Genomic DNA, 111642 nt, shown 5'->3' with positions numbered 1-111642 from the left:
GGACGGCCGGCATGGCACTGGTTGGTTTAGGGACTTTGGGTGGCGCCCTCCGCGGGGCCATTCCAGACGCCGTTTCCATCCTGGCGGCGAATACCGCGATCGCGGCGGGGGTCTTCTCGATCTGGAACGGGATCAGGCAGTTCGGCGGAAAGCCGACGCGCTGGGGCGGCGCAGCGGGCCTGCTGGCGCTTCTCCTGGTTGTCCTGTGGCACCGCACCTATGTCCAGCCCGACCTCGGTGACCGGATCGTGGTGGCGTCGCTGGTGCTCGTGATCGGCGTGCTGCTCTGCGCGACCGAGCTGCTGTTCGGCACGCCGCGGGCGGTCCGCGCGACCGCCCGCACCGCGGCGGCCGTCTTCGCGGCCGTAGGGGCCTCGTTCCTGTACCGCGCGGTGGATGCCGGCCTGCTGGCGGAACCACGCCTGTACTTCGACCCGAGCGGCGGGATGGCCGTCCATTTTCTCGTGTCGATCCTGGCCAATGTGCTGACGGTCTCCTCGCTGCTGCTCATGGCGGCGCAGCGGCTCGAGCATCAGCACGCCGAGCGCGCGGCCGAACTGCTCCTGGCCCGCGACCGGGCCGAGGCCGCCAGCCTCGCCAAGAGCCATTTCCTTGCCCTGATGAGCCACGAGATCCGGACGCCGCTGAACGGCATCATCGGCTATTCCGAGCTGCTGCTCGAGGCGAGGCTCGTGCCGGAGCAGCGCCGCTACGTGGAATTCCAGCGCGAGGCCGGGCAGGGCCTGCTGGCCGTCATCAACGACATCCTGGACTACTCGAAGATCGAGGCGGGAAAGCTCGAGATCGATCGCTATCCCTTCGATCTCCACGCGGTCCTGTCCGGCGCCGTCGCCCTCCTGCAGCATGCCGCGTCCGGCAAGGGGATCGCAATCCGGCTGGACATCGCCCATGGAGTCCCGAAGGGCGTGGAAGGCGACGGCGACCGGATCCGCCAGGTCATCGTGAACCTGCTCGGCAACGCCATCAAGTTCACGCAGCAGGGAACCGTGGTGCTTTCGGCCCAGGCGCCCGATGCGGGCCAGATCAGGATCTCCGTGACCGATACGGGCATCGGCATCCCCGCGGATCGCATGGACCGCCTCTTCCAGAGATTCAGCCAGATCGACGCTTCGACGACGCGGCGCTTCGGGGGCACCGGCCTGGGCCTCGCCATCTCCAAGCAGATCGTCGAGCTGATGGGGGGACGCATCGGCGTCCAGAGCACGGAGGGAATCGGGTCGATCTTCTGGTTCGAGTTGCCCCTGCCCGATGCCGCCCTTCCTTCCCGGGAGGCCGTCCCCGCCGCTCACGGCCCGTCCCGCCGCCGCGCCGGACGCATCCTGCTGGCCGAGGACATTCCGATGAACCAGGTCCTGGCGGCGACGATCCTCGAGGCCGCCGGCCATACCGTCGAGGTGGTCGAGAATGGGCGGGATGCCGTCGAGGCGGTCCGCCGCGGCACCTACGACCTGATCCTGATGGACGTGCAGATGCCGATCATGGACGGCATGGCGGCGACCCGGGCGATCCGGGGCCTGGGCGACGGCAAGGGCGACATCCCGATCGTCGCCGTGACCGCCAATGCGATGGCCTCGGACCTCGATCGGTGCCGCAGCGTCGGCATGAACGATCACCTGACCAAGCCGTTCGACAAGGTGGTCCTGCTGGAGAAGGTCAGGCAGTGGATGGGCGAGCCACAGGACGCGGCGGTCGCGGCTCCGCCCCCCGCAGCCGCGACAGAGACGGCGGCGACGGCTACGGCCCCAGCCCCGGCCCCGGCTCAGGCCGCAGCGGCGGGCGTGATCGACCAGAGCGTCCTGGCTGCGCTGGAGCAACTTTTCGGCCCCTTGCAGTACGGGCATTTCGTGCAGAGCTCGGTCGCCAATCTCCGCGAGCGCCTGGACCGGATGGAAGCGGCCCGAGCGGACGGCCGGACGGTCGCGTTCGAGGCGCATGCCCTGGTCTCGCTTGCGGGCGCGCTCGGCATGACGCAGGTGCAGGAGGCTAGTCGGGAGCTCGAGCGGTCCGCTGCGGAGTGCGATCCCGCCGGGCTGTCCGCTCGGATCCGTGCGCTGCGGGCGCTGGCCGAGGATGCGGTCGGGCATGTCGTGGGGATCCTTCCCCCGGCCGGCGAGGCCGCCGGGCGCGCCCTCGCCGACAACGCCACGCGCGACTGAGATCCCGCGCGACGCTTCCAGCCCGCGCATGCCCGGGGCTCAGCGGCTGCGGCGCGGCGGCTCGGGCAGCTCCAGGTCCGTCCGGCTGCTGGGATGCATGCGGACCAGCAGGCGCCGCGGCAGGAAGCGCGGATCGTTGCGCATGCGCAGATAGAAGGGGATCAGCGGGTTCCGCACCGCCGGATCCGGGTCCTCGAAGAAGATGCCCGTGGTGTGGAAGTCGAAGAGCGACACCTGGATGGTCGTGCCTTCGCGGCGCCAGGTGAAGGATGCCGTGCTGGGGGTGCGGGGGTCGCCCCCGACGCTCTCGGCCGCGGGCTCGCCGAGCATCTCCACCAGCGCATCCAGGGCTTGGCGGGTCGTCGCCGGGGTCACCTGGCCCTGGCGCCGCTCGAGCAGCACCTGCTGGAGCTGCCCGGTGCGGCGGTCCATCTGCAGATAGGCCGCGAAGGGCACGCCGCCGATCTCGACGCCGTCCAGGCGGCGCTCGGCATAGAGCTTGGGACCGAAGTCGAAGCGCCCCGGCAGGGTGCGCAGCCGATCGCCGAACCGATTTGCGAGATCGGCGTCGCGCGCACCCCAGAGGGACGTAAAGGTCGCAGGGTCGAAGGCCTGCTGCGCCCGGGCCGGGAGCGTGCACGGCGCCGTGACCAGCGCCAGCAGGATCCCGATCCGGGCGGCGAGGCGTATCACGCCGCCACGGTCATCAGCGGCCGATGCTGCTCCGCATCGGCGTTCTCGAGGCATTCGATCCGGAACGGCGCGCGGACGCCGCCCGAGAACAGCTCGGCGATCTCGAGCGCGCGGCGCACCCGGCCTTCGCCGTCCTCGCCTGCGGTGGAGGCCAGGGAGCCCAGCGCGTAGTCGGCGCCGCAGCCGATCGCGTGATAGCCACGCAGCGCCTCGCAGACCTGGTAGTCGCTCTGGATCGAGAACAGCCGGCCCCGGAACGCGACCAGGAAGCTGCCGCCGCTCTCGGCGTCGTTGCTGCGCTGGGCGTAGCCGCCCTCCTTCAGGCAGTCACGCACCGCGTCGACGAAGCTCGTCACCATGAAGCGGAAGACGTCCCCGTGCTGCTCCATCTCGGGAACGCGCAGCTTGTAGGCCAGCAGTTGGCCCATTCGGAAGGAGCTCGTGAAGCCGATCAGGAAGGGGCCGTTGCGGAATACCTTCGTATCCGCGCGCACGGTGATGTCGAGACCGCTCACGCCGGCGCTGTCGCCGCCCATCCAAACGCGATCACCTTCAATCAAGCCAACGATGCAGGTCATCCGAGTCCTTCCCGTCTAGGTCCCGCCTGGGGATGCCTCAACCTGCGCCATCATGGTTAACAAAGCATTTCGTGTTCCGGCCCGGCTTCTGGTTCCGACGTCTGGCCCCTTTGCCGAAACGACTTCCTCCGCGACTTCCGGCGCTGCCGCCGGTTCATGCATGAGGCGCAGCAAGGAGGATTCGATGGCGGACGAGGACAGCACCGGCGGGCAGGGCAGTTTCGTGCCGGGCTCCGGGCATACCGCGCCCCCGAGCGGGCGGACGGTGGATTCCAGCCAAATTCCCGGCGTGCGGCCGCCCACCGGACCCGACGCGGGGGACATCCGCTCGGACGGCCATGGCGGCAATCCCGATTCCGCCTTCAAGCCCGGCGAGGGGGGCGAAGGCGAGGTGGAAAGCTGGCACGAGGGGCGTGCGCCGGGCCGGTGAGCGCGGCAATCCGTCGGCGAGGAGGGATCCGCCCGCCGCAGCGCGGCGCGGGACTGGACATCGTGTTCTAGAACGGCCATTCTATATGCATGGTCCGACTTGCACGCTTCTCCGCCGACGCCTTCCTCGCCGCCGCCGTGGCCATCGTTGCCGAGAGCGGCCCTTCGGCCGCGACCATGGGTGCCATCGCGCGGCGGTCCGGGGCGCCCACAGGGTCGATCTACCACCGCTTCGAGTCCCGGGCCGCGCTGCTTGCGACGGCCTGGACCGGGATCCACGGCGCCTTCGTCGAGGCCGTCGCCCCCTCGCTGCGGGCGGGCGATGCCTTGCGTGCGGCGCTGGCCATCACCGGATGGGCTCGCGGCGATGCCGATGCCGCGCGCTTTCTGCTGCTGAACGAGAGCGGGGCGCTTTTCGACGGAGCGCCGCTTCCGGATCCATTGCGCGCCGAGATCCGCCGCCAGGAGGAGGAGCTTGACGCCGCCTTCCAGGCCTGCCTGGCGGCCGCGCGCGATCGGGCGGCGGCAAGGATGGAGAGGCAGGACGGCGGCAAGCCGCCTGATGGCATCCGCGTTGGCGTGGACGAGGCGGCCGCCCGCGCCCGTTTCCTGGTCTTCGACGGGCCGATCGCGCTTCTGCGCCCCTACCTGCTCGCGGGCACGGAGATCCCGGGGCATGTGGACCGGATGATCGCGGAGATGCACGGTGCGGTGCCGGTCGCGCCTGCGCTGGCGGCAGTCCATTGATGCTGCGCCATTCCACGCAGCGCGACGATACCGGGCGCCAGATCCCCCTCTACGGCCCGGAGGGGTTTGATGGCATGCGCCGGGCGGGGCGCCTGGCGGCTGCCACGCTCGACTTTATCGCCGGCCACATCCGGCCCGGCATCTCGACCGGGGCGCTGGACAGGCTCTGCGAGGGCTTCATGCGCGATTCCGGGGCGGTCCCCGCGACCATCGGCTATCGCGGCTATCCCTGTGCCTCCTGCATCTCGGTGAACCACGTGGTGACCCACGGGATCCCAAGCGACGAGAAGCTGCTGGCGCCAGGGGACATCCTGAACATCGACGTGACGCCGATCCTCGATGGCTGGTACGGCGATTCGAGTCGCATGTACCTCGTCGGCGAGGCGGTTCCGGTGCTGGCGCGCCGCTTGGTCGAGGTCACCCACGAGGCGATGATGGCGGGGATCACCACCATCCGCCCGGGCGCGACCCTCGGCGATCTCGGCCATGCCATCGAGACCGTCGCCCGGCGCGAACGCTTCTCCGTGGTCCGCGACTTCTGCGGACACGGGCTCGGCCGGGTCTTCCACGATGCGCCCCAGGTCGTGCATTGCGGACGCCCCGGCACGGGCGTCGTGCTGGAGCCCGGGATGATCTTCACGGTCGAGCCCATGCTGAACGCGGGCAGGGCCGAGGTGAAGGTTCTCTCGGACGGGTGGACGACGGTGACGCGCGACCGCTCTCTTTCGGCCCAGTTCGAGCATTCCGTGGGAGTGACCGAGACGGGCGTCGAGATCTTCACCCTGCCGCCGGCCCCGTCCGCCTCGTCCGCGGTGCTCGCAGGTCTGCCCGTCTGATCCCGTCTGGCGCTGGGGCGTTGCCAGAGCGGCGCGGCCGGGCCATAAATCCCGCCCGAAGGAACCCGCCCTCCCAGTCCGGCCCCACGGAGCAAAGATCCGATGCCTGAGAAGAACTACGACGTCGTTGTCATCGGCGGCGGCCCCGGCGGCTATGTGGCCGCGATCCGGGCGGCCCAGCTCGGCTTCAAGACCGCCTGCGTCGAGATGCGCAAGACCTTGGGCGGGACCTGCCTGAACGTCGGCTGCATTCCCTCGAAGGCGCTCCTGACGAGCTCCGAGAAATTCGACGAGGCCAGGAACCACCTGGCCAGCCACGGCGTCAAGATCGGCTCGGTGGAGCTCGACCTGACGGCCATGCTGGCCAACAAGGACAAGGTGGTGAAGGACAACGTCTCGGGCGTCGAGTTCCTGTTCAAGAAGAACAAGATCGACTGGCTGCGCGGGAAGGGCCGGCTGGTCTCCGCCACCGAGGTCGCGGTCGAGGGCGAAGGCGGCACCGAGGTCGTCGGGGCCAAGAACATCATCATCGCCACCGGCTCGGACGTGACGCCGCTGCCGGGCCTGACCATCGACGAGAAGCGCGTCGTCTCGTCCACCGGCGCGCTGGAGCTGTCCGAGGTGCCCAAGCGCCTGGCGGTGATCGGCGGCGGCGTGATCGGCCTGGAGCTGGGCTCGGTCTGGAGCCGGCTGGGCGCCGAGGTCACGGTGATCGAGTTCCTGGACCGGATCCTGCCCGGCATGGACGGCGAGGTCTCCAAGCAGATGCAGCGCATCCTGTCCAAGCAGGGGCTGAGCTTCCGCCTCGGGACCAAGGTAACCGGTGCCAAGGCCGGCAAGGGCGCCATCGCCCTGACCGTCGAGCCCGCCCAGGGCGGCGCGGCCGAGACCGTCGAGGCCGAGGTGGTGCTGGTGGCGATCGGCCGCCGCCCCTATACGGACGGGCTCGGCCTCGAGGCCGCCGGTGTCGAGAAGGACGCCAAGGGCCGCGTGAAGATCGACAAGCACTGGCGCACCAACGTTCCCAGCATCTACGCCATCGGCGATGTGGTGGAAGGCCCGATGCTGGCCCACAAGGCCGAGGATGAGGGCGTCGCGGTGGCCGAGCTGATCGCCGGCCAGCATCCGCATGTGAACTACGACGCCGTCCCGAGCGTGGTCTATACTTGGCCCGAGGTGGCGCAGGTCGGCCGCACCGAGGAGCAGCTCAAGGCCGAGGGCATCCAGTACAAGGCCGGCAAGTTCCCGTTCTCGGCGAACGGCCGGGCCCGCGCGCTGCACATGACCGACGGCTTCGTGAAGGTGCTCGCCGACGCCCGTACCGACCGCGTGCTGGGCGTTCACATCATCGGGGCCAACGCCGGCGACCTGATCGCCGAGCTGGGCCTGGCGATGGAGTTCGGCGCCTCGTCCGAGGACATCGCCCGCACCTGCCACGCCCACCCGACGCTGAACGAGGCGGTCAAGGAGGCGGCGCTCGCCGTCGAGGGCCGCGCGCTGCATATCTGACGACGCCACGCTGACGATGCCGCAAGGTGGCCGGCCCTGCGGGGCCGGCCCCGAAAGCTCTTCCAAGCGCCGGCCCCTCGCACCTGTGGCTGGCGGTTCCGGTCAGCGACCGGCCTTCTGCCGGGTGGCCGTGCGCATCACCCGCCTGAGGGCGGCGACGTCGTAGGGCTTCCTGAGAAGCCGGGCCCCGTTCGGCATCTCCGCCTGGTGGATGTCGTGCCCGGTCGCGATGACGACCCGCATCCAGGGAAAGCGCGCCACCGCCTGCCTGGCGAGGTCGACTCCCGAGATGCCGGGCAGCGCCATATCGGTGAGGAGCAGGTCGAAGGGCTTCTCCTCCAGTATCGACAGCGCTTCCGCGCCGTCGGCGGCCCAGCGAACGGCGTGGCCGAGCTCCACGAGCATGGCCGAGGTCGACAGGCGGATCAGCGCGTCGTCCTCGACCAGCAATATGCTAAGCCCGGTCTCTTCCTGCCCGGCCTCTTCCTGCCTCGCGTCCGGGGTCGGGGCGCCGGCGCCGGTCCCATGCTTCCCGCGGTCGCGCAGCACCTGGCGCAGCTTTCGGGCCAGCGCCTCTTGGGTATAGGGCTTGCTCAGCAGCTCGACGCCGGCATCGAGGCGCCCGTCATGGACGATCGCGTTGTCGGTGAAGCCCGAGGTGAAGAGGACGGCGATGCCCGGCTGGCGCTCGCGCGCCCTGCTCGCGAGCTCCGGGCCGCGCAGCGGGCCCGGCATCACGACGTCCGTGAAGAGCAGGTCGACTGGAACGTCGCTCTCCAGGATCGCGAGGGCGCCCAGGGCGTCCCTGGCCGTATGGACGCGGTAGCCGAGATCCGCGAGCATGGCGACGACGGTGGCCCGGACGTCGTCGTCGTCCTCGACGACCAGGATCGATTCGGTGCCTCCCTCGACCGGGCCGGCCTCCATTGCCGCGGCAAGGTCCTCGGCCTCATGGGTGCGCGGCAGGTAGAGGCGGATCGTCGTTCCCTGGCCGGCCTCGCTGTAGATGTTGATGTGGCCGCCCGACTGCTTCACGAAGCCGTAGACCATGCTCAGCCCCAGCCCGGTGCCCTGGCCCTCGGGCTTGGTGCTGAAGAAGGGCTCGAAGGCGCGCTCCATGACCTCGGGGGCCATGCCGCTTCCGGTGTCGCTGACCGCCAGCATGACGTACTGGCCGGGCACGACATCGCGGTGGCGCGTGGCGTAGCGCTCGTCGAGCGACGTGTTGCCGGTCTCGATGGAAAGCCGGCCCCGCCCCTCCATGGCGTCCCGCGCATTGATCGCGAGGTTCAGCAGCGCGTTCTCGACCTGGGTCGGATCGACCAGCGTGTTCCATAGCCCGGCGGCGCTCACGATCTCGATCTCGACCCCCTCGCCGACCGCGCGCCGGAGCATGTCGTCCAGGCTGCGTACAAGGCGCCCGAGATCGACCGCCCGGGGCTGAAGGGGCTGCTTGCGCGCGAAGGCCAGCAGCGAGGAGGCCAGCTTCGAGCCCCGCGCCACGCCGGCCAGGGCGTTCCGGACCCGCGCCTCGGCCCGCTCGTTCCCCGCAATGTCCTGCGCCAGGAGCTGCAGGTTGCCGCTGATCACCTGGAGAAGGTTGTTGAAGTCGTGGGCGACGCCGCCGGTGAGCTGGCCGACCGCCTCCATCTTCTGGGCCTGCCGCAGGGCCGCTTCGGCCTGCTCGCGCTCCGCCACGGCGGCGAGTACGCGCTGCTCGAGCGTCGCGTTGAGCTGCTGAAGCTCGCACTCGGCGGCCTTGCGCTCGGTGACGTCGGCCAGGACGCCCACCATCCGCTGGACCGCGGATCCCGCGCGCCGGTCGATGCTGCCACGGCATTCGATCCATCGCACGGTTCCGTCCGCCCGACGGATCCGGCACTCCAGGTGCAGCTCCGCATGGAGCTCCACGGCGGCCCGCACCGCGGCCTCGACACGCTCGAGGTCCTCGGGGAGGACGTGGGACAGGAATCTCTCATGGGTCCAAGTCTCGAGGGGCTGGTCGTAGCCGAAGATCCGGTCGTACTCGGGCGAGCGCGCCACGGCGCCGGTCGCGAGGTCGAGCTCCCAGAGCGAGAGATGGCCCGACGCGATGGCCAGGCGCAGGCGCGCGTCGCTCTCGGCACGGGCATCGACCGCGGCGGCCAGCGTCCGGGTCACGGAGTCAAGCTCGGCCAGGCCCGTGGGCTCGGGCGTGAAACATCCGCCGCCGGCGATCGCCTCGGCCGATCCCGCGATGGCGCGAACGGGTCCGGCGATCCGCTCGGCGAGCTGCCAGGCGACGAAGCCCGCGCTCGCCATCAGGACGAGCGCGCCGCCGAGCACGTAGATCAGGAAGCTCCGCAGCGTCGCCGGCAAGGTGCCGGACGGAACGCCGATCACGAGGGACCAGTCCGATATCTCGGACCGGCTGAAGGCCGTGATGACGGGGCTTCCTTCCTGGTTCCAGGTGGTGCCGGTCCCCTCCAGGCCCGTCGCCATCAGCTCGCGCAGGCTCGGGGTGACGGGCTGCCCGACATAGCGTTCGGACGCGCGGTTGCGGGCGATGATAGTGCCGGCGCCGTCGATCACGGCCACGGTCCAGCCCTCGGGAACCCGCTGGCGCGCCAGCAGCTCCACGAAGACTGCGGCGGGCATGCCCAGGGTCAGGTCGTAGGTCACCCGGCCGCCCTGCGTCACGGGGACGCTGATTGCGATCGACGGAAGTCCCGACACCGCCCCGGTGATCAGGTTCGAGATCAGGGGCCGGCCGGTGGCGAAGACCCGTTCCAGCGCCTGCATCCCGTTCCGGTGCGGGAGCGGCTGCCCGTCCGGAACCAGCGTATTGACGAGCTCCCGGCCGGTCCGGTCCGCCAGGATCACGTTGCTGCCGGGAGGCTGCAGCGCGGCCATCTCCCGGGCCTGGTCGGCGAAATCGCCAATGTCGTCGATGCCGCCGGAGCGCAGGACGCCGGCCGTGGCGAGCACCTCCAGCGCGCGCAGCCGGCCCTCCAGCTCCCGGTCCACGGCCAAGCGCAGGGCGCGCACCGTCTCGAGCGTCTGCGCGCTGGTGTCGGCGAACTGCTCCCGGTGGACATGGGCGATCAGCACGGCGGCCAACAGCAGCGGCGGCCCCGCGCAGACGAGCGCCAGCAGGAGCAGGCACGCTCGGATGGTGAGTAGGTGCCGTCGGGTCATGGGGGAGTGAGATGATCTGCGAGTGGGGCGTTGGCAACGCAACAGGCCGGGCCACGGATGATATTCGCCGCCCGCGCGAGCGGTTTTTCCCGATGGCGCGCCTCACGCCCGGGACGGGCCCGTCATGGGCCCGGTTCTCTCAGCTCTGCTTGGCGCGGGCGCGCGGATGGGCGCGGTCGTAGAGCTCCATCAGGCGGTCCGCCTCGACCTCGGTATAGCGCTGGGTCGTGCTCAGGCTGGCATGGCCGAGAAGGTCCTGGATCGCGCGCAGGTCCGACCCGTCCGTCAGGAGATGGGTCGCGAAGCTGTGGCGCAGCGCATGCGGCGTCGCCGTCTCGGGAAGCCCCATCATGCCGCGGGCGAGCCGCATGGCCTTCTGCGCGACCGCTGCGTTCAGCCGGCCGCCACGCGCGCCGAGGAACAGCGGACGGCCCGGCGCCTCGGCATAGGGACAGGCCGTCCGGTACGCCTCCACCGCCTCGCGCACCGCGGGCAGCACCGGGACGACGCGCTGCTTGCGGCCCTTGCCGGTGACGGTCAGCAGGTCGGCCGAGGGCCAGTCGCGGATATCGAGGCTCAGCGCTTCGTCGATGCGCAGGCCGCAGCCGTAGAGCAGCGTCAGCAGCGCCCTGTCGCGGCGGCCGATCCAGGGCTCGTCCGGCGCCTCCGCGGCGAGGTCCAGGAGGGCGGCGGCGTCCCTCTCGGTCAGCGGCTTGGGTAGGGGCTTCGCCTGCTTGGGCGTGCGCAGCGACCCGATCGCGGCGTTGTGCAGCGCGCCCGACCGGTCGAGCCAGCGGAAGAAGCCGCGCACCGAGGAGACCGCGCGTGCGCGGCTGGACGCCCCCAGCCCGTCGGCGGCGCGCCGGGCCAGCCAGGCGCGGAAATCGGCCAGCCGCGCCTCGCCCAGGTCGTTCAGCGCGGGCAGTCGCCCGTGATAGCCCGTCAGGAATTCGAGGAAGGTCGCGAGATCGCGCGTATAGGCCGACAGCGTGTGCGGCGAGGCGCGCTTCTCGACCTCCATCCAGCGGCGCCAGGACGCGATCGCCGCCTGGACGTCCTCGCGGGCCGAGAATCCGATCAAGCCGTCGGCAGGTCCAGCCATGACCGGATGCAGCGCTCGACCACGCGGGCCAGGAAGCAGACCAGCTCGGTTCCCTGGCCGGAATGGAACATGTCGGGCTCGCGGCTGCCGAAGGCCAGCAGGCCCGCGGGGGTGTCGTCGCTGACGCGCAGGCGCAGCAGCGCCTCGGACCGCACCAGCCCGGCGCCCTGGCCGTAGATCTCCGGGTCGCCCTGAATGTCGGAGCGCAGCAGGACCGGCCTGCGGCCGAGCAGCTCCTCGACCGTGCCGGGGGGAACGACCCGCACGCCCGAGGCATGGACGTGGGGCGTCTCGCGCCCGTTCGATTCCACGACCAGCGCTGCCACGTCCAGGTCCAGCAGGACCGCCAGCTCCGTGGTGACGGTCTGGATGAACTGCTCGAAGCTCCGCGCGTCCAGCAGGAACAGCACGGCCGCATGGATGCGGTTCTGGCTGTTCAGGTTCGCGCGCGAGGTGGCCAGCAGCTCGCGCTGCTGGTCCTTCACCTGGGCGAGCTCCTCGCGCAGGCGCTCGAGCATGAAGGCCTGGAAGTCGAGAACGCCCTTGCCGCGCTCGAGACGCGGCGGCGTCAGCAGCGCCGCCAGCTCGGGACGTTGGGCGAGGAAGTCGGGGTGCTCGCGCAGCCAGGCGGCGACCTCCTCGGGGCCGGGGCCTTCCGTGGTCCGCACGTTGGGGTCGCCTGCCACGGCTGCCTCAGCCGCGGCCCAGGATGGACTGGCCGGTCTTCTGCCAATCCGCGACGAACTGCGCCAGGCCCTTGTCGGTCAGCGGATGGTTGTAGAGCTGCCGCAGCACGGCCGGGGGCAGCGTCGCCACATGGGCGCCCATCTTGGCGGCCTCGACCACATGGGTCGGGTTGCGGACCGAGGCGACCAGCACCTCCGTTGAGAAGCCGGGGTACTGGTTATATATCTGGACGATGTCGGCGATCAGCTGCAGCCCGTCCGTCCCGACGTCGTCAAGCCGGCCGATGAAGGGAGAGATGAAGGTGGCGCCGGCCTTGGCCGCCAGGATCGCCTGGGCGGCCGAGAAGCACAGCGTGACGTTGACCATGGTGCCGTTGGTGGACAGGATGCGGCACACCTTCAGGCCGGCCGGGGTGAGCGGCACCTTGACGGCGATGTTCTGGGCCAGCCCGGCCAGGAACTTGCCCTCTTCCAGCATCGTGTCGAAGTCGGTGGCGGCCACCTCGGCGCTGACCGGGCCGGGGACGATCTCGCAGATCTCCTTGACCAGCGCGATGAAGTCCCGGCCGCTCTTCGCCACCAGCGAAGGGTTGGTCGTGACCCCGTCCAGCAGGCCCGTCTCGGCCAGTTCGCGAATCTCGCTCAGGTCTGCGGTGTCGATGAAGAACTTCATGAGGACGGGATCCTTGTCACGGCGTCGTACGAGGGCGGGCGGGCGGCCCGCGGGAGCCCGCGTCGGGACTCCCGTGTCGCGGCCACTCTAGCGGATGGAGCCCGCTCATTCCAGTTCCGGCCCCGCCGCCGCGGCCGAGGCCCGCCGGCGCGTCTCGGTCCTGTTGCCGCTGCCGCTGCCGGAACCCTACGACTACGCGGCTCCCGTCGGGCAGGACGTCGCCCCTGGCGACTATGTCGAGGTGCCGCTGGGGCCGCGGCGCGTGGTCGGGGTCGTCTGGGGCGAGGGCGAGGGCAGCGTCGCCGAGGCGCGGCTGCGGCCGGTGGCGCGGCGCTTCGATTCTCCGCCCATGCCGGAGATTCAGCGCCGCTTCGTCGACTGGGTCGCGGCCTACACCATGGCGCCGCGCGGCGCAGTGCTGAAGATGGCGCTGGGCGCGCTCGGGGGGCTGGAACCGCCGAAGGCCCAGCTCGCCTACAGGCTGGCCGAGACGGGAGTGCCGCCCGACCTGCGGCCCACGCCGGCGCGCCGGCGCGTGCTGGCGCTGCTCGCCGACGGTCCGCCTCGGCCGGCCGCCGAGCTGGCGGCCGAGGCCGGCTGCGGCGTCTCGGTCGTGCGCGGGCTGGCCGAGGCGGGCGCGCTGGAGCCGATGATGCTGACGCCGCGGGCCGGCCGGCCTCGTCCCGACTGGCGCCTGCCGGGGCCGGTGCTGTCCGAGGACCAGCGGGCCGCGGCCGAGGACATGGCCGCCAAGGCCCGCGAGGGCGGCTATTCGGCGACGCTGCTCGATGGGGTCACCGGCTCGGGCAAGACCGAGGTGTACTTCGAGGCCGTCGCGGCCGCCCTGGAGACCGGCCGTCAGGTGCTGGTGCTGCTGCCCGAGATCGCCCTGTCGGCGCAATGGCTTCACCGGTTCGAGCGGCGGTTCGGCGCGCCGCCCCATGTCTGGCATTCCGAGCTGACCGGCGCCGAGCGCCGGCGCACCTGGCGTGAGATCGCCGAGGGCGAGGCCCGGATCGTGGTGGGCGCCCGCTCGGCCCTGTTCCTGCCCTTCGCCGAGCTCGGGCTGATCGTCGTGGACGAGGAGCACGAGGGAGCCTTCAAGCAGGAGGAGGGCGTGATCTACCACGCCCGCGACATGGCGGTGGTGCGCGCCCATCTCGGCCGTATCCCGATCCTGCTGGTCTCGGCCACGCCGTCGCTGGAGACGGTGGTGAACTGCGACACCGGGCGCTACGCGCGGCTGCACCTGCCCGCGCGCCACGGCGAGGCGAGGCTGCCCGAGATCGCGCTGATCGACATGCGCCGCGAGAAGCCCGAGCGCAACCGCTTCATCGCCCCTGCGGTGAAGGACGCGCTGGCCCGGACCTTCGAGCAGGGCGAGCAGGCCATGCTGTTCCTGAACCGGCGCGGCTACGCCCCCCTGACCCTGTGCCGGGCCTGCGGCTTCCGCCTGCAATGCCCGAACTGCACCGCCTGGCTGGTCGAGCACCGGCTGGCCGGCCGGCTGCAGTGCCATCACTGCGACTTCAGCGCGGCAATACCCCAGGCCTGTCCGTCCTGCGGGGTCGAGGGAAGCCTCGCCGCCTGCGGCCCCGGGGTCGAGCGCGTGGCGGAGGAGGTGGCGCAGCTCTTCCCCGAGGCGCGGGTCGGCATGATGACCTCGGACACGCTGATCGGCCCCCATGCCGTCGAGGAGATGGTCCGCCAGGTGGCCGAGCACCGGGTCGACCTGCTGATCGGGACCCAGGTGATGGCCAAGGGGCATCATTTCCCCATGCTCACCCTGGTGGGCGTGGTGGATGCCGATCTCGGCCTGCAGGGCGGCGACCTGCGGGCCGCGGAGAGGACCTTCCAGCTCCTGAGCCAGGTCGCCGGCCGCGCCGGCCGGGGCGAGCGTCCGGGAACCGTGCTGCTGCAGACCTTCTCGCCGGAGAACCCGGTGATGCAGGCGCTGCAGCGCTACGACCGCGACGCCTTCCTGGAGCGCGAGGCCCACGATCGGCTGGAGGCGGGGATGCCGCCCTTCGGCCGGCTGGCGGCGCTGATCGTGTCGGGCGAGGAGATGGAGCAGGTGGATGCGGTGGCGCGCCGGCTCGGTCGGACGGCGCCGCGCAGCGCAGAGGTCCAGGTCCTGGGCCCCGCGCCAGCGCCCTTCGCCCTGCTGCGCGGCCGCCACCGCCGGCGCCTGCTCCTGAAGGCGCCGAGGAGCGTGCAGGTGCAGCCGCTGATCGCCGCCTGGCTTGCCGAGGTGCCGATCCCCGGCAGCGTGCGCGTGCAGGTGGATATCGACCCCTACAGCTTCCTGTGACGGCCGGCTTCCGAAGGCGGTGGAAACCTGTTCCGCCGCTCAGCCCGGACGGAGCAGGGCGAGAAGGGCCCGCCGGGCACGGCGCAGCAGCCCGCGCCCGGCGGACCGCGCCAGCGCAGCGGCCCTGGCCGCCATGCGCCAGGCATGCGATGCGCGCAGCCGGTCCATGAACGCGGCGGCGTGCCGGTAGAGCCAGGCGAACCACGGAATCGTCAGAAGCTTGGGCCGGCCGAAGCGGAACAGCCGCTCGACGGTCACGATCTTCAGCGCCTCGCCGCCGACGATCAGCGCAAGCCCCATTGCGGGGCTTCCCATCGCCAGCAGGTAGGCGCCCGCGAGCTTCAGCGGCTCCAGCAGGACGAGGGGGACCAGGACGAGGACCAGGGTGGGGTAGGGACCCAGCGACGCCACGCGGCGCTCCACCGCCCGCACCAGCGGCTGCCGTCCGAGCCAGCGCAGGAACGGCGCCAGCACGTGCAGCGCCAGGGCATCCAGCAGGAAGTAGACGATGCCGGCGGCGGTCAGCACGGCCGAGGCGGCGCGGCGCAGCGGCGCGCGCCTGCGGCGGGGCGGTCCCGGGTGCGGCTGCATGGCCATGGCTTCGCCTCGGGGCAGGAGGGCGGGCAGGGGCCGGAACGGGAACGATGCACCGGGCAGTGTGCGGGATGCCAGCGCCTTCCGGCGTGCTGCGAAGGCGTCCCGCCGCGACGCTTGGCGTCGGGCGCTGTTGGTGCTTGTCCGCAACCGACGGGAATGAGGGCCATGAAGGACCGCAGCAGCATTGAGGATCTGGCGAGGATCACGACCGAGCCCGCGCCGATCGAGACCGGGCCCGAGGCCGATTCCGTCAAGGCCGCCCAGAAGGCGGCCGCCATGGGCCAGGTCACGGACCCGCGCGAGGCGGCCCGCGTCTCGGCCGCGGACGAAGGGCGCGGCGGCGATTCGGACGAGGCTGCCGAAGAGCGGCCGGCCGAAGGGGCCTGAGGCCGCCCGAAGGCAGCCATGGGCGGGCCGGATCCAGGCCCGGAATGCGAAAGGGCCGGCGCCTTGCGGCGCCGGCCCTTTCCACTTGCGTGGGGGACGCAGTGTCAGACGACGGCGTTCTGGCTTTCGGCGGCCGTGCCGGTGCGCGCGGGACGGGCGCGCCAGATGGTGAGGCATTCCTGGGCGGTGTTGCCGGTGCCGATGCTGTGCCAGCCCTGGCGGTCGTTGAACCACAGCGTGTAGCGGCCGCGCTTGTCGCGCTCGAAGCTGAAGACGGGGCGGTCGATGTTGGGGAAGCTGACCAGAAGCCGGTCGAAATCCGAGCCCGACTGGCGCGAGACGCCGGCCCAGAGGCCGCGCTGCAGCCGCGGATCGGCGATGGTGTGGAATTCGCGGATGTCGGCCGGCGTGAACCGGGCGAGGCTGAACGCGACGACGGTCATGGTTGTCCCCAGTCTGCAAGTCGCCACCGTTTCGGTGGCGGACCAACATTGACCGGAAAGCAGTTAAGGCATGCTTAAGCGGCGGGACCATTTGGTCAGTGTTGGTCGCGACAATCCATTACAATTCCTTTGTTTTTAATGATCGCGAAAGGTTGCGGCGGCGCCGGCCGAGGGAGCGTTCCGGACTGTACGCGCCAGGGGGCGGATACGCGCTCCAGCGCAACGGGAGCGCAGGATTCCGCCGGTTGCGCCACTCAGATCTGTGTGTTATGTGACCGCTCGCCGCTTGGGAGGGGGCTGCCCAGCGCATCCGTTGCCGTACCTTCTGCCCCGCATAATCAATAGGTCTACGGACTGAACCGAGGTACCAGGTGGCATCACAAGGTACAGGCGCATCCGAGCTTGCCGGGCGCTACGCCGCGGCGTTGTTCGAACTCGCGGACGAGAACAAGGCGCTGGATCAGACCGCCGAGGATCTGACGGCGCTTCGCACGCTGCTGAACGAGAGCCCGGATCTGGCGCGCATGGTGCGCAGCCCGGTGCTGTCGCGCGCAGATCAGGCGCGGGCCATGGGCGCCATCATGGACAAGGCCGGCACGTCCGAGCTGGTGAAGCGCTTCATCGGGCTGGTCGCCCAGAACCGCCGCCTGTTCGCGCTGCAAGGCATGATCGACGCCTTCCTGGCCGAGCTGGCCCGCCGGCGCGGCCAGACGACGGCCCGCGTGGTCGCGGCCCGTCCGCTGACCGATGGCCAGGCCAAGGCGCTGCTCGAAGCGCTCCATTCCTCGCTGGGCCGTCAGGTCGCCATCGAGGTCGACATCGACCCGGCGCTGATCGGCGGCCTGGTCGTCAAGGTCGGCTCGCGGATGATTGACACTTCGGTCCGCACGAAACTGAACAAGCTGCAACTCGCCATGAAAGGGGTTGGCTGATGGAAATCCGCGCGGCGGAGATCTCCGCGATCCTCAAGCAGCAGATCGCGAATTTCGGTAACGAGGCGGATGTCGCCGAAGTCGGCCAGGTCCTCTCGGTGGGCGACGGCGTCGCCCGCGTTCACGGCCTCGACAACGTCAAGGCCGGCGAGATGGTGGAGTTCGCCAACGGCCTCAAGGGCATGGCGCTGAACCTCGAGACCGACAACGTCGGTGTCGTGATCTTCGGCAGCGACCGCGACATCAAGGAAGGCGACACGGTCAAGCGGACCGGCGCCATCGTCGAGGTCCCGGTCGGCCGCGGCCTTCTCGGCCGCGTGGTCGACGGCCTCGGCAATCCCATCGACGGCAAGGGCCCGCTGGTCGACGTGACCCGGCGCCGCGTCGAGGTGAAGGCTCCGGGCATCATCCCGCGCAAGTCCGTGCACGAGCCCATGCAGACCGGCCTGAAGGCGATCGACGCCCTGGTTCCGGTCGGCCGCGGCCAGCGCGAGCTGATCATCGGCGACCGCCAGACCGGCAAGACCGCCGTGGCGCTGGACACCTTCATCAACCAGAAGACCGTCAACGCCGCCGGCGACGAGAGCAAGAAGCTCTACTGCATCTACGTCGCCTGCGGCCAGAAGCGCTCCACGGTCGCCCAGATCGTGAAGACGCTCGAGGATTCGGGCGCGCTCGAGTACTCGATCGTCGTGGCGGCGACCGCCTCGGATCCGGCGCCCCTGCAGTTCCTGGCGCCCTACGCTGGCTGCGCCATGGGCGAGTTCTTCCGCGACAACGGCATGCATGCCGTGATCGTGTACGACGACCTGTCCAAGCAGGCGGTCGCGTACCGTCAGATGTCGCTGCTGCTCCGCCGCCCGCCGGGCCGCGAGGCGTATCCCGGCGACGTCTTCTATCTGCATTCCCGCCTGCTCGAGCGCGCGGCGAAGATGAACGATGAGCACGGCGCCGGCTCGCTGACCGCCCTGCCGGTCATCGAGACGCAGGCGGGCGACGTCTCGGCCTACATCCCGACCAACGTGATCTCGATCACGGACGGCCAGATCTTCCTCGAGACCGGCCTCTTCTATAAGGGCATCCGCCCGGCCATCAACGTCGGCCTGTCGGTGTCGCGCGTCGGCTCCGCCGCCCAGATCAAGGCGATGAAGCAGGTCGCGGGCACCATCAAGCTCGAGCTCGCCCAGTACCGCGAGATGGCCGCCTTCGCCCAGTTCGCGTCCGACCTCGACGCCGCGACCCAGCGCCTGCTGAACCGCGGCTCGCGCCTGACCGAGCTGCTGAAGCAGGGCCAGTTCCAGCCGATGCCGGTCGAGGAGCAGGTCGTCTCGATCTTCGCGGGCGTGCGCGGCTATCTCGACAAGGTCCGCGTCGAGGACGTCAACCGGTACGAGCAGCAGCTCCTCTCAGAGATCCGCTCGAAGGGCGTCGACATCCTCAACACGATCCGCACCGAGAAGGCGCTGTCCAAGGATACCGAGGGCAAGCTGGTGTCCTTCCTGGACAACTTCGCCAAGGTGTTCGCCTGATCGCTGGGGCGGCGGCCCCACGGCCGCCGCCCCGCCCTCCGACGTCTCCCCTCGCGCGCCTGAAGGCCCCGGATGCCAAGTCTCAAGGACCTCAAGAACCGGATCACCAGCGTCAAATCGACGCAGAAGATCACGGCAGCCATGAAGATGGTGGCGGCCTCCAAGCTGCGCCGCGCCCAGGACCAGGCCGAGGCCGGGCGTCCCTATGCCGAGCGCATGGCCCGGATGCTCAGCTCGCTGGCCGCCAACGTGCAGGCTGGCGGCGAAGGGCCGCGGCTGATGGCCGGCACCGGCAAGGACGAGGTGCACCTGCTGGTCGTCATGACCGCCGACCGCGGGCTCTGCGGCGCATTCAACAGCTCCATCGTGCGCGAGGCGCGGCGCCAGATCGCGCTGCTCCAGGGCCAGGGCAAGACCGTCAAGATCATGACCGTCGGCCGCAAGGGCCGCGACAACCTGCGCCGCACCCATGCCGGGCTGATCGGCCAGACCTTCGAAGAGGTCGGGCGCCGCCGGCTCAGCTTCGCCGATGCCGACCAGATCGCCGCCCGGGTGCTCGAGATGTTCGAGGCCGGCGAGTTCGACGTCTGCTCGGTGGTCTACAACCGCTTCAAGTCCGCCATGACGCAGATCGTGACGGTGCAGCAGGTCGTCCCCTTCGCAGTGCCGGAATCCACCGAGGCCGCCCCGGCCACGGACGAGGCCCGCGCGCTGTACGAGTACGAGCCCGACGAGGAGCAGATCCTGGCCGAGCTGCTGCCGCGCAACCTGTCGATCCAGGTCTACCGTGCGCTGCTCGAGAACGCCGCGTCCGAGCAGGGCGCGCGCATGACCGCCATGGACAACGCGACGCGCAATGCCGGCGACATGATCAACCGGCTCACGCTGACCTACAACCGGACGCGCCAGGCCTACATCACCAAGGAGCTGATCGAGATCATCTCCGGCGCCGAGGCGCTTTGACCCCCGTTTCCGCACAAGCACCAGTTCCGAGGGAGCGTACCCCGATGGCCAAAGAGAACCCGACCAACACCGTCGGCAGGATCACGCAGGTGCTGGGCGCCGTCGTCGACGTCCAGTTCGACGGCGATCTGCCTGCGATCCTGAACGCCGTGCACACCCAGAACGAGGGCCGCACCCTCGTGCTCGAGGTGGCGCAGCACCTCGGCGAGAACACGGTCCGCACCATCGCCATGGACACGACCGACGGTCTCGTCCGCGGCCAGGAGGTCGTCGACACCGGCGCCCCCATCTCCGTCCCGGTCGGCCCCGGCACGCTGGGCCGCATCCTGAACGTGATCGGCGAGCCCATCGACGAGCGCGGCCCGCTCGAGACGAAGCTGACCGCCCCGATCCACCGCCCGGCGCCCGAGTTCGCCGAGCAGTCCACGGAAGCCCAGATCCTGGTCACCGGCATCAAGGTCGTCGACCTTCTGGCGCCCTACGCGCGCGGCGGCAAGATCGGCCTGTTCGGCGGCGCCGGCGTCGGCAAGACCGTGCTGATCATGGAGCTCATCAACAACGTCGCCAAGGCGCACGGCGGCTACTCGGTCTTCGCCGGCGTGGGCGAGCGCACCCGCGAGGGCAACGACCTCTATCACGAGATGATGGAATCGGGCGTCATCAAGACCGATGGCTCGCCCTCGAAGGCGGCGCTCGTCTATGGCCAGATGAACGAGCCGCCGGGCGCCCGCGCCCGCGTGGGCCTGACCGGCCTGACCCTGGCCGAGTACTTCCGCGACGAGGAAGGCCAGGACGTGCTGTTCTTCGTCGACAACATCTTCCGCTTCACCCAGGCGGGCGCCGAGGTGTCGGCGCTGCTGGGCCGCATTCCCTCGGCGGTGGGCTACCAGCCGACGCTGGCCACCGACATGGGCGCCCTGCAGGAGCGCATCACCACCACCAAGAAGGGCTCGATCACCTCGGTCCAGGCGGTCTACGTCCCTGCGGACGACCTGACCGACCCGGCGCCGGCGACCTCCTTCGCCCACCTCGACGCGACCACGGTGCTCTCGCGCCAGATCGCCGAGCTCGGCATCTACCCGGCGGTGGACCCGCTGGACTCGACCTCGCGCATGCTCGACCCGCGCATCGTCGGCGACGAGCATTACGAGGTCGCCCGCTCGGTGCAGCGCGTCCTGCAGACCTACAAGTCCCTGCAGGACATCATCGCGATCCTGGGCATGGACGAGCTGTCCGAAGAGGACAAGCTGGTCGTCGCCCGCGCCCGCAAGATCCAGCGCTTCCTGTCGCAGCCCTTCCATGTCGCCGAGGTCTTCACGGGCTCGCCCGGCAAGCTCGTCGCCCTCGAGGACACCATCAAGGGCTTCAAGGGCATCGTGAACGGCGAGTACGACCACCTGCCCGAGGCGGCCTTCTACATGGTCGGCGCCATCGAGGAGGCGGTCGAGAAGGCCCGCAAGATGGCCGCCGAGGCGGCCTGACGACTGGCTGAGGAGGCCGGGCCCGCGCGCCCGGCCTGATGGAGCAGAAGGGGAGGCCGGGCCCGCGCGTCGGGCCCGGCCTGCGCGCCGAGGGACAGGATATGGCCGACAAAGTCGAGTTCGAGCTGGTTTCGCCGGAGCGGCTGATCGCCTCCCGCGCGGTGGACATGGTCGTCGTTCCCGGCGGCGAGGGCAATTTCGGCGTCCTTGCCGGCCACGCCCCCATGATCACGACGGTCCGTCCGGGCGTGATCGACATGTATGACGGCGACCAGGTGGTCGACCGGATCTTCGTGGCCGGCGGCTTCGCCGAGGTGACCGAGACCCGCTGCACGGTGCTCGCCGAGCAGGCGGTGGCGGTCGCCCAGATCGACCGCGCCGCGGCCGAGCAGGAGGTCCGCGACCTCGGCGAGGACGTGGAGGACGCCAAGTCGGAGGCCGAGCGCACCACGCTGGAGCATCGCCTCGCGATCGCGCAGGCGAAGCTGGCCGCCGTCGAGGCGGGCACGGCGGCCGCGCACTGACGGTGGCGCCCCCGGGCGCGGGCCGCTTCCCGGCGGTTGCATTCCGGGCGCGAGGACTGCATCTCTAGGCGCGAAGGCGCCGGTCGCGACCCGGCCGGCGCCTTCCGCGTTTCCGGCAAGGACGGATGGGGCAAGGCATGGCAATCCGGCACTGGACGTTGGACGATATCCCCTGGGACTCGCTCGATCCGTCGAAGGTCGACCCGGATCTGGTCAGGATCGTCAAGGCTGCGGCGCTGGTCGAGTACAACGGCCTCGACTACGCCACCTATCTCTGCAACGTCTTCCACGACGACCCCGAGTTCCAGCAGGCCGCCAGGGACTGGGCAGTCGAGGAAGTCCAGCACGGTGCCGCGCTGGGCCGCTGGGCGGAGCTCGTGGATCCCGGCTGGACGCTGGAGGGCGCCTTCGCGCGCTTCAAGGCGAACTACAAGCTGACGCTGGATGCCAAAGAGTCCGTGCGCGGCTCGCGCAGCGGCGAGCTGATCGCCCGCTGCATGGTCGAGACCGGCACCAGCTCCTACTACACGGCCCTGGGCGACGCGATCGAGGAGCCGGCGCTGAAGGCGATCTGCCGGCACATCGCGGCCGACGAGCTGCGCCACTACAAGCTCTTCTACCAGCACCTCAAGCGCTACCTGGAGCGCGAGGATCTGGGGCGGCTGCGGCGCCTGCGCATCGCGGTCGGCCGGGTCGCGGAGAGCGAGGACGACGAGCTCGCCTACGCCTACTGGGCGGCCAATGCGGGGCCGGACGACGCCTACGACCACACCCGCTACATCCGCGCCTACATGCGCAGGGCCTATTCCTGCTACCGGCCCGACCACGTGGATCGCGGCATCGCCATGATCTTCAAGGCCGTGGGGCTCAAGCCCCACACCACGCTCTACCGCGGCGCGACCAAGCTCGCCTGGTGGTTCATGGACCGCCGGGTGAAGGGCCTGATCCGCGAGGCGGCGTAGGGCCCAGCTCCCGTCCGCCGCATTCTCTGCCGGTCAGAGGCGGAGGGCGGCCGCGGCGCGCCGGGCGACCGAATCCCGCTGCTCCTGGAAGCCGCGGGCGTACTCGCGCACCGTGGCCACCGTCTCGGCCGGGGCCTTGGCAGGGGATCCCGCATGGAAGGGCGGGGCAGGGTCGTATTCCAGGCCGAGCTGGACCGCCCGGGCGCGCGCCTCGCCGAACATGCGGGCGACCAGCTCCAGCGCGAAGTCGATGCCCGAGGTCACGCCTGCGCCGGTCATACGGTCGCGGTCGACAACGACGCGCTCGGCCACCGGGACCGCGCCGAAATAGGCGAGCTGCTCCAGCGATAGCCAGTGGCAGGTCGCACGGTAGCCTTCAAGCAGCCCGGCGGCGGCCAGGACGAGCGAGCCCGTGCAGACGGAGGTCACCTGCCGCGCCCCCGCGGCCTGGCGCCGGAGGAAGGCCAGGGTTTCCTCATCCTCCATCAGCGCCAGCTGTCCGGGTCCGCCGGGCACGAACAGGATATCGGCCTGCGGGCAGTCGGCGAAGGCGGTGGTCGGCAGGATCCGCAGCCCGCTGGCGTCGGCGACGGGGTCGGCCGTCTTCCAGGCGAGGTGGAGGGTCAGTTCCGGACAGCGCGCCAGGATCTCGAAGGGACCCGTCAGGTCGAGCTGCGTCATCCGGGGGTAGGCGAGCATCACCACATGCATGGGGCATCTCCCGGCCGGTGAGAAAAGGTGCCCAGGCGAGCGGCGTCACTTCGGTGCCGCGTTCCCCGGTGGTGCTCCACCCGTTCTCGCCAGTCGCGCGGCCCGGCAAGAGGCTAAGCCCGGACGGGCCAGCACGGCAAGGCCGAGGCGCCGGCTTTGCCGTGCTGCCGGGCCCTACTGCTCGACCAGCAGCTCGTCGTGGTGCTCGACCTTCTGGCGCATGGTCTCGCGCAGCTTGGACATGGCGCGGTTCTCGAGCTGGCGCACGCGTTCCTTGCTGATGCCGAGCGCCCGGCCGAGCTCCTCCAGGGTCGCGCCCTCATCCCTCAGGCGCCGCTCGGCGATGATGCGCCGCTCGCGGGGGGTGAGCTGCCCCAGCGCCTCGGCGAGCCAGCGCGAGCGGGTCCGGCCGTCGCGCATGCCGATCACGACCTCCTCGGGCGTCGGACGCTGGTCCGGCAGGAATTCCTGCCAGGCGGCCTCGCTCGTATCGCCCACGGGCGCATTCAGCGACTGGTCCGCGGCGGCGAGCCGCATCTCCATGTGCTCAACCTCGGCGACCTCCACCTCGAGCTCCTCGGCGATCTTCCGGCGGGATTCCTCCGAGAGCGCTCCGCCCCCGATGCCCTCGATCCGTGCGCGCAGCCGGCGCAGGTTGAAGAACAGGGCCTTCTGGGCGGCGGTGGTGCCGGTGCGCACGATCGACCAGTTGCGCAGGATGTAGTCCTGCATGGCCGAACGGATCCACCAGGCGGCATAGGTGGAGAACCGGACCTCCCTGTCGGGTTCGAAGCGTGAGGCCGCCTGCATCAGCCCCACATTGCCCTCCTGGACGAGGTCGCCCAGCGGCAGGCCGTAGTTCCTGAAGCGCGAGGCCGTCGCCACCACCAGCCGGGTGTATGAACGGACCAGCTCGTGCAGCGCCGCCTCGTCGCCGCGCTCGCGCCAGCGGCGTGCAAGCTCGAACTCGTGCTCGCGCGCCAGCAGCGGCTCTCGCATCGAGGCCTTGATGAAACTTAGGTTCGCCCGCTGCGTCTGCGGATCGTCGATATGCGCCATTCCGGATTCCCCCTTCTGCAGGCCGCCGCGTTGCGCCGTCGGTTCGCCAATGTTACGCAGGGGAGGAGCTCCTGGATCTTGTATCCCGACGTATAGGATCGGACCTATACTTGGGATACCTGCCATCGCCGGGCTGTTGCCGGGCCGGCTGGACGGCCATCCGGAAAGCCGTCGGCGAACCGGACCTGAGGTCCGGACGGGGGGGCTGGAGAGGGGCCGGGAGCTTGCGCCAATGCGGTTCGAGGTTCGCTCCGGCCTGCCGCCGCTTCCAGCTCAACGAGCTTGGCGCGGCTCCACGCGATCTGCTGTCCACACCAGATCGCGATCCGCTCTAGGCCTCCAGGATCTCGAGGATTTCTCCGGCCGGTGTCAGGCAGGCGCAGGCGAGCCGACCGCCGCGGCCGGCGCCGCTATCGATCGTGGCCGAAGCCTCGCCGACCTGGATGCCGCCCAAGGCGGGGTCGTAGCCGCGGACGACGCGGCGAAAGGTCTCGTAGGGCTGCTCGATGCGCCCGAAGCCACCCGCGCCCCACCAGAAGGCATCGCCTTGCGCGCCCAGCGGCCGGGCGGGGTCCAGGCCGGCATGGACTAGGAGCAGCCCGGCGGGCTGCGGGTCCTCACCGGTCGCGCCATCCCTGCCGGGAGCGCTGGTGAAGGCAGCCCGACGCAGTGCGCTGAACAGCGTCTCGTGGCCGGGATGGGAGCGCATGGCGCTGCGCAGGCCCCCGGTCCAGCGGGTGAGGGCCACCGCGCCGGCGCGCGCCAGGCGCATGCCGTCCTCGGCGCCGCCGCCATAGGCCGCGAGCGTAGGCTCCACGCCGTGGTGCAGCATCCAGGCCAGGACCTCGGCAGGGTTGGGGGCGAGATGGATCTGCAGCAGCTTCTGCCACATCTCCTCCTGCCCGCCGCGCAGGTAGACCACGTCCGATGCCAGCATTCCCGGCATCGCGATCAGCGCCCGCCGGAACGCCAGCAACTCGTCGATGGTCTCGATGGTGCGGCCCTGCAGGCCGATCAGGTTCCCGAGATAGACGAGCCGGTCGCCCGGGACGAAGCGGTGCCCGATCTCGTCGTGCAGCGCCATGAGCCGCTCCACCTCTCCATGGACTGCGCCCAGGGCCCAGACCCTGCGCGGACTGCGGAGATCGGCGAAGACGGCGTTGTCGGACATGCGCGGCGGGGGCTCCGGGAGGTGATCCGCGCCAGAGTGTATGCGGGCCCCAGGTCCATGGATAGAGGGGGCAGTGCACCGCGGCAAAACGACAGGACCCGGCGCGGCCCCTCGGGCCGGCCGGGTCCCGGGCGGCGTCGCGGCCTCAGGCGGCCTTGGACAGGAACGCCTCGAGCCGCTCGGTGGCCTTCAGCTCGTCGATCCGCTCGACGGCGGCGAGCTCGCGTGCCAGTCGCTCCAGGGCGGCCTGGTAGATCTGGCGCTCGCTGTAGGACTGGTCGGACTGGTCGGTCCCGCGATAGAGGTCGCGGACGACCTCGGCGATCGAGACAGGGTCGCCGGAGTTGATCTTGGCCTCGTACTCCTGGGCGCGGCGGCTCCACATGGCGCGGCGAACCTTGCTCTTGCCCTGTAGGGTCTCCATGGCCTCCTTGATGCGGTCCTTGCTGCTGAGCCGGCGCAGCCCCGAATTGCGGGCCTTCGCGACCGGAACCTTCAGCGTCATGCGCTCCTTCTCGAAGGTGATCGCGTAGAGGGTGACCTCGATGCCGGCGATCGTATGGGTCTCGATCCCTGCGACGCGCCCGACGCCGTGGGCCGGATAGACCACGAAGTCCCCGGCGGCGAAATCAAGCTTGCTCGTCATTCCCAGTTGCTCTCGCAATCTTCAGGCTGGACACGCACCGGCCGGGCGGGTGCCCGGCAGGGGAAGAACAAGGCCCCGCGACCGGCATCGAAGACGCCAATCTCGAAGAATCCATGATTCGGAGCCCAGAGCACAGTCGCCCGGTCCGGCACTGCAACGGCCGGGCGATGCTGAAATATATAGGACTTTACAGACGGGTTACAAAAGGAATCCGGGAAATGGCCCGCCGAGGCCCAGCAAATACGTGCGTATGGCCGACCTGCAGATTCTGCATGCGGCCGAACCCTCGCCCCACCTGTTGGTGAATCTTCGCGTATCCGCCAAAAACGCGCAAGCGTACCGTTACGATTCGCCCGCGTCCGGCGTGAAGAACTTGGTGAACTTGTCCGGAACGCCCTTGAACGAGTCGGCGTCCGGCAGCGCATCCTTCTTCCGCGTCAGGTTAGGCCACTTCGCGGCATATTCGCGATTCAGCTCCAGCCAGCGTTCGGCGACCGGCTCCGTGTCCGGCACGATCGCCTCAGCCGGGCATTCCGGCTCGCACACGCCGCAATCGATGCATTCGTCCGGGTGGATCACTAGCATCGTCGCGCCCTCGTAGAAACAGTCCACGGGGCAGACCTCAACGCAGTCTGTGTACTTGCACTTGATGCACTGCTCGGTCACCACGTAGGGCATTGCGCACCCTCTCCTGGCCGGATCCGGTCCGGCGCTCCTCGTCCTACAGGTCGGTGGCGGGATCCACGATGCCGAGGCGGTCGAGCACCCGCTGACGCGCCGCTCCGCGGTCGCGGTCGGAGACGTAGAGCAGACCGCCTATACGACGCAAGAGGCTGGCCTCGAGATCGTGAAGTTTTCCGTCGGCATAGGCGACTTCCCACAGCATCTCGACGATCTCGACCCGTTGCTCGTAGCTGAACCGCTCGTTCAGGGTGCGGGCAAAGCGGTGCCACTCGACGGCCTCGGCACTCTCGCGCGCCGCCAGCCCGTGCAGGGTCTCCGCCTCTTCGTCGGTGAGGTCGAAGCGCTCGCGCACCAGCGTCTCGATTCGCACCGCCTCCGCAGGGGCCAGGTCCGCGTCCATCCGCGCTGCCTCGAACAGCAGCGCCGCCGCGGCGATCCGCGCCTCGCTCTCCTCCGATTCGCCCGAAGAGCCGCCCGCCGGTTCGAGCCACGCCTTGATCCGATTCAGCATCATCCATCCTCGTCTGCCGCGCGGCCTCGGTTCCGGCCGCAATCGCTCCAGCACGAACGATGCAACACAGATGGTGGCCCGGGGGCCCATGCGCAGGGCCGGGGACATTCGGAGAATCCTGAACGGGCGGGGCCGCTGGCCGGTCGCAGGGGTGGCCCGCGCGTTTCCCCGGCTCGTCCCTCAGGCCCGTGTCTCGTCCCTCAGGCGCGGTCTCGGCCGGCCACGGGGCCGCGCCGGGACGAGGCGTCGAGCGTCGTCCTGCCTGCGAGAGCCGGACGCGCCTCGCCGAGCTTGGCCGTCCGGCGGCGCCGGCGGGCGGCCGTCAGGTTCAGCGATTCCACCAGCACCGAGAAGGCAATGGCGAAGTAAAGGTAGCCCTTGGGGATGTGGAAGCCGAGCCCGTCGGCGACGAGCGTCACCCCCACCAGCAGCAGGAAGCTGAGCGCCAGCATTCGCACGGTGGGATGCCGGTTCACGAAGGCGCTGACGGGGTCCGCGGCCAGCAGCATCACGCCCACGGCGGCAATCACCGCGGCCATCATGATCTCGAGGTGGTCGGCCATGCCCACGGCGGTGATTACGGAGTCCAGCGAGAACACGATGTCCAGGACCATGATCTGGAGCACGACGGACAGGAAGCCGGCGTTGCGCCGCGGAGCCACCTCGTCCTCGTCCCCTTCGAGCGAGTGGTGGATCTCGGTGGTGCCCTTCAGCAGCAGGAACATCCCGCCCAGCAGCAGAATCAGGTCTCGGACCGAGACCGGATGGCCGGCCACGGCGAAGAGCGGCTCGGTCAGGGTCACGATCCAGGCGATCGAGGCGAGCAGCGCCAGCCGCGTCAGCATTGCGAGCGACAGCCCGACCCGCCGGGCCGCGTGCTGGCGCTCGGCCGGAAGGCGGGCCGCCATGATCGAGATGAAGACCAGGTTGTCGATGCCGAGCACGATCTCCAGCGCGGCGAGCGTCAGGAAGCTGGCCCAGGCGGCGGGGTCGGCGAGGATCTCGAGCATCGGCGCGGCTTCTCCTGCTCCGGCAACCCCCTGACAACCAGCGGGGCGCCAGCGGGTTGCGGAGCGTTCCGCAAAGAAGCCGGATCCGGCTTCGTGCGGCCGGACCCGGCGCGTCGCGCCGGCGCGGCTGACGCATCGCGTCAGCGTGCCGACGTGTCTCGTCAGCGTGGCAGGCGCGTCTCGGGGGTGGGCGGCGACAGGTCCTCGTAGAGGCCCTGGGCCTCGGGCGCGGGACCGCGGCGGGTGCCGACCGCCGCGATGCGGACGACGCGGATGTGCCCGCCCTGCACGAAGGTCAGCACGTCACCTGGCCGGACCGTCTGATGCGCCTTGGTGACGGGGGCGCCGGCAAGGCGCACGGCGCCGGCCTCCACCTGCTTGGCGGCCAGGCTGCGCGACTTGAAGAAGCGCGCGAACCACAGCCATTTGTCGAGGCGGATACGCTCCTCGGCAGCGCCGGTCATCGGCCGGTTCCGATGCGGCGCAGGGCCGCGAAGGGGGAATCGGACACCGGCGCGCTGCGCGGGGCGCCGCCCGGGCGGCGCTGCGCGGCGGCGCCACGGCGGCGCTTCCAGGTCTCCTTGCCGTCGGCCTCCTGACGGCGACGGTAGCCCAGAGCGGACAGCACGCCCTGGAGCTCGTCCACGGACGAGCCGATCAGCTGCGCCAGATCGGGCGTGGCCTCCAGGGGGCCGGCCCCTGCCCGGCGGTAGAGCTCGCGCTCGAAGCGCTCGAGCATGTCGACGCGGATCGCTCGCGGGCCCGTCGGCGGATAGCCCACCGCTTCCCAGAAGGCCCGGGGCGCGCCGCGGGTCGGCACGGCGACGCGCCCCGGCGCGGGCACCGGGGGAGGCAGGGGCAGCCCGTGCCGGACGGCCCAGAGGATCGCGCACAGCTCCACGGCCTGCGGGCGGACCGTCGCGGGCATGAAGACGTGCCCCGTACCCAGGATGACGCCCAGCGCGGCGAGCGCCCGGCGGTCGGCTTTCTCCAGCCCATCGATCTGCACGCTCAGGTCGGCGCGCGGCAGGCAGCCGAGCGCCTCGACGAGCTGGAAGGCCAGACCCCGCGCGGCGCCGGTCAGCGCGACGCCGTGCGCATCCGCATCGCGCAGCGCCAGGAGCGGCTGCAGGCGGCGGCCGGTCTCCGCCTCTATCCAGCGTGCCAGCCGGTCGCGCAGCCGGTCGCGCTGCGCACTGTCGAGCAGGTCGTCGTGGAGGGGCACCACCAGCGGGGCCAGGATCGAAGGCCCCGGCGCCAGGCGCGCCACGGGCATGCCCTTCCAGACCAGGACGGCGTCCGGCAGTAGCGCGAAGGCGTCGTCGCCCTCGGCCTCGATCTCGGCGATACGGCGGGCGATCTCGCCCCGCAGCACGCGCCGCGCCGCCGTCAGCAGGGCGCGCGCGTCCTCGCCGACGGCGTCGGGATCGGGCACGAAGCGCAGCCCCTCGATCCGCCCGACCGGATGGCCCTCGACCAGCACCTCGCCGTCGGGCCGCACCGCCCCCAGAAGGTCCGCGCCGCTCTTCAGGCTCTTCACCAGCATAGCGGAGCGGCGGTCGATGAAGCGTTGGGTCAGGCGCTCGTGCAGGGCGTCCGACAGCTTGTCCTCGATCTCCCGGGTCCGTCCCTGCCAGTGGGCGGCGTCGCCGAGCCAGTTCGGCCGGTTCGAGACGTAGGTCCAGGTGCGGACATGGGCGATCCGCGCCACCAGCGCGTCGATGTCGCCCTCGGTGCGGTCGAGCCGGTCGACCTGCCGGGCCACCCAGTCCTCTGGCAGGCGGAACGGCGTGCGTGCCAGGTGCAGGTAGAGCTGCGAGAGCAGCTTGGTATGCGCGTCGGACAGGATCTTCCGAAAGTCCGGGACTTGGCAGACCTCCCAGAGCAGCGCGACGGCGTTGCGGCCCACGGCCGTCTTCGCGACCTCGGGGTCGCGGGCGAGCGCCTCGAGCGCGAGCTGGTCGTCGGCTTCGCGCGCACGGATCAGCTCCGGCGCGGCCGGACGCTGCTCCAGCGAGCGCAGCAGCGCCTGCGGGCTCTCGAAGCGCAGGCGCGAGTTGCGCCACATCAGGGTCTTCAGCGGCTCGAAGCGGTGGTTCTCGACGCGGTCGACCGTCTCCTCGTCGAGCCCTTCGACATCGGCGGTGGTGCCGAAGGTGCCGTCGCGCATGTGCCGGCCGGCGCGGCCGGCGATCTGCGCGATCTCGGTCGCGCGCAGGCGTCGCGGCGCGATGCCGTCGAACTTCACGAGGCGGGCGAAGGCGACATGGTCGACATCCATGTTGAGTCCCATGCCGATCGCGTCGGTGGCGACCAGGTAGTCGACCTCGCCGGCCTGGTAGAGCCCGACCTGTGCGTTCCGGGTGCGCGGGCTCAGCGCGCCGAGGACGACCGCCGTGCCCCCGCGCTGGCGCCGGATCAGCTCGGCGATGCCGTAGACCTCGGTCGCCGAGAAGGCGACCACGGCCGAGCGGGGCGGCAGCTTGGTGAGCTTACGGGCGCCCGCATAGGTCAGCTTCGAGAAGCGCGGCCGGCTGACATGCTCGCAGTCCGGGACCAGCGTCTGGATCAGCGGCCGGATCGTGTCGGAGCCCAGGAACATGGTCTCCTCCATGCCCCGGGCATTCAGCAGGCGGTCGGTGAAGACATGGCCGCGCTCGGTGTCGGCGCAGAGCTGGATCTCGTCCACCGCCAGGAACGCCACCGCCCGGTCGAGCGGCATTGATTCGACCGTGCAGACGAAATACTGGGGGTTCGGCGGAACGATCTTCTCCTCGCCCGTCACCAGGGCGACCGCGGCCGGGCCGCGGGCCTTCACGATCCGGTCGTAGTTCTCGCGCGCGAGCAGGCGAAGGGGGAAGCCGATCATCCCCGACCGGTGGGCCAGCATCCGCTCGATTGCGAGGTGGGTCTTCCCGGTATTGGTCGGGCCGAGAACTGCAGTGATCCGGCCGCGACCCGCGATGGCGGACGCACTCATGCCCGTAAGCTTGGCATCGCGGCGACCGTTTGCAAGAACAAGGAAGGAGCGTACCGGCCACCCGGGCGGACCCGTCCGGGCGCAATCGGGGCGTATCGGGCACTATCGGCGACTGCTGGCCGCCGATCCCTTGCGGCGCCGCGCGACCTCGCACATATCTGCGCCAGTTTTGGGCAATTCACCGTGCATCGGGGTAGGAAGGTCATGACGGAGGAACGGTTCGGCTTTCAAGCCGAGGTCAGCCGGCTGCTCGACATCGTGGCGCACTCCCTCTACAGCGAGAAGGAGGTGTTCCTGCGCGAGCTCGTCTCCAACGCGTCCGACGCGTGCGACAGGCTCCGCTACGCCGCCCTGACACAGCCCGGCCTGCTGGCCGAGGACACGGAACTCGGCATCCGGCTCCTGGCCGACGGCGGGGCCGGCACGCTGACGGTCGCGGACAACGGCATCGGCATGAGCCGCGACGAGCTGATCGAGAACCTCGGCACCATCGCGCGTTCGGGCACGGCCGCCTTCCTGGAACGGCTCAGCGGCGACGCGCGCAAGGACGTCTCGCTGATCGGGCAGTTCGGCGTCGGCTTCTATTCGGCCTTCATGGTGGCCGACAGGGTCGAGGTGCTGACCCGCAAGGCCGGCGAGGACCAGGGCTGGCGCTGGACCTCCGACGGGCGCGGCGAGTTCTCGGTGGCCGAGGAGGCCGGTGTGCCGCGCGGCACGCGCGTGATCCTTCACCTGAAGGACGATGCCAAGGAATACCTGGAGCAGCAGCGACTCGGCGCGGTGATCCGCCGCTACTCCGACCACGTGGCGCTGCCGATCCGCTTCGGCGAGGGCGCCGACGCACCGACCCTGAACCGCGCCTCGGCGCTGTGGACCCGCCCGCGCGCGGAGATCGGCGAGGACGAGTACAAGGAATTCTACCACCATGTCGGCCACGCCTTCGATGCGCCCTGGCTGACCGTCCATTGGCGGGCCGAGGGGAAGATCGAGTACACCGGCCTGCTTTTCGTGCCGGAATCCAAGCCCTTCGATCTCTTCGACCCGCGGCGCCGGCACCACGTGAAGCTCTACGTCCGGCGGGTCTTCATCACCGACGAGGCCGAGGGTCTCGTTCCGGGCTACCTGCGCTTCCTGCGCGGCGTGGTGGACAGCGAGGACCTGCCGCTGAACGTCAGCCGCGAGATGCTGCAGAACAACCCGCTGCTGGCCAAGATCAAGGCCGGCGTCACGCGCCGGGTGCTCGGCGATCTCGTGAAGAAGGCGGAGGATCCGGCCGAGGCTGAGCGCTTCGCCGCCTTCTGGGAGAATTTCGGCGCCGTGCTGAAGGAGGGCCTCTACGAGGACTTCGAGCACCGCGACCAGCTCCTGAAGCTCGTGCGGTTCCGCAGCACGGCGTCGGACGCGCTGGTGTCGCTGGCCGAGTACGTGGCCCGGATGAAGGAGGGCCAGGACGCGATCTACTACATCACCGGCGATGACATCGAGGCGCTGCGGCGCAGCCCCCAGCTCGAAGGCTTCCGGGCAAAGGGCGTGGAGGTGCTGCTGCTGACCGATGCCGTCGACGAGTTCTGGATCCCCCATGTGGGGAGCTTCGACGGAAAGCGGTTCAAGTCGGTGACCCGCGGCGGGGCGGACCTTTCCAAGGTGAAGGCTGGGCCCGATGCCGAGAAGAAGCCGGCCGAGACCGTGCCCGCCGATGCGCTCGGCGGCCTCGTCGCCTTCCTGAAGGCCACGCTGGGCGGCGCGGTGAAGGACGTGCGGTCCTCGGAGCGGCTGACCGACAGCGCCGTCTGCCTGGTGGCCGACGAGGGCGACGTGGACATGCACCTGGCGCGGCTGCTGAAGCAGCATCAGCAGCTCACCGAGACAGAGCCGCGCGTCCTGGAGGTCAATCCCGGGCACAGCCTGATCCGCCGCATGGCCGGGATGGCATCGGAGGGCGCCACCGCCGACCCGGCGCTCGCCGACCTCGCCTGGCTGCTGCTGGACCAGGCCCGCATCGTCGAGGGCGAGACGCTGCCGGATCCGGCGGCCTTCTCCCGCCGGCTGTCGAGCCTGATGGAAAAAGGTCTCGCCCCTCTAGCCGCGTAACTCACGCCACTTGTGGCGCGAGCGGATGGCAAAGCTGCCGTCCGGCGGTTTGCCGGGCGGCAGCGCTCATGCCGGATCCCGGATGCATCGCGTCGCAAGGGCGCAGGGGCGCCAAACGATTTTCCGGAGATCGCGGGCGCGGCTATACTTGGCCGTATGACCGCAAGTGAGCCCGGCTGGGATCTCTACCGCACCTTCCTCGCCGTGCTCCAGGAGGGCTCGCTGTCGGGCGCGGCACGGGCGCTCGGGCTTGCCCAGCCCACCATCGGGCGGCATATCGACGCTCTCGAGCAGGCGATGGGCTTCCAGCTCTTCACGCGCTCGCAGCACGGGCTGACCCCCACCGAGGCCGCGGTCGAGCTGCGCCCCTATGCCGAGGCGCTGTCGGCGACGGCGGCCTCGCTGCTGCGCGTCGCCTCGGGCCACGGCGGCGCGGTGCAGGGAGCCGTCCGCGTCACGGCGAGCGAGGTGATCGGGGTCGAGGTCATGCCGCCGATCCTGGCGGCCCTGCGCGAACGCCATCCGCTCCTGGTGATTGAGCTCTCGCTCTCGAACAGCGTCGAGGACCTGCTGCGCCGCGACGCCGACATCGCCGTCCGCATGGTCGAGCCCAGCCAGGGCGCGCTCCTGGCCCGGCGCGTCGGCGCAGTCACCCTGGGCCTGCATGCGCACCGCCGCTATCTCGACAGCCGCGGCATTCCGGCCCGCATGGAGGATCTGGCGAACCATACGGTGATCGGCTTCGACCGCGAGACACCCGGGATCCGGAGCATGGTGGCCCGGACGCCGGGGTTCAGCCGCGCCCAATTCGCATTGCGCAGCGACAGCGATCTGGCCCAGCTCGCGGCGATCCGCGCGGGTTTCGGAATCGGCGTGTGCCAGGTCGGGGTCGCCCTGCGCGATGCGGATCTCGTGCGTGTCCTGCCCGACGTGTTCTCGCTCGAACTCGGCACCTGGCTGGCGATGCATGAGAACCTGCGGACGAGCCGCCGTTGTCGCGTCGTCTTCGATGCCTTGGCCGACGGGCTCGGCGACTATGTCAGGGGGTCCGGTGGATCCTAGGGCGCGCCCTGCTCTGGCCGGGCGCACGTGCCGGCGGGCAGGGCGGGGCGGACAAGGTAGGGCCGCGGTCGCTCAGCGGACGGTCACCGGCGTGCGCGTCGGGGGCGGCAGCCGGACATCCACGAAGTCCGCGTCATCGATGCTGCCCTTCAGCTTTGCCAGGATACGCTCGATCTCCTCGCGGCGGCGGCCGGTGGCTGTCCGCAGGAGGGTTTCGAGGTCCGCGATCGCACGATGGGCGGTAGGCATCGTAAACCATCGATTAATGGTGAATCGAACGTAACCTATCCTATCTCGCGAGTTAACCTTTTTTGCAAGGTCGCCAGGGGGGTAGCATCCAAACCGGGCGAGGTGTGTTTCTTCTGCAACAGTGTTGCGAATGGCAAGGGTAACGAGCAATGGTCGGGAGGGGCTCGGCCAGCGTCGGCCTGAGGGCCACTAGGCGAGAATGGCTGCTCGTCTTGCCCGAGCTGGCGGAGCCCTGCTCGATGGACATGCGTTGATGTCCGTCACGCAGGCTCATTCCTGCATTGGAAGCATCGCAACTCGTTGGGTGGAGGCTTTCCCCGATAAAGAAGGGCCGCCCGCCTGGGTGGGGCCTAGTGCCTCCCGAAAGGGTTATAAGCGCGCTGCGGTGACCCCGTGGCGACCCGTGGCGGGGCGAGGGGCGCGGGCGAGACCTGGCAATCCGCGGGCGGATCAGGCCGCCGGGCGGTCCCCGCTGCCCAAGGCGGCGCCGTCGTTGCGCAGCCTGTACAGCTCCACATGGCCGGACCGGCCGCGCAGCCGGTGGGTCCCCACGGGCTCGAGGCCCGGCTGCGGACCCGCCGCCGCCGCGGTGACGCCCGAGCACAGAACGAGCACGTCCTCGGCCGCCGTGCCCGCGAGGCTTCCGGCGAGCTCCTCGATGCGCTGGGCGATGTTCACGGTGTCGCCCACGATGGTGTAGTTCAGGCGGCTCGCCGATCCGATGTTGCCGACGATCACCGGGCCGGTGTGAAGCCCGATGCGGACCCCGACCGGCGCCTCGCCCCGGGCCGCCCGCGCCTGGTTGTCCTCGGCCACAGCCAGCGCAATCTGGCGCGCCGCCGCCAGGGCGCGGGCGGCCTGGTCGTCCTGGACCTCGGGCGCGCCCCAGAAGGCCATGACGGCATCGCCGATGAACTTGTCGACGGTTCCGCCCTCGGCCTCGATGCAGGCGGCGAGCCGGCCGAAATGCTGGTTCAGCAGCGCCGCCGTCTCGGTCGGGCCGAGATCCTCGGCCAGGCGGCTGAAGCCGCGGATGTCGGTGAACATCACCGTCACCTGGCGCTCCTCGGAGACGAGCTCGCCCATCTGCGCCGCGCGCTGGCCGATCAGCCGGAGCACCAGCTTCTTGGGAACGTAGGTCTCGAACCAGCGCAGGCCGGCGACCATGGTGTTGAAGGCCTGGGCCGCGTCGGAGATCTCGCGGAAGCGGCTGTCGGGCAGCCGCGGCGCGCCCCGGAAGTCCAGCGTCGCGACGCTGGCGGCCGCAGCGGCGATGCGCGCGACCTGCCGGCTGATGGCGAGGCCGGCCAGCAGCGCCACGGCGACCGAGGCCAGCAGGATCGCGATCCCGACCAGCGCCGCGGTCTGCAGCCGCTCGATCTCGGCGCCGACATCGTCCAGGCGGACGCTGATCCCGACGGTCCAGGGCTGGGGGCCGTAGCCCTCCAGCGGGCGCAGCAGGAACAGGTAGCTTTCGGCCCCGACATCGACGAGCCGCGCCTCGGTCTGCGGGCCCAGCGGCGGCGACTGCACCTGGCCCTCCCACAGGCGGGACAGGATCGGGTCCTCGACCTCGGCGACCAGGGGCAGCGGGATGCCGCCCTGCCGGCGGGACAGGTCGAGTTCGAGATATCGCAGGTTCTGGTGCGCGAGCACGTGCTCGCGGTCGAACAGCACGAAGGCGCTGAGATTTTCGTCGACGAACAGCTCGGACAGGAAGCGAGACAGGTCGCCAAGCGACACGGCGACCACCAGCACCCCCGCGAAGCGCTCACCCTTGCGCACGGGGTGGCGCAGGGTCAGCACCGTCGTCTTCAGGTCGGTCGACCACGTCGGCGGCGCCCAGTAGGGGCCGCGCCGGTCGCGCGCCTCCTGCACGCCCTGGATCACCTGCTGGTCGGCGGACTGGTCGACCTCCTCGGTCCACAGCACGCCCTCGGTGCGGCCCGCCCGCAGGGTCCGGTAGTCCGGGCCGATGAACGAGATGCTCGTGACCTGGGGCGTGGCGGCCAGCGCTCCGGTCAGCACAGTGATCATCTGGGCGCGGTCGCCGGTGTCCAGGACCGCGCTCTCGACCAGCCCGTTCAGATAGGCGACCTGGGCGTTGGCGGGGTCGAGCTGGTGGCGCACGCGCACGACCACCCCGCGCAGCGCCAGGTCGGCCTTGTCGCTGAGCAGGGCGAAGGTGTTCCGTCCCGCGCTGACGAGGCCGAGCGCGAGAACGGTCGCGACCGCTAGCGTGGTCAGCGCCCCGAAGCCCGTGACCAGCACCGCCGCCAGCGGCAGGCGCAGGCGCCGTGCCCGGCCCGAGGGACGGGTCTCCGAGACATCTGCTTGGAGCGGCGGTGCGGACATGGCCGGGACACTAGAGCACGGCCCCCCGGATGGGAACGCCGGAAGCGGGAAGCCGGCCGAAAATATTGAAATCCCCGGGAATTCCCGTCCGCGGCGCGGATGCATGCGAGGCGGGGAAGCACGGGCGGTCAGGGAAGGATCTGCACCTGCTCGGGATGCGTGAGGTCCATGGCGGGGCCGGCACGCTCGAACAGCCAGCCGCGCAGGCGCACCCGCCGGCCCGCCAGCCCGGCCGCATCCAGCCCGGCCCTGCGGAAGGCGCGGAGGTCCCGCGCCTCGATCGCGGCGGTGAAGTCGGTCCGCCAGTCCGTGCCGAAATTCAGGTAGATTCGGTCGCGCACGCGCCCGACCGCCAGCACGATGCCCTCCACGAGGTGGAAGCGCTCGGGCGGTCCCGGCCGGGCCGCCGCGCTCCGCACGCGGAACCGCGGATCCGCCCAGATACCGCGGCGCCCCTCCCGCGCCTCCGCCTCGGCGGCAAGCATCTCGGCCGCCCGGTCCCGCTCGTCCGGCCGGGTGCGGACCCGGGCATGCCCCGCGCGCAGCAGCGCGTCCTGGATCCACAACCCGTCCTCGCGGCGGAGCTGGACCGTGATGCGGCCGTGCCTGTCCACCGGGGCGGCAGGGTCGAGGGGCATCATCCGGCGGCCGAGAACCAGCGCCGCCAGCGCCTGGCGCGCCGCCTGCGCGGCCGCACCCTCGGCCGTGTCCTCCGGGGCGTCCCCAGGCCCGTCCTCCTGCCCGTCCTCCTGCCCGTCCCCCCACCCGTCCTGGATCTTTTCCTCTCCCGGGAGGGCGAGGCCCGCGAGGCGCAGCAGGGTCCCGTCCTCCAACGCCAGGATACCTGCCCCCGCGACCTCGGAGACCAGGGGGCCGGGCGTCGCCTCGGCCGCGGGGCAGGGCGCCGCCGGAAGCCATGCCGCAAGGGTCGCCGCCAGCAGGAGCGCGGACCGGAAGTGTCCCGTCATGCTTTGCCTTGACGCCTCCCCGCCCCTAAACTGCGCCGGCCCGTCCGCCGAGAAGGCCCTCTTCATGCCGCGCAGCGAGTTGTTCCCGCCGATCGATCCGTTCCAGACCGGCATGATGAAGGTCGACGACCTCCATACACTCTACTGGGAGCAGAGCGGGAACCCCAGGGGCGTCCCGGTCCTGTTCCTGCACGGCGGCCCCGGGGCGGGCGCGTCGCCGACGCACAGGCGCTTCTTCGACCCCGCCCATTACCGGATCGTCGTCCTGGACCAGCGCGGCGCCGGCCGCTCCCTGCCCCTCGGCGAGATCCGCGCGAACACCACCGAGCTGCTGGTGCGCGACCTGGAACAGCTCCGCGGGATGCTCGGCATCGAGCGCTGGCACGTCTTCGGTGGCTCCTGGGGCTCGACCCTGGCGCTCGCCTACGCCCAGGCCCATCCCGAGAGGGTGCTCGGCATGATCCTGCGCGGCATCTTCCTGATGCGGCGCTCGGAGATCGACTGGTTCCTGAACTCCATGCGGGTGATCTTCCCGGAGGCTTGGCGGCGCTTTGCGGAATTCGTCGAGCCCGAGGAGCGCTCGGACCTGCTGGAGGCCTACTGGCGGCGGCTCAACTCGCCGGATCCGGCGGTGCGCATGGCGGCGGCACGCTCGTGGAGCATCTACGAGGGCGCCTGCTCGACCCTGCTGCCGAGCCCCGAGATCGTCTCGGCATCCGGCGAGGACAACCACGCCCTGGGGCTGGCCCGGATCGAGGCGCACTATTTCCGCAACAATCTCTTCCAGCCAGAGGACAGCCTGCTCGCCGGGATCGACCGGATCCGCCACATACCCGCCGTGATCGTGCAGGGGCGCTACGACGTCGTCTGCCCGATCGTGAGCGCCGACGAGCTCCGCCGGCGCTGGCCCGAGGCCGACTACGTGGTGGTGCCGGACGCCGGCCATTCCGCCATGGAGCCCGGCATCCGCGCCGCGCTGGTTGCCGCCACCGAGCGGTTCCGGGACAGCCGCGGCCGTGGCCGCTATGCATAGGCCTCTGCCGCAGTGCGGCATCGGCGCCATACCCCAGAAATTAGAACGCCTTGCGCCTTTCATTCGAATCCAAAAAGGCCACCTTGTGCGTTAGTATGACATGAATGGTCGGTAGGGGCGCGGAAGCCCCGGTTCGAGAAGGTGGAGCGGACGGTGGCACGGTTCCTCGTGATTGCTGCGTTGGTGGCGGCGGGCCTCGCCTCGCCCGGCCTTGCGCATGCCGAGGGCAAGCCGGTCTACGTGACCGGCGGGGCCGGCTATCTCGATTTCCGGCCGAAGCAGGCGGACCCGGTGCCGACGCTGCAGCTCGACATCCTGCCGGCGCTGCGCGGGCCGGGTGCCGATATGCCCCTGCGCCCGGCGGACGAGCCGCCGCCCCTGACCGGCGCGGCCGCCCTGCAGGGTGGCCGGGCGGTCGAGCTCGGCGTGCAGATGCCCGTCGGCGAGAGCTTCACCTTCACGCCGAGCATCGCCCTCGGGCGCGGCGATACGCAGATCGAGCCCAATTCCGGCTACGAGTATCGCAGCGGCGCGACCCTGAGCTACCAGTTCCAGAACGACTGGCGGCTGGGCGCCTCGATCTACCACTACACCGACGGCCGGGCCGCCTCCGAAAGGGACGATGCCGGCGCGGTGACCTTCTCCTTCACGGTCCCGATCGGCCGCTGAGCCCGGCCTCCCGGGGGCGCCTCGCAGGGCCTCCCCGGTACCCCCGCCGCGGCCGCCGGCGCGGATTCCGCATCCTTGCGTCCGGCGGGGGCTGACGCTATAAACCCTCCCTCCAACGGGCGGCGAGGCCGGGTCACGGACCCAGGGCATGCCCAACCGCCCCGATCAACGTCTCGCGAAAGGACGGAAAATGCCCAAGATGAAGACCCACAGCGGCGCCAAGAAGCGTTTCAAGGTGACCGCCTCCGGCAAGGTGAAGGCGCAGCCCGCCTTCAAGCGTCACTGCCTCGAGCAGAAGTCCCCGAAGATGAAGCGCCAGGCGCGCGGCACCATGGTGCTGCACGAGGCCGATGCGCGCATCATCCTCAAGAACTTCCTCGTCAACGCCTGAGCCGGAGGAATAGAGCATGGCACGCGTCAAGCGCGGCGTGACGACCCACGCCCGTCACCGCAAGATCATCAAGCTGGCCAAGGGCTATCGCGGCCGCGGCAACAGCTGCTTCCGGATCGCCATCGAGAAGGTCGAGAAGGCGCTTCGCTACGCCTACCGCGACCGGCGCAACCGCAAGCGCGACTTCCGCGCCCTGTGGATCCAGCGCATCAACGCGGCGGTCCGGCTGCACGGCCTGACCTATTCCCGGTTCATGAACGGCATCAAGCGCGCCGGCATCGAGCTGGACCGCAAGGTCCTGGCCGACATCGCCGCGCGCGAGCCCGACAGCTTCAAGATCCTGGTCGACCGGGCCCAGGCCGCTCTCGCCCAGGCCGCCTGACCGTCCTCCAAGGACGGATCGCGGCGGATCAGATCAAGGGGGCCGGCCCGGCGGGCTGGCCCCCTTTTTGTTGCGCATGAGGACCCCAATGACCGAACTGGACGGGCTCAAGGACGAACTGCTGGCGCAGGTCGGCGCGGCCGGCGATCTCGCCGGGCTTGAGGAAGCCCGGCTGGCCGCCCTCGGCAAGAAGGGGCGCATCACCGGCTTCATGAAGGACCTGGGCGCCCTGTCGCCCGAGGAGCGCCGCGAGCGCGGCGCCGCGCTGAACGCAGTCAAGGACGCCGTGGCCGAGGCGATCGAGCGGCGCAAGGCCGAGCTCGGCCGGGCCGCCCTCGACGCTCGCCTTCAGGCCGAGCGCGTCGACGTCACGCTGCCGGTCCGGCCGGAGGCCGAGGGCCGGCTGCACCCGATCTCGCAGACCATGGACGAGCTCGTCGCGATTTTCGCCGAGATGGGCTTCTCGGTCGCGGAAGGGCCTGACGTCGAGGACGACTTCCACAACTTCACCGCCCTGAACTTCCCGCCGGGCCATCCCGCGCGGGAGATGCACGACACCTTCTACCTGCCGGATTCCGCCGACGGCCGGCGCATGCTGCTGCGCACGCACACCTCGCCCGTGCAGGTGCGCACCATGCTGAACCGGAAGCCGCCGATCCGCATCATCGCCCCGGGGCGCACCTACCGCTCCGACTACGACATGACGCACACGCCGATGTTCCATCAGGTCGAGGGGCTCGTGATCGACGAGACGACCCATATGGGGCACCTGAAGGGCTGCCTGATCGACTTCTGCCGCGCCTTCTTCGGCATCGACGACCTGCCCCTGCGCTTCCGGCCGAGCTTCTTCCCCTTCACCGAGCCCTCTGCCGAGGTGGATATCGGCTGCTCGCGCAAGGGTGGCGAGCTGAAGCTCGGCAATTACGGCGACTGGCTGGAGATCCTGGGCTGCGGCATGGTGCACCCCAACGTGCTCGAGGCCTGCGGCATCGACAGCACGCGCTACCAGGGCTTCGCCTTCGGCATGGGGATCGAGCGGATCGCCATGCTGAAATACGGCATCCCCGACCTGCGCACCTTCTTCGAGGCCGACCTGCGCTGGCTCAAGCACTACGGCTTCGTGCCGCTGGACGTCCCCTCGGTCGCCGCCGGCCTGACCCGGTAAGGAAGCGGAGCGATGAAGTTCACCCTGTCCTGGCTCAAGAGCCATCTCGACACCGACGCTCCGGCCGAGCGCATCGCAGAGGCGCTGACCGCGCTCGGCCTGGAGGTCGAGGAGGTCGTGGACCGCGCCCGGGCCCTGGCGCCCTTCGTGGTGGGCCACGTCGTCTCGGCCGAGAAGCACCCCAACGCCGACAAGCTGCGGGTCTGTATGGTCGACATCGGCACCTCCACGGTGCAGGTCGTCTGCGGCGCGCCCAATGCCCGCGCCGGCATGAAGGGCGTCTTCGCGCCGCCGGGCTCGGTGATCCCCGCGACCGGCACGGTGCTCGAAAAGGGCGTGATCCGCGGCGTCGAATCCGCGGGCATGCTGTGCTCCGAGCGTGAGCTCGGGCTGTCGGACGAGCACGAGGGCATCATCGACCTGCCCGGCGACCCGCCCGTGGGCGCTTCCTTCGCGACGCTCGCTGGGCTCGACGATCCGCTGATCGACGTGGCGCTGACGCCCGACCGCGCGGATTGCGCCGGGGTGCGCGGCATCGCGCGGGACCTGGCGGCCGCGGGGCTCGGCACGCTGAAGCCGCTCGCCGCCGATCCGGTGCCGGGCCGCTTCCCGAGCGCCGTGAAGGTCGCGCTGGACTTCCCCGAGGAGGCGCGGGACGCGTGCCCCGTCTTCGTCGGCAGGACGATCCGCGGCGTCCGCAACGGGCCGAGCCCGCGCTGGCTGCAGGACAGGCTGCTGGCGATCGGGCTGCGGCCGATCTCGGCGCTGGTCGACATCACCAACTTCGTCACCCACGACCTGTGCCGGCCGCTGCACGTCTTCGACGTCGACAAGCTCGCGGGCGACCTGACCGTGCGCCTCGCCCGTCCTGGCGAGACGGTGGCGGCCCTCAACGGCAAGGCCTACACGCTGCAGGGCGGCGAGACGGTGATCGCCGACGCGGCCCGCGTCCAGAGCCTCGCCGGCGTCGTGGGCGGCGAGGAGTCCGGCTGCGGCGAGGGCACCACCACCGTGTTCCTCGAGGTCGCGCTGTTCGACCCCGTCCGCACCGCCCAGACCGGCCGGCGCCACGGCATCGACAGCGACGCCCGCTACCGGTTCGAACGCGGCCTCGATCCCGCCTTCGTCGTTGCGGGGATGGAGATCGCGACCCGCATGATCCTCGACCTCTGCGGCGGCGAGGCCAGCGAGCCCGTCATCGCGGGCGCCGTGCCCGGCGGGGAGCGCCGCATCGCGCTCCGGCCGGACCGCGTGCGCACGCTGGGCGGCGTCGACGTGCCGGTTCCCGAGCAGCGTCGCATCCTGGAGGCCCTGGGCTTCCAGGTATCCGATGGGCCGGACGGCGGCCTCCTGGCCGGCGTGCCGAGTTGGCGCGCCGATGTCCACGGCGAGGCGGACCTGGTCGAGGAGGTCATGCGCGTCAAGGGGTTCGATGCGATCCCGGCCACGCCGATGGAGCGCCTGGAGACGGTCGCGCGGCCGGCGCTCGATCCCCAGCAGCGGCGCGGCGCCCTGGCGCGGCGCGCGCTTGCCGCGCGCGGCCTGCTGGAGGCCGTGACCTGGTCCTTCATGGACGGGCGCAACGCCGCGTTCTTCGGTGGCGTGCATCCAGGAATGCGCCTGCTGAACCCGATCGCCAGCGACCTGGACGTGATGCGGCCCTCGATTCTCGGCAACCTGATCCAGGCGGCCGGGCGCAACGCCGACAGGGGCTTTCCCGACGTCGGCCTCTTCGAGGTGGGGCCCGCCTTCCGCGAGCCCACGCCCGACGGCCAGGACGTGATGGCGGCCGGCCTGCGCGCCGGCGGCGCCGTGCCGCGCAACTGGCATGGCGGGGCGCGCGCGGTCGACGTCTACGACGCCAAGGCCGATGCGATGGCGGTCCTGGAGATCGCGGGCGCACCCTCGGCCAACCTGCAGGTCTCGACCGACGCGCCAGACTGGTACCATCCCGGCCGCTCGGGCTGCCTGCGGCTGGGCCCCACGGTTCTGGCGCGCTTCGGCGAGATCCATCCGGCGGTGCTCGACGGGCTCGGAGTCTCGGGGCCGGTGGTCGGCTTCGAGGTCTTCCTGGAGCGCGTGCCTCAGCCCAAGCGCAAGGCGGGGCCGGCCCGGCCGCTGCTGCGGCTGTCGCCCTTCCAGCCGATCCGGCGGGACTTCGCCTTCGTGGTCGATGCCGGCGTCGAGGCCGACCGCATCGTGCGGGCGGCCCGCGGCGCGGACAAGGCGCTGGTGGCCGACGTCTCGGTCTTCGACGTCTATCAGGGACCCGGCGTCGAGAGCGGCCGCAAGTCCGTGGCCGTGGCGGTCACGCTCCAGCCCCTCGAGAGGACACTGACCGAGCCGGAGATCGACGGAGTCGGGCAGAAGATCGTCGCGGCGGTCGCGAAGGCGACTGGGGCATCGCTGCGCGCCTGAGTTCCGTTGGGTGAGCATCCCGGCCGTGCGCTTTCGGGCCCGGATGCCGATCGGAGCGGGCGCGCTCGGCCCTTCCTGAGGCGAGCCGCGGGCGGGGGCGCGGTCCGGAGCCGGCCGCCCCTTTTTCCTGACGGGCGGCGTATGGGATCTCCTGCACCCCGATCCGAACGGCCGGACCGGCAAGCTCCGCCGTCGATCCTGGCCCTCATGCAAGCGCCGCAGGCGGCAGGAGGCCGCGGGCGGTATCCGCCGGACGGCCTCCCGCGGGATGATGGAACCCGTCCTGCCGGCCCACGTTCTTGTCCCGCTCGGGGAACAATTCTTGCCGCTATGGTTGCGGACATGGACCGTTCCTCTTGCCCGCGTCTCCGCCGCGGGGCATCGTCTGGCGCATGACCGACACAGCCGGCGCCGAGCCGCCATCGACCCAGCAGCGTCCGCAGCAACCTCGGCTCGTTGTCGGGGTCGGGGCCTCGGCCGGCTCGATCCAGGCGCTGCGCGAGTTCCTGGGCGGCATCCCGCCCGACACGGGCATCGCGCTCGTCCTGCTGCAGCATGCGGGGCCGACGGCCGGCGACCTCCTAGTCAGCGTGGTGGAGCGCATGGCGAGGCTGCCGGTGCTGGAAGCCGCCGATGGTGTCGGGATCGAGCCGGACCGTGTCTACGTGGCGCCGCCGGATTTCCTGCTGTCCATAGAGGCCGGACGGTTCCGCCTGCGGCCGCCGCGGAATCCCGGCGACCGCCGCAGCTCCATCGACGCGTTCTTCCGCTCGCTCGCGGGTTGGGCCGGTTCCCGCGCCGTCGGCATCGTGCTCTCAGGCAACGGCACCGACGGAACGCTGGGGCTGGAGGCGATCTCCAACGCCTCGGGCATGACAATGGCCCAGGATCCCGGAACGGCGGCCCACCAGGCCATGCCGGCGAGCGCGGTCGCCACCGGGGCGGCGGACCACGTCCTGGATCCTGCCGGGCTCGCGGCGGAGCTGGTGTCGTACGCCCGGCACTGGCGGCTGGCCGAGGATGGGAACGACCCCGAGGAGACGCGCTCCGAGATCGCCCATCGCATTCCGGAGATCGCGCAGGCCCTGCGCGACCGGACGGGGCACGACTTCAAGCACTACAAGACCTCGACCCTGACGCGGCGAATCCTGCGCCGCATGCAGGTCCTGCACGAGAGCGAGGTCGATGGCTACATCCACCGGCTGGTGACGGACCAGCAGGAGGCCCAGCAGCTCTTCCGCGAGCTGCTGATCGGCGTCACCGCCTTCTTCCGGGATCCCGAATCTTTCGAGGCCCTCGCCGCCAAGGCCATCGCGCCGCTGCTGGCCGGCCGCCATTCCGCCGAGGTGCGCATCTGGGTACCCGGCTGTGCCACCGGCGAGGAGGCCTACACGCTGGCCATGCTGGTGCGCGAGCAGCTCGACGGGCTGGAGAACCCGCCCTCGGTCCAGATCCTCGCCACCGACATCGACGAGCGCGCGCTGATGGTGGCCCGGCGCGGTCAGTATCCGCAGGGGATCGCCTCCCAGGTCTCGCCGGAGCGGCTCGAGCGGTTCTTCATGAAGCGCGGCCGCCGCTACCAGGTGGCGAAGGAGATCCGGGAGCTCTGCCTGTTCTCGGTCCACAACCTCGTCAGCGACCCGCCGTTCTCGCGCATGGACCTGATCTCCTGCCGGAACGTGCTGATCTATCTCGGGCCCCATCTCCAGAAGAAGCTGATCCCGGTCTTCCACTATGCGCTGCGCTCCGGGGGCTTTCTGTTCCTGGGCTCGTCCGAGACCGTGACCGGCCATGCCGAGCTCTTCCGGCCCGTGGACCTGCGCCACCGCATCTCGCAACGCAAGGAGGCGGGGATCCCGGGCTCGGAGACGCTGAAGGATTTCGGCACGGCGCGCCTCCCGCCCTGGAAGGCCGCTACGACCCCGTCGGAGCCCGACCTGGCGGCGATCGCCCAGCGGATCGTCCTGGACGAGTTCGCGCCCGAATATGCGATCGTCGCGGAGGACGGGCAGGTGGTCTTCCTGTCGCCGGGCGCCAGTCTCTACGTGCAGCCGCCCGCCGGCGCCTTCTCCAGCAACATCGTCGCCATGGCCCGCCAGGGCCTTCGGGTGGGGCTGCGCGCCGCCTTCACCGAGGCGCTGCGCTCGCGCCGCACCGTGGTGCACGACTCGCTCTCGGTGCGCAGCGAGAACGGGCTTCGGCAGATCCGCCTGACGATCCAACCCATGCCCGAGCTCGGCCATGGCGCCGGTCTCTATATGATGGTCTTCCAGGACCGCGGGCCGGCGGTGGCCGCCCGGCGCAGGTCCGAACGCATGGCCGGCGGCGATGCGGACGCGGTCATCGAGCAGCTCGAGCGCGAGCTCCTGCGGACCCGGGAGGATCTCGAGCGAACCGTCCAGGACCTGGAGGCCGCCAACGAGGAGCTGAAATCCTCGAACGAGGAGCTGCTCTCGATGAACGAGGAGCTCCAGTCCGCCAACGAGGAGCTGGAGACCTCGAAGGAGGAGGTCCAGGCGGCCAATGCCGCACTGGCCAAGGCCAACAGCGACCTGGAGAACCTCCTGCGCAGCTCGCGCATCGCCACCATCTTCCTCGACGATCTCGGGGCGATCCGAAGCTTCACCCCGGCCGCATCGGAGCTCTACAACCTGATCCCCGGCGATGTCGGCCGGCCGCTCTCGCACCTGACGCACCGTTTCCTGAACCTGCTGCCGATCCCCGCTCCGGCGGAGCTCGACGCCGCCTCGGACGCCGTCGAGCACGAGGCGCAGATCGACGACGGGCGGTGGTTCCTGCGCCGTGCGCTGCGCTACCGCACGCCGGACGGGGAGAGCGACGGGACGCTGATCACCTTCGTGGACATCACGCATCTCAAGCATGTCCAGGAGGCGCTGATCGAGAGCGAGGAACGCCTGCTGCTGGTCCTCGAGGCCGGCAACATGGGCGCCTTCGACTGGGAGCTGAAGTCCGGGGCGACCCGCTGGAACGACACCGAGTTCGCACTGATCGGCGCCGACCCGAAGGCGGACCGCGCGAGCCCGGACCTCTTCCTGGCGCGCGTGCATCCCGAGGACCGCCCGGCCTTCCAGGAGCGGCTGGAAGCCGTGATTGCCGGCACGGGCAGCCTGGACGCCGAGTTCCGCGTGATGCTGCCCGACGAGCGTGTGCGCTGGCTGGCCACCAAGGGCCGCATCCTCGCGAGCCAGCGCAGCCAGTCCAAGCACCTGATGGGCGTCAATTACGACATCACCCCGCGCAAGCAGGCCGAGGAGCGCCAGCGCCTGCTGATCGGCGAGCTGAACCATCGGGTCAAGAACTCGCTGGCCACCGTCCAGGCGATCATCCGTCACACCCTGCGCACCGCGACCTCGCCGAAGGACTTCGCCGCGGCGGTGGAAGGGCGGGTGCAGGCGCTCGCCGCGGCCCATTCGCTGCTGACGCGCACCAACTGGGATGGCGCCGACCTGGCCGAGCTGATCGCGGAGCAGACCTCGCCCCATGTTCCCGAGGCCTCGGGTGGACGCATCGCCACCAGCGGGCCGGCGGTGAGCCTGACCGCGCCCCTGGCCTTCTCGCTGGGCATGATCCTGCACGAGCTCGCGACCAATGCCGCCAAATACGGCGCCCTGTCGCGCGCCGGCGGGACGATCGACGTGTCCTGGCGCATCGTGCCCGCCGAGGCCGGGCGGGTCCTTCACCTGGAATGGACGGAGGCCGGCGGTCCCCCGGTGAGGCCGCCCGAGCGCCGCGGCTTCGGCAGCACGCTGATCGAGCGCAGCCTCCGCCACGAGGCGCGGGGCGAGGCCCGGCTGTCCTACCACCCGGACGGGCTGCGCTGCCAGATCCGGGTCGAGCTCGGCTGAGCCTGCCGCGCGCTATTCGGCGCCGGCTTCCTTCTCGGGAAGCTGGTGGCGCATGATCAGCGGCACCTGGGTGGCACTGAACAGCAGGGTCAGCGGCATGATCCCGAAGACCTTGAAGTTGACCCAGGCATCGGTGGACAGGCTGCGCCAGACCACCTCGTTCAGCACCGCGAGCAGCACGAAGAAGCAGGCCCAGCGCAGGCTCAGGCGGCGCCAGCCTTCCTCGTCCAGGCTCATCACCGTGCCCAGCAGCGGCTTCATCAGGTTGCGGCGCAGGGCCAGCCCGGTGAACAGCGCCGTCGCGAACAGCAGGTTCACGATGGTCGGCTTCAGCTTGATGAAGACCTCGTCCTCGAGCCACAGCGTCAAACCGCCGAAGACGAGGACGAAGAAGCAGCCGACCAGCGGCATGATCGGCACGCGCCGCTCCAGCCGCCACGAGATCAGCAGCGAAAGCGCGGTCGCGGCCATGAAGACGCCCGTGCCGGTCATGATTCCGGCACGGGCGTTTGCGATGAAGAAGGCGGCCAGCGGGCCACCCTCCACGAGAAGGCGGGTGAAGGGCGTCACGCCCCTAGCAATAGCGTCCCCCGCGCCGTCGCGAAAGCACGATGGCGCCCGCGATGCGATCTGGGGTGGCCTCCCTACTGGAAGGCCACCTCGGTGAAGCTGCGGAGCTTGCGGCTGTGCAGCCTTTCAAGGCCGGGCTGGCGCATCAGCTCCATGGCGAGAACGCCGATCTTCAGGTGCTGGTCAACGCGCTGGCGATAGAAGGTGTCGGCCATGCCCGGCAGCTTCAGCTCGCCGTGCAGCGGCTTGTCGGATACGCAGAGCAGGGTGCCGTAGGGCACGCGGAACCGGAAGCCGTTGGCCGCCACCGTCGCGCTCTCCATGTCGAGCGCGATGGCCCGGCTCTGGCTGAAGCGCTGGAGCGGCTCGCGGTGATCGCGCAGCTCCCAGTTCCGGTTGTCGATCGTCGCCACCGTGCCCGTGCGCATGATGCGCTTCAGCTCGTAGCCGGAGAGCCCGGTCACCTCGGCGACCGCCTGCTCGAGCGCCACCTGCACCTCGGCGAGCGGCGGCACGGGCACCCAGAGCGGCAGGTCCGCGTCCAGCACGTGGTCGTCGCGGACGTAACCGTGCGCCAGCACGTAGTCGCCGAGGTGCTGCGTGTTCCGGAGCCCCGCGCAGTGCCCGAGCATCACCCAGGCATGCGGCCGCAGCACGGCGACGTGGTCGGTGATCGTCTTGGCGTTGGACGGGCCGACGCCGATGTTCACCATGGTGATGCCGCACCCGTCGGCGCGCATCAGGTGGTAGGCCGGCATCTGCGGCATGCGCGCCGGGGCGCTGCCCTCCGCGGCGCGGTCCGACAGGTTCGCGTTCCAGGTGATCCGCCCGCCGGGTTCGGCGAAGGCCTCGTACTGGCTGCGGTAGGCCCGCAGCTCGGGGTCGTCTGTGGCGCTCATCACCTCATGGGCGAAGCGGACGAACTCGTCGATGTAGAACTGGTAGTTCGTGAACAGGATGTAGTTCTGGAAGTGGTCCGGCGACGTCGCGGAATAATGGCGCAGCCGATGCAGCGAGTAGTCCACCCGCGGCGCCGTGAACAGCGCCAGCGGCTGCGCCTGGTCGAGCCGGGCCTCGTAGGTGCCGTTGACGATGCTGTCGTCCATATGCGCGAGGTCGGGCAGGTCGAAATGCTCGCGCAGGCGGTTCAGCCGGTCGGGCGGCAGGTCGCTCTCGACGTGAATGCCCTCGGGGAAGGCGAAGTGGATCGGGATCGGCTGGTTGCTGACCCCGATCTCGATCGGGACGCCGTGGTTCCGGAGCAGCAGGCGGATCTGCTCGGCGTAGTAGCGCGCGAAGATCCCGGGGCGGGTCAGCGTGGTCGCATAGGTGCCCGGGCCCGGCACGAAGCCGAAGGAGTTCCGCGTGTCGATCCGGGTGTGGCTCTCCGTGCGGATGCGGGCGAAGGGATAGCAGGCGTGGACCCGTCCGTGGATCTCCTCGCCCGCGGCATAGCGTGCGAAGCGCTCGCGGAGATAGGCCGTATTGGCCTCGTAGATCTCCGTGATGCGCGCAAGCGCCGCGTCCGCATCATCGAACCGCTCGCCGGTCTGGGGCAGCTCCGGCGCCTGGGACGACATGGCTCCTCCTCAGCTCTCGATGCCCATCAGCGACCGGGCGAAAGCCCCGGCCTCGAAGGGCCGCAGGTCCTCGATCCCCTCGCCGACGCCGATCGCATGCACGGGCAGGCCGAACCGGTCCGCCAGCGCGACCAGAACGCCGCCGCGGGCCGAGCCGTCCAGCTTCGTCAGCACCAACCCGCCGACCTGGACCATGTCCCGGAAGACCTCGGCCTGGCTCAGGGCGTTCTGCCCCGTGGTGGCGTCTAGCACCAGCAGCGTGGTGTGGGGGGCGGTCTCGTCGATCTTCTTGACGACCCGGACGATCTTCTGCAGCTCGGCCATCAGGTTCGTCTTGTTCTGCAGGCGGCCGGCCGTGTCGACCAGCAGCACGTCCGCCGCCTCGCGCCGCGCGCGTTCCAGCGCGTCGAAGGTCAGGCCGGCCGCATCGGCCCCGGTCTCCTTGGCGATCACCGGGACGCCCGCGCGCTCGCCCCAGACCTGGAGCTGCTGGACCGCCGCCGCGCGGAAGGTGTCGCCGGCCGCGATCATCACGGACAGGCCGCGGTCGCGGTACTGCTTCGCGAGCTTGCCGATGGTTGTGGTCTTGCCGGCGCCGTTCACCCCGACCACCAGGATCACGTGCGGCTTCGTCCCGCCGAGCTCCAGCGGCTTGGCCACGGGCGCCAGCGTCTCGGCGATGCGCTCGGCGAGATAGCGGCGGACCTCGTCGGGCGAGATCTCCTTGCCGAAGCGGGTGCGCGCGAGATCGGCGGTGATGCGCGCCGCGGCGGTGGGCCCGAGATCCGCCGTGATCAGCAGCTCCTCGAGCTCCTCCAGCGCCGCTTCGTCCAGCCGCCGCTTCGTGAAGATGCCGCTGATGCCCTCGGTCAGGCGCGACGTGGACTTGGTCAGCCCCTCGCGCAGCCGGGAAAGCCAGCCGCCCCGCCGCGGCTCCTCGGCCTGGGCCGGTTCCGGCGTCGCCTCGGATGCGGGTCCAGGCGCCGGAGCGGGCTCGGGTTCCGGTGCGGGCGGGACGGCAAGCGCCACCGCCTCGACCTCGGCTTCCGCCTCCGGGGCGGTGGCCTCCGCCGGCGCCGTCGCGGGGGAGGCCTCTGCCTCGGCCTCCGCAGGGACGGCGGCGGGTTCGGTGCCGGCCGCGGGATCCGCGGCCGCCGGCTCCGTGGCCGCCGGCTCGGCGACGGTCGGCTCCGTGGCCGCGGGGGGCTGCTCCTCGGCCGGCTTGCGCTTCCAGAACCTCAGCATGCCGGCGCGTCCACCACGCGGCCGAGCAGGCGCTCGCCCTCGACGCCGACCACATCGGCGCGCACGAGGCGCCCGGGCTCGGCCGGCCGGTCCAGCACGATCTCGGCGAACTGCTCGATGCGCCCGAGCTCGGGCTTCTCGGCCAGCACCGTGGCGCTGGTTCCGACCCGGCCAGCCAGGAAGGTGGCCGCCTGGGCGGCGCCCAGCGCGCGCAGCCGCGCGGCCCTGTCCTTGCGCAGCCTGCCGTCCACCTGCGGCATGCGGGCGGCGGGCGTCCCCGGCCGCGGGCTGTAGGGGAAGACGTGGAGCCAGGTCAGCCCGGCCTCCTCGACGCAGCGCAGCGTGTTCTCGAACATCTCGTCGGTCTCGGTCGGGAAGCCCGCGATCAGGTCGGCGCCCAGCGCGATGTCCGGGCGCAGGTCCCGCGCGCGGGCGCAGACCGCCAGCGCGTCGGCGCGCAGGTGCCGCCGCTTCATGCGCTTGAGCACCATGTCGTCGCCGGCCTGCAGGCTCAGATGCAGATGCGGCATCAGCCGCGGCTCCTCGGCGATCAGGCGCCACAGGTCCTCGTCGATCTCGACGGGGTCCAGCGAGGACAGGCGCAGGCGCGGCAGCTCGGGCACCAGCGCCAGCAGGCGGCGGACCATCTGGCCCAGCGTCGGCCGGCCCGGCAGGTCCGGGCCGTAGCTCGTGATATCGACGCCGGTCAGCACGACCTCGTTGTAGCCGGCCTCCACCAGGGCACGGACCTGGCGGACGACCTCGCCGATCGGGACCGAGCGCGAGGGGCCGCGGCCGAACGGGATGATGCAGAAGGTGCAGCGGTGGTCGCAGCCTCCCTGCACTTGGACGAAGGCGCGGGCTCGGCCCTCGATGCCCTCGATCAGGTGTGCCGCCGTCTCGCGCACCGACATGATGTCGTTGACGAGCACGCGCTGCTCGGCGGCCGCGCCCCAGGTCTCGGCCCGCAGCTTCTCCTCGTTGCCGATCACGCGGTCGACCTCGGGCATGGCCGCGAACTTCTCGGGGGCGATCTGGGCCGCGCAGCCCGTCACGATGATCCGTGCGTCCGGCCGCTCGCGCCGCGCCTTGCGAATGGCCTGCCGGGCCTGGCGTTCCGCCTCGGCGGTCACCGCGCAGGTGTTGACGATCACCGCGTCGGCGAGACCGGCCTCGGTGGCGTGGCGCCGCATCACCTCGGACTCGTAGGTGTTCAGCCGGCAGCCGAAGGTGATCAGCTCGGGGCCGCCGGTCATACCGCCAGGAGCTCCGCTGCCAGCGTGCCGCGGAAGGCGAGGGCGGTCGGCCCGGCCATCAGCACGTGCCCGTCCTCGCGCCAGGTGATCTCCAGGTCACCGCCGTCCAGGCGCACCGTCGCGCGGCGCCCCGTCAAGCCCCGGCGCGCGGCCGCGACCAGCGCCGCGCAGGCGCCGGAGCCGCAGGCCCGCGTGATGCCGGCGCCGCGCTCCCAGACGCGCATGCGGATCAGCTCAGGGCCAAGGACCTGGACGATCTCGACGTTCGTGCGGTCCGGGAAGGCCGGGTGATGCTCGATTCTCGGCCCCCACGCCGCCAGGTCCACGGCATCTGCGTCCTCCACGAAGAAGACCGCGTGCGGATTGCCCATGTTGACCGCGCAGGGCGCGCTCAGCGGCCCCGCCTCGACATCCAGGCGCAGCGTGTCGGCGGGGCCGGCCAGCGGGATCTCGCGCCAATCCAGCCGTGCGGGACCCATGTCGACCTCGTAGCCTCCGCCGCCGGTCGGGCGGGCCTTCAGCAGGCCGGCGATGGTCTGGATGCCGACGGGCCCGCCGGATTCCTCCTCGGAGACCAGCGACGCGACGCAGCGGGTCGCGTTGCCGCAGGCGCCGGCCTCGCTGCCATCGGGATTGTAGATCCGCATGAACACGTCGGCGCCGGGCGTCGCGCCGGGCTCCAGCACGATCAGCTGGTCGCAGCCTACGCCGGTTCGCCGGTCGGCGACCGCGCGCACCTGGGCCGGGCTCAGGACCAGCGCGGACCGGCGGGCGTCGAGGACGACGAAGTCGTTCCCCAGCCCGTGCATCTTCAGGAAGGGTAGAGACATGATGCCGCTTATATGGCGACCCCCGGTGCCGAGTCCATGCCCGGCGCCATGCCCGATGCCGCGCCCCGGGGATGGCCTGGGGCGCGCCGAGCGGCGGTGCGCGCCCGGGACGGGCCGCGGGCGGGCGGCGCGACCTGTGTTAACGCGATGGAAAGGGTTTGTCGCTTGACTGGATTCTGCTAGGCGCATTAAACGGTTGCGGGTCATTCTTTCGACGTGCAGTGAAGTCCAGGGGGTCCCATGCGGTCTGCCGTTTCCGCCTGCTTCGCTGCTGCGCACCGGCCTGTCCTGCGGATGGCGGGGCTCGCGGCGCTGATCGCGGGGCTGGCAGCCTGCGGCTCCACCCATGGCCCCGGCACCGGGGCGGTCCAGGGCGGCCATGGCCACCGGACGGTGGTCGCGCCGGGACCGGCCGAGGATCCCTGGCGACCCTACATCCAGGAGGCCGCGGCCCGCTACGACGTGCCGGAAAGCTGGATCCGCGCGGTGATGAAGGTCGAGAGCGGCGGGCGGACCACGCTGAACGGCCGGCCGATCACCAGCAACGCCGGCGCCATGGGCCTGATGCAGGTGATGCCCTTCACCTACGAGGAGCTGCGCCAGCGCTACGGCCTCGGCCCCGACCCCTACGACCCCCGCGACAACATCCTGGCCGGCACCGCCTATCTGCGCGAGATGTACGACCAGTTCGGCAGCCCCGGCTTCCTTGCGGCCTACAACTGCGGCCCCGGCTGCTTCGGCGAGTTCCTCGCCGGCGACCGCCGCCAGCTTCCCGGCGAGACGCGGCGCTACGTCGCGATGATCGCCCCCAACCTCCAGGGTGCCGAGCCCCAGCGCCGCGTCGATTCCTATGCCGTGGCGGGGCTCGACGACATCCTGCGCACCGGGCCCGCCACCGGCCGGAACATGGTGGCGCAGAACCAGCCCCGTACGGGCCGCGCGCCGGTGGCGGCACCCGTCCAGGTCGCCCAGGCCGGCCTGCCGTACCTGGCGCCGCGCGGCGCGACCGCCGCTCCGGTGCAGATGGCCTCAGCGCCGGTGCGCGCCGTCGCGCTGCCGCCTCCTTCGCCCACCCCCGTCCAGGCCGCCCCCATACAGGTTGCCCAGGCGCCCGCGATCGCCCCGACCCCGGTCGCGGCGCCAGCCGCCGTGCTGACCGGCGGCAGCCTGCGCCTGCCCTCGCAGGGGCGCAGCCAGCTGCCCCCGAGCTGGAGCATCCAGGTCGGCGCCTTCCGCACCGCGCATGACAGCCAGCGCGCGCTGGAAGCGGCCCAGCGCATGGCGCCGGACCTTGGCGTGGCCCAGCGCCACGTAATGGAGGTCAGCACTCCTGCCGGGCAGTTCTACCGCGCCCGGCTCGTGGGCTTCGCCTCGCCCGACCAGGCCCAGCGCGCCTGCCAGACCCTGACCGCGCGCGGCACCGACTGCATGGCCGTCTCCCCGGGGGCGTGAGCCGTCCGGAGCCATCCGCCCGGATCGGCTCCCCGCGACGCTTCCTGGATCCCGCGCGGCGCGTGCGGTGTTTCCCCAGAACCGGGGGAACCAAGGGGGATGCGCATGGCGGAGGAAACCTGGAACGGCGCCCGGATCTACGACGGGCGGCCGTCGCGCGCCGGGCTGGCGGCGCGGCTCAGGCGCGACGGCGTCGATCCCACCTCCCTCGCCGAGGTCGTGCTGACCTGCGAGGCGCAGGCGACCGGGCGCGTCTACTACATGCGCGCGCTGGGCTATCGCGACGCGCAGGGCCGCTGGTTCTCCTACTGCCTGCGCAGCGACGGCCGGATCCGCCGCCGCGAGCATGCCGGAGATCTGGCCGTGGCCGAGCCGGCCGTGACCACATCGCCCGCCGCCGGGGGCGCCTGACCGTCAGGCCGCACGGAACACCAGCCGCTTCGAGACCGCGTAGTTCAGGCCGAGGGCGGAGATCGAGCCCGCCGCCACGGCGAGCACGGGCCAGCGCGCGAAGGGACCGCCCGCGAGGACCAGCGCCGCGAAGATCGCATAGTTGACGCAGCCGCCCAGCGCATTGACCGCCAGGAAGCGCGCCCACTGCGCCAGCAGGCGGTCCTGCCGGGCGTCCCGGAAGGTCACCGTCCTGTTCAGCGCCCAGGTGAAGGTCACCGCCACGAGATAGGAGGCGGCGCGGGCCGGAAGGGCGCCGGCGCCCGCCGCCATGGCCAGCCACAGGACGGCGGCATCCACCAGGAACCCCCCTGCGCCGACGCCGGCGAAGCGCAGGAACTGAAGCCGCGCGGGTATCCCGACGTGGCGGATCGGAGGGGCGGGCATCTGAAGCGTGTCCGGCTGGGGGTCCGTTCCGCCTTTGTAACGATGGGGCGTGCGTCCTCAGTGATGCAGCGCACAGAGGTTGAGGTCCTCGTTGAGGTTGCTGCGGACCAGGCGGCACGAGCCGGGGTCCAGGCGCAGCCCGTAGGCCTCGGCCGCCTTCTCTGCAAGGTCCGTGTCCGGCACGGTGCTCAGCGCGTAGAAGGCGCCGCGGTGGGCCGCCACGCGGGAGCGCAGGCGGTGGATGTAGCCGTTGTCCCAGGAATCCGGGTGGATGAAGTTGCTCTGAATCCGCACGAAGGGGATCTCGGGCGGGAAGGCCGGGATCGCGAAGCTCAGGGGCTGGTAGCCCGCCATCAGCACCATGGCGTCCGCGGGGGCGGGGATCGGCGGGACCTCGACCTCCACCAGCCCGCGGGACCAGGGCACGCGCCCCCAGGTCCCCGGCACGGTCGTCGCCTGCACGACGACCAGCGCGGCCGCGGCGAGCCCCGCGCGGGTCCGCCTGCCCAGCGGCAGCCAGGCCATGGCCGTGCACAGGGCGAGCGGCGCCAGGAACTCCATGGCCACGAGATAGCGGTAGATCGAGAACATGGCGGCCCAGGTGCCGAAGGCCAACGCGAGGGCCGCCATCAGGTGCCGCTCCGCCGCCCGTGAGCGCCCGGAGACGAGGGCCGCGGCCGCGGCGATGGGCGCCACGGCGTAGAGAAGCGGGATCCGTAGGTCGCGCCAGGGTGTGTCCCCGGGCAGCGGGATCTCGCCCACGATGTTCGGGTTCAGGGTCCAGCGGAACGGCAGCAGCAGCCGGTCCAGCAGGGTCGGCGACATGGACAGGTTGTGCATGTCCCGATAATCGCTGATCGCCGCGTCGTGGGACTTGAAGACGTGGTTGAAATACGGGTGCAGCGGGTTCCCGTGGCTCTGCCACAGGTGCCACATCCACCAGCCGTTGGTCAGCGCGATCCCGCCCAGGATCCCGAGGCCGCAGCAGAACGACAGCGCGAAGCGGCGCCGGAACCCTCCCGCGGCGAAGAAGAAGCCGAAGCAGATCCCGACGCACCAGATCACCGCCGGCTGCTTCAGCCCCATCGCCGCTCCGGCGGGCAGTCCAGCCAGCGCGGCGATCGCGGCCGCGCGCGCCAGGCGTCCGTCCTCTAACAGGGTCCGACGGTTCCTGGCGATCACCAGCAGTCCCGTCAGCGGGCCGAGGCTCAGCAGATTGTCGTGGAAGGTGGTGCCGAGCAGCGAGATGCCGCCGGCGCCGAGAACCCCCACCCCGGCCACGGCGGCGGCGGCCCAGACCCGGCGCCGCGCGTCGCGCACGCGCAGCAGCTCGCGCGCCAGCAGGAACACCAGCACGAAGTTCAGGCCGTGCAGCAGGCTCCACAGGAACATCGCCACCGGCGCCGGCAGAGTGCTGCCCAGCAGGTAGAGCGGCGCATCGAGCAGGGGATTGTAGAAGCTCGGCGTCTGGGACGGCACCATGTCGATGCCGAGCCGGCCCGAGACCAGGGCGTAGCCGGCGTACCAGTGATAGTTCCGCAGGTCCCAGTTGGCATCCTGGCCGAGCGCCAGCGACAGCAGGCCATAGGCGAGCGGCCCCAGAATCAGGATCAGGGCGGTCGCGCGGCGGGTCGAGGCGTCGGCGGGGCTGGCGGACACGTGAGCTGGGGAGTTGGCCTCGGAAACCGGGCCGGCTTCTCGGGGCCCGGCCCTCTGTTACGGCCCGCGCGCGGCGGAATCAAGGCGCCGAGCTGCGGCGGGCCGCCTCACGACGGCATCTTGGCGCCGTCGAGCCGTGCCCGCCGCAGCTCGGCGCCCGTCAGGTCGGCATTGGTCAGGTCGGCGTCCGTCAGGTCCGCCCCGGTCAGGTCCGCGCCCTGGAGGTTCGCCTCGACGAGGTTGGCGCCGCGCAGATCCGCCCCGGCGAGCCGCGTCCCGTCGAGCCGCGCGCGGTAGAGGTTCGAGCGCCAGGTATGGCCGGATCCGCTCTGGATGTGCACGGGGAAGAGCTTGGCCCCGGTCAGGTCGGCACCGCTCAGCGTCGCGCGCTCCAGGCTCGCTCCCCGCAGATCGGCGCCGGACAGGTCGGCCTTGCGCAGGTCGGCGAGCGACAACTCGGCCATGGCCAGGGACGCGCCGGACAGCCGGGCGCCGGCCAGCGTCGCGCTGTTCATCAGGGCCGCCGCGAGCTTGGCGCCCACCAGGTCGGCGCCGCCGAGGTCGAAGGCTGCGAGGTCCGCCCGGGCGCCTTCCTTGCCCCCCGTCTCGGTCCACAGGGCATGGGCCGCCAGGACCTCGGGCAGGCTCATGCCGGCGTCCTCGGGTCGGCTGGCGAGCTGCGCCCCCTGGGCCGCCGCGGCGGCGCGCTGGCTCGGATCCAGGATGGCGCCGACCATCACCGCGCCCGCGAGCCGGGTGCTCGACAGCACGGCGCCGGTCAGCACGGCGCCGGTCAGGCAGGCGCCGTCGAGATTGCACTCGGTCAGGTCCGAACCCGTCAGGTCGCAGCCTGTCAGGTCCGAGTTGGACAGGTTGGCGCGCACGAACTTGGCGCCGCGCAGCACGGCATCCGTGAGATCCGTCTGCATCATGAAGGCGCCGGACACGCGCGCACGGCTGAGATCGGCGGAGCGCACCGTCGCGCAGGTCAGCTCGGTCGTGACCTTCACGATCTCCTGGTTGACCGCGCTCATCATGCCGCTGTCGCCGACCTGCATCAGCGTTCCGTCGCGCAGGTCCGCCTCGACCAGCTCGGCCTCGGACAGGATGGCGCCGCGCATGCAGGCCCCCCGCAGGTCGGCCCGCGTCAGCACGCTGCCTGTCAGGTTGGCGAGCCGGAGGTCGGCGGCGTAGAGGATCGCCCGGCTCAGCGAGGCCCCGTTCAGGCGTGCGCCGAAGAGCTTGGCGCCCGTGAAGTCGGCATCGGTCAGGTCGAGGCCCGAGAAGTCCACATGGGAGAGGTCCAGGAACTTGAAGCTGGCCCGCATCCCGCCGTTCCGTTTGGCGAGGAAGGCCCGGTGCTGCACGACGAGTGCGGCCAGCTCCTGCTGGCTCGGCTTGCGGCGGGCTGTCTCGGACCGTTCGGTCGACTGCGACATCGGCACGTCCTGGCTTCGGGTCGGGTGACTCTCTGCGGGCATTCCGAAACAAATCGTTAAATGTATTTCGAGTCTGCCGTTCTTTTGGTCGAATGTACTAGAGTCCCCGGGACGAACCGCGGAATCGACGCGGAGTTGACAGGAGGGGCCGGCATCCCTAGGTTCGCCGCGCTCCTCCTGCGTTGGGAAGCATCAAGCGCCTACGGGTGTCCGCCGGTCCGCGAGTGTCGCGCACTGGCGCGTTTCCGTTTTGGCGCAAGGCTTTTCCGGCGCGGGGGCGACACCGCAACCGCTGGACCGCCATGTTCGACAGCCTGACAGGCCGCCTGGGGGACATCTTCGACCGGCTGCGCCGCCGCGGCGCGCTGAGCGAGGAGGACGTCTCCGCCGCGCTGCGCGAGGTCCGCGTCGCCCTGCTCGAGGCCGACGTGGCGCTGCCGGTCGTCAAGAAGTTCGTAACCGACGTCCGCGAGCGGGCGGTCGGCCAGGAGGTCCTGCGCTCGGTGACGCCGGGCCAGCAGGTCGTGAAGATCGTCCACGACCGTCTGGTCGAGATGCTGGGCGGCGAGAGCCAGGGCATAGACCTGAACGCGCTGGCCCCGGTGCCGGTCCTGATGGTCGGCCTTCAGGGCTCGGGCAAGACCACCACCACCGCCAAGATCGCCCTGCGCCTGAAGAGCCGCGAGCGCCGCAAGGTCCTGATGGCCTCGCTGGACGTCCGCCGCCCGGCCGCGCAGGAGCAGCTCCGCATCCTGGGCGAGCAGACCGGCGTCGACACCCTTCCGATCGTCCCCGGCCAGCAGCCTGTCGAGATCGCCAAGCGCGCCATGCAGGCGGGCCGCACCGGCGGCTACGACGTGGTGATGCTGGATACCGCGGGGCGGCTCGCCATCGACGACGAGCTGATGGCCGAGGTCGCCGCGGTGCGCGACGCGGTGACCCCGCACGAGACGCTGCTGGTGGTCGACGCGATGACCGGCCAGGACGCCGTCACGGTCGCCACCAACTTCCAGGACAGGGTCGGCATCACGGGCATCGTGATGACCCGCATCGACGGCGATGCCCGCGGCGGCGCCGCGCTGTCCATGCGCGAGATCACCGGTCGCCCGATCAAGCTGCTGGGCACCGGCGAGAAGGTCGACGCGCTCGAGAACTTCCATCCGGACCGGATCGCCGGCCGCATCCTCGGCATGGGCGACGTGGTCAGCCTGGTCGAGAAGGCGGCCGAGAGCATCGACCGGGAGGAGGCCGAGAAGCTCGCCCGCAAGCTCGAGAAGGGCGGCTTCGATCTCGACGACTACGCCTCGCAGCTCCGCCAGATCCGCAAGATGGGCGGCATGGGCGGGATGCTCGGCCTGCTGCCCGGGATCGGCAAGATCAAGGAGCAGCTCAAGGGCGCCAACATCGACGAGGGTATCCTGAAGCGCCAGGAGGCCATCATCTCGTCCATGACCAAGGGCGAGCGCAAGCGGCCCGAGATCATCAAGGCTGCCCGAAAGCGGCGCATCGCGCTGGGCTCGGGCACCACCGTGCAGGACGTCAACAAGCTGCTGAAGCAGTTCGACGACATGCAGGGGATGATGAAGAAGATGAAGAAGCTCGGCACCAAGGGCCTGATGCGACAGGGGCTGTCAGGCCTGCTGCCGCCGGGCCTGAGGCGCTGAGCCGGCCTCTATCCATTGCAGATTTCCAACCGACGACAGTACCGAGGAGAGTTCGAACCATGTCGCTGAAGATCCGTCTCGCCCGTGGCGGCGCCAAGAAGCGCCCCTTCTACTCGATCGTGATCGCCGATTCGCGCAGCCCGCGCGACGGCCGCTTCATCGAGAAGGTCGGGACATACAACCCGATGCTGGCGAAGGACCATCCCGAGCGCATCACGCTGAAGAGCGAGCGTCTCAAGCACTGGATCGGCGTCGGCGCCGTCGCGACCGATCGCGTCGCCCGCTTCCTGGGCGATGCCGGCCTGGTCGCCAAGCCGTCCTACAACGAGACGCCGAAGAAGTCCGCCCCCAAGGCCAAGGCCCAGGAGCGCGCGAAGATCGAGGCCGACCGCGCCGCGGCGGCCGCCGAAGCCGGCGAGTAACGCGCGGACCCGGCCGCCGCCATGACCGCGTCGAACCGGGTTTGCGTCGGCCAGATCACGGGCGCCCACGGCGTCCGCGGCCTGGTCAAGCTCCGGAGCTTCACCGCCGATCCCGCCGCGGTTGCGGAGTATGGGCCGCTGACCGACCAGTCGGGGCGGCGCAGCTTCAGGGTCAGGCTGCTCTCGGCCGCGGGCGACCAGTGGATCGCCCAGGTCGAGGGCGTCTCCGACCGGGACCAGGCCGCGGCGCTGCGGGGGGTATCGCTCTTCGTGGACCGGGCCGTGCTTCCCGAGCCCGAGGAGGACGAGTTCTACCATGCCGACCTGATCGGCCTTCGGGCTGAGACGGTCGACGGGGAAACCTTCGGGACGGTGCTGGCGGTCCATGACTTCGGTGCCGGGGACCTGCTGGAGATCCGGATGGCCACCGGCCGCACGGTGATGTTGCCCTTCACCCGGGCGGCGGTGCCGGTGGTCGAGCTCAAGGCGGGCCGCGTGGTGATCGACCCGCCGGCGGGGTTCCTGGACGAGCCCACGGCCGAGGAGCGCGCCGAGGCTGGGGGCGCCGGAGCTGGGGGCGAGGGAACGCGGGGCGGGCCGGGGGATCGGGAATGATCGGGGCGGAGGGGCCGCGCAGGCCCTGGACCGCGATCGTCGTGACCCTGTTCCCCGAGATGTTCCCGGGCCCTTTGGGTCACAGCTTGGCCGGAAAGGCGCTGAAGGACGGGGTCTGGGCGCTGGAAACGGTGGACATTCGCGCCTTCGCGCGCGATAAACACCGCTCCGTCGACGATGCCCCCTTCGGCGGCGGCCCCGGCATGGTGATGCGGCCCGACGTGCTCGACGCGGCGCTGGACGCCGCCGGGCCGGGAAGGGCGCTGTATCTCTCGCCCCGCGGGCGGCTCCTGGACCAGGACCTGGTGCGGGAGCTGGCGGCGGAGCCGGCGGTCACGCTGCTCTGCGGCCGCTACGAGGGGGTGGACGAGCGGGTGCTGGAGAAGCGCCGGCTCGAGGAGGTCAGCGTCGGGGACTATGTCCTGTCGGGCGGCGAGCCCGCGGCGCTGGTGTTGATGGACGCGGTGGTGCGCCTCCTGCCCGGGGTGATGGGCAACGAGGAGACCGCCGGCGAAGAGAGCTTCGAGCGGGGATTGCTGGAGTATCCCCACTATACGCGGCCTGCCGAATGGGAAGGCCGCCGGGTGCCGGAGGTGCTGCTCTCCGGCCACCACGAGAAGGTCAGGGCCTGGCGGCTCGAGCAGGCGGAGGGGATCACACGGGACCGACGTCCCGACCTGTGGACCCCGTACGCCGAGCGCCGCGCGGCCGAGCAGCGCGACCGTCCGCGCAAGCGGCGCGGGCGTGGGGAACAGGCTGGTGAAGGAACTCGGTCCGCCGGGACGGCGCACCGCGACGATTGAGGGATAGTGCGATGAACATGCTGCAGCAGATCGAGGCGGAGCAGATCGAGAAGCTCTCCGCCGACAAGGACATCCCGGAGTTCTCTCCGGGCGACACCATCCGCGTGAACGTGAAGGTCGTCGAAGGCCAGCGCGAGCGCGTCCAGGCCTACGAGGGCGTCGTGATCGCCCGCAAGAACCGGGGCCTGCACTCCTCCTTCACCGTCCGCAAGATCAGCTACGGCGAGGGCGTCGAGCGTATCTTCCCGCTCTACAGCCCGCGCATCGACTCGATCGAGCTGGTCCGCAAGGGCCGCGTGCGCCGCGCCAAGCTGTACTACCTGCGCGAGCTGCGCGGCAAGGCTGCCCGCATCGTCGAGCGCACCACCGGCCGCGGCCTGGGCAAGGCCGTCGAAGCGGCCGAGTAAGGCCCCTTCCGCTCCGCGCGTCATCGGACCCGCCCGGCCGCAAGGCCGGGCGGGTTTTCGCGTTGGCGCCCCGCATTACGCTACTATGCGCGTCACGCCAGCGGGATCGCCGCCTCGACCGACCCTTCCAGCACCAGGTCGTCCTCGGCGCCCAGCAGCCACAGCGCCTCGGCCTCGAAGCGGAGCAGCGGGCGGTCCCACCAGCGGGCGATCAGGGCGCCCAGAGCCTCCGCCTCGGCGGGATCGAGATCGTCCGTCAGGTTGAAGACGCCGACGAGGTGGAGGTCGGATTCGCGCCGGCCCAGCAGCGCCTGGATGCGCCGGAACGGGTTTGCGCCCGCCCTGCGCGCGGGATAGGCGCGCAGGTATAGCCGACCCAGGTTTACGTCGCCCGAGAAGATCCCGCGCAGCTCCACCGCAATCGGCCCGATCCCCGCGATCGCTGACAGCGCCGCGGGAGGGAGCTGTGGCGGCTCCTCCGCGCCCAGCCCTCCGCACAGCGTCGCGTGCAGCACGGGCAGGCGGCGCGGAAGGATGTCCCAGGCGATCTTGGACGCGAATGGCGCGGCGCGCAGCTCGGCCTCGAGGGCGCAATAGGCGTCCGAGCGCGCCAGCGCCTCGCCCGGGACCGGCAGAACCAGCGAGTAGCTGCGCGGGTGCCGGCCCATGGCATAGGGCCGGCCCGGCCAGGTGGCGATCACGCCGGGATGGCCGGGTGCCACCAGCGGCAGGTGGGCCAGCCGGTAGGCCTCGTCCAGGACGAGGCCGGCGCCTGGGGCGAAAGGCGTGCGGCAGCGCAGGTATCCGAGCTCGTCGTCGCCGCACAGCTCCCCATCGCCGGCATCCCTGGCGGCACGCGCGTCATTCATGGCGGGTCCCGATCGCAGCCCGGCCGAAGCGCCGTCCGGACGATTATTCATGGCCGCCGGCCCGCCGCAATCAGGCGCCCGCGGTAACCGCTACGGCGCGGTGCCGGAACGCGCGGCCGCCGGCAGCCGCGACTGAATGGGCGACTGAATGGCAGGTTCTTCCGGATCACCGGAAGGGCGGCTACATCTCACGGCATGCAAGCAGGTCATCAGGTATGGAGCGACTGCCCGGAGCTGAGCACGCCACGGCTGTTGCTGCGCAGATGGCGGGATGCGGACCTTGCGCCCTTCCATGCGATCAATGGTGACCCGGTCGTCATGGAGCACCTCCCAAAGCTGCTCGAGCGGCCCGAGAGCGATGCCTTTGCCGCGCGCATCCGCGACCATTTCGCGGCGCATGGCTTCGGCCTGTGGGCCGTCGAAGTTCCGGGCCGCGCAGACTTCATCGGTTTCGTCGGGTTGTCGATTCCACGGTTCGAGGCGCATTTCACGCCTTGCGTGGAAATCGGCTGGCGGCTGGACCGCGGCTATTGGGGCCAGGGGCTCGCGACGGAGGCGGCGAGCCGGGCCTTGGATTTCGCCTTCGGCAGTCTCGGCCTGCGGGAGGTCGTATCCTTCACGGTGCCGGCGAACCAGCGTTCGAGACGCGTGATGGAGCGGCTCGGCATGAGGCACTCGGAAGACGACGACTTCGATCATCCGCTTCTTCCGCAGGGTCATCCTCTTCGCGCGCATGTGCTCTACCGGTACGGCGACGGGGACGGCCGAGACTTGGCCGGAGGGTCCATGGGCCGGCCGCATGCCGCGGGACTGGGGCCACGGGACCGGGATTGACCTGAATCAACGGATAGCGGCTCCCAACTCGTATGTTCGCAGGAGCGGATGTCTGACGCGGCTTGCGCGCTTTCCAATGGTCGGCATCGGAACCGGCGCACGCGAGCGGCCCCGTCGTCATGCAGGCCTGAGGAAGGAACTCATCGCATGCTGGATCTGACGAGCCTGGGCGGCGCCGGCACGGTCACGGGTTCCAAGCACCTCCTGGATTCGGGCGGGCACCGTCTGCTGGTCGATTGCGGCCTGTTCCAGGGGCTCAAGAATCTCCGCGAACGGAACTGGGGCCCATTCCCGATCGATCCCGGCCATATCGACGCGGTCGTGCTCACCCATGCCCATCTCGATCACTCCGGCTATCTTCCCAAGCTGGTGCGCGAGGGATACCGCGGCAGGATCTATGCCAGCCGCGCCACCCGGGACCTCGCCGGGATCATCCTGCGGGACAGCGGCCACCTGCAGGAGAAGGACGCGGAATACGCGAACCGCAAGGGGTTCTCGAAGCACCATCCGGCCCTGCCGCTCTACGGAGTCCGCGAGGCCGAGCTGGCGCTCGAGCGCTTCTCGCCGGTGGAGATGCACGCCGAGACCGACCTGCCGGGCGGTGCCAGGCTCAAGCTGCGGCCGGCTGGGCACATCCTGGGGGCGGCCAGCGCGGAGATCCGCTGGCAGGGCACCACGCTGGTCTTCTCGGGCGATCTCGGCCGCTACGGCGACGAGGTGATGCTCGATCCCGAGCCCGTTGCCGAGGCCGACTACGTCATCATCGAGTCCACCTACGGCGACCGCGTGCACGGGGACAGGGACGCGGCCGAAGCGATCGGCAGCGCGGTGGAGCGCACGGTCGCGCGCGGCGGCACCGTGGTCATCCCGACCTTCGCTGTCGGTCGGGCCCAGTCGCTGCTCCACACGCTCTGGAAGCTGAGGCAGGCCGGCCGCCTCCGCCGGGTGCCGATCTATGTCGACAGCCCAATGGCGATCAGCGCGGGCGAGCTTCTGCGTGTCCATCGCGACGAGCACCGGCTGCCGCCCGCGGTCTGCGCTGCCGTGTCCGAGACCGCCAGCTACGTCCGGGAGGCCGCCCAATCGAAGGCCCTGAGTGCGAGTCCGGTACCCAAGGTGATCCTGTCGGCGAGCGGCATGGCGACCGATGGCCGCGTCCTGCATCACCTCAAGGCCTTCGCTCCCGATCCGAAGAACATGATCCTCTTCTCGGGCTTCCAGGCCGAAGGCACGCGCGGGCGCGACATGCTCCGCGGCGCGCGCGAGGTGAAGATCCACGGGCAGTGGATCCCCATCCGCGCCGAGATCGCCGACCTGCCCATGCTCTCGGCCCATGCCGATTCGGACGAGCTTGTCCGCTGGCTCTCGGGCTTCCGCCGTCCGCCGCGGCGGGTCTTCGTGGTCCATGGCGAGCCCTCGGCATCCGAGGCGCTGCAGGCCCGGATCGTCCGTGAGCTCGGCTGGGACAGCGTCGTTTCGGCGCCGATGGAGCGATACGCGCTGTAGAGGACGGGTATTCGCGGGATGGGGGGATAGATGACGCGAGGTCCGGCATGCCCGTGGACAGGCTGATGAACCCCGATGACCCAGCCCCCGACACGGTCGCGAGCCCCGCAGCGGAGCCCCCGGCGTGGCACGCCGTCGCTGCCGCGGAGGCCCAGAGGCGACTCGGGACCCCGCAGGACGGCCTGGATCCCGCCGAGATCGAGGGGCGTCGGAGGCGCTTCGGGCGCAACAGCCTGCCGACGCCGAGGACGCGCGGCCCCGTGGCGCGTTTCCTCGCCCAGTTCAACAATCTCCTGATCCGGGTGCTGCTGGGCGCCGCGGCGCTCACCGGGGCTCTCGGCCACTGGACGGATGCCGCCGTCATCCTGGCGGTATGCGTGCTCAACGCGGGCGTGGGTTTCGTTCAGGAGGGCAAGGCCGAACAGGCGCTGGGCGCCATTCGCCGGATGCTCTCGGCCAGCGCCACCGTGCTGCGCGGCGGGCGACGCGCCGCGATCCCCGCCGAGGATCTCGTTCCCGGGGATCTCGTCCTTCTGGAGCCCGGCGACAAGGTGCCAGCCGACCTGCGGCTCGTCTGGGTCAGGAATCTGCACGTCCAGGAGGCGGCCCTGACCGGCGAGTCGGTCCCCGTCGCGAAGGGAGCCGATCCGGTCGCGGCCGGCGCGCCGCTGGGCGACCGCAGCTCCATGACCTTCTCCGGCACGCTGGTGACGCACGGACAGGGCCGCGGGGTCGTGGTCGCGACCGGCCCGGCGACCGAGATCGGCCGCATCAGCGGCATGATGGCGGCGCTCGAGGGCATGGAGACGCCGCTGCTCCGCCAGATGGCGGGGTTTGCCGGCACCTTGACCGTCTTCGTGCTGACGGCAGCGGCGCTGGTCTTCGGCTTCGGCCTGCTGGTCCACGGCTACGACGCCGCGGACCTGTTCATGGCGGTGGTGAGCCTTGCGGTTGCGGCCATCCCCGAAGGTCTTCCGGCCATCCTGACCATCACGCTCGCGATCGGCGTGCAGCGCATGGCACGCCGGAACGCGATCATCCGCCGGCTGCCGGCCGTCGAGACGCTGGGATCCGTCTCCGTCATCTGCACGGACAAGACCGGCACACTGACCCGGAACGAGATGACCGTGCGCTCGGTCGCAACAGAAGGGCGGGTCTTCGAGGTCGGCGGCGTCGGTTACGAGCCGCATGGCGGCTTCGTCCTCGAAGGGCGCGAGCGCCTGCCCGACGAACATCCGGCATTGGTCGAACTCGCACGCGCCGCCGCGCTGTGCAACGATGCCGTCCTGCGCCGGGGCGGCAGTGGCTGGTCGGTCGAGGGCGATCCGATGGAAGGGGCCCTGCTCGTGCTCGCCTTCAAGGCCGGGATCGACCTGGATGCGGAGAGCCGGAATCTGCCGCGCACCGATCTCATCCCGTTCGAGAGCGAGCACCGCTTCATGGCGACGCTGCACCACGACCATCAAGGCCGCGGCGTCATCTACGTGAAGGGTGCCCCGGAGCGGCTCGTCGAGATGTGCTCGGCCGAGCGGGGCCCGGAAGGGGAGCGCCCCGTGGATCCGAAGTTCTGGAAGGCACGGGTCCAGGACCTTGCCGCGCAGGGCCAGCGTGTCCTGGCGGTCGCGGCGAAGCCCGCGCCGCCGGGCCGGCGCGACCTGCGCTTCGACGACGTGGCGGGCGGGCTCGTGCTGCTCGGCCTGGTCGGCATGATCGACCCGCCGCGCGAGGAGGCTGTGGAGGCGGTGCGCGCCTGCCGCGCCGCCGGGATCCGTGTGAAGATGATCACCGGCGACCACGCGGTCACGGCCTCGGCCATCGCCGCGCAGATCGGCCTCCAGAATCCGTCCGCCACCCTGACCGGCTCCGAGGTCGAGGCGCTCGACGACGCGGCGCTGGCCGAGCTGGCGCCCGATGTGGACGTCTTCGCCCGGGCCAGCCCGGAGCACAAGCTGCGCCTTGTTCAGGTCCTGCAGGGACGCGGGCAGGTCGTCGCCATGACCGGGGACGGCGTGAACGACGCGCCCGCACTGAAGCGCGCGGATGTCGGCGTGGCCATGGGGCAGAAGGGGACGGAAGCGGCCAAGGAGGCGGCCGGGATGGTGCTGGCCGACGACAACTTCGCCTCCATCGCCCAGGCCGTGCACGAGGGGCGGACGGTCTACGACAATCTCAGGAAGGCGATCGTCTTCCTCCTGCCGATCAACGGCGGCGAATCGCTGAGCGTCGTCGTCGCCATCCTTGCCGGCCTGACGCTGCCGATCACGCCGCTGCAGATCCTGTGGGTGAACATGGTCAGCTCGATCGGCCTCGCTCTGTCGCTGGCGTTCGAGCCGGCGGAGCGCGACGTCATGAACCGTCCGCCGCGGGCCCCCGGCGAACCCCTGCTGTCGCCATTCCTGATCTGGCGGATCGCCTTCGTCGCGCTGCTGATGACCGCAGGCATCTTCGGCCTGTTCGAGCTGGCGCGCTGGCGCGGCGCCGACGACGCGACCGCCCGGACGATCGCGGTCAACACGCTGGTCGTGATGGAGGTCTTCTACTTGTTCAGCGTGCGCTATATGCGCGCGTCGTCGCTGACCCTGCGGGGCGTGCTCGGGACCCGGCCGGTCCTGATCGCGGTGGCGACCGTGACGGCCCTGCAGATCGTGTTCACCTACGCGCCGTTCATGGGCGCGCTGTTCGCGACGCGCCCCGTGGGCGTGGCCGACGGGGGGCCGGTGCTCGCGACCGGCGTTCTGCTGTTCGCGATGCTCGAATGCGAGAAGGCGATCATGCGCCGGATCGGGGCGCCGGTGCGATAGACCGGCGCCGCGCCGCCGAGGTGGGGCTTGATGCAGGTGGGTAGAGCAAGCCGCAAAATTGCCCTAACTTAACGGGCGACGTCGTCGGTGTGCCGGGAGGAGGAGCGTGTCCGCTGCCGTTGCACAGCGCTCGCCGGGTTTCCACAGGCTCGTCTGGCTGATGCCTGCGGCCTTCGCGATCCACATCGTCGAGGAATACACGACAGGCTTTCCCGGATGGGTCTCGCAGACGCTCGGCGGATCCATGACGGGCAGCGCATTCCTCGCCAACAACGCGCTCTTCATGGCGATCCTGCTGAGCCTGACGGCCTGGGCGTCATTGCGCCCGTCGGTTCCGGCGACCTTCGCCCTGCTGTGCTGGGCCAGCGGGAACCTGTTCTGGAACTTCGTCTTCCACGTCGTCACCACCGTCCCGTACGCCCGCTATTCCCCGGGCCTGGTTACGGCGGCGATCCTCTATCTCCCGGTCTCCGTGCTCGTCGCGCGTTCGGCGCTCGGCGAAGCCGTCATCTCCCGTGGCGGCTTCGCCGGCGCGGTGTCCATCGGCGCGATGCTCATGCTGCTGGTGATGTGGATCGGCCTGTAGCGGCCGTACCGCGGCGCAGCCGCTCCGAAAGCTCGAGCTAAGCGCCCTTCCGGACATAGGCGCTGCCGTCCTCCGCCCGGGCGGGGCTCGCGAGATAGCGGCCCTGCTTCGGCACGGCGATGGCGTCGAACCCGTCGGCCAGGCGATGCAGGGCGGCGCGCATCTCGGGGCCGTGCATGGCCACGCCGTGACCGGTGACCGCGAGCTCGGGCTCCAGCGCCGCGAGGCGGCGGACGGACTCCCTCGCCTTGTCCCACTCGACCGTGTAGTACATGGGCGGGCCGTGCATCTCGGCCCGCTGCACGGCGACGGCATAGGCGGACTCCTGCCCCGTGGTCACGAAGGCATCGCCCGCGACGATCGTCCTGTCGGCCTCGCGCCAGAGCGAGACATGGCCGACGCTGTGACCCGGCGTGTGGATCCAGCGCCAGCCCGGCATGTAGGGAATGCTGCCGTCCTCCGGCAGGGCACGAAGGCGGCCGCCCACGTTCACGGGGCCGCGGGGATAGAGCCGCGCCAGCGCCGCCATGGCGCCGCCGCCGACCGACGGGTCGCCCGGAGGATAGGCCGCGCTGCCGTCGAGATAGGGATGCTCGAGCACATGGGCGTAGACCGGCACGTCCCATTCGGCGGCCAAGTCTTCCAGGGCGCCGATGTGGTCGAAATGGCCGTGGGTCATCACGATGGCGGAAGGGCGGGCACCCTCGCCGAAGCGCTCCGCCGCGGCGCTTTTGATGAAGCCCTTGGTGCCGTGGATCCCGGCGTCGATCAGCACCCAGTTCCGGTCCCCCGCGCCGCTCGCGCCGTAGAACACCACGTTGACGATGCCGAGGCGCCGGTAGGCGAGGTCGGGCGCGATCTCGTGGGTGTGATCCCGCCGCGCGGCATCCAGCGCCGGGTCGACCGCGCTCGCCTCGGGCGGAAGGGGAATCTGCTCTGCCATGGCTTCGATCTCCACTCGCCCGGCGGCCGGGCCGTTTCTGCTGCCAATGGCCGAAAGCGGCGGCCGTTCCCGATCGGCCTGCATTCGCCCGGCGCCAGGAGGATCTTCGATCTCGCGACGCGGGCGTCGCGGGGCTAGTCTCCCCTCCATGCCGCTCGACCCGCATCTCCTGGGCCTCTATCTCGCCGCCGTCGTGCTCCTGGTCCTGGTGCCCGGGCCCGACACGCTGCTGGTCCTGACGCGCAGCATCGCCGGCGGGCGCGAGTCCGGGCTGATCGCGACGGCCGGCATCACCCTGGGCAACATCCTCCACTCGCTGCTGGCCGCTGCCGGGATCTCGGCGCTGATCGCGGCCTCGCCCATACTCTTCGACCTGCTGCGCGTGGCGGGCGCGGCCTATCTCGCCTGGATCGGCGCCAGGGCGCTGCGCGCGGCCGTGCAGGGCTGGCGCGCGGGCGGCGGCGATGCGGGCCTTGTGCCGCCACCGGCCGGCCGGATCTTCACCCACGCGCTGTTCACGAACCTGCTGAACGCCAAGGTGATCCTGTTCCAGCTCGCCTTCGTGCCGCAATTCGTGGATTCCGACCTTGGCCGGGTGCCGCTGCAGATCTTCCTGCTGGGCGTGATCCTGTCGGCCATGGGCGCCCTCTACTTCGTCGCGATCGCCGCGCTGGCCGCCAGCGCCGCGCGCCGGGCGCTCGCCAGCGCCAAGCTGCGCGCGGCGCTCGACGGGCTCGCCGGGGTGCTCTTCCTGGGCTTCGCCCTACGCCTGCTGCTGACCGAGCGCCGCCTGACCTGATGACTCGGGGCCTGATCACTCGGAGCCTGATCACTCGCGGCCTGATCCCTCCGGCCCCCGCAAGACCCCGAGACGCGGAGCGGCCTTGCGGCAGGGCCTGGATCCCTGGCATTCCATGGGGATGGAAAGCGGCAGAGAGCCACGGGCCGACGATGCGGCCGCCCCCCCGATCGCCGCCCTGCTCGCCGAGGCGGACCGGCTGGTCGCCCGGATCGCCGCCGGAGGGGACCCCGCTGACGAGGCCGCGCTGCGTGCCGTGGTGGGGCGCCTGCTGCCGATCGACGAGGCGGCGGCGCTGGAGCGGCTGCTGGCGGTCTGGCCCGGCTTCGCCGCGGCGCGCGTGCGCCGGGCCGAGATCCTGGAGCAGCGCGGCGATGCCATGGCGGCGCTGGCCGAGCTGCGCCGCGCCCTGATCCACGATCCCGGCTCCTCCGCCGCGCTCTGGCATCTCGGGCGGCATTCGGATGCCGAGGCGCCGCTGCGCCGGGCGCTGGCGGTGGAACCGGGGCTCGCCGCCGCCGCCCAGGACCTTGGCATGCACCTGCTGCGGCGCGGCCGCCTTGCCGAGGGATGGCGCCTCTACGAGGCGCGGCGGCACACGCCCTCCTGGGTCGACCGCTCGGCCGATATCGACGCGCCCGAATGGGACGGGCGGCTGGTGCCCGGGCTGCGGCTCCTGCTGGTTGCCGAGCAGGGGCGCGGCGATGCGATCCAGTTCGTGCGCTATGCCGCGCCCCTGCGCGATGCCGGAATGCAGGTCCTGCTGCGGGCGCCCGAGCGCATGGTGCGCCTGCTGGGCAGCGCCCCGGGGCTTTCCGGCACCGTCGGCTTCGGCGCGGTGCCGCCGGCCGTGGATGCATGGGTCCCGCTGATGACGGTGCCGCGCTTCCTGACGCCGACGACGGGGGCCATACCCGCGCCGGACCGCTATCTCGCGGCCGATCCCGCGCGCATCGACCTCTGGCGTGCCCGGCTCGGCGCGCTGCCGGGGCTGCGGGTCGGCCTTGCTTGGCAGGGCAATCCCGAGGTCGTCGGCGACGGCACGCGCTCGGTCCCGCCGGCGGCGCTGTCGGCGCTGGCCGCCGTTCCGGGGCTCAGCCTCGTCAGCCTGCAGCGCGCGCCCGACGGCGGGCCGCTGCCTCCGGGAAGCCTGCTGCCGGGCGTGCTGGATCCCGGGCCCGGACTCGATGCGGGGCCCGACGCCTTCCTGGATACGGCGGCGGTGATCGCGGGGCTGGACCTGGTGGTGACCTCGGACACGGCGCTCGCACATCTGGCCGGTGCGCTGGGCGCCGAGACCTGGGTCGCACTGCGGGCCGTGCCGGACTGGCGCTGGTTCCTCGGGCGCGAGGACAGCCCCTGGTATCCCGCCATGCGCCTGTTTCGCCAGCAGGCGCCCGGCGACTGGGCCGGGGTCTATGCCCGCATCGCCGAGGCGCTGCGTCTCAGAGCAGTGGCAGCAACGCGTCCCTGAGGGCTGCGGCCTGGGCGCGCCAGGACAGGCGGGCCAGCACCGCGGCGCCGCGCGCGCCCATGACCCGGGCCGCCGCCCGGTCGCGGTGCAGGGCCTCCAGCGCCTCGACGATCTCCTCGACCTCGCTCTCGCCCCAGCCCGGCCGGCCGGGGACGGAGGTCTGGCGCGTCAGCGGCAGGCAGGCGCCGGGCTCCACCAGGTCGCGCTGGCCGGTGTTGTCGGCCAGGATGGTCGGCACGCCGCAGGCCATGCATTCCATGGCGACGAGGTTGGTGCCGCCCTCGCAGCGGTTCGGGAAGACGGCCGCGTCCATCTCGCGCAGCAGGGGCGGCATCTCGGCATTGGGGACTTGGCCCAGGTCGATGATGCGGTCGGGATCCACGCCGTTCTCGGCCGCCCAGCGCCGGACGTCCATCCGCCCGTGCCCGTCGAAGCCCGGCGGGACGAGGCCGGGATTGGCGCCCAGCGAGGCCGCCGTCTCCGGCCAGGGGCTGTGCCAGGCGGTGACCAGCAGCGCCTCGGGATGGCGGGATGCGAAGGCCCGGAAGGCCAGCATCACCAGGTCCTGGCCCTTGCGGTATTCGGCCTTGCCACCGGAGAAGACCAGGAAGCGGTCGGCGAAGGGACGGTTCACGGGGGCCGGGTGGAACAAAGTGTCGTCCACCCCCTGCAGAACCGTGGGTCCGCCGATGCCGTGCGCGTCGAGCACCGCGCGGTTCCAGCGCGATCCCGCGACGACGGTCCGGTAGCGGCGCGCGCGCTCGACGGCGTCGGGCGGGATCTCGGCGCTCTCGAAGAAGACCGCGGCGAGGTCCGGGCTGCCGGCGAGATCAACGCCATGGGCCGAGGGCAGGGGCGTGAAGTCGGCGGCCAGCGCGCTCAGCACCGCGGCGCGCACGGGGACGCGCGTCCCAGCATGGGGCGCCAGGCTGTCCTGGAAGGCGGAGGAGGCCGCGAGGAACGGCCCGAGGCGCAGGCGCCGCAGCGGGTCGAGCGCCAGCCGCGCGGGATCGGCCGGGGCCGAGCACAGCGGGCGCAGCGCCGGGTCCGCGACCCAGTGCAGGGCGAGGTTCAGCCCGTAGACGCCCCAGCCGTAGTAGCTGGACGGCTGCCACTGCAGGACGATGTCGCGGGGGGCGCTCACGGGCGGCGGCTCACGGGCCGGGGCTCATGCGGAGGTGGGCTCGAAAATCGCATAGAGCTTGCGGGCGGTTTCCACGACCTCCCAGCTTCCAGTGAAGCCCGCTGGGACCACGAAGGTGTCGCCGGCCCGGAACACCGCTTCGCCGCCGCCCTCGTCGCGCAGCAGGACGATGCCGGAGAGCAGGTGGCAGAGCTCGCTCTCGGTATAGGAGACGCGCCAGCGCCCCGGCCTGCCTTCCCAGATCCCGGCCGAGAACTGGCCGGTGCCGTCCGTGAAGTAGTTCCAGGCCGTCTGGTCGGGCGCGCCGGACAGCACCTTGGCGGGGTCCGGGCGGATGGGGATCTCCTCGCGCGGGCTCTGCCCGAAGCGGGCGAGGTCGGCGACGGTCTTGGGGGTCATGGCTGCACTCCGGCGGGTGGGCCATCATGGCCGTCCGGCGAGGCTTCATGCAACGGCGCGCCGAGGTCGTCTAGAAAGCAAGCTTCGGCAAGCTCGTGACGCCATGGTGTGTTAAGTTTTGCGGCAGCGGCCGCTCCGGCGACAGGAACGGAACGCATGGCTGGCTGTCGCGATTCGCTAAGCCTTGAGGGACCAGCCGCTCTCTTCTATGTTCTCGGTCCCGCCGCCCCGCCCGGAGGCGGTGACCACTGCCGGGTAAGTCCGATGTCCAAGCCGCGCACTCTGTTCGACAAGATCTGGGACAGCCACGTCGTCCACCGCCAGGAGGACGGCACCTGCGTCCTCTACATCGACCGCCATCTGGTGCACGAGGTGACCAGTCCGCAGGCCTTCGAGGGGCTGCGCATGGCCGGGCGCAAGCTGCGCCGGCCCGAGGCGACCTTCGCGGTCGCCGACCACAACGTGCCGACCACGGACCGCTCCAAGGGCATCGCCGACGAGGAGAGCCGGATCCAGGTCGACACGCTGGAGCGGAACGCCGGGGACTTCGGCGTCACCTATTTCGGGATGGACGACATCCGCCAGGGCATCGTCCACGTCACCGGGCCCGAGCAGGGGCTGACGCTGCCGGGCATGACCATCGTGTGCGGCGACAGCCACACCTCGACCCATGGCGCGTTCGGCGCGCTGGCCTTCGGCATCGGCACCTCGGAGGTCGAGCACGTCCTCGCCACCCAGACGCTGCTGCAGCGGCCCGCGAAGAACATGCGGATCACCGTGAACGGCAAGCTGTCGGCCGGTGTCACCGCCAAGGACATCGTGCTGGCCATCATCGCGAAGATCGGCACCGCGGGCGGCACGGGCTACGTGATCGAATACGCCGGCGAGGCGATCCGCGGCCTGTCCATGGAAGGCCGCATGACGGTCTGCAACATGTCGATCGAGGCGGGCGCGCGGGCCGGGCTGATCGCGCCGGACGATACCACCTTCGCCTACATCAAGGGCCGCCCCTACGCGCCCAAGGCCGGCGCCTGGGAGCAGGCCGTCGAGTACTGGCGCTCGCTGCCCTCGGACGAGGGAGCGGTCTTCGACAAGGAGGTCGTGCTCGAAGCGGCCGAGATCGTGCCGCAGGTCACCTGGGGCACCAGCCCGCAGGACGTGCTGCCGATCACCGGCACCGTGCCCGACCCCGCGCAGGTGGCCGATGCCGCCAGGCGCGCCGCGGTCGAGCGTTCGCTGGCCTATATGGGCCTGACGCCCGGCATGCCGCTCAGCGAGGTCAAGGTCGACACCGTCTTCATCGGTTCCTGCACCAACGGCCGGATCGAGGACCTGCGCGCAGCCGCCGAGATCGCCTCCGGGCGGAAGGTCGCGGCGGGCGTGCGGGCGCTGGTCGTCCCGGGCTCGGGCCTCGTGAAGGAGCAGGCCGAGGCCGAGGGGCTGGACCGGGTCTTCAAGGAGGCCGGCTTCGAGTGGCGCGAGCCCGGCTGTTCCATGTGCCTGGCCATGAACGCCGACAAGCTGAGCCCGGGCGAGCGCTGCGCCTCGACCTCCAACCGCAACTTCGAGGGCCGGCAGGGCCGCGGCGGACGCACCCACCTGGTGAGCCCGGCCATGGCGGCCGCGGCGGCCGTCACCGGCCGACTGACCGACGTTCGGCAGCTGGCCTGAGCCCACGGCCCCGAGGAGGACGAGACATGGACAAGTTCACGACGCTGACCGGGGTCGCGGCCCCGCTGCCGATGATCAATGTCGACACCGACATGATCATCCCCAAGCAGTTCCTGAAGACGATCAAGCGCACCGGCCTGGGCAAGCACCTCTTCGACGAGATGCGCTACACCCAGGACGGCGCCGAGATCCCGGACTTCGTGCTGAACAAGCCGGCCTACCGCAAGGCGCAGATCCTGGTGAGCGGCGAGAACTTCGGCTGCGGCTCCTCGCGCGAGCACGCGCCCTGGGCGCTGCTGGACTTCGGCATCCGGGCGGTGATCGCGCCCAGCTTCGCCGACATCTTCTTCAACAACTGCTTCAAGAACGGAATCCTGCCGATCAGGCTGCCGCAGGAGCAGGTGGACCAGCTCATGGAGGACGCGCGCAAGGGCGCGAACGCCACCCTGACCGTCGACCTGGAGCGGCAGGTGATCGAGCGGCCCGACGGCAGCACGATCCCCTTCGACGTCGAGCCCTTCCGCAAGCACTGCCTGCTGAACGGGCTCGACGACATCGGGCTGACGCTCCAGCACGCCGCCGAGATCGACGGCTACGAGGCCCAGCTGCGCCAGCGCCAGCCCTGGCTCATCGCCTGAGACCATAAGAACGCCTGAGCCCAGAAGAGGAGACGACCCGAACATGCCCGCCAACAAGAAGCTCCTGATCCTCCCGGGCGACGGCATCGGGCCCGAGGTGATGCGACAGGTCCGCCGCGTGGTCGACTGGATGGACCGCCGCCGCCACGTCTCCTTCGACGTGGCCGAGGGGCTGGTGGGCGGCTGCGCCATCGACCAGCACGGCGTGCCGGTCTCGGACGAGACCATGGCCGATGCCATGGCGGTCGATGCGGTTCTGCTCGGCGCCGTGGGCGGGCCGAAATGGGACGGCGTGCCCTTCGACCGGCGACCCGAGGCGGGCCTGCTGCGCCTGCGCAAGGAGCTCGGCCTGTTCGCGAACCTGCGCCCGGCCATCGTCTTCGACGCGCTGGTCGACGCCTCGACCCTGAAGGCCGAGGTCGTCCGCGGCCTCGACATCATGATCGTGCGCGAGCTGACGGGCGGCGTCTATTTCGGCGAGCCCCGCGGCATCACCGATCTGCCGAACGGCGAGCGCCGCGGCGTGAACACGCAGGTCTACACGACCTCCGAGATCCACCGCGTCGCCCGCGTGGCCTTCGACCTCGCGCGCAAGCGCAACAAGAAGGTCCATTCGGTCGAGAAGGCCAACGTGATGGAATCCGGTCTGCTGTGGCGGCAGGAGGTGACCAAGCTGCACGCGGCCGAGTTCGCGGATGTCGAGCTGCAGCACATGTACGCCGACAACTGCGCCATGCAGCTCCTGAAGAACCCCAGCCAGTTCGACGTGATCGTCACCGACAACCTGTTCGGCGACATGCTCTCGGACGAGGCGGCGATGATCACGGGCTCGCTGGGCATGCTTCCCTCCGCCTCGCTGGGCGCCGAGGAGGGCGGGCGCCGCCGCGCCCTCTACGAGCCCGTGCACGGCTCGGCTCCCGACATCGCCGGGCGCGACGTCGCCAATCCCATCGCGACGCTGCTGAGCTTCGCGATGATGCTGCGCTACTCCTTCGACATGGACGAGGACGCGAAGCTGATCGAGGGCGCCATCGAGAAGGTGCTGAAGGGCGGCATGCGCACGGCCGACATCATGGCCCCGGGCATGGCCCGCTGCTCGACCACCGTGATGGGCGAGTCGATCGTCCGCGAACTCGACAAGCTCGCGGCTTGATCCGCCACCTGCCGCAGGCTCGGGATCCCGGGCCCCTGGCCACCGCGGCCAGGGGCCCTTTCCGTTTCCGCCCGACCATGGCAAGGGCTGTGAACGGCCTTGCCGTCGCCGGCACCTACCGCGCCTTCAGTGCGGTGTCGGGAAAATCGGAGAACACGCCGTCGATGCCGGCGCCATAGAAGGCCCGGTATTCCTCGAGCGGATCATTCTTGAAGTCGGCGGCCAGACGCCGCGGCTCATTGCGGAACGTCCAGGTGTGGACCTGGAGACCCACCGCATGGGCATCCGAGATGACGCCTGTCGGCGGCATCGGGATCCGGTCGCGCTCGTCCATGACCCCATCGCCGTTGAGGTCGTCCGGGGTGCCGTCCCCGTCCCGGTCGACCTGGCGCGTCGGGATCAGATACGGCTTCCAGGGCGCTATGATGTCCGCGTAGCCCTTGACCTCGGCCAGGCCCTCCCTGGTGACGAGGTCCTTGTAGGTCCGCCCGTTCCCGGACACGACGAAGTCGTAGGGCCGGGCCGAGGGCGCGGCGAATGTAACGGCGCCATCCCTGTCGACGCCGTCGGCGGAGACGAGCTGCGCCAGGCGTACCGCCGTTCTCGTGCGCAGGTACTTGAGGTTTGCGACCTCGAAGCTCTGGATGATGACGGGTGACGTCTTCTCGGTCCAGCCGACCGCCTCGAGCGTCTCGAGCAACCGGTCCTCCAGCGGCAGCCCGATCTGCTGGTGGTATGTCGGGTGCTTCGTCTCGGGATAGATGCCGACGGAACGTCCCCGGCGTGCCGACTCGGTCCTGACGAGCTCGACCACTTCCTGCAGGGTTGGAATCTCGAACTCGCCATTCCTCGACTGGTCACGCTCGGCCATCGCCTGTCTGGCGCGCAGCCGCTTGATCTCGGCGAGCGTAAAATCGCCTGCGAACCAGTCGGTGACATCGGCGCCGTCGACGGCGCGGGTGGTCCTGCGGTCGGCGAACTCCGGATGGTCCGCGACATCCGTGGTGCCGCCGAGCATGGGTTCGTGGCGAGCCACGAGCACACCATCCCTGGTCGCAACCAGATCCGGTTCGATGAAGTCGGCCCCCATCTCGATCGCCAGGGCATAGGCTGCCAAGGTGTGCTCGGGCAGGTAACCGCTGGCACCGCGATGGGCGACCACCAGCGGCGGCTCTCCGGTCAGCGTCCGAGCCTGGGCCCAGGCACCACCGACGTTGCCGGCCGCGGTCCCGACTGACACCAGGAGGATCGCAACGGGAAGCGTCCTTGCCACGGCCTGGATCTCCTCGAAGCTGGGATGGTCTCGCGCTGGGGTCGCCGGGAATGGCGACAGGATGCCCTTTTGACTGTCGGGGCCGCTACGGCTTCGTGAACTGGCCGCGGATCGGCAGAGGGTCGAACCCGTCGTGCTCAGGCGACATCCAGCTTAGGCGGCATGCAGGTCAGGCGACGGCCGGGCTCGGGCCGCCGACCGGAAGCGCGCCCGGCTCCGTCGCCATGACCTCCGCGGCTGCGGAACGGTCGACAGAGCGGCGCTCCGCATCGATGCGCTCGACCAGCAGGAACGCGCGCTCGGCGCTGCCGAGCAGCCCGAGGAGCGCGCCGCGCTCCTCGGGCGAGAGGCTGTCATGCGAGAGCGTGCGCCGGCGCAGGTCGCCCAGATCCAGGACCCGTCGTTCCGCGGCCGCGTCCGTGGCCAAGGGGCGGTCGGAGGAGGGCAGGATGGCCGACACCGCCTCCGCGATTCGCTCAAGGATCCCGCCGACCAGCTCACGCCCCGCGCCCGAGAGGGGCTCGCGCTTCACGCGCACCGCGATCTGGTGGAGCGTATGGCCGAGGCTCTCCACGAAATCCTCCTCCTCGACCAGGCTGCCGATCAGATCCGCCTGCGCGTAGGGCTGCCCCGGCGTGAGGAGCGTCGCTGCGAAGCTGCCGATGTCGCGGCTCAGGATGTCCACCGCGGCGCGGTGCGCATCCGGGTCCTTGGGAGCGTTCGGCAATCCACGCGCCGTGTCGAGGAAGACCGCGCCGGCCTCCAGATGGCGGGCGATCTCCTTTTGGAGCGCCGGAACCGCCAGGGCGATGTCGCCCCGGAGATGCGGTCCCAGGTACTTCGGGACGGAATAGTCCTCGACGTCCTCGGATGCGTCTCTTCCAACCCGCGACAGGACCCGCTCGAACACGCCCGTAAAGGGGAACAGAAGCAGCGTGTTGAAGATGTTGAAGAAGGTCGAGTACAGGCCAACCGCGACCGGGACCAGCGGGAATGTCTCCTTGCCGTTCACGATCAGTGGCACGCCGGGGTCGCCACCGAACCACTGCATGACGTAGCGCAGGATCCCGGTCGAGACGAAGAACAGCGGCACGGTTACCAGCACGCCGATGATGTTGAACGAGATGTGGGCATAGGCCGCGCGCTTGGCGTTCCTCGAGAGGCTCAGCGACGCGATCCACGAGGTGATCGTGGTCCCGAGATCGGCGCCAAGGGAGAAGGCCACGGCCGTCTGCCAGTCGAGGATCCCCGACGATCCCAGGCCCATGACGATCCCGATCGTCGCGGACGAAGAATGGATCAGCGCCGTGACCACCGCCGCCGTCGCCACGCAGGCCAGCAGCCCCCCGAAGTCGTCGGCCCGCAGCGACGAGATGAGCTCCATGACCTCGGGCATGCCGCGCAAGGGTCGCAGACCTCCGGTCATGAGGTTGAGGCCGTAGAAGATCAGGGCGAAGCCCATGCAGGCCAGCGCGATGTTCTTGACCTTCTCCGACTTTGAGAAGATGTGGACGAGGGCGAAGAACCCGCCGAGCAGCAGACCCAGAGGGCCGAGCGGCAGGGCGATGAGACCGTTGCCGAGGGTCGTCCCGATATTGGCTCCCATGATGACGCTGATCGCCGGGCGGAGACCGACGACGCCGGCGTTCACCAGGCCGACCACCATCACGGTCATGGCCGTTGAGGACTGGATCACGCCGGTGATGAGGGTGCCGGCCAGAACGCCCTTGGCCGGCGTCCCCGCCACCTTCCCGAGAAGCGATCGCATCCTGTTGACCGCGACGGCCTGGATGCCGGCCGACATGAACTCCAAGCCCAGCATGAAGATGCCGAGCCCGCCGATGACCGGCACGATGATCTGCGTGAAGACATCGACCTGCATGTCTGGCCTTTCCCGATTGCACGGCCGGCCGGCCGTCATGGAGCGGGGGGGACGCCGCCGCCCGTCCTCGGGCGACAGCGCGGAACGCTTGCGGTTCAGTGAGGGGCGTCTGGCAGGGTTGCCGCCCAGTAGGACTTGATCCGAGGGACCATGTCATCCGGCAGCGGGACGTAGCCGAGGTTCACGGCGTCCTCCGACCATCGCGTCAGTGCGTGGTCGAAGAACCGCAATACGCGGCGCCCGGCGGGCCGGTCCGAGGATTCCCGCGGGACCAGCGCGAAGACGGCGGCGGTGATCGGATAGATATCCGGTGCCACCGCAGCGACGGGCTGGAGTGCGAAATGCTCTGCGCCACCCCAGTCGAGGGACCGGGCCGCTGCATCCAGAGTCCGCCGGGACGGTGGCACGAACCCGCCGGTCCCGTTGCCGAGGCTAGCCGCCGGAAGGCCGGTGCGGAGAGCCTGGCCGAACTCCAGATAGCCGATCGCGTGCGGGGCTGCCTTGACCGCCTCGGCCAAGCCGCCGCTGCCCTTGGCTCCCTTTCCGACGGGCCAGCGCACCTCGGTGTCGACCCCGATGCGATCGCGCCAGTGAGCGCTGGCACGGGCGAGATAGGCCGTGAAGTTGTAGGTCGTGCCCGAGCCGTCGCTGCGGTGCACGACCGTGATCGGCGCCTCCGGAAGCTTGAGATCGGGGTTGAGGGCCTTCAGCTCCGGATGCGACCAGGTATCGATCGTGCCCAGATAGATGCTTGCAAGCGCCTCTCCGGACAGCCGCAACGCGCCGTTCCAGATCCCGGGCAGGTTCGCGACGACGGCGACGCCGCCCATCGCGATCGGGAACTGCGCCAGGCCATGCCGCTCCACATCGACAGACCCGAGTGGCACGTCCGTCGCACCGAAATCGACCGCCCGTGCGATGACCCGCATGATCCCACCCAGCGATCCCACCGGCTCGTAGTCGAGACCGCCCTCGGGTGCCGGGAAGTCGCCGCCATCGGCCTCGACCGTCCGGAACTTCTGGCCCCATGCCCCGAGCAGCGGGAGAACGAAGGTGGACCCCGCACCGGTCACCGGCTCCGCCCGAAGCGGCGCCGCCAGCGCCGCGCAGCACGCGATGACGAGCAGCACCGTCCGCGACATTCCACCTCCCGCCACAGCAGCCTCGCACGCCTCTTCCGGCAGGGACGGAGCCTAGGCCGCATGCGTGACAGGCGGATGACAGGACCTCGGTCCCAGCGGCGTCGCTCCCGAATGCGCCGGGCTGTCCACAATTGCGAGGCCGTGCGCCGGCCTTGACCGGCCGTGGCCATACCTCGGATTTCTTGGCTCGCCGTTACCCCGCGACGTCTAACTCATGGGCGGACGGGGTGAAGGATAGAAATCACTCCGAATCCGGCGAACACCTCGCCCGCCTTGCGGAGTTCATCCCGCACCGGGTCATGCTTTGCTCGCCGTACTCCGGATGCGCGCATTGGGCGTCACCTGGATGTCACTGGGGCCCGATATATGGGAGCGCAATCCACAGCATGGAGCGGGCCATGTCCTGCCAAAGGCCGCGCGGCGAGCCGTCCCTGTCAGATATCCTGCAGGATCCGATCGTTCAGCTGCTCATGAGACGAGACGGCGTGGACGCCGGGAAGATCATGGATCTTCTCAATGATGTCAGGACCAGCGCCGCCGAGAAGCGGCCTGCTGACCCGCTTGCCTCGTAACCATGTCCGAGGTCTGGGCGTTGGCGCGAAATCCGCGGGAGGCTCCTTGAGCGATCATTCCGGCGCAGCATTCGACGCCGGTGACGTCACAAGCTCCCTCTCTTGCCGGTTTGCGGGACCCCGTCCCGTCGCCGGCAAGGGAATGGCGACGATCGACCGGAACGCGACAAGTGCAATCAGCACCTACGACATCGCGCAGCTGGAGGGCGCCAATGAGATTGTCGCCCTGCGAGCGGCGATGTCTGAGCTGTGTGAAGCGCAACCCCGCATGACGTCTAGGAGGAGGGCAAAGGGCACGGCGAAGCCTCAATGGAGCGCAGCACCGGCCATCCAGCGTAGTCGAAGTCCGGCATCAGGCCACTTCGCGGTCGCGACGGCCTCTCAGCTCCCGCTCGAGCACACGTTCCTTCAGGTCCAGCAGCGGCACGAACTCTGCCGTCCGGCATTCGGCCAACTGTCGCCGCGCGATACCCAGCGCGTGGGAAAGATCCTCCTCGCTCAGCAAACGCGCGGCTTCCTGGAATATGTGTTCTGGTGCGAGCATGAGTCCTCGAAGTGCGCCTGACGCACGAGAGGCGGGAATATACCTATTTCATCATTCATCCACAATCCAGCTCTCGGGCTAGCCTTGGCGATGGCGCTCGCCCATTGGCTATCCGAGCCGTGTACAGCAGTTGGGGTGTGTGTGATTGTGGGCTTGTCTCGCGGATCTTGTGCGCGTTCGCACGGAGCGTGAGCGCATGATTCCTGCCGGCTCTGACGTCCGGCAGCGCTGGCGGGTGAGGGCTCGGCTGCCTGCCCCAGCTCAGCTGGGCAGGTCACCCCAGCGGCCTGTGGCGCGAGCGTAGGCCTCACCCCAATCGGCAATGGGACCCAGGGCGACATTGAGGGCGTGCCCCCAGTCCGTGAGGGCGTACTCGACCCGAGGCGGCACTTGGTGGAAAACCTGGCGTGTGACGAGCTGGTCGGCTTCGAGTTCGCGGAGTTGCTGGATCAGCACCTTCTCGCTCAATCCCCCGATGCGGCGCCGGAACTCGCCGAAGCGGAGCGGTCCTTCCCGCAGTTCCCAAAGAATCACGGCCTTCCACTTGCCGCCTACCACCTCGAACGCGGGTCCGATCCCGCAGGCATAGCTTCCGTTCGGCATGAACCCATCACTTACCAGTTGGTAAGTATCATACCATTTAGTCAGTACTTGCCGCAAGGATGGCACGTGTCCAGATAGCCAGAGGTCGACTTCAACGGAGTTGGAAAATGACCGACGTGACGATCCTGGGCCTGGGACAGATGGGCTCGAAACTGGCGGAGCTGTTGCTGGTCTCCGGGCGGAGCGTAAGCGTGTGGAACCGCAGCCCGAGGCCGACCCAGGTGCTGGCGGCAGCGGGCGCGGCTGCGCCGGAAACGGCCACGGCGGCGATTGCGGCGAGCCCGATCTCCATTGTCTGCGTATCGGACACCGCGGCCCTGCGCCAGGTCCTGGCCTTGGACGGGGCGGCGGACGCGGTGCGGGGGCGCCTGATCGTCGACCTCGGCACCAGCGGTCCGGAAGAGGTCCGCGAGACCCACGCATGGCTGACCGCGCGCGGTGCCCGCCACCTGGACGGCGCGATCCAGGCGGCTCCCAGCCAGATGGGGCAGCCAGACACGCCGATCCTCGTCGCCGGTCCCGCCAAGGATGTCCGCGAGGCCGAGCCGGTGTTGCGCGTGCTCGGCGGAAACCTGATCCATGTCGGCGAGAAGATCGACGCGGCGGCGTACATGGACCTCGCGACGCTGTCCTGGGTCTATGGCTCCTTCGCGGGCTTCCTGCACGGCGCGCGGGTCGCCGAGACCGTGGGTGTCGACGTCGGCGCCTACGGACGGCTGGTGCAGGACATCTCGCCGAGCTTCGGCGCGTTCTTCCGCCACGAGGGGGAGGTGATCCAGTCGGGCGACTTCACGATCACCGAGAGCCCGCTGCGGATTTCCATCCCCGCCGTCGCACGCATCCTCGGAACGTCGCAGGCACTGGGGTTGGACGAGGCCCTGCCGCTCCTGCTTGACGGCTGGCTGCGCCGGGCCGAGGCCCAGGGACTTGCCGACAGGGAACTGGCTGCCCTCATCCAGGTGCTACGCTCCCCCGCGCTGCCCTCGGTCCGCAGGGCGGCCGAAGCCGGTTGATCCCGGGGCGCGCGGCTCACCTGCGGCACGGCGGCGTCGGGGTCGAACGCGACAACCCTCCGATGCCGCCGCGACGCAGGCGAGAAGCGGCGTCACATCGGATGCAGGGGCCTGATAGTCCGATCCATTGTCATCAGGCCGGATGGTTCACGGCCCCGGCGTGGCCGCCCGAACGCGGCCGGAGCCAAAGCCGCAGCATCAGCGCCGCCAGCTTCCGCTTGCGGACCAGGAGCGCCGCCCGGCCCGGGCTGAGCCAACGCCGGCGCCGTTGATCCTGTTCCGGCCAGCTTTGGAGCTCTTCGGTGACGTTCAGAAGGAACACGGTGACATCCAGGTCGACGGACCGGCCGGACCTCAGCCGCTTCACGTCGCGATAGCTGCCGATCGGCTGCGGGGCGACCTCACCGCGGACTCCCGCCTCCTCGTATGCCTCGCGGGCGGCGAGATCGTGGGGTTCTACGCCCTCCTCAGCGCCGCCCTTCGGGATGATCCAGCGCCCCGCCCGGCGCGAGGTAATCAGGAGGACCTCCGGGTGCCCCTTGACCAGCCGGTATGGCAGAGCGGCGTACTGCCTGCGATCGCGATGGGGATTCATCGTGAGGCGGCCGGGCGGTCCCAGAACGGCTTGGCCTTCGAGAAATGCTCCCAGTCCGCCACGAGCTCCGGCTCCAGGTCGATCAGGCCGTGCGCGTGCCACCCCTGGACGAGACCGCCCCCGACCCAAAGCTCCGCAGCCTGCCCATCCGGGACATCCTGCGCCAGCGTCTCGACCAGGCGCCGCGCCGTCGCCACGTCGTTGAGGTGGCCAAGGGTCTGCTGCAGCGCACTCAGCTGCTTGAGGTAGCGATCGTAGGCGCGCCCCTCGTAAAGCGAGCGGAAGAACTCGCTGATATAGCGTAGTTTCTTGAGCGCGATCCGCAGCCGGTGGCGGCCTTCCGTGTCCATATCCGCGAACCCGGCGCCCCGCTTGCGTGCCTGCCGGTGGCGGCGGTCGAGCAGCACGTCCGCGTGTGCACGCACCGGCGTGAAGAGTCGCGCTGCGTCCTCGGACAGATCCTGGTGCCTCCAGCTGCGCGCCTCGAGCCATCGCCCGAGCCGCAGCACCAGGGCCGTGTAGCGCTGCGACCCGAGGCTCGCGCGCAGAGAGGCACAAGCGGCTTCGCGCGCGGCCGACGCAGCTTCGGCGACAAGCCCCAGACGCTGGTCGCCGGGCAGCGCCGCAGCGACCGGTCCCAGGAGCTCCTCGCCGAACACGTCCCAGTCGCGCACGGTGCCGAGCTCCGCCGCAATCCACCTCGTTTCGGCGGAGAGCCATTCGGCCTGATCGCGCGGCAGCATGCGGCGGAACAGAGAGACCGCCGAACGCAGGCGGCGCAGGGCGACCCGCATCTGGTGGATGCCTTCCGGCAGGCCCGCCTCCACCACGGCTCTTTCGTTGGCCATCATGTGGGCAAGGCAGTGACGGATGATGCGCTCCACCGCCTCCTCGGTGGTCGCTTCGGGCGGCAGGTCGAGATTGCCTGCCTTGACGACGGGCGGCACGCCGGGGGAGATCAGATCGTAGCCCCGGTCCGACTTGGCGCGGGTCTCGATTCGTACCGGGATGGCCTCCGCGATCCCCAGGGCCAAGTCGTATAGCGCCTCGGGACGTCCGACCTTCAGCTCCAGCTCCAGCTCGGCCACGGGTTCGCAGCGCCCGTCGGCCGTGCGGATCTCGCCCTCGTCGATCGCGACCTCGACCGAACCTCCGGGAAGGTCGAGGAGCCGCACCGCGCGCCGGACTTCGACCGAGAAGGCGGGCTTCAGCTCGGATGGCTCGACTCCCGCGAGCCGTGCGCGCCGGACCTCACCATCCAGCGCGACCAGGTCCGGCCGTCGCTCGGGCACCGGAACCTCCCACTCGGCGCGGTCGAACAGCGGCCCAGTCGACCCGTCCGCGGCCTTCAGCGTCTGAACGTGTGTCCCGTCCTGCGTGCGCACGCGCAGAGAAAGGCCGCCGCGCCGCAGGCGGCGGTCCTCCGTATCGAAATAGACGCTCTCGAGCCGCTTCGGGGCCCGCTCGGGCTGTCCCGCCGCGAGGGCGCGAAGCTCGGCCACCCTGCCGAGATCCTCGGGCTGAATGCGCAGCTTCAGCTCGATCTCCGTGTTCCCCATCACCTGTCCTCACGCACAACGCTTCTCCTGTCGGAGTGCCGGGGTGGGTGCTTCCGGGACAGGTACAACAGGGCAGGCAGCCGAGCATCCTGCTGCCCGCTGTCGCTCCTCGCTCGATCGGCTCGCCGCGCTTTGGTAGCCGACTGGCCCCTTTGTGCCCGTTGAGCGGACACAGCCTCGACCCGCGGACCGGCTCCTGCGGCAGCGCCATTCCGCTGTTTTCGAAGTAGCACAAACAGACTGATGCCGGATATTTCGTGCAGAGCAATGATGCGTAGAGCATCGCGCATTCAGGCTGATCGACAACCAGTCACCAAGGGAGGTTGTCATGCCATTCAAGATAATTGCGGGAACATTCCGGGTTGTGAACTACTCGCCGGACGGGGACTCCGTACGCTTTGGCCCGAACGTGCCGAGCTTTCTGGGAGACCTGTCCGGCCCACCTGCAAGCGTGAACCAGCGCGGCGACGTGCAGCTGCGCATCGAAGCCATCGACACGCTGGAGACGCATTACTCGGCCGCCGGCGGCGGCACCCTCAACCAGCCCCTGGATCTCGCGACCAAAGCCCGGCAACGCCTGCTCGACTTCGTCGGGATCACGGACGTCGTGTGGGACCGCCGCGGGATGAACGTGGTTTCGGCCCGCGATGGGACCGAGGGATACATCCTCTCCCGGGCCGTCGAGAAGTTCGGGCGCCCCGTTGCGTTCGTGTTCGCGGGCCCGCCGCCCGAGACCGACGGCAGCGAGGTGTTCCTGGACGAGGATCGGCTCCAGGCGAGCTACAACCATGTCGTGCTGGCGGAGGGGCTGGCCTATCCGACCTTCTACACGGGGCTGTTCGCGGACCTCAGGCGTGCGTTGGCGACAGCGACCCGACAGGCGCGGACGGCCGGACTGGGCATCCATGCCCGCGATGCCACCACCACCGGCTTCAACGCGACCTCCCTCTCGGTCGTGACGGACGATGCGGTGATCCTGCCGAAGCTGTTCCGGCGCATTGTCGAGCACATGGTCGGCGTCGGGACGGCGATCGGCTTCAAGGGGAGCCTCGCGGCCTCACGCGAGCCGGTCCTGGATCTCGCGACAGCCAATTTCACGCATTTCGACACCTTCGTGGAACAGGCGCCTGGCACGACCGCGATACGGCTGACCCGCGATCCGGAGGAGCTGGTGTTCGACGCCATGCCGTTGCGCCCCGCCAACCACTTCTCCGCCATGCTGTCGGGCGGACTGCAGGGCGCCGAAGACCCGCGGCGTTGACCGGCGCGTGGCCTTCGGCGAGAGCGCATGGCAGCCCTTGGCGGGCCATCGACGAGCGGCGCATGCGCTGGCGCGATGACGGCCTGCCCCGCTGCATTCCGCAGCGCAGGCAGGCCCGCCTGGACGCCGGAGGCCGATCGACGACGACTCGTCCCGGCCTCAGGTGCCGTGGCGCCGGCTGTCGGGGCCGGCCCCGACCAGGGGCCCGGCATAGATCCCGGTGCGCAGCCCCTCGGCATCGGCAATGCCGCGGTACATTCCGGAGCTGTTGAACGGCAGCGCGACGTTGCCCAGCCCGTCGACGGCGATCAGCCCGCCCGAGCCGCCGACCGGCGCGATCTCGGCGACGATGGCCTCGGCCGCCTCGGCGAGGGACTGCCTGCCCCAGCGCATGCGCGCATCGATCTCGTGGGCCACGGCATAGCGGATGAACAGCTCGCCATGGCCGGTCGCCGAGACGGCGCAGGTCCTGTCGTCGGCCCAGGTTCCGGAGCCGAAGACGGGGCTGTCGCCCACGCGGCCGACGGCCTTGGCGGTCATCCCGCCGGTCGAGGTGGCCGCGGCGAGATGGCCCTTTGCGTCCAGGGCGACCGCCCCAACGGTTCCGTGCCGGCGCGCCTCGTCCCCATCGTCGGCGGCGCCGCTGCGGCGGCGCTCCAGCTCGTCCTGCAGCGCCTGCCAGCGCTGGTCCGTCCGGAACCACTCGGGCCCGCGGTGCTCGAGACCGATCTCGCGGCAGAATTGCTGCGCCCCCGCGCCGGCAAGCAGCACGTGATCAGACCGCTCCATGACGGCGCGGGCGGCCAGGACCGGATGGCGCGGTCCGAAGATCCCGGCGACCGCACCGGCCCTGCGGTCCCGCCCGTCCATGACGGCCGCGTCCATCTCCTGGCCGCCGGCGGCATTGAAGACGGCCCCCCGCCCGGCGTTGAAGAGCGGATTGTCCTCGAGCGACTTCACGGCCTCGACGACGGCGTCCAGCGCCTGGCCACCGCGGGCGAGGACGGCATAGCCCGCGCTCAGGGCGTCCCGCAGGCCGGCATGGTACTGGGCTTCCTTTTCCGGCGTCATGGCCTCGCGCCGGATGGTTCCGGCGCCGCCATGGATCGCCAGCACGGGACGGGGTGTGGGCATCTCAGGTCCTCAGGTGGATCAGCGGAGAAAGGCCGACATGGCCGAAATGGCGTTCATCCAGCCGATCGCGTCACCGACGGAAGCCGCGGGCAGCTCGAGCCGCAGCGCATCGATGCGCCGCGCCGGCGGCAGCACCGCCGCGAGATCGGCCAGCGAGGGATGGTTCATCTCGAATTCGAGGGTCAGCGGCGGTTCGATCACGAAGGGCTTCATCTCGCCCAGGCGGCGCAGAGCGCGCAGCGCCCCGTCGCGGATCGCCCGTCGCGCCGCAGCGACCGGAAGGTTGCGGCCGGCGCGGTTGCCCAGGGCCTGCTTGACCTCGACCAGCTCGGCCTCCGGGAAGAGGTCCCGGTTCTCCCGGGCGCAGCGGTCGTCCCCGGTGACCAGGGCGACGGGCACGCCCAGCGTGCCGGCATAGGCGCCGTAGAGGCCGGGCTCGCCGAGCTCGCGCCCGTTGATGCAGACGGCGCGGAAGGCGAAGCCGTTGGTCGTGTGGGCCAGGATCCCGAACCCGCCCGCACGGGCGTGATGCCCGATGCAGAAGACGGCGTCGAAGTCCGGCGTGAGCCCGGCGAACATGTTCAGCGGCTTCGGCTTGCCGAGGATCAGCTCCGCCGAGGCGTGCAGCGCCTCGGGCAGGAGGTTCGTCATGGGGCCGTGGGCATCGTTGACCAGGATCTCGCTCGCCCCGGCCTCCAGCGCGCCCTCGATGGCGGCGTTGACCTCCTCGGTCATCAGGCGGCGCGCCCGCTCGTACTCGGTGTTGCCGGGCCGGCACTGCTCGGGCGAGACGACGCCCGCCACCCCCTCGATATCGGCCGAGACGTAGATCCTCATGGCGCCTTCCCCCTGTCGAGCCAGTCCGCAAGCGCCGGGCGCTCGTGCCCGTTCCTGCCGGTCGTGCGCGGCGCCGCGCAGAGCGCGTTCAGGACCGCCTCCTGGGTGGCCTCGGCGGCGGCCCGGAAGAGCAGGTCGATCCGGCTCTCGTTCAGGACACGCACGGAGACGATGTCGCCGGGCTCGTCGTGGCGGATGCGGCATGCCGTCGTGAAGGCGAGCGCGATGTCGCCGCTGCCGTGGCCCCAGAAGGCGCCGAGGCGCGCCAGCCCGGCGCCGCCGCGCCGCGCGATGCGGCGGAGCTGCCGCGATTCCAGCGGCACGTCGGTCGCCATCACCAGGATCACCGAACCGCGCTCGCCCTGGGCCGCGTCGGTCCCCGGCGGAACGGGGCGGCGGCCGTCCGGAAGCACCAGGTCGCCCGGGCGGCCGAAATTGGCGAGCGCCAGCACCCCGAGGTGGAACCCGCCGCCGTCGAGGTCCAGGCTCCGGGAGGCCGTCCCGATCCCGCCCTTGAAGCCGAAGGCGCTCATGCCGGTGCCGGCCCCGACCGCCCCCTGTTCGACGGCGCCGCCGGCGGCGCGGGCCAGCGCCTCGGCGGCGTCGGCCTCGGTCAGGGCCAGGGCCTGGATGTCGCTGAGATAGCCGTCGTTGCACTCGCAGACGACGGGGTTCACCGTCGCCGTCTCCCGCCCGATGTCGGGGTTGGCGGCGATGGCGTGGCGCACCAGCGCGTTGAAGCCGGTTCCGACCCCGAAGGTATTGGTCAGCAGGATCGGGGTCTCCACGGCGCCGAGCTCCTCGACCTGGATCAGGCCGGCGCTCTTCCCGAAGCCGTTGATCACCTCGACCGCGGCGGGGACCTTGTCGCGGTAGAGGTTGCCGCCATGGGGCAGCACCGCGGTGAAGCCGGTGCGCAGCTCGCCTTCCATGCGCGTGCGGTGCCCCACGAGGACGCCGGGCACGTCGGTGATCGCGTTGAGCGGCCCCGCCGGCATGGTGCCGCAGGCGAGGCCGAAATCGCGGGCCAACCTGGTCCCCGGCATCACAGGCGCTTCAGTTTGGGGTCGAGGGCGTCGCGCAGGCCGTCGCCGAGGACGTTGAAGGCCAGGACGGTCACAAAGATTGCGAGCCCCGGGAAGACCGTCACATGGCTGGCGACGCCGATATAGCTGCGCCCGTCCGCGAGCATGGCCCCCCATTCCGGGCTCGGCGGCTGCGCCCCCAGCCCGATGAAGCTGAGGCTCGCCGCCGTCAGGATCGCGGTCCCGATGCGCATGGAGAAGTAGACGATCACGCTCGGGAGCGTTCCGGGCAGCAGGTGGCGCAGCATGACCATGCGGTTGCGCACGCCGATCGCCCGCGCGGCATCGACGTAGACGGCCTGCTTGAGCGCCAGCGTCGAGCCGCGCACCAGCCGCGCGAAGACGGGCACGCTGAAGACCGCGACCGCGTAGATCACGTTGTCGATGCCCGGCCCGAGGATCGCGATCACGCCGATCGCCAGCAGGATGCCGGGAAAGGCCAGCAGCACGTCGCAGCTCCGCATGATCGCGGAATCGACCCACCGGCCGTAGAAGCCGCTGATCAGGCCGAGGGCGACGCCGACGAAGCCGCCGAGCGTCACGGACAGGAAGCCGACCGCGAGCGAGATGCGGGCCCCGTAGATGATGCGGCTGAGGATGTCCCGGCCGTAGGCGTCGGTTCCGGCCCAGTGGGCGGCGGAGGGGCCTTCGAGGATCCGCATGTAGTCCGGCTCGGCCGGGTCGTACGGCGCGACCAGGGGGGCGCAGAGCGCGACCAGCGCGAGGACGAGCAGGAACGCGCCGGCGAGGATCGCGAGCCTCTCGTGCCGGAACCGGCGCAGGAACTCCCGCCAGGGGCTGCGGACGGGCCGCGCGGCCGCGGAGGCCAGGTTTGCGGCGGCAGTCATTTGTAGCGGATCTCCGGGTTCGCGAAGGCGTAGAGCACGTCGACCGCGAGATTGATCAGGATGAACTCCAGCGAGAAGAGCAGGATCTCCGCCTGGATCACGGGATAGTCGCGGTAAGAGACGGAATCCACGAGAAGCCGCCCGAGGCCGGGCCAGGAGAACACCGTCTCGACGACGATCGAGCCGCCGAGCAGGAAGCCGAACTGCAGGCCTACCATGGTGATCACGGGGATCAGGGCGTTGCGGAGCGTGTGCTTCCAGATCACGAAGCGCTCCGGCACGCCCTTGGCGCGGGCGGTGCGGACGTAGTCCTCGCGGGCGATGTCGATGAAGGCGGAGCGCGTGAAGCGCGCCATCACCGCCGCGACGCCCAGCCCCAGCGTCAGGGACGGCATCAGGAAGTGCTGCCAAGTCCCGTAGCCGCCCGTCGGGAGCCAGCCGAGCTGCACCGAGAAGGCGTCGATCAGGAGCAGGCCGAGCCAGAAGGACGGGAATGAGATCCCCGAGACCGCCAGCAGCATGCCGGTGTAGTCCTGCCAGCGCCCGCGCTTCACGGCCGACAGCACGCCGATCAGCAGCCCGACGACGGTCGCCCAGGCCATGCTGGCGACGGTCAGCCAGACCGTCGGCATCAGGCGCTCGCCGATCTCCTCGCTGACCGGACGCCGGGTCTTCAGCGAGATGCCGAAGTCGCCCTGCACGGCATTGCCGAGGAACACCGCGTACTGCTCCCAGACCGGGCGGTCGAGGCCGAGCGCCTGGCGGACGGCGGCGACATCCTGCGCGGTGGCGTCGGGGCCCGCGACCAGCCGCGCGGGATCGCCGGGCAGAAGGTGCACGAAGGCGAAGACCAGCAGCGATATCACGAGGATGACCGGCACGGTGCCGATCAGGCGTCTGATCAGGTAGTTGAACATGTACTCATCCAGAAGGTCGGCATCGTCCCCGCCCCGGGCTCTGCGGGAGCCCGGGGCGGGGACGTTCGGTCCCGATCAGTCCTTGAAGGAGGCTTCCTCGAGCGAGAAGCCGCGATCGGGCAGCATGTAGACGCCGCTCAGGCCCTTGCTCTGCGCCGTCAGGAGCTGGTTGGTGCCGAGGAACACCCAGGGCGCGTCCTGCCAGATCTGCTTCTGCGCATCGGCGTAGAACGCCGCCCGCTTCTCCGGATCGGCGGTGCCGATGGCGCTGACGATGGCCTTGTCGACGGCGTCGTTCCGGTAATAGGCGACGTTGAACATGGCCGGCGGGAAGCTGGTGCTCGCCAGGAGCGGGCGCAGCGCCCAGTCCGCGTCACCGGTCGAGGACGACCAGCCGGCGAACTGCATCCTGACGGTTGCGTCCTCGGGCTTGGACACGCCCCAGACCCGCTGCGCCTCGACGCCGGCCTCGAGCGGCTCCACCTTCACCTTCACCCCGACCTGCGCGAACTGCTGCTGCAGGAACTGCATCGCGCGGATGGCCGTGGTGTTGTTCTTCCCGAACATCTCGGTCTCGAAGCCGTTCGGGTATCCCGCCTCGGCCAGCAGCGCCTTGGCCTTCTCCAGGTTGAAGGCGTAAGGCTCCTGCTGCTTGTAGAACTGCAGCAGGGACGGCAGCGGCGAGTCGGTGGGATCGCAGTAGCCGGACTCGACGACCTTGCAGTAGGCCTGCTTGTTGACGGCGTAGTTCAGCGCCTGGCGGACACGGACGTCGTCGAAGGGCTTCCTCATGGTGTTCATCGCCACGTACCAGGCGACGATCGAGGGCCGCTTCACGACTTCGAGGTTGGGGTTGCGCTCGGCGACCGCCACCATCTCCGGCGGCAGCGGCGTGACGAACTGCGCCTCGCCCGCCTGCAGCATGGCGATGCGGCTGCCGTTCTCGGGCACCGAGCGGATGGTGACGCCGTCGACCTTGGGCAGGCCCTGCTTCCAGTAGGTCTCGTTGCGTTCGGTCTCGAAGGTGTCGGCGGCCCAGCGCTTGAACTTGAAGGCGCCGGTCCCGACCGGGTTGCGGCCGATCTCCTTGCCGTACTTCTCCAGCGCGGCCGGGCTGATGATCATCGCGCCGGGATGGGCGAGGTTGTTCGGGAACGCTCCGAAGGGCTCCTTCAGCAGCACCTTCACGGTGTAGGGATCGACGACCTCGACCCGGTCGACCATGGACACGAGGCTGCGGCGGGACAGGCGGTTCTCGGGATTGGCGAGGCGCTCGATATTGACCTTCACCGCCTGGGCGTTGAAGTCGGTCCCGTCGTGGAACTTGACGCCCCGGCGGAGATGGAAGGTGTATTGGGTCGCGTCGGGGCTGGCCTCGAAGCGCTCGGCCAGCAGCGGGACCAGCTTCATGTCCCGGTCGAAGCCGAAGAGACCCTGGTAGACCGTGCGCAGCGAGGTCTGCGACAGCGTGTCGTTCACGTTGGCGGGATCGAGGCCGGTCAGGTTGTCCTGCACGCCGACGACCAGCGTCTTGGCCGATACCGACGTCGGGATCGCAGCCAGCGCGACGATCGCGCAGGCCGTCATCAGTTCCTTGATTGCCACTTGCGTCTTTCCTTCTTGCCTTGGCTTCACGCGAAGTCGCCCACCCTGTGCCGGGCGACGAAATGTCCGGGCGCGACCTCCACCAGCCGCTGCCACTCCGGCTCGTCCCCGACCCGGCGCATCGGGCTGGGGACCTCGCCTTCGAGCAGCGGACGGTCGCGGTCGCGCCGCGTCGGGTCGGGGACCGGCACCGCCGCCATCAGGCGGCGGGTATAGGGATGCTGGGGGTTCTCGAAGACGGCCTGGCGCGGCCCGAGCTCGACGATCTGGCCGAGATACATCACCGCGACGCGGTGGCTGACGCGCTCGACTACGGCCATGTCGTGCGAGATGAAGAGATAGCCAAGCCCGCGCTTCTCCTGGAGATCCATCAGAAGGTTGACGATCTGCGCCTGGACGGAGACGTCCAGCGCGGCCACGGCCTCGTCCGCGATCACGAGCTCGGGCTCGGATGCCAGGGCGCGCGCGATGCAGATGCGCTGGCGCTGCCCGCCCGAGAATTCGTGCGGATAGCGCTTGGCATGGTCGGGCGACAGGCCGACATCGACGAGCAGCTTGGCAACGCGCTCCTCGACCTCGCTCCCCGTGGCGAGGCCGTGGGTGATCAGCGGCTCCGCGATGCTGAAGCCGACCGTCAGGCGCGGGTTGAGCGAGGCGTAGGGGTCCTGGAAGATGTACTGGATCTTCCGGCGCATCCGGAAGCGCTCTTCCCGGGACATCGAGAAGATGTCGCTGCCCTTGAACCGGATCGCCCCGGAATCGGCCTCCTGGATCTGCATGATGGTCCGGCCGGTCGTCGACTTGCCGCAGCCGGACTCGCCGACGAGCGCGAGGGTCTCGCCGGGGCGCAGGTCGAAGCTGACGCGCTCCACCGCGTGCACGCGGCCGGCCAGCCGGCCGAAGAGCCCGCGGCGCACCTCGAAGCGGGTGACGAGGTCGCTGACCTCGAGGAGCGGCTGCCTCCCCGGCCTGACCGTGTCCTGGATCCGCTCGGCGCCCGGCGCGACGCCGTCCGCGGCCGTTCCGTCCTCCATCCGGAGCGCAGGGAAGCGCCGCGGCAGCGGCTGCCCCGCAAGGCTCCCGAGGCGCGGCACGGCGGCCAGCAGGGCGCGCGTGTAGGGGTGCTGCGGCCGGGCGAAGACGTCCTCGACCGTGCCCTCCTCGACCTTGCGGCCGCCATTCATCACGAGAACGCGGTCCGCGACCTCGGCCACCACCCCCATGTCGTGGGTGATGAACATCACGGCCATGCCCATCTCGTCCTGCAGGGTCCGAATCAGGCGAAGGATCTGGGCCTGGATCGTGACGTCCAGGGCGGTGGTGGGCTCGTCCGCGATCAGCAGGCTCGGCCGGCAGGACAGCGCCATGGCGATCATCACGCGCTGGCGCATGCCGCCCGAGAGCTGGTGCGGGTGCCTGTCGAGAAGCCGGCGAGCCTCCGGGATGCGGACCTTCTGCAGCATCGCCAGGGCTTCCGCCCGCGCCTCGCGCCGGCTCAGCCCCTGGTGCAGCATCACGGCCTCGGCGATCTGGTCGCCGATGGTGAAGACCGGGTTCAGCGACGTCATCGGCTCCTGGAAGATCATCGCGATCTCGTCGCCGCGCGTGGCGTTCATCGCAGGCAGCGACTGCCGCGCGAGGTCGCGACGCCGGCCGTCCCGGCCGTTCAGCCACATGGAGCCGGCCGCGATGCGCCCGCCGCCGAATTCGACGAGCCGCATCAGGCTGAGGGAGGTCACGGACTTGCCCGAGCCGGATTCGCCGACGATGGCCAGCGTCTCGCCGCGCTCGATCCTGAAGCTCAAGTCGTCTACGGCGCGGAACGCGCCGTCCTCGGTCGGGAACTCGACGGTCAGGCCCTGTACGTCGATCAGCGGCACGGCCGGGGCTGCAAGCGGCGATGCGGCGCTCGTGGCGGCGTTCATGGCTGACATGGTCTCGGGGATCATCCGCGGTTGATCAGGGCATCGAAGGCGCCGCGGATGCGCCGCCAGACGGGGCCGGGCCGCCCCTGGCCGACCGCCGCGCCGTCGAGCGAGACGACGGGCGCGACCTCCTTGGTGGTGCTGGTGACCCAGACCTCGTCCGCGGTCCTCAGCTCGTCCAGGGTGACGTCGCGCTCCTCGACGGTCAGGCCTATTCCGCGGGCGATGCGCAGGACGACCTGCCGGCTGATGCCGTCGAGGATCCGATGGTCCGCCGCGGGCGTGACCACGCGCCCCTCCCGGACGATCAGGACGTTGCTGGAGGAACACTCGGTGACCAGCCCGTCGCGGTGCAGGATCGTCTCGAGCGCGCCATTCTCCTTGGCGAACTGGGCGGACAGGACCGCCGGCAGCAGGGCGATCGCCTTGATGTCGCAGCGCTGCCAGCGGATGTCGGGGGCGGTGACCGCGGCGAAGCCCGCGGCCAGCGCGTCGGGCTTCAGCCGAGACAGGGGCGATGCGAAGCCGAAGACCGTCGGCCTGGTGTTCGCCGGGAAGGCGTGGCCGCGCGTGTCCGGGGCGCCCCGCGTCACCTGGAGGTAGACCGTCGCGTCCGCGGCCCCGCAATCGGCGCGCAGGCGGCGCAGGACCTCGCCCAGCCGTTCGGCAGCGGGATCCAGCGCGATGCGCAGCGCCGAGAGGCTCCGCCCGAGACGCGCCAGATGGGCGTCGATCTCGAAGGGCTCGGTCCCGTAGAAGGCGACGACCTCGTAGACGCCGTCGCCAAAGACGAAGCCGCGATCCAGCGGCGAGACCTTGACCTGATCCAGGGGAGCGTAGCTGCCGTTCCAGTAAGCGAGCGTCATTCGGTATCCTCGATCCGGGCAGGCGCCGCCGCGGCGGGCCCGGCATTGTCGTCGACGAGATAGGGGTAGATGCGCTCGGTGAGCTCGGTCGCCTCGGCGACCGTCTGGCGCTGGCGCGTGAGCACCGCGGCGAGACCCTCGGCCATCGCCACGATCCCCGTGCTCGACGCGTGCAGGACCGGATGGCGGGCGCAGCCGAACAGGACTGCGTCGCAATAGGGAACCAGCGGCGAGGTCGGCGCGTCGGTGATGCCGATGACGGCGGCCCCCTGGTCGCGCAGCGTCCTGACCATCGAGACCGTCGACTTCGAGTAGCGCGGGACCGTCAACCCGATCACCACGTCGCCCGCCCCGATCCGCATGGCGTGCCGCATCATGCGCTCGGACCCGCCCCAGCCCGTGAGCAGGAGCTGTGCCCTGCAGAAGGGCGAGATGAGCTCCGCGGTGAAATCGGCGAGGGCCGCGCTGATGCCCGCGCCCACCAGCACGACCGTCCTGGCCGACAGGATCATGTCGGCGGCCTGCTGGCAGGCCTCGCCGCGCAGCATGTCCTCGCTCTCCGCGACGTTGGCAGCCGCGGCGCGCAGCGAGCTGACGAAGATCGCCGAGGGCTCGCGCGGGGCGCTCTCCTGGTCGCGGAGCTTCTCGATGGGGCCGATGGTCCGCCGGAACGCCTCGACCGAGCGCGCGCGGAACTCGGCGTAGCCCGCAAGGCCAAGCGAGCGGACGAACCGGTTGACCGTCGCGATCGACACGCCCGCCGACTTCGCGAGCTGCTCGATGCCCATGGTCGCCGATTGCAGCGGATGCTCGAGGATGTGGTCCGCAAGCTGCCCATGCAGCGCCGTCATCGAGGCCCGGTGCTGCAGGATCAGGGATATCAGGGAGCCGGAAGGTTCCATCGGGTCCGCATCGCCGGAAGATGATGTACTTTCTTTCTTTGGCGAACGCGAATGCAAGGTTTATTTTCATACGTTCGGCCGATGCGGCCGATGCTGCCGGCGGGCGATGCGTGGCCCGCGGGCGGCCCTTCGCGGGGCCGATGGCATCGTGCCGGATAGCCTGGTCCCGAGCCGTCGCCAAGGCGCGGCGGCTCAGGCGCAGGCCCGGCGAGACCGGCGTTCACGGCACAGGCCGCGTTTCATGGGCCGATCTGGGCGGACGCGCGCAGGGCGCGCCGCCACGGCGGCGGTCGCGGGCAGGGAAGGGGGCGGTGATCCCGGGGAACACGCTGGGGCTGGCACTCGCGGGCGAGGCGCCGCACGCCATGGCGTGGCCTTGCGAGGCCCGGGGGGGGGGGGCGCCGGGATCCCCGTGGTCGCGGACGCAGCCTGGCTGCGTCCGCTGCGGAGGGGCCGGTCAGGCCCGGGCTTCGGCTCCCGCCGGGGCCTTGTCGGCCAGGCCGCCCTGGCTGCTGCCCGCGGGCTGGCCGGCCTGGGGCTGGCGGGCCTGCTCCGCGGGCTCGGGATGATTTCGCGGGGGAAGTGCGGGGCCGGTGACGACGTCGAAATCGAACATGGGATCCTCCTGGGGTTCAGGAAGCCGCCCGGGGCAAAGAGTTCGACGTGTGACGGGTCTGCCGTGGAAATGCAGGTCGCGTGCTGATGCCGCCTCTTCGACCGGGCGGCTTCGGCATCTGCGACGGTGCGCGATCCTAGGCCGCCGGCTTAAACCGGCGGCGCCAATATCGGGACGGGCTGGTGCCCGGCATGCGGATCGCATCGACCATGCGCGGTACCATAGCCGATCATGCGGCCCCGGTCACGGGTATTTGGGGGTCACGGGTATTTGCGGGCGTTCTCGACCAGCAGCTGGTAGAGCTGGCGGATGAAGTCCTGCTGCTTCAGCCGCCCGAAGGGAAGGTTGTCGCAGGCGAAGTCCACCAGCGCGTCCGAGGCCTCGTTCGGGACGACCTCGTACCCGGCCTTGCGCAGGGCGCTGAGAACCGCGGCCGCCTGCTTGCCGTAGTCCTCGTTGAAGAAGCTCTTGTCGGCTCCGCGGATGGCGAGGGCGATGATTTCGCGGAGATCGCTCACGGCCGGCGCTCCGCGCCCGGCGAGGCATGGCGCCCCGTGCCCGGAGACGAGGGTCGTTCCGCGGCAGCCGTCCGCCCGGCCGGAATGCCGTGGCGCCGCAGCTCGGCATCCAGGCGCCCGCCCAGGAACAGGAAGAACATGCGCCAGTCGCTGACCAGCGACCACCAGGGATGGGTGAAGGTCGCGGGGCGGTTTCGCTCCACCGCGAAATGCCCGATCCAGGCGAAGAGGTATCCCGACACCACGGCGAGCAGGACCAGCAGCGGCTCGGCCGTCACCATGCCAGCGGCCAGCAGGACCAGCGCCAGCCCGGTGCCGAGGACATGGAGCAGGCGCGTCGCGGGCCGGCTGTGCTCGGCCAGGTAATAGGGCCAGAACTCCGCATAGGTCTGGAATCGACCGGCCATGACGACCTTCCCTCGCAGCGAGCCGCTCGCTTGCAATTCTCCAGTCCAGGCCATAAGTCAAGGGCCCTCTGTGAAAAGGAAGCCTCCCATGGGTTACAAGGTCGCCGTCGTCGGCGCGACCGGCAATGTCGGCCGCGAGATGCTCTCCATCCTCGCCGACCGGGAGTTCCCGGTCGAGGACGTGGCGGCGCTCGCCTCCGAGAAGTCGATCGGCAGCGAGGTGTCCTTCGGCGAGGACGACGTCCTGAAGGTGCAGGACCTCGCCCGCTTCGACTTCAAGGGCTTCGATCTCGCGCTGTTCTCGCCCGGGGCCAAGGTCTCGGCCCAGTTCGCCCCCCGCGCCGCCGCCGCGGGCTGCGTCGTGATCGACAACACCAGCCATTTCCGCATGGATCCCGACGTCCCGCTGGTGGTCCCCGAGGTGAACCCCGAGGCGCTGGCGGGCTTCCGCCGCCGCAACATCGTCGCGAACCCCAACTGCTCGACGATCCAGATGGTGCTGGCGCTGAAGCCGCTGCACGACCGCGCCCGCGTGCGCCGCGTCGTGGTCTCGACCTACCAGTCGGTCTCCGGCGCCGGGCGCGAGGCCATGGACGAGCTGTTCGGCCAGACCCGCGGCATCTACGTCAACGATCCCATCGTGAAGGAGCACTTCACGAAGCAGATCGCCTTCAACGTGATCCCCCACATCGACGCCTTCATGGAGGACGGCTCCACCAAGGAGGAGTGGAAGATGATGGTGGAGACCAAGAAGATCCTCGGCCCCTCCATCAAGGTCGCCGCCACCTGCGTGCGCGTGCCGGTCTTCCTCGGCCATGCCGAGTCCGTGAACGTCGAGTTCGACGAGCCGATCTCCGCCGAGGAGGCCCGCGAGCTCCTGCGCGAGTCACCGGGCATCGCGGTGGTCGACCACCGCGCCGACGAGGGCTACGTGACCCCCGTGGAGGCCGCGGGCGACGACCTGGTCTTCGTCAGCCGCATCCGCGAGGACATCACCGTCGAGAACGGCCTGCAGATGTGGATCGTCGCCGACAATCTGCGCAAGGGCGCGGCCCTGAACGCCGTGCAGATCGCCGAGGCGCTGATCCGCGACCATCTCGGCTGATCCCGGCCGTCGGGGCCGGCGGTTCAGCGCAGCGGATCGGCTTGGAAGCGGCGGGACGGCGCCACGAGCTGGTCCTGGGCACCGACGAGCTGCAGCTCGCGCGTGCCGGCGCGCCGGGTCGCATCGATCACGCCCCAGATCGCCGAGGCCGCGTGCTCCAGCGCGTCCCGGGGCGAGCCCGTCTCCAGCAACTTCGCAAGGAACAGTGCCGCCACGGCGTCGCCCGCGCCGTTCGGCGGCGGGTTCAGCGGCAGCAGGGGCGTCGCGATGATCCAGGCGCCCTGCGGCGAATCCAGAAGCAGCTCGATGGTGTCCGGCGGGGCGCCCTCGCGCACGAGCGAGGTGACGAGCACGTGGTGCGGACCCTGGGCGCGCACGGCGGCGGTCGCCTCCAGTGCCGAGGCGAGGTCGCCGACGGTGCGGCCAGACAGGGCCTCCAGCTCGAACTGGTTGGGCGTGATCACGTCGGCGGCCGGCACGGCGCGCTCCGTCATGAACTCGCGGATGCCCGGGCGCACGAAGAAGCCGCGTCCGACGTCGCCCATCACGGGATCGCAGCAGTACAGCGCCCCTGGATTTCCGCGGCGCACCCGGGCTACGGCGTCGAGGATCGCCTCGCCGAGGGCTGCATCGCCCATGTAGCCCGAGAGGACGGCATCGCACCCGGCGAGCCCGCCGCGCTGGTCGATGCCGTCGATGATCGCGGCCACATGCTCGGCCGACAGCACGTCGCCCGTCCAGGCGCCATAGCCGGTGTGGTTCGAGAACTGGACGGTGTTCACCGCCATGGCGTCGAAGCCAAGCCGCTGCAGGGGGAAGACGGCCGCGCGGTTGCCGACGTAGCCGTAGGCCACGTGGGACTGGATGGACAGGATCGACTTCATGGCCGCGGATGATGCCATGGACTGTCCTCGCGCGCACCGTCTATACCACTGGCGGGCGCGCAACCCAGACGCGCCGGTCCCTTGGGGAGACAGCCGATGGCCGCAACGCCCCGGCCCCGCCGCAGCGTCCTCTACATGCCGGGATCGAACCCGCGCGCCATCGAGAAAGGCCGCTCGCTGCCGGCCGATGCGCTGATCCTGGATCTCGAGGACGCGGTCGCGCCCGATGCCAAGGAGGCCGCGCGCGCCCAGATCGCCGCGGCGCTGACGGCCGGCGGCTTCGGCCCGCGCGAGCTGGTCGTGCGGGTCAACGGGCTCGATACGCCCTGGGGGCGCGACGACCTCGCCGCCATGGCGCGTGCGGGCGCCGATGCGGTGCTGCTGCCCAAGGTGGACGGGCCGGGCCCCGTGCGGGAGGCGGTGGCGCTGCTGGAGGCCAATGGCGCGCCGGCAGGGCTCGCTGTCTGGTGCATGGTCGAGACGCCACTGGGCGTCCTCAACGCGAAGGAGATCGCGGGCTCCAGCCCGCGCATGGCGGCGCTGGTCATGGGCACGTCGGACCTCGCCAAGGACCTGCGGGCGGCGCATACGCGCGATCGCCTGCCCATGCTGACCGCGCTGGGACTGTGCGTGCTGGCGGCGCGGGCGTACGGCCTCGCCGCGCTGGACGGCGTGCATCTCGACATCCAGGACGACGAAGGCTTCGCCTTCGCCTGCCGGCAGGGGCGCGAGCTCGGCTTCGACGGGAAGACGCTGATCCACCCGCGGACCATCGACGCTGCGAACGCGGCCTTCGCGCCCGACGAGGCCGAGATCGCCTGGGCGCGGCGGGTCGTGGCCGCCCATGCCGAGGCCATGGAGGCCGGCCGGGCGGTGACGCTGCTGGACGGCAAGCTGGTGGAGCTGCTGCACGTGCAGGAGGCGCAGCGCCTGGTCTCGCTGGCCGAGGCCGTGCGGGCGCTCACGGTGCAGCGCGGCGAAAGTCGGTGAACGGGACGGGAACATCTTCAGGGGGCGGCGTTGACTCCCCTGTCCTGCAGCGTTAGATCAGTCCGCGTTTGATCACAAGTGCTTGTGCCCGGCCGTACGTCCCTCCCCCCGCCGCGGCCCATCGAGGAAGACAGACATGGCAGGAACCGGCAGTCGGCCGCTCTCTCCTCATCTCCAGGTCTACCGTCCGCAGATCACCAGCGTCCTCTCGATCACCCACCGCATCACCGGCATCGGTCTCTCGGCCGGGCTGCTGCTGCTGGTCTGGTGGCTCGTGGCCGCGGCGACCGGGCCCGAGGCCTACGCCACCGTCCAGGGCTTCATGGGCTCCTGGCTCGGGCTGCTGCTGCTGTTCGGCTTCACCCTCGCCAACTGGTACCACTTCTGCAACGGGATCAGGCACCTGGTCTGGGATGCCGGTTACGGCTTCGAGATGCCGTCGGTCTATCTCGGCGGCTGGTTCGTGGTCGGCGCGGCGCTGGGCCTGACGGTCCTGACCTGGCTCGTCGCGCTGATCGTCTGGTGAGGTCGAGATGAACTCCTTCCGTACCCCCCTCGGCCGCGTCCGCGGTCTCGGCACCGCCAATGCCGGCACCCAGCACTGGTGGCAGGAGCGCGTGACCTCGGTCGCGCTGGTTCCGCTGACCCTGTGGTTCGTGATCGCCGTGATCGGCCTGATCGGCCAGCCCTGGGAAGCCGTGGCGCTGTGGCTCTCCAGCCCCCTCTCGGCGGTGCTGGCGGTGCTGTTCGTGGTGGTCTCCTTCTACCATGCGGCGCTCGGGCTGCAGGTGGTGATCGAGGACTACGTCCATTCCGAGGGCGCGAAGGTCGCCCTGCTGCTGGCGGTGAAGTTCCTCTGCGTGCTGCTCGGGACGGCCGGCGTCTTCTCCGTCCTCAAGATCGCTTTCGGAGGCTGAAGGCCATGGCGAACGCCTACAAGATCATCGACCACACCTATGACGTGGTGGTCGTCGGCGCCGGCGGCGCGGGGCTCCGCGCCACCTTCGGCATGGCCGAGAAGGGGCTGAAGACGGCCTGCATCACGAAGGTCTTCCCGACGCGCAGCCACACCGTGGCCGCCCAGGGCGGCATCTCTGCCGCGCTCGGCAACATGGGCGAGGACGACTGGCGCTACCACATGTACGACACCGTGAAGGGGTCGGACTGGCTGGGCGACCAGGACGCCATCGAGTACATGTGCCGCGAGGCGATCCCCGCGATCATCGAGCTCGAGCATTACGGCGTGCCGTTCTCGCGCACGCCCGAGGGCAAGATCTACCAGCGCGCCTTCGGCGGCATGACCGCCCAGTACGGCAAGACCCAGGCCTATCGGACCTGCGCCGCCGCCGACCGCACGGGCCATGCGATCCTGCACACGCTGTACCAGCAGGCGCTGAAGCACGATGCCGAGTTCTTCGTGGAGTATTTCGCCCTCGACCTGCTGATGGACGAGGACGGGGTGTGCCGCGGCGTGCTCGCCTGGAACCTCGAAGACGGCACGCTGCACCGCTTCCGCGGCCACATGACGGTGCTGGCCACGGGCGGCTACGGCCGCACCTACTTCTCCTGCACCTCGGCCCACACCTCGACCGGCGACGGCAACGCCATGGTGCTGCGCGCGGGCCTGCCGCTCCAGGACATGGAGTTCGTGCAGTTCCACCCGACCGGCATCTACGGCTCGGGCTGCCTGATTACCGAGGGCGTGCGCGGCGAGGGCGGGTACCTGACCAACAGCGAGGGCGAGCGCTTCATGGAGCGCTACGCCCCCTCGGCCAAGGATCTGGCCTCGCGCGACGTGGTCAGCCGCTCCATGACGATCGAGATCCGCGAGGGGCGGGGCGTGGGCCCCAACAAGGACCACATCCACCTGCATCTCGAGCACCTGGACCCGAAGATCATCCACGAGCGGCTGCCCGGCATCGCCGAGACCGCGAAGATCTTCGCCGGCGTCGACGTCACGCGCGAGCCGATCCCGGTGCTGCCGACCGTGCACTACAACATGGGCGGCATCCCCACGAACTACCGCTGCGAGGTCGTGCGCCCGACCGCGGACAACCCCGACGCGGTGGTGCCCGGACTGATGGCGATCGGCGAGGCCGCCTGCGTCTCGGTGCACGGCGCCAACCGGCTGGGCTCGAACTCGCTGCTCGACCTGGTGGTCTTCGGCCGCTCGGCCGCTATCCGCGCCGCCGAGGTGGTGGAGAAGGGCAGCAGCCATCCCGACGCCAAGCTCCCGGGCGAGGAGAAGGCGATCGAGCGGCTGGACCGCATGCGCAATGCCAATGGCAGCCTGCGCGTCTCGCACCTGCGGCTCGAGATGCAGAAGATCATGCAGAACAACTGCGCGGTCTTCCGCACCGGCGAGGTGCTGGAGGAGGGCGTCAGGCTGATGCAGGACGTCTGGGCGAAGCGGCCCGAGCTCGCGGTCACCGACCGCTCCATGGTCTGGAATTCGGACCTTGTGGAGGCGCTCGAGCTCGACAATCTGATGGTCCAGGCGGTGGCCACCATCAACTCCGCCGCCAATCGCCAGGAGAGCCGCGGTGCCCATGCCCGCGAGGACTTCTCCGAGCGCGACGACGAGAACTGGATGAAGCACACGGTGGTGTGGGTCGACGAGGCCGGCCAGACGAGGCTCGATTACCGGCCGGTGCATCTCTACACCCTCACCAACGAGGTGCAGGTGTTCCCGCCCAAGGCTCGCGTCTACTGACTCCTGCGCCGGGCGCGCTCCCCCGCGGGGCGCCCCCGGCCGCGACCTGACGCCCTCACCGAGGCCCGCGGCCGCAAGCCCCGCGGCCACCAAGGAAGAAGACCAATCCGATGGCTGAATTCGCGCTTCCCGCCAACTCGAAGGTCCAGCAAGGCAAGCGGGTCTCGACGGCGAAGGGCGCCAAGCGCGCCAAGAGCTTCAAGATCTACCGGTGGAGCCCCGACGACGGGCAGAACCCGCATCTGGACGAGTTCGAGATCGACCTCGACAAGTGCGGGCCGATGGTGCTGGACGCCCTCATCTACATCAAGAACGAGGTCGACAGCACCCTGACGTTCCGGCGCAGCTGCCGCGAGGGCATCTGCGGGTCCTGCGCCATGAACATCGACGGGACCAACACGCTGGCCTGCCTGAAGCCCATCGACGAGGTGAAGGGCGACGTCCGGATCTACCCGCTGCCGCACATGCCGGTGGTGAAGGACCTGGTGCCCGACCTGACCACCGTCTACGCCCAGTACCACTCCATCAAGCCCTGGCTCCAGGCGACGACGCCTCCGCCCTCGCGAGAGCGGCTGCAGAGCCCGCAGGAGCGCGAGAAGCTGAACGGCCTCTACGAGTGCATCCTCTGCTTCTGCTGCTCCACGAGCTGCCCGAGCTACTGGTGGAACGGCGATCGCTACCTGGGCCCGGCGATCCTGCTTCAGGCCTATCGCTGGCTCGCGGACAGCCGTGACGAGGCGACCGGCGAGCGGTTGGACGCGCTGGAGGATCCCTTCAAGCTCTATCGCTGCCACACCATCATGAACTGCAGCCGCACCTGCCCCAAGGGCCTGAACCCCGCCAAGGCGATCGCGGAGATCAAGAAGATGATGGTGGAGCGCCAGTAGGGCGCCCACCCCGCCGGATCGGCAGGGGCTCCCGGGGCGACCCGGGGGCCCTTCGCCTTTCCGGGCCTGCTCGAGGAACGCCGACTCCCATGTCCGATGGACCTCTTTCCCTCTACCGTGCGCGCCGCGGCACCGGCACGCTGAAGGCCGATGCCTGCCAGCAGCTGGCGGCCGAGAAGCTCCAGGGCCTCTACCAGGCGCTGCGCAACTACCGCCCGCAGCCCGACGGCGGCGCCACCGGGTGGCTCGCGCGCTTCGGCCTGGCCCGGCGTCCCGAGGAGCGGCCGGAACCGCCCCAGGGGCTCTATCTCTACGGCGGGGTCGGGCGCGGCAAGTCCATGCTGATGGACCTGTTCTTCGAGACGGCGCCGGTGGAGCGCAAGCGCCGCGTGCACTTCCACGCCTTCATGCTGGAGGTCCACCGCCGCCTGCATGAGATGCGCACGACGCGCAACGGCCGCGCCGACCGCAGCGTGGACGAGAGCCTGCCCGACCTCGCCCGCGAGATGGCGGACGAGGCCTGGCTGCTGTGCTTCGACGAGTTCCATGTCACCGACATCGCCGACGCGATGATCCTGGGGCGCCTGTTCACGGCGCTGTTCGGGCATGGCGTGGTGGTGGTCGCGACGTCCAACTGGCCCCCCGACGACCTCTACAAGGACGGGCTCCAGCGCGAGCTGTTCCTGCCCTTCATCGCCCTGTTGAAGCAGCGCCTGGACGTGCTGGAGCTCTCGGGCGGCGTGGACTACCGGCTGGACCGGCTGCGCGGCAAGCGCGTCTACCACCAGCCGCTCGGCCCCGCCTCGCGCCAGGCGCTGGAGGAGACCTTCGCGGCGCTCACCGACGGGGCGGAGCCCAGGGCCGAGGCGCTGTGGACCCAGGGCCGCAAGGTGGCGGTGCCCAAGGCCGCCGCGGGCGTCGCCTGGTTCACCTTCGACGAGCTCTGCGCGCGGCCGCTGGGCGCGGCCGACTACATGGCGATCGCGACCCACTACCACACGGTGATCATCGACCAGGTTCCGGTGCTGGCCGAGGCCCAGCGCAACGAGGCCAAGCGCTTCATGACGCTGATCGACGAGCTCTACGAGCACAAGGTCAAGACCGTGATCGCCGCCGACGGCCCGCCCGAGGCGCTCTACGCCCAGGGCCAGCACGCCTTCGAGTTCCAGCGCACCGTCAGCCGCCTGATGGAGATGCAGGCGGAGGACTACATCGGGTCCCTGCACATCACCTGAACGCGATCGTCCCTGCGGCACCATCCTCCATGGCGGCGGCCTGGACGCGGTCGTAGTCCGTGCGCGCCTTCTCGACCTTGTCGATGTTCGCCTCGGCCCAGCGGATCAGAGGCGTCAGGGTCTCGGCCAGGGTCGCGCCGAGCGGGGTGATGGCGTATTCGACCGTCACCGGCACGGTGGCATAGGCGCGGCGCGAGACCAGCCCGTCGCGCTCGAGGCTGCGCAGGGTCTGCGCCAGCATCTTTTGGGAGATGCCCTCGATCTCGCGGCGCAGCCGGTTGAAGCGCATGGGCCCGTTGCGTAGCAGGCCCAGGATCAGCACGGTCCACTTGTCCGCGATGCGGTCGAGCGCCTGGCGCGTCGGGCAGTTGGCGCCATAGGCGCAGGGCTCCCGTCCGCCCGCCCCGATCCCCGCGCGGGCCCCGGTCCCGTCCGCCACGCTCGCCGGCTCGGTCGCCTCCACCGCCCTCATTTCCGCCTCCTTCCGCTCCGCGGCGCCGCCCGCGGCGGTTTCGCCGCGGTAACCTGCGCACGGCAAGGTGCCTTCTTTACGCCAGAGCGCCGATCCCGCACTTAGTATCCATCGGTTACTGTAGGGATCAACCCAGATGAAGATCGCACTGATCGGCGCCTCCGGGAACGTGGGCTCGCGCATCCTGGCCGAGCTCGTGCGCCGCGGCCACCAGGTTACCGCCATCGCGCGCAACCCCGGAAAGATCACGTCGGCGCCCGGCGTCACCGCCGTGGCGGGCGATGCCGACGACGAGGACGGCCTGGCCGCGCTCGTCGCCGGGCACGACGCCGTGATCTCCTCGGTGATGTTCCGCGCCAGCGACCCCGAGAAGCTGATCGGTGCCGTGAAGCGCGCCGGCGTGCCGCGCTACCTCGTGGTCGGCGGCGCCGGCAGCCTCGAGGTCGCGCCCGGGACGAAGCTGTTCGACACGCCGGACTTTCCGGAGATCTACAAGGCCGAGGCCAAGGCCGGCGGCGACTTCCTCGACCGCCTGAGGCGCGAGCCCGGGCTGGACTGGACCTTCCTGTCGCCCTCGGCCCTGTTCGTCGCCGGCGAGCGCACCGGCAGGTTCCGCCTGGGAACCGACCAGCTCCTGGTCGAGCCCTCGGGCAAGAGCTGGATCTCCTACGAGGACTACGCGATCGCCCTGGCGGACGAGATCGAGGCGCCGCGGCACAGCCGGGCCCGCTTCACGGTCGGCTACTGACGGCATCCGGCGCGACCCGGTTTCCGGGCAGCATCGCTTCCGGGCAGCATCGTGCCCCGTCCTCGGCAGGGAAGGCGGGCCGCCGCGGACCCGGAGCAGGACGGAGCCGCCCAGGCGCGGCTCCGTCCTTCCTGATTTCCCCCAGCACCCGTCTCGGCGTGCCGCATTCGCGGGGATACGCCCATCGTATGAGGCAGCGGCACGGATCCAACGGGCCTCCTGCGCGTTTCTGAGTGGCGGCCACTCCGGCGCACTGCGTCCCGGGCTTGCCGTGCAGGCGGATGCCGCAATGAATCCGCCGGGCATCGCAGATTTCACGCGTGGTTAACCTTGCGGGTGCCATGATGAGCCCGTCGGCTCGTCAATCCCGAGCCCCGCACTGGGAGGTTCCTGGTGAAGCACGTCGCCCCCATCAGCCGCGAGACCTTCGCCGCCATTCGCGCCGAGCTTCGTGGTGCCACGGTGACGCCCGGGACGACGTTCCTCCTGGTCTCCGGCGTCCATCCCAGGCTTGGCGAGACGATGCTGGTGCAGGATGGCCAGCAGGCGCATGTCGTGTCCGACACCGAGTTCACCGCCGTGGCGACTCCCGCGGCCGGCCGTGCGGCGGCCAAGTCCCAGCCGCGCATCAGGCGTTCGCTGCGCGCGGCCTGACGGCCCCTTCCGCAGCGCTCCCGCAGCTCCCAGATAAGGCTCCCGAGTAGGACCGGGCCCCGCCCGCCGCGTTCCGTCCGAGCCGGACGGAAGGCTGCGCCGCGCGGCGCAGGCACCTGCACGGCCGCCCATCGCCCCATCGACCGCCCGTGAAAAGGGGCTGGTGTTCGCGGCAGCCACCCCCATCTATTAACAAACGTTAACGCTTTTCTACCCCATCGGAGGGAGTGCCATGCAGCGACGGGACCGAGGCTTGTCCATGTGGGCCGAGGCCTGCGAGATGCTCGACCGCGCCGAGCGGCTGCACCGCCAGTTCTTCACGCCCGTGGCCAGCGCCGCCCACCCGGTCTGGGAGCCGCCGATCGACGTCTACGAGACGGATGCGGAATACGTCCTCGTCGTGGCGCTGCCCGGCGTCGCGCCCGGCTCGGTCGAGGTCACGATCGAGCGCCGCACCCTCACCGTCCTGGCCGAGCGCCACCTGCCGGCGCTGTCCGGCCGCGCCGCCATCCACCGGCTGGAGATCCCCCAGGGCCGGTTCGAGCGCCGGCTCGAGCTGCCGCCGGTCCCGCTCGAGCTCGGGCGCCGCGACCTCGTCGACGGCTGCCTGGTCCTGACCTTCCTGAAGCGCCGCTGAGCGCAGAGACAAAGCCATGTCGGAATTCCAGAACAGCCCGGCTGCCGGCCCCGGACAAGGTGCCGCCGGCCAGACCCCCTCTCCCGGCCCGCTGCCCGAGGACGCGCTGATCCTCCTGCCGGTCCGCAATGTCGTCCTGTTCCCCGGCCTCGTCCTGCCGTTCACAGTCGGACGCACGCGGTCCGTCGCGGCCGCGCAGGAGGCCGTGCGGCGCTCGCGGCCGCTGGGCATCATCATGCAGCGCGACGAGCGCGTCGACGATCCCCAGCCCGAGGACCTGCACGAGACCGGCACCGTGGCCGGCGTCCTGCGCATGCTGACGGGCCCCGAGGGCGCCCACAACATCGTCTGCCAGGGCCAGCAGCGCTTCCGCATCAAGGAGTGGCTGCAGGGCTACCCGTTCCTCGCCGCACGGGTCGAGCGGATCGCCGAGCCCGCCACCGACAGCGTCGAGATCCGGGCGCGCTTCAATCACCTGCGCGAGCAGGCGCTGGAGGGCCTGCGCCTGATGCCGCAGACGCCCCGGGAGCTGATCCAGGGCGTGGAGGGCATCACCTCGGCCGCGACCCTGGCCGATATGGTGGCGGCCTATCTCGACCTGGAGCCCGCCCAGAAGCAGGAGGTGCTGGAGATCCTCGATCTCGGGCAGCGTCTCGACCGCGTCTCGGCGCTGCTGTCCGAGCGGCTGCAGGTGATGCGCCTGACCCGCGAGATCAGCGAGAAGACCCAGAGCAGCATCGACGAGCGGCAGCGCGAGTACCTGCTGCGCGAGCAGCTCCGCACGATCCAGAAGCAGCTCGGCGACGCCGACGACCGCTCGGCCGAGGTGGAGGAGCTGTCCAAGGCCATCGAGCAGGCCGGCATGCCGCCCGAGGTGGAGGAGCACGCCCGCAAGGAGCTCCGCCGGCTCGAGCGCCTGCCGGACGCCGCGGCCGAGCACGGCATCATCCGCACCTATCTGGAGACGCTGGCGGATCTGCCGTGGTCCCGGACCTCGGCCAGCGCTATCGACGTGAACCGCGCCCGCGAAATCCTGGACGAGGAGCATTACGGCCTCGACAAGATCAAGAAGCGGATCCTGGAGTTCCTGGCGGTCCAGAAGCTGAACCCCCAGGGGCGCAGCCCGATCCTGTGCTTCGTGGGCCCGCCCGGCGTCGGCAAGACCTCGCTCGGCCAGTCCATCGCCCATGCGACGGACCGGAAGTTCCAGCGCATCAGCCTGGGCGGCGTCCATGACGAGGCCGAGATCCGCGGCCACCGCCGGACCTATATCGGCGCCATGCCGGGGAACATCATCCAGGCCATCCGCAAGGCCGGGACGCGCGACTGCGTGCTGATGCTGGACGAAATCGACAAGCTCGGCCGCGGGGTGCAGGGCGACCCCTCTGCGGCGCTGCTGGAGGTGCTGGATCCCGAGCAGAACGGGACCTTCCGGGACAACTACCTCGGCGTTCCCTTCG

At 70.5% G+C, this 111642-nt stretch carries 104 protein-coding genes and 1 riboswitch (2 of these 105 only partly in view); of the genes, 52 read left to right on the top strand and 52 right to left on the bottom strand.

Annotated features, from left to right (window positions below):
• Nucleotides 1-2177: the 3' portion of an ATP-binding protein gene (locus tag JUB13_RS14855; protein WP_207480227.1), read on the top strand. 115 nt of this gene lie to the left of the window's left edge; 2177 of the gene's 2292 nt are visible here — the last part of the coding sequence; its start codon lies off the left edge, out of view; it ends in the stop codon at nucleotides 2175-2177.
• Nucleotides 2178-2216: 39 nt separating this feature from the next.
• On the opposite strand, the gene JUB13_RS14850 is transcribed toward JUB13_RS14855, so the two are convergent.
• Complete coding sequence (locus JUB13_RS14850; protein WP_207480225.1) at nucleotides 2217-2870, bottom strand: hypothetical protein; 654 nt, start codon at nucleotides 2868-2870, stop codon at nucleotides 2217-2219.
• The gene (locus tag JUB13_RS14845; protein ID WP_236024952.1) at nucleotides 2867-3406 is read right to left on the bottom strand and encodes a hypothetical protein; all 540 of its coding nucleotides are present in this window, start codon (nucleotides 3404-3406) and stop codon (nucleotides 2867-2869) included. The genes JUB13_RS14850 and JUB13_RS14845 overlap by 4 nt, the downstream gene beginning before the upstream one ends.
• A gap of 226 nt (nucleotides 3407-3632) precedes the next feature.
• Between JUB13_RS14845 and JUB13_RS14840 the strand changes: the two genes are divergently transcribed.
• From JUB13_RS14840 to lpdA, 4 genes are all read left to right on the top strand, one after another.
• The gene (locus JUB13_RS14840) at nucleotides 3633-3878 is read left to right on the top strand and encodes a hypothetical protein (RefSeq protein ID WP_207480221.1); all 246 of its coding nucleotides are present in this window, start codon (nucleotides 3633-3635) and stop codon (nucleotides 3876-3878) included.
• An 89-nt stretch (nucleotides 3879-3967) separates the two neighbouring features.
• Nucleotides 3968-4624, top strand: coding sequence for a TetR/AcrR family transcriptional regulator (locus JUB13_RS14835; RefSeq protein ID WP_207480219.1), 657 nt, complete (start codon nucleotides 3968-3970; stop codon nucleotides 4622-4624).
• On the top strand, nucleotides 4624-5460 hold the full coding sequence (gene map, locus JUB13_RS14830) for a type I methionyl aminopeptidase (RefSeq protein WP_207480217.1): 837 nt from the start codon (nucleotides 4624-4626) through the stop codon (nucleotides 5458-5460). The genes JUB13_RS14835 and map overlap by 1 nt, the downstream gene beginning before the upstream one ends.
• A 102-nt stretch (nucleotides 5461-5562) precedes the next feature.
• A complete protein-coding gene (gene lpdA / locus JUB13_RS14825; protein WP_207480215.1) occupies nucleotides 5563-6969 on the top strand; it encodes a dihydrolipoyl dehydrogenase in 1407 nt (468 codons plus the stop codon).
• 102 nt (nucleotides 6970-7071) lie between these two features.
• On the opposite strand, the gene JUB13_RS14820 is transcribed toward lpdA, so the two are convergent.
• The 4 genes from JUB13_RS14820 to fsa form a co-directional block, all read right to left on the bottom strand.
• Nucleotides 7072-10146 carry a response regulator gene (locus JUB13_RS14820; RefSeq protein WP_207480213.1) on the bottom strand — a complete coding sequence of 1025 codons (3075 nt, stop codon included), beginning with the start codon at nucleotides 10144-10146 and terminating at the stop codon, nucleotides 7072-7074.
• A gap of 139 nt (nucleotides 10147-10285) precedes the next feature.
• Nucleotides 10286-11248, bottom strand: coding sequence for a tyrosine recombinase XerC (locus tag JUB13_RS14815; RefSeq protein WP_207480211.1), 963 nt, complete (start codon nucleotides 11246-11248; stop codon nucleotides 10286-10288).
• Nucleotides 11224-11934, bottom strand: coding sequence for a DUF484 family protein (locus tag JUB13_RS14810; protein WP_207480209.1), 711 nt, complete (start codon nucleotides 11932-11934; stop codon nucleotides 11224-11226). Before JUB13_RS14810 ends, JUB13_RS14815 begins: the two co-directional genes overlap by 25 nt.
• Nucleotides 11935-11941: 7 nt before the next feature.
• Entirely contained in the window at nucleotides 11942-12607 is a 666-nt protein-coding gene (fsa, locus tag JUB13_RS14805) for a fructose-6-phosphate aldolase (protein WP_207480207.1), read from the bottom strand.
• A 94-nt stretch (nucleotides 12608-12701) separates the two neighbouring features.
• On the opposite strand from fsa, the gene JUB13_RS14800 reads away from it, so the two are divergent.
• The gene (locus tag JUB13_RS14800; protein ID WP_207480204.1) at nucleotides 12702-14918 is read left to right on the top strand and encodes a primosomal protein N'; all 2217 of its coding nucleotides are present in this window, start codon (nucleotides 12702-12704) and stop codon (nucleotides 14916-14918) included.
• A gap of 39 nt (nucleotides 14919-14957) precedes the next feature.
• Here JUB13_RS14800 and JUB13_RS14795 read toward each other — a convergent pair whose 3' ends face one another.
• Nucleotides 14958-15515 carry a hypothetical protein gene (locus tag JUB13_RS14795; protein ID WP_207480202.1) on the bottom strand — a complete coding sequence of 186 codons (558 nt, stop codon included), beginning with the start codon at nucleotides 15513-15515 and terminating at the stop codon, nucleotides 14958-14960.
• A 165-nt stretch (nucleotides 15516-15680) separates the two neighbouring features.
• On the opposite strand from JUB13_RS14795, the gene JUB13_RS14790 reads away from it, so the two are divergent.
• Complete coding sequence (locus JUB13_RS14790; protein ID WP_207480200.1) at nucleotides 15681-15902, top strand: hypothetical protein; 222 nt, start codon at nucleotides 15681-15683, stop codon at nucleotides 15900-15902.
• A gap of 104 nt (nucleotides 15903-16006) precedes the next feature.
• On the opposite strand, the gene JUB13_RS14785 is transcribed toward JUB13_RS14790, so the two are convergent.
• Nucleotides 16007-16345 carry a hypothetical protein gene (locus JUB13_RS14785; RefSeq protein WP_207480198.1) on the bottom strand — a complete coding sequence of 113 codons (339 nt, stop codon included), beginning with the start codon at nucleotides 16343-16345 and terminating at the stop codon, nucleotides 16007-16009.
• A gap of 371 nt (nucleotides 16346-16716) precedes the next feature.
• On the opposite strand from JUB13_RS14785, the gene JUB13_RS14780 reads away from it, so the two are divergent.
• The 6 genes from JUB13_RS14780 (at nucleotide 16717) to JUB13_RS14755 (ending at nucleotide 22736) form a co-directional block, all read left to right on the top strand.
• Nucleotides 16717-17277 carry a F0F1 ATP synthase subunit delta gene (locus JUB13_RS14780; protein WP_207480196.1) on the top strand — a complete coding sequence of 187 codons (561 nt, stop codon included), beginning with the start codon at nucleotides 16717-16719 and terminating at the stop codon, nucleotides 17275-17277.
• Nucleotides 17277-18806 (top strand): F0F1 ATP synthase subunit alpha, encoded by a 1530-nt coding sequence (atpA, locus tag JUB13_RS14775; protein ID WP_207480194.1) that lies wholly within the window; start codon nucleotides 17277-17279, stop codon nucleotides 18804-18806. Before JUB13_RS14780 ends, atpA begins: the two co-directional genes overlap by 1 nt.
• A gap of 72 nt (nucleotides 18807-18878) precedes the next feature.
• Nucleotides 18879-19769: a F0F1 ATP synthase subunit gamma gene (locus tag JUB13_RS14770; protein ID WP_207480192.1), complete on the top strand. Its 891-nt coding sequence runs from the start codon at nucleotides 18879-18881 to the stop codon at nucleotides 19767-19769.
• A gap of 44 nt (nucleotides 19770-19813) precedes the next feature.
• Nucleotides 19814-21250 (top strand): F0F1 ATP synthase subunit beta, encoded by a 1437-nt coding sequence (gene atpD / locus JUB13_RS14765; protein WP_207480190.1) that lies wholly within the window; start codon nucleotides 19814-19816, stop codon nucleotides 21248-21250.
• A 101-nt stretch (nucleotides 21251-21351) separates the two neighbouring features.
• Nucleotides 21352-21774, top strand: a complete 423-nt coding sequence (locus JUB13_RS14760; RefSeq protein ID WP_207480189.1) for a F0F1 ATP synthase subunit epsilon — start codon at nucleotides 21352-21354, stop codon at nucleotides 21772-21774.
• A gap of 137 nt (nucleotides 21775-21911) precedes the next feature.
• Complete coding sequence (locus tag JUB13_RS14755; protein ID WP_207480187.1) at nucleotides 21912-22736, top strand: ferritin-like domain-containing protein; 825 nt, start codon at nucleotides 21912-21914, stop codon at nucleotides 22734-22736.
• Nucleotides 22737-22769: 33 nt separating this feature from the next.
• Here JUB13_RS14755 and JUB13_RS14750 read toward each other — a convergent pair whose 3' ends face one another.
• The 9 genes from JUB13_RS14750 to JUB13_RS14710 form a co-directional block, all read right to left on the bottom strand.
• On the bottom strand, nucleotides 22770-23447 hold the full coding sequence (locus tag JUB13_RS14750) for a DJ-1/PfpI family protein (RefSeq protein ID WP_207480185.1): 678 nt from the start codon (nucleotides 23445-23447) through the stop codon (nucleotides 22770-22772).
• 22 nt (nucleotides 23448-23469) lie between these two features.
• A riboswitch (ZMP/ZTP riboswitch) is annotated at nucleotides 23470-23554 on the bottom strand.
• A gap of 67 nt (nucleotides 23555-23621) precedes the next feature.
• Entirely contained in the window at nucleotides 23622-24506 is an 885-nt protein-coding gene (locus JUB13_RS14745) for an RNA polymerase factor sigma-32 (protein WP_207480183.1), read from the bottom strand.
• Between the two features lie 331 nt (nucleotides 24507-24837).
• Nucleotides 24838-25677 carry a hypothetical protein gene (locus tag JUB13_RS14740; protein WP_207480181.1) on the bottom strand — a complete coding sequence of 280 codons (840 nt, stop codon included), beginning with the start codon at nucleotides 25675-25677 and terminating at the stop codon, nucleotides 24838-24840.
• A 145-nt stretch (nucleotides 25678-25822) separates the two neighbouring features.
• Nucleotides 25823-26323, bottom strand: a complete 501-nt coding sequence (locus JUB13_RS14735; RefSeq protein WP_207480179.1) for a CarD family transcriptional regulator — start codon at nucleotides 26321-26323, stop codon at nucleotides 25823-25825.
• A 342-nt stretch (nucleotides 26324-26665) separates the two neighbouring features.
• Nucleotides 26666-27001 carry a ferredoxin FdxA gene (gene fdxA, locus JUB13_RS14730; protein ID WP_207480177.1) on the bottom strand — a complete coding sequence of 112 codons (336 nt, stop codon included), beginning with the start codon at nucleotides 26999-27001 and terminating at the stop codon, nucleotides 26666-26668.
• A gap of 43 nt (nucleotides 27002-27044) precedes the next feature.
• Nucleotides 27045-27521 carry a tellurite resistance TerB family protein gene (locus JUB13_RS14725; protein WP_236024951.1) on the bottom strand — a complete coding sequence of 159 codons (477 nt, stop codon included), beginning with the start codon at nucleotides 27519-27521 and terminating at the stop codon, nucleotides 27045-27047.
• 197 nt (nucleotides 27522-27718) lie between these two features.
• On the bottom strand, nucleotides 27719-28528 hold the full coding sequence (locus JUB13_RS14720) for a TerC family protein (protein ID WP_207480174.1): 810 nt from the start codon (nucleotides 28526-28528) through the stop codon (nucleotides 27719-27721).
• Between the two features lie 161 nt (nucleotides 28529-28689).
• A complete protein-coding gene (locus JUB13_RS14715; protein WP_207480172.1) occupies nucleotides 28690-28992 on the bottom strand; it encodes an RNA-binding S4 domain-containing protein in 303 nt (100 codons plus the stop codon).
• A complete protein-coding gene (locus tag JUB13_RS14710; protein WP_207480170.1) occupies nucleotides 28989-31508 on the bottom strand; it encodes a helicase-related protein in 2520 nt (839 codons plus the stop codon). The genes JUB13_RS14715 and JUB13_RS14710 overlap by 4 nt, the downstream gene beginning before the upstream one ends.
• Before the next feature lie 204 nt (nucleotides 31509-31712).
• Here JUB13_RS14710 and htpG point away from each other — a divergent pair, with 204 nt between their 5' ends.
• Entirely contained in the window at nucleotides 31713-33599 is a 1887-nt protein-coding gene (gene htpG, locus JUB13_RS14705; RefSeq protein WP_207480167.1) for a molecular chaperone HtpG, read from the top strand.
• A gap of 156 nt (nucleotides 33600-33755) precedes the next feature.
• On the top strand, nucleotides 33756-34661 hold the full coding sequence (locus JUB13_RS14700) for a LysR family transcriptional regulator (protein WP_207480165.1): 906 nt from the start codon (nucleotides 33756-33758) through the stop codon (nucleotides 34659-34661).
• A 72-nt stretch (nucleotides 34662-34733) separates the two neighbouring features.
• Here JUB13_RS14700 and JUB13_RS14695 read toward each other — a convergent pair whose 3' ends face one another.
• The 3 genes from JUB13_RS14695 to JUB13_RS14685 all read right to left on the bottom strand — a co-directional run bounded on the left by JUB13_RS14695 (nucleotide 34734) and on the right by JUB13_RS14685 (nucleotide 38233).
• Nucleotides 34734-34910 carry a hypothetical protein gene (locus JUB13_RS14695; protein ID WP_207480163.1) on the bottom strand — a complete coding sequence of 59 codons (177 nt, stop codon included), beginning with the start codon at nucleotides 34908-34910 and terminating at the stop codon, nucleotides 34734-34736.
• Nucleotides 34911-35360: 450 nt separating this feature from the next.
• Entirely contained in the window at nucleotides 35361-37265 is a 1905-nt protein-coding gene (locus JUB13_RS14690) for an adenylate/guanylate cyclase domain-containing protein (RefSeq protein ID WP_207480161.1), read from the bottom strand.
• Between the two features lie 128 nt (nucleotides 37266-37393).
• Nucleotides 37394-38233, bottom strand: a complete 840-nt coding sequence (locus tag JUB13_RS14685; RefSeq protein ID WP_207480159.1) for a thermonuclease family protein — start codon at nucleotides 38231-38233, stop codon at nucleotides 37394-37396.
• Nucleotides 38234-38297: 64 nt separating this feature from the next.
• Between JUB13_RS14685 and pip the strand changes: the two genes are divergently transcribed.
• From pip to JUB13_RS14650, 7 genes are all read left to right on the top strand, one after another.
• Entirely contained in the window at nucleotides 38298-39266 is a 969-nt protein-coding gene (gene pip, locus JUB13_RS14680; RefSeq protein WP_207480158.1) for a prolyl aminopeptidase, read from the top strand.
• Between the two features lie 153 nt (nucleotides 39267-39419).
• Entirely contained in the window at nucleotides 39420-39935 is a 516-nt protein-coding gene (locus tag JUB13_RS14675) for a hypothetical protein (protein WP_207480156.1), read from the top strand.
• A gap of 190 nt (nucleotides 39936-40125) precedes the next feature.
• On the top strand, nucleotides 40126-40326 hold the full coding sequence (gene rpmI, locus JUB13_RS14670; RefSeq protein WP_207480154.1) for a 50S ribosomal protein L35: 201 nt from the start codon (nucleotides 40126-40128) through the stop codon (nucleotides 40324-40326).
• 16 nt (nucleotides 40327-40342) lie between these two features.
• Entirely contained in the window at nucleotides 40343-40708 is a 366-nt protein-coding gene (gene rplT, locus JUB13_RS14665) for a 50S ribosomal protein L20 (protein WP_207480152.1), read from the top strand.
• An 88-nt stretch (nucleotides 40709-40796) separates the two neighbouring features.
• Nucleotides 40797-41873, top strand: coding sequence for a phenylalanine--tRNA ligase subunit alpha (gene pheS / locus JUB13_RS14660; protein ID WP_207480150.1), 1077 nt, complete (start codon nucleotides 40797-40799; stop codon nucleotides 41871-41873).
• A gap of 12 nt (nucleotides 41874-41885) precedes the next feature.
• Nucleotides 41886-44291 (top strand): phenylalanine--tRNA ligase subunit beta, encoded by a 2406-nt coding sequence (gene pheT / locus JUB13_RS14655; RefSeq protein ID WP_207480148.1) that lies wholly within the window; start codon nucleotides 41886-41888, stop codon nucleotides 44289-44291.
• 392 nt (nucleotides 44292-44683) lie between these two features.
• Complete coding sequence (locus JUB13_RS14650; protein ID WP_207480146.1) at nucleotides 44684-48157, top strand: CheR family methyltransferase; 3474 nt, start codon at nucleotides 44684-44686, stop codon at nucleotides 48155-48157.
• 12 nt (nucleotides 48158-48169) lie between these two features.
• On the opposite strand, the gene JUB13_RS14645 is transcribed toward JUB13_RS14650, so the two are convergent.
• The 5 genes from JUB13_RS14645 to dapF all read right to left on the bottom strand — a co-directional run bounded on the left by JUB13_RS14645 (nucleotide 48170) and on the right by dapF (nucleotide 53638).
• Entirely contained in the window at nucleotides 48170-48727 is a 558-nt protein-coding gene (locus JUB13_RS14645) for a septation protein A (RefSeq protein ID WP_207480144.1), read from the bottom strand.
• Nucleotides 48728-48801: 74 nt separating this feature from the next.
• Nucleotides 48802-50307 (bottom strand): AMP nucleosidase, encoded by a 1506-nt coding sequence (locus JUB13_RS14640; RefSeq protein ID WP_207480142.1) that lies wholly within the window; start codon nucleotides 50305-50307, stop codon nucleotides 48802-48804.
• Nucleotides 50308-50316: 9 nt separating this feature from the next.
• A complete protein-coding gene (gene ftsY / locus JUB13_RS14635; RefSeq protein ID WP_207480140.1) occupies nucleotides 50317-51552 on the bottom strand; it encodes a signal recognition particle-docking protein FtsY in 1236 nt (411 codons plus the stop codon).
• A complete protein-coding gene (gene mtaB / locus JUB13_RS14630) occupies nucleotides 51546-52808 on the bottom strand; it encodes a tRNA (N(6)-L-threonylcarbamoyladenosine(37)-C(2))-methylthiotransferase MtaB (RefSeq protein WP_207480138.1) in 1263 nt (420 codons plus the stop codon). The genes ftsY and mtaB overlap by 7 nt, the downstream gene beginning before the upstream one ends.
• The gene (gene dapF, locus JUB13_RS14625; RefSeq protein ID WP_207480136.1) at nucleotides 52805-53638 is read right to left on the bottom strand and encodes a diaminopimelate epimerase; all 834 of its coding nucleotides are present in this window, start codon (nucleotides 53636-53638) and stop codon (nucleotides 52805-52807) included. Before dapF ends, mtaB begins: the two co-directional genes overlap by 4 nt.
• A gap of 240 nt (nucleotides 53639-53878) precedes the next feature.
• Here dapF and JUB13_RS14620 point away from each other — a divergent pair, with 240 nt between their 5' ends.
• Together JUB13_RS14620 and JUB13_RS14615 are read left to right on the top strand one after the other, a co-directional pair.
• Nucleotides 53879-55090 (top strand): transglycosylase SLT domain-containing protein, encoded by a 1212-nt coding sequence (locus tag JUB13_RS14620; protein WP_207480134.1) that lies wholly within the window; start codon nucleotides 53879-53881, stop codon nucleotides 55088-55090.
• A 105-nt stretch (nucleotides 55091-55195) separates the two neighbouring features.
• A complete protein-coding gene (locus tag JUB13_RS14615) occupies nucleotides 55196-55501 on the top strand; it encodes a hypothetical protein (protein ID WP_207480132.1) in 306 nt (101 codons plus the stop codon).
• A 3-nt stretch (nucleotides 55502-55504) separates the two neighbouring features.
• On the opposite strand, the gene JUB13_RS14610 is transcribed toward JUB13_RS14615, so the two are convergent.
• From JUB13_RS14610 to JUB13_RS14600, 3 genes are all read right to left on the bottom strand, one after another.
• Complete coding sequence (locus JUB13_RS14610) at nucleotides 55505-55927, bottom strand: GtrA family protein (RefSeq protein WP_207480130.1); 423 nt, start codon at nucleotides 55925-55927, stop codon at nucleotides 55505-55507.
• Between the two features lie 57 nt (nucleotides 55928-55984).
• A complete protein-coding gene (locus JUB13_RS14605; RefSeq protein ID WP_207480129.1) occupies nucleotides 55985-57586 on the bottom strand; it encodes a hypothetical protein in 1602 nt (533 codons plus the stop codon).
• A 107-nt stretch (nucleotides 57587-57693) separates the two neighbouring features.
• Nucleotides 57694-59025 (bottom strand): pentapeptide repeat-containing protein, encoded by a 1332-nt coding sequence (locus tag JUB13_RS14600; RefSeq protein WP_207480127.1) that lies wholly within the window; start codon nucleotides 59023-59025, stop codon nucleotides 57694-57696.
• A 302-nt stretch (nucleotides 59026-59327) separates the two neighbouring features.
• Between JUB13_RS14600 and ffh the strand changes: the two genes are divergently transcribed.
• The 5 genes from ffh to rplS are packed head-to-tail and all read left to right on the top strand — an operon-like array spanning nucleotide 59328 to nucleotide 62936.
• Nucleotides 59328-60689, top strand: coding sequence for a signal recognition particle protein (ffh, locus tag JUB13_RS14595; RefSeq protein WP_207480126.1), 1362 nt, complete (start codon nucleotides 59328-59330; stop codon nucleotides 60687-60689).
• A 59-nt stretch (nucleotides 60690-60748) separates the two neighbouring features.
• The gene (gene rpsP / locus JUB13_RS14590) at nucleotides 60749-61111 is read left to right on the top strand and encodes a 30S ribosomal protein S16 (protein ID WP_207480124.1); all 363 of its coding nucleotides are present in this window, start codon (nucleotides 60749-60751) and stop codon (nucleotides 61109-61111) included.
• Nucleotides 61112-61132: 21 nt separating this feature from the next.
• Complete coding sequence (rimM, locus tag JUB13_RS14585) at nucleotides 61133-61726, top strand: ribosome maturation factor RimM (protein ID WP_207480122.1); 594 nt, start codon at nucleotides 61133-61135, stop codon at nucleotides 61724-61726.
• Nucleotides 61723-62529, top strand: coding sequence for a tRNA (guanosine(37)-N1)-methyltransferase TrmD (gene trmD, locus JUB13_RS14580; RefSeq protein ID WP_207480120.1), 807 nt, complete (start codon nucleotides 61723-61725; stop codon nucleotides 62527-62529). The genes rimM and trmD overlap by 4 nt, the downstream gene beginning before the upstream one ends.
• A gap of 11 nt (nucleotides 62530-62540) precedes the next feature.
• The gene (rplS, locus tag JUB13_RS14575) at nucleotides 62541-62936 is read left to right on the top strand and encodes a 50S ribosomal protein L19 (protein WP_328702936.1); all 396 of its coding nucleotides are present in this window, start codon (nucleotides 62541-62543) and stop codon (nucleotides 62934-62936) included.
• A 92-nt stretch (nucleotides 62937-63028) separates the two neighbouring features.
• Here the strand turns inward: rplS and JUB13_RS14570 are convergent, their stop codons facing one another.
• Nucleotides 63029-63805, bottom strand: a complete 777-nt coding sequence (locus JUB13_RS14570; protein ID WP_207480118.1) for a hypothetical protein — start codon at nucleotides 63803-63805, stop codon at nucleotides 63029-63031.
• Between the two features lie 195 nt (nucleotides 63806-64000).
• Between JUB13_RS14570 and JUB13_RS14565 the strand changes: the two genes are divergently transcribed.
• The 4 genes from JUB13_RS14565 to JUB13_RS14550 all read left to right on the top strand — a co-directional run bounded on the left by JUB13_RS14565 (nucleotide 64001) and on the right by JUB13_RS14550 (nucleotide 69532).
• Nucleotides 64001-64639 (top strand): GNAT family N-acetyltransferase, encoded by a 639-nt coding sequence (locus JUB13_RS14565; RefSeq protein ID WP_207480116.1) that lies wholly within the window; start codon nucleotides 64001-64003, stop codon nucleotides 64637-64639.
• Between the two features lie 147 nt (nucleotides 64640-64786).
• The gene (locus JUB13_RS14560; RefSeq protein WP_207480114.1) at nucleotides 64787-66145 is read left to right on the top strand and encodes an MBL fold metallo-hydrolase RNA specificity domain-containing protein; all 1359 of its coding nucleotides are present in this window, start codon (nucleotides 64787-64789) and stop codon (nucleotides 66143-66145) included.
• Between the two features lie 47 nt (nucleotides 66146-66192).
• Nucleotides 66193-68946 (top strand): cation-transporting P-type ATPase, encoded by a 2754-nt coding sequence (locus tag JUB13_RS14555; RefSeq protein WP_236024950.1) that lies wholly within the window; start codon nucleotides 66193-66195, stop codon nucleotides 68944-68946.
• 106 nt (nucleotides 68947-69052) lie between these two features.
• On the top strand, nucleotides 69053-69532 hold the full coding sequence (locus JUB13_RS14550; protein WP_207480112.1) for an HXXEE domain-containing protein: 480 nt from the start codon (nucleotides 69053-69055) through the stop codon (nucleotides 69530-69532).
• A 37-nt stretch (nucleotides 69533-69569) separates the two neighbouring features.
• Here JUB13_RS14550 and JUB13_RS14545 read toward each other — a convergent pair whose 3' ends face one another.
• Nucleotides 69570-70475, bottom strand: a complete 906-nt coding sequence (locus JUB13_RS14545; protein WP_207480110.1) for an MBL fold metallo-hydrolase — start codon at nucleotides 70473-70475, stop codon at nucleotides 69570-69572.
• 148 nt (nucleotides 70476-70623) lie between these two features.
• Here JUB13_RS14545 and JUB13_RS14540 point away from each other — a divergent pair, with 148 nt between their 5' ends.
• Both JUB13_RS14540 and JUB13_RS14535 read left to right on the top strand, forming a co-directional pair.
• Nucleotides 70624-71274 (top strand): LysE family transporter, encoded by a 651-nt coding sequence (locus tag JUB13_RS14540; protein ID WP_207480108.1) that lies wholly within the window; start codon nucleotides 70624-70626, stop codon nucleotides 71272-71274.
• 85 nt (nucleotides 71275-71359) lie between these two features.
• Complete coding sequence (locus tag JUB13_RS14535; RefSeq protein WP_207480107.1) at nucleotides 71360-72748, top strand: tetratricopeptide repeat protein; 1389 nt, start codon at nucleotides 71360-71362, stop codon at nucleotides 72746-72748.
• Here the strand turns inward: JUB13_RS14535 and JUB13_RS32040 are convergent.
• A complete protein-coding gene (locus JUB13_RS32040; protein WP_207480105.1) occupies nucleotides 72720-73892 on the bottom strand; it encodes a glycosyltransferase family 4 protein in 1173 nt (390 codons plus the stop codon). The genes JUB13_RS14535 and JUB13_RS32040 overlap by 29 nt on opposite strands.
• Nucleotides 73893-73916: 24 nt before the next feature.
• Nucleotides 73917-74291: a cupin domain-containing protein gene (locus JUB13_RS14525; RefSeq protein ID WP_207480103.1), complete on the bottom strand. Its 375-nt coding sequence runs from the start codon at nucleotides 74289-74291 to the stop codon at nucleotides 73917-73919.
• Between the two features lie 264 nt (nucleotides 74292-74555).
• Here JUB13_RS14525 and leuC point away from each other — a divergent pair, with 264 nt between their 5' ends.
• From leuC to leuB, 3 genes are read left to right on the top strand one after another with little or no spacing between them, the layout of a single operon-like run.
• Entirely contained in the window at nucleotides 74556-75962 is a 1407-nt protein-coding gene (leuC, locus tag JUB13_RS14520) for a 3-isopropylmalate dehydratase large subunit (protein ID WP_207480101.1), read from the top strand.
• A gap of 26 nt (nucleotides 75963-75988) precedes the next feature.
• Nucleotides 75989-76600 (top strand): 3-isopropylmalate dehydratase small subunit, encoded by a 612-nt coding sequence (gene leuD, locus JUB13_RS14515; protein ID WP_207480099.1) that lies wholly within the window; start codon nucleotides 75989-75991, stop codon nucleotides 76598-76600.
• A 43-nt stretch (nucleotides 76601-76643) separates the two neighbouring features.
• Complete coding sequence (gene leuB, locus JUB13_RS14510; RefSeq protein ID WP_207480097.1) at nucleotides 76644-77753, top strand: 3-isopropylmalate dehydrogenase; 1110 nt, start codon at nucleotides 76644-76646, stop codon at nucleotides 77751-77753.
• Between the two features lie 115 nt (nucleotides 77754-77868).
• Here the strand turns inward: leuB and JUB13_RS14505 are convergent, their stop codons facing one another.
• From JUB13_RS14505 to pstS, 3 genes are all read right to left on the bottom strand, one after another.
• A complete protein-coding gene (locus JUB13_RS14505; protein ID WP_207480095.1) occupies nucleotides 77869-79026 on the bottom strand; it encodes a glycerophosphodiester phosphodiesterase in 1158 nt (385 codons plus the stop codon).
• Nucleotides 79027-79195: 169 nt separating this feature from the next.
• Nucleotides 79196-80908 (bottom strand): Na/Pi cotransporter family protein, encoded by a 1713-nt coding sequence (locus JUB13_RS14500; RefSeq protein ID WP_207480093.1) that lies wholly within the window; start codon nucleotides 80906-80908, stop codon nucleotides 79196-79198.
• A 95-nt stretch (nucleotides 80909-81003) separates the two neighbouring features.
• Nucleotides 81004-82050, bottom strand: a complete 1047-nt coding sequence (pstS, locus tag JUB13_RS14495; RefSeq protein ID WP_207480091.1) for a phosphate ABC transporter substrate-binding protein PstS — start codon at nucleotides 82048-82050, stop codon at nucleotides 81004-81006.
• Between the two features lie 618 nt (nucleotides 82051-82668).
• On the opposite strand from pstS, the gene JUB13_RS14490 reads away from it, so the two are divergent.
• A complete protein-coding gene (locus tag JUB13_RS14490; protein WP_207480089.1) occupies nucleotides 82669-83187 on the top strand; it encodes a hypothetical protein in 519 nt (172 codons plus the stop codon).
• Between the two features lie 240 nt (nucleotides 83188-83427).
• Here the strand turns inward: JUB13_RS14490 and JUB13_RS14485 are convergent, their stop codons facing one another.
• Nucleotides 83428-83769, bottom strand: coding sequence for a winged helix-turn-helix transcriptional regulator (locus JUB13_RS14485; protein WP_207480087.1), 342 nt, complete (start codon nucleotides 83767-83769; stop codon nucleotides 83428-83430).
• 107 nt (nucleotides 83770-83876) lie between these two features.
• Between JUB13_RS14485 and JUB13_RS14480 the strand changes: the two genes are divergently transcribed.
• A complete protein-coding gene (locus JUB13_RS14480; RefSeq protein ID WP_207480085.1) occupies nucleotides 83877-84782 on the top strand; it encodes an NAD(P)-dependent oxidoreductase in 906 nt (301 codons plus the stop codon).
• Nucleotides 84783-84915: 133 nt separating this feature from the next.
• Here the strand turns inward: JUB13_RS14480 and JUB13_RS14475 are convergent, their stop codons facing one another.
• Together JUB13_RS14475 and JUB13_RS14470 are read right to left on the bottom strand one after the other, a co-directional pair.
• Nucleotides 84916-85377 (bottom strand): NUDIX hydrolase, encoded by a 462-nt coding sequence (locus tag JUB13_RS14475; protein ID WP_207480083.1) that lies wholly within the window; start codon nucleotides 85375-85377, stop codon nucleotides 84916-84918.
• A complete protein-coding gene (locus tag JUB13_RS14470) occupies nucleotides 85374-86936 on the bottom strand; it encodes a CYTH and CHAD domain-containing protein (RefSeq protein ID WP_207480081.1) in 1563 nt (520 codons plus the stop codon). Before JUB13_RS14470 ends, JUB13_RS14475 begins: the two co-directional genes overlap by 4 nt.
• Before the next feature lie 328 nt (nucleotides 86937-87264).
• Here JUB13_RS14470 and JUB13_RS14465 point away from each other — a divergent pair, with 328 nt between their 5' ends.
• Nucleotides 87265-88197: a hypothetical protein gene (locus JUB13_RS14465; RefSeq protein ID WP_207480079.1), complete on the top strand. Its 933-nt coding sequence runs from the start codon at nucleotides 87265-87267 to the stop codon at nucleotides 88195-88197.
• 159 nt (nucleotides 88198-88356) lie between these two features.
• Here JUB13_RS14465 and JUB13_RS14460 read toward each other — a convergent pair whose 3' ends face one another.
• From JUB13_RS14460 to JUB13_RS14405, 12 genes are all read right to left on the bottom strand, one after another.
• On the bottom strand, nucleotides 88357-89331 hold the full coding sequence (locus tag JUB13_RS14460) for an isoaspartyl peptidase/L-asparaginase family protein (RefSeq protein ID WP_207480077.1): 975 nt from the start codon (nucleotides 89329-89331) through the stop codon (nucleotides 88357-88359).
• An 18-nt stretch (nucleotides 89332-89349) separates the two neighbouring features.
• Nucleotides 89350-90168, bottom strand: a complete 819-nt coding sequence (locus tag JUB13_RS14455) for a M55 family metallopeptidase (RefSeq protein ID WP_207480075.1) — start codon at nucleotides 90166-90168, stop codon at nucleotides 89350-89352.
• Nucleotides 90165-91214, bottom strand: a complete 1050-nt coding sequence (locus JUB13_RS14450; protein WP_207480073.1) for a DmpA family aminopeptidase — start codon at nucleotides 91212-91214, stop codon at nucleotides 90165-90167. Before JUB13_RS14450 ends, JUB13_RS14455 begins: the two co-directional genes overlap by 4 nt.
• Nucleotides 91214-92101, bottom strand: a complete 888-nt coding sequence (locus JUB13_RS14445) for an ABC transporter permease subunit (protein WP_207480071.1) — start codon at nucleotides 92099-92101, stop codon at nucleotides 91214-91216. Before JUB13_RS14445 ends, JUB13_RS14450 begins: the two co-directional genes overlap by 1 nt.
• Nucleotides 92098-93018: a glutathione ABC transporter permease GsiC gene (gene gsiC / locus JUB13_RS14440; protein WP_207480069.1), complete on the bottom strand. Its 921-nt coding sequence runs from the start codon at nucleotides 93016-93018 to the stop codon at nucleotides 92098-92100. The genes JUB13_RS14445 and gsiC overlap by 4 nt, the downstream gene beginning before the upstream one ends.
• Before the next feature lie 75 nt (nucleotides 93019-93093).
• Nucleotides 93094-94623, bottom strand: coding sequence for a glutathione ABC transporter substrate-binding protein (locus tag JUB13_RS14435; RefSeq protein WP_328702935.1), 1530 nt, complete (start codon nucleotides 94621-94623; stop codon nucleotides 93094-93096).
• A gap of 26 nt (nucleotides 94624-94649) precedes the next feature.
• Nucleotides 94650-96557: an ABC transporter ATP-binding protein gene (locus JUB13_RS14430; protein ID WP_328702934.1), complete on the bottom strand. Its 1908-nt coding sequence runs from the start codon at nucleotides 96555-96557 to the stop codon at nucleotides 94650-94652.
• An 11-nt stretch (nucleotides 96558-96568) separates the two neighbouring features.
• On the bottom strand, nucleotides 96569-97414 hold the full coding sequence (locus tag JUB13_RS14425) for a D-amino acid aminotransferase (protein ID WP_207480067.1): 846 nt from the start codon (nucleotides 97412-97414) through the stop codon (nucleotides 96569-96571).
• Complete coding sequence (locus tag JUB13_RS14420; protein ID WP_207480065.1) at nucleotides 97411-98316, bottom strand: MurR/RpiR family transcriptional regulator; 906 nt, start codon at nucleotides 98314-98316, stop codon at nucleotides 97411-97413. The genes JUB13_RS14425 and JUB13_RS14420 overlap by 4 nt, the downstream gene beginning before the upstream one ends.
• 457 nt (nucleotides 98317-98773) lie before the next feature.
• The gene (locus tag JUB13_RS14415; RefSeq protein ID WP_207480063.1) at nucleotides 98774-98932 is read right to left on the bottom strand and encodes a hypothetical protein; all 159 of its coding nucleotides are present in this window, start codon (nucleotides 98930-98932) and stop codon (nucleotides 98774-98776) included.
• Between the two features lie 260 nt (nucleotides 98933-99192).
• Nucleotides 99193-99450 carry a hypothetical protein gene (locus JUB13_RS14410; RefSeq protein WP_207480061.1) on the bottom strand — a complete coding sequence of 86 codons (258 nt, stop codon included), beginning with the start codon at nucleotides 99448-99450 and terminating at the stop codon, nucleotides 99193-99195.
• Nucleotides 99447-99857, bottom strand: coding sequence for a DUF962 domain-containing protein (locus tag JUB13_RS14405; RefSeq protein ID WP_207480059.1), 411 nt, complete (start codon nucleotides 99855-99857; stop codon nucleotides 99447-99449). The genes JUB13_RS14410 and JUB13_RS14405 overlap by 4 nt, the downstream gene beginning before the upstream one ends.
• 88 nt (nucleotides 99858-99945) lie before the next feature.
• Here JUB13_RS14405 and JUB13_RS14400 point away from each other — a divergent pair, with 88 nt between their 5' ends.
• Nucleotides 99946-100962 (top strand): aspartate-semialdehyde dehydrogenase, encoded by a 1017-nt coding sequence (locus tag JUB13_RS14400; protein WP_207480057.1) that lies wholly within the window; start codon nucleotides 99946-99948, stop codon nucleotides 100960-100962.
• Nucleotides 100963-100985: 23 nt separating this feature from the next.
• Here JUB13_RS14400 and pdxY read toward each other — a convergent pair whose 3' ends face one another.
• The gene (gene pdxY, locus JUB13_RS14395; protein ID WP_456237112.1) at nucleotides 100986-101864 is read right to left on the bottom strand and encodes a pyridoxal kinase PdxY; all 879 of its coding nucleotides are present in this window, start codon (nucleotides 101862-101864) and stop codon (nucleotides 100986-100988) included.
• A gap of 78 nt (nucleotides 101865-101942) precedes the next feature.
• Between pdxY and JUB13_RS14390 the strand changes: the two genes are divergently transcribed.
• The 6 genes from JUB13_RS14390 (at nucleotide 101943) to zapE (ending at nucleotide 107671) form a co-directional block, all read left to right on the top strand.
• The gene (locus tag JUB13_RS14390) at nucleotides 101943-102836 is read left to right on the top strand and encodes an HpcH/HpaI aldolase/citrate lyase family protein (protein ID WP_207480054.1); all 894 of its coding nucleotides are present in this window, start codon (nucleotides 101943-101945) and stop codon (nucleotides 102834-102836) included.
• A 136-nt stretch (nucleotides 102837-102972) separates the two neighbouring features.
• Complete coding sequence (gene sdhC, locus JUB13_RS14385) at nucleotides 102973-103362, top strand: succinate dehydrogenase, cytochrome b556 subunit (protein ID WP_207480052.1); 390 nt, start codon at nucleotides 102973-102975, stop codon at nucleotides 103360-103362.
• Between the two features lie 7 nt (nucleotides 103363-103369).
• Nucleotides 103370-103753, top strand: a complete 384-nt coding sequence (gene sdhD / locus JUB13_RS14380) for a succinate dehydrogenase, hydrophobic membrane anchor protein (protein ID WP_207480050.1) — start codon at nucleotides 103370-103372, stop codon at nucleotides 103751-103753.
• Nucleotides 103754-103758: 5 nt separating this feature from the next.
• On the top strand, nucleotides 103759-105549 hold the full coding sequence (gene sdhA, locus JUB13_RS14375; RefSeq protein ID WP_207480048.1) for a succinate dehydrogenase flavoprotein subunit: 1791 nt from the start codon (nucleotides 103759-103761) through the stop codon (nucleotides 105547-105549).
• A gap of 110 nt (nucleotides 105550-105659) precedes the next feature.
• Nucleotides 105660-106436 (top strand): succinate dehydrogenase iron-sulfur subunit, encoded by a 777-nt coding sequence (locus tag JUB13_RS14370; protein WP_207480046.1) that lies wholly within the window; start codon nucleotides 105660-105662, stop codon nucleotides 106434-106436.
• Between the two features lie 89 nt (nucleotides 106437-106525).
• Nucleotides 106526-107671, top strand: a complete 1146-nt coding sequence (gene zapE, locus JUB13_RS14365) for a cell division protein ZapE (RefSeq protein WP_207480045.1) — start codon at nucleotides 106526-106528, stop codon at nucleotides 107669-107671.
• Here zapE and JUB13_RS14360 read toward each other — a convergent pair.
• Nucleotides 107664-108143 carry a winged helix-turn-helix transcriptional regulator gene (locus JUB13_RS14360; protein ID WP_207480043.1) on the bottom strand — a complete coding sequence of 160 codons (480 nt, stop codon included), beginning with the start codon at nucleotides 108141-108143 and terminating at the stop codon, nucleotides 107664-107666. The two genes, zapE and JUB13_RS14360, sit on opposite strands and share 8 nt — an antisense overlap.
• Before the next feature lie 136 nt (nucleotides 108144-108279).
• Here JUB13_RS14360 and JUB13_RS14355 point away from each other — a divergent pair, with 136 nt between their 5' ends.
• From JUB13_RS14355 to lon, 4 genes are all read left to right on the top strand, one after another.
• On the top strand, nucleotides 108280-108891 hold the full coding sequence (locus tag JUB13_RS14355; RefSeq protein ID WP_207480041.1) for an NAD(P)-dependent oxidoreductase: 612 nt from the start codon (nucleotides 108280-108282) through the stop codon (nucleotides 108889-108891).
• 393 nt (nucleotides 108892-109284) lie between these two features.
• A complete protein-coding gene (locus JUB13_RS14350; protein WP_207480039.1) occupies nucleotides 109285-109545 on the top strand; it encodes a hypothetical protein in 261 nt (86 codons plus the stop codon).
• A gap of 232 nt (nucleotides 109546-109777) precedes the next feature.
• A complete protein-coding gene (locus JUB13_RS14345) occupies nucleotides 109778-110182 on the top strand; it encodes an Hsp20/alpha crystallin family protein (protein WP_207480037.1) in 405 nt (134 codons plus the stop codon).
• A gap of 16 nt (nucleotides 110183-110198) precedes the next feature.
• Nucleotides 110199-111642: the 5' portion of an endopeptidase La gene (gene lon / locus JUB13_RS14340; RefSeq protein ID WP_207480034.1), read on the top strand. It continues 965 nt past the right edge of the window; the window shows 1444 of its 2409 coding nt (coding positions 1-1444); the start codon lies at nucleotides 110199-110201; its stop codon lies beyond the right edge, outside the window.

Origin of the sequence: Arenibaculum pallidiluteum (genome assembly GCF_017355985.1) — a bacterium.
GTDB classification, from domain to species: Bacteria; Pseudomonadota; Alphaproteobacteria; order Azospirillales; family Azospirillaceae; genus Arenibaculum; species Arenibaculum pallidiluteum.
The sequence above is the reverse complement of the archived record's forward strand: the minus strand, read 5'-3'. Positions and strand labels throughout refer to the sequence as shown.

What these genes read in the sequence shown, in the direction of transcription:
- JUB13_RS14845 (WP_236024952.1), bottom strand. Translation starts at nt 3,406, where the DNA reads ATGGGCGGCGACAGCGCCGGCGTGAGCGGTCTCGACATCACCGTGCGC.
- JUB13_RS14840 (WP_207480221.1), top strand. Translation starts at nt 3,633, where the DNA reads ATGGCGGACGAGGACAGCACCGGCGGGCAGGGCAGTTTCGTGCCGGGC.
- JUB13_RS14835 (WP_207480219.1), top strand. Translation starts at nt 3,968, where the DNA reads ATGGTCCGACTTGCACGCTTCTCCGCCGACGCCTTCCTCGCCGCCGCC.
- map (WP_207480217.1), top strand. Translation starts at nt 4,624, where the DNA reads ATGCTGCGCCATTCCACGCAGCGCGACGATACCGGGCGCCAGATCCCC.
- lpdA (WP_207480215.1), top strand. Translation starts at nt 5,563, where the DNA reads ATGCCTGAGAAGAACTACGACGTCGTTGTCATCGGCGGCGGCCCCGGC.
- JUB13_RS14820 (WP_207480213.1), bottom strand. Translation starts at nt 10,146, where the DNA reads ATGACCCGACGGCACCTACTCACCATCCGAGCGTGCCTGCTCCTGCTG.
- JUB13_RS14815 (WP_207480211.1), bottom strand. Translation starts at nt 11,248, where the DNA reads ATGGCTGGACCTGCCGACGGCTTGATCGGATTCTCGGCCCGCGAGGAC.
- fsa (WP_207480207.1), bottom strand. Translation starts at nt 12,607, where the DNA reads ATGAAGTTCTTCATCGACACCGCAGACCTGAGCGAGATTCGCGAACTG.
- JUB13_RS14800 (WP_207480204.1), top strand. Translation starts at nt 12,702, where the DNA reads ATGGAGCCCGCTCATTCCAGTTCCGGCCCCGCCGCCGCGGCCGAGGCC.
- JUB13_RS14795 (WP_207480202.1), bottom strand. Translation starts at nt 15,515, where the DNA reads ATGGCCATGCAGCCGCACCCGGGACCGCCCCGCCGCAGGCGCGCGCCG.
- JUB13_RS14790 (WP_207480200.1), top strand. Translation starts at nt 15,681, where the DNA reads ATGAAGGACCGCAGCAGCATTGAGGATCTGGCGAGGATCACGACCGAG.
- JUB13_RS14785 (WP_207480198.1), bottom strand. Translation starts at nt 16,345, where the DNA reads ATGACCGTCGTCGCGTTCAGCCTCGCCCGGTTCACGCCGGCCGACATC.
- atpA (WP_207480194.1), top strand. Translation starts at nt 17,277, where the DNA reads ATGGAAATCCGCGCGGCGGAGATCTCCGCGATCCTCAAGCAGCAGATC.
- JUB13_RS14770 (WP_207480192.1), top strand. Translation starts at nt 18,879, where the DNA reads ATGCCAAGTCTCAAGGACCTCAAGAACCGGATCACCAGCGTCAAATCG.
- atpD (WP_207480190.1), top strand. Translation starts at nt 19,814, where the DNA reads ATGGCCAAAGAGAACCCGACCAACACCGTCGGCAGGATCACGCAGGTG.
- JUB13_RS14760 (WP_207480189.1), top strand. Translation starts at nt 21,352, where the DNA reads ATGGCCGACAAAGTCGAGTTCGAGCTGGTTTCGCCGGAGCGGCTGATC.
- JUB13_RS14755 (WP_207480187.1), top strand. Translation starts at nt 21,912, where the DNA reads ATGGCAATCCGGCACTGGACGTTGGACGATATCCCCTGGGACTCGCTC.
- JUB13_RS14750 (WP_207480185.1), bottom strand. Translation starts at nt 23,447, where the DNA reads ATGCATGTGGTGATGCTCGCCTACCCCCGGATGACGCAGCTCGACCTG.
- JUB13_RS14745 (WP_207480183.1), bottom strand. Translation starts at nt 24,506, where the DNA reads ATGGCGCATATCGACGATCCGCAGACGCAGCGGGCGAACCTAAGTTTC.
- JUB13_RS14740 (WP_207480181.1), bottom strand. Translation starts at nt 25,677, where the DNA reads ATGTCCGACAACGCCGTCTTCGCCGATCTCCGCAGTCCGCGCAGGGTC.
- JUB13_RS14735 (WP_207480179.1), bottom strand. Translation starts at nt 26,323, where the DNA reads ATGACGAGCAAGCTTGATTTCGCCGCCGGGGACTTCGTGGTCTATCCG.
- fdxA (WP_207480177.1), bottom strand. Translation starts at nt 27,001, where the DNA reads ATGCCCTACGTGGTGACCGAGCAGTGCATCAAGTGCAAGTACACAGAC.
- JUB13_RS14725 (WP_236024951.1), bottom strand. Translation starts at nt 27,521, where the DNA reads ATGATGCTGAATCGGATCAAGGCGTGGCTCGAACCGGCGGGCGGCTCT.
- JUB13_RS14720 (WP_207480174.1), bottom strand. Translation starts at nt 28,528, where the DNA reads ATGCTCGAGATCCTCGCCGACCCCGCCGCCTGGGCCAGCTTCCTGACG.
- JUB13_RS14715 (WP_207480172.1), bottom strand. Translation starts at nt 28,992, where the DNA reads ATGACCGGCGCTGCCGAGGAGCGTATCCGCCTCGACAAATGGCTGTGG.
- JUB13_RS14710 (WP_207480170.1), bottom strand. Translation starts at nt 31,508, where the DNA reads ATGAGTGCGTCCGCCATCGCGGGTCGCGGCCGGATCACTGCAGTTCTC.
- htpG (WP_207480167.1), top strand. Translation starts at nt 31,713, where the DNA reads ATGACGGAGGAACGGTTCGGCTTTCAAGCCGAGGTCAGCCGGCTGCTC.
- JUB13_RS14700 (WP_207480165.1), top strand. Translation starts at nt 33,756, where the DNA reads ATGACCGCAAGTGAGCCCGGCTGGGATCTCTACCGCACCTTCCTCGCC.
- JUB13_RS14695 (WP_207480163.1), bottom strand. Translation starts at nt 34,910, where the DNA reads ATGCCTACCGCCCATCGTGCGATCGCGGACCTCGAAACCCTCCTGCGG.
- JUB13_RS14690 (WP_207480161.1), bottom strand. Translation starts at nt 37,265, where the DNA reads ATGTCCGCACCGCCGCTCCAAGCAGATGTCTCGGAGACCCGTCCCTCG.
- JUB13_RS14685 (WP_207480159.1), bottom strand. Translation starts at nt 38,233, where the DNA reads ATGACGGGACACTTCCGGTCCGCGCTCCTGCTGGCGGCGACCCTTGCG.
- pip (WP_207480158.1), top strand. Translation starts at nt 38,298, where the DNA reads ATGCCGCGCAGCGAGTTGTTCCCGCCGATCGATCCGTTCCAGACCGGC.
- rpmI (WP_207480154.1), top strand. Translation starts at nt 40,126, where the DNA reads ATGCCCAAGATGAAGACCCACAGCGGCGCCAAGAAGCGTTTCAAGGTG.
- rplT (WP_207480152.1), top strand. Translation starts at nt 40,343, where the DNA reads ATGGCACGCGTCAAGCGCGGCGTGACGACCCACGCCCGTCACCGCAAG.
- pheS (WP_207480150.1), top strand. Translation starts at nt 40,797, where the DNA reads ATGACCGAACTGGACGGGCTCAAGGACGAACTGCTGGCGCAGGTCGGC.
- pheT (WP_207480148.1), top strand. Translation starts at nt 41,886, where the DNA reads ATGAAGTTCACCCTGTCCTGGCTCAAGAGCCATCTCGACACCGACGCT.
- JUB13_RS14650 (WP_207480146.1), top strand. Translation starts at nt 44,684, where the DNA reads ATGACCGACACAGCCGGCGCCGAGCCGCCATCGACCCAGCAGCGTCCG.
- JUB13_RS14640 (WP_207480142.1), bottom strand. Translation starts at nt 50,307, where the DNA reads ATGTCGTCCCAGGCGCCGGAGCTGCCCCAGACCGGCGAGCGGTTCGAT.
- ftsY (WP_207480140.1), bottom strand. Translation starts at nt 51,552, where the DNA reads ATGCTGAGGTTCTGGAAGCGCAAGCCGGCCGAGGAGCAGCCCCCCGCG.
- mtaB (WP_207480138.1), bottom strand. Translation starts at nt 52,808, where the DNA reads ATGACCGGCGGCCCCGAGCTGATCACCTTCGGCTGCCGGCTGAACACC.
- dapF (WP_207480136.1), bottom strand. Translation starts at nt 53,638, where the DNA reads ATGTCTCTACCCTTCCTGAAGATGCACGGGCTGGGGAACGACTTCGTC.
- JUB13_RS14620 (WP_207480134.1), top strand. Translation starts at nt 53,879, where the DNA reads ATGCGGTCTGCCGTTTCCGCCTGCTTCGCTGCTGCGCACCGGCCTGTC.
- JUB13_RS14615 (WP_207480132.1), top strand. Translation starts at nt 55,196, where the DNA reads ATGGCGGAGGAAACCTGGAACGGCGCCCGGATCTACGACGGGCGGCCG.
- JUB13_RS14610 (WP_207480130.1), bottom strand. Translation starts at nt 55,927, where the DNA reads ATGCCCGCCCCTCCGATCCGCCACGTCGGGATACCCGCGCGGCTTCAG.
- JUB13_RS14600 (WP_207480127.1), bottom strand. Translation starts at nt 59,025, where the DNA reads ATGTCGCAGTCGACCGAACGGTCCGAGACAGCCCGCCGCAAGCCGAGC.
- ffh (WP_207480126.1), top strand. Translation starts at nt 59,328, where the DNA reads ATGTTCGACAGCCTGACAGGCCGCCTGGGGGACATCTTCGACCGGCTG.
- rpsP (WP_207480124.1), top strand. Translation starts at nt 60,749, where the DNA reads ATGTCGCTGAAGATCCGTCTCGCCCGTGGCGGCGCCAAGAAGCGCCCC.
- rimM (WP_207480122.1), top strand. Translation starts at nt 61,133, where the DNA reads ATGACCGCGTCGAACCGGGTTTGCGTCGGCCAGATCACGGGCGCCCAC.
- trmD (WP_207480120.1), top strand. Translation starts at nt 61,723, where the DNA reads ATGATCGGGGCGGAGGGGCCGCGCAGGCCCTGGACCGCGATCGTCGTG.
- rplS (WP_328702936.1), top strand. Translation starts at nt 62,541, where the DNA reads ATGAACATGCTGCAGCAGATCGAGGCGGAGCAGATCGAGAAGCTCTCC.
- JUB13_RS14570 (WP_207480118.1), bottom strand. Translation starts at nt 63,805, where the DNA reads ATGAATGACGCGCGTGCCGCCAGGGATGCCGGCGATGGGGAGCTGTGC.
- JUB13_RS14565 (WP_207480116.1), top strand. Translation starts at nt 64,001, where the DNA reads ATGCAAGCAGGTCATCAGGTATGGAGCGACTGCCCGGAGCTGAGCACG.
- JUB13_RS14560 (WP_207480114.1), top strand. Translation starts at nt 64,787, where the DNA reads ATGCTGGATCTGACGAGCCTGGGCGGCGCCGGCACGGTCACGGGTTCC.
- JUB13_RS14555 (WP_236024950.1), top strand. Translation starts at nt 66,193, where the DNA reads ATGCCCGTGGACAGGCTGATGAACCCCGATGACCCAGCCCCCGACACG.
- JUB13_RS14545 (WP_207480110.1), bottom strand. Translation starts at nt 70,475, where the DNA reads ATGGCAGAGCAGATTCCCCTTCCGCCCGAGGCGAGCGCGGTCGACCCG.
- JUB13_RS14540 (WP_207480108.1), top strand. Translation starts at nt 70,624, where the DNA reads ATGCCGCTCGACCCGCATCTCCTGGGCCTCTATCTCGCCGCCGTCGTG.
- JUB13_RS14525 (WP_207480103.1), bottom strand. Translation starts at nt 74,291, where the DNA reads ATGACCCCCAAGACCGTCGCCGACCTCGCCCGCTTCGGGCAGAGCCCG.
- leuC (WP_207480101.1), top strand. Translation starts at nt 74,556, where the DNA reads ATGTCCAAGCCGCGCACTCTGTTCGACAAGATCTGGGACAGCCACGTC.
- leuD (WP_207480099.1), top strand. Translation starts at nt 75,989, where the DNA reads ATGGACAAGTTCACGACGCTGACCGGGGTCGCGGCCCCGCTGCCGATG.
- leuB (WP_207480097.1), top strand. Translation starts at nt 76,644, where the DNA reads ATGCCCGCCAACAAGAAGCTCCTGATCCTCCCGGGCGACGGCATCGGG.
- JUB13_RS14500 (WP_207480093.1), bottom strand. Translation starts at nt 80,908, where the DNA reads ATGCAGGTCGATGTCTTCACGCAGATCATCGTGCCGGTCATCGGCGGG.
- pstS (WP_207480091.1), bottom strand. Translation starts at nt 82,050, where the DNA reads ATGTCGCGGACGGTGCTGCTCGTCATCGCGTGCTGCGCGGCGCTGGCG.
- JUB13_RS14485 (WP_207480087.1), bottom strand. Translation starts at nt 83,769, where the DNA reads ATGCCGAACGGAAGCTATGCCTGCGGGATCGGACCCGCGTTCGAGGTG.
- JUB13_RS14480 (WP_207480085.1), top strand. Translation starts at nt 83,877, where the DNA reads ATGACCGACGTGACGATCCTGGGCCTGGGACAGATGGGCTCGAAACTG.
- JUB13_RS14475 (WP_207480083.1), bottom strand. Translation starts at nt 85,377, where the DNA reads ATGAATCCCCATCGCGATCGCAGGCAGTACGCCGCTCTGCCATACCGG.
- JUB13_RS14470 (WP_207480081.1), bottom strand. Translation starts at nt 86,936, where the DNA reads ATGGGGAACACGGAGATCGAGCTGAAGCTGCGCATTCAGCCCGAGGAT.
- JUB13_RS14465 (WP_207480079.1), top strand. Translation starts at nt 87,265, where the DNA reads ATGCCATTCAAGATAATTGCGGGAACATTCCGGGTTGTGAACTACTCG.
- JUB13_RS14460 (WP_207480077.1), bottom strand. Translation starts at nt 89,331, where the DNA reads ATGCCCACACCCCGTCCCGTGCTGGCGATCCATGGCGGCGCCGGAACC.
- JUB13_RS14455 (WP_207480075.1), bottom strand. Translation starts at nt 90,168, where the DNA reads ATGAGGATCTACGTCTCGGCCGATATCGAGGGGGTGGCGGGCGTCGTC.
- JUB13_RS14450 (WP_207480073.1), bottom strand. Translation starts at nt 91,214, where the DNA reads ATGCCGGGGACCAGGTTGGCCCGCGATTTCGGCCTCGCCTGCGGCACC.
- JUB13_RS14445 (WP_207480071.1), bottom strand. Translation starts at nt 92,101, where the DNA reads ATGACTGCCGCCGCAAACCTGGCCTCCGCGGCCGCGCGGCCCGTCCGC.
- gsiC (WP_207480069.1), bottom strand. Translation starts at nt 93,018, where the DNA reads ATGTTCAACTACCTGATCAGACGCCTGATCGGCACCGTGCCGGTCATC.
- JUB13_RS14430 (WP_328702934.1), bottom strand. Translation starts at nt 96,557, where the DNA reads ATGTCAGCCATGAACGCCGCCACGAGCGCCGCATCGCCGCTTGCAGCC.
- JUB13_RS14425 (WP_207480067.1), bottom strand. Translation starts at nt 97,414, where the DNA reads ATGACGCTCGCTTACTGGAACGGCAGCTACGCTCCCCTGGATCAGGTC.
- JUB13_RS14420 (WP_207480065.1), bottom strand. Translation starts at nt 98,316, where the DNA reads ATGGAACCTTCCGGCTCCCTGATATCCCTGATCCTGCAGCACCGGGCC.
- JUB13_RS14415 (WP_207480063.1), bottom strand. Translation starts at nt 98,932, where the DNA reads ATGTTCGATTTCGACGTCGTCACCGGCCCCGCACTTCCCCCGCGAAAT.
- JUB13_RS14405 (WP_207480059.1), bottom strand. Translation starts at nt 99,857, where the DNA reads ATGGCCGGTCGATTCCAGACCTATGCGGAGTTCTGGCCCTATTACCTG.
- JUB13_RS14400 (WP_207480057.1), top strand. Translation starts at nt 99,946, where the DNA reads ATGGGTTACAAGGTCGCCGTCGTCGGCGCGACCGGCAATGTCGGCCGC.
- pdxY (WP_456237112.1), bottom strand. Translation starts at nt 101,864, where the DNA reads ATGGCATCATCCGCGGCCATGAAGTCGATCCTGTCCATCCAGTCCCAC.
- JUB13_RS14390 (WP_207480054.1), top strand. Translation starts at nt 101,943, where the DNA reads ATGGCCGCAACGCCCCGGCCCCGCCGCAGCGTCCTCTACATGCCGGGA.
- sdhC (WP_207480052.1), top strand. Translation starts at nt 102,973, where the DNA reads ATGGCAGGAACCGGCAGTCGGCCGCTCTCTCCTCATCTCCAGGTCTAC.
- sdhD (WP_207480050.1), top strand. Translation starts at nt 103,370, where the DNA reads ATGAACTCCTTCCGTACCCCCCTCGGCCGCGTCCGCGGTCTCGGCACC.
- sdhA (WP_207480048.1), top strand. Translation starts at nt 103,759, where the DNA reads ATGGCGAACGCCTACAAGATCATCGACCACACCTATGACGTGGTGGTC.
- JUB13_RS14370 (WP_207480046.1), top strand. Translation starts at nt 105,660, where the DNA reads ATGGCTGAATTCGCGCTTCCCGCCAACTCGAAGGTCCAGCAAGGCAAG.
- zapE (WP_207480045.1), top strand. Translation starts at nt 106,526, where the DNA reads ATGTCCGATGGACCTCTTTCCCTCTACCGTGCGCGCCGCGGCACCGGC.
- JUB13_RS14360 (WP_207480043.1), bottom strand. Translation starts at nt 108,143, where the DNA reads ATGAGGGCGGTGGAGGCGACCGAGCCGGCGAGCGTGGCGGACGGGACC.
- JUB13_RS14355 (WP_207480041.1), top strand. Translation starts at nt 108,280, where the DNA reads ATGAAGATCGCACTGATCGGCGCCTCCGGGAACGTGGGCTCGCGCATC.
- JUB13_RS14345 (WP_207480037.1), top strand. Translation starts at nt 109,778, where the DNA reads ATGCAGCGACGGGACCGAGGCTTGTCCATGTGGGCCGAGGCCTGCGAG.